The organism is Streptomyces sp. NPDC033270 (assembly GCF_055576575.1).
Genome location: NZ_JBVIRA010000029.1, coordinates 1 through 107,713 on the forward strand (window position 1 = coordinate 1; position 107,713 = coordinate 107,713).

General features: G+C 72.0%; 102 protein-coding genes and 3 pseudogenes. 58 read left to right on the top strand and 47 right to left on the bottom strand.

All coding sequences use genetic code 11. The annotated features are described in order from the left end of the window. Positions 1-241: 241 nt before the first annotated feature. Both ACZ5XZ_RS31825 and ACZ5XZ_RS31830 read right to left on the bottom strand, forming a co-directional pair. Positions 242-613, bottom strand: a complete 372-nt coding sequence (locus ACZ5XZ_RS31825) for a fic family toxin-antitoxin system, toxin component (RefSeq protein WP_468984361.1) — start codon at positions 611-613, stop codon at positions 242-244. Beyond that, complete coding sequence (locus ACZ5XZ_RS31830) at positions 610-885, bottom strand: toxin-antitoxin system HicB family antitoxin (RefSeq protein ID WP_468984363.1); 276 nt, start codon at positions 883-885, stop codon at positions 610-612. The genes ACZ5XZ_RS31825 and ACZ5XZ_RS31830 overlap by 4 nt, the downstream gene beginning before the upstream one ends. A gap of 185 nt (positions 886-1,070) precedes the next feature. Here ACZ5XZ_RS31830 and ACZ5XZ_RS31835 point away from each other — a divergent pair, with 185 nt between their 5' ends. From ACZ5XZ_RS31835 to ACZ5XZ_RS31860, 6 genes are all read left to right on the top strand, one after another. Next, positions 1,071-2,552, top strand: a complete 1,482-nt coding sequence (locus ACZ5XZ_RS31835; RefSeq protein WP_468984366.1) for an APC family permease — start codon at positions 1,071-1,073, stop codon at positions 2,550-2,552. A 218-nt stretch (positions 2,553-2,770) separates the two neighbouring features. Next, positions 2,771-3,073, top strand: coding sequence for a hypothetical protein (locus ACZ5XZ_RS31840; protein WP_468984369.1), 303 nt, complete (start codon positions 2,771-2,773; stop codon positions 3,071-3,073). A gap of 251 nt (positions 3,074-3,324) precedes the next feature. Beyond that, complete coding sequence (locus ACZ5XZ_RS31845) at positions 3,325-3,747, top strand: GNAT family N-acetyltransferase (protein WP_468984371.1); 423 nt, start codon at positions 3,325-3,327, stop codon at positions 3,745-3,747. Between the two features lie 173 nt (positions 3,748-3,920). Next, positions 3,921-5,264: a hemolysin family protein gene (locus tag ACZ5XZ_RS31850; RefSeq protein WP_468984373.1), complete on the top strand. Its 1,344-nt coding sequence runs from the start codon at positions 3,921-3,923 to the stop codon at positions 5,262-5,264. After that, complete coding sequence (locus ACZ5XZ_RS31855) at positions 5,261-6,280, top strand: hemolysin family protein (protein WP_468984375.1); 1,020 nt, start codon at positions 5,261-5,263, stop codon at positions 6,278-6,280. Before ACZ5XZ_RS31850 ends, ACZ5XZ_RS31855 begins: the two co-directional genes overlap by 4 nt. A 95-nt stretch (positions 6,281-6,375) precedes the next feature. Beyond that, entirely contained in the window at positions 6,376-7,626 is a 1,251-nt protein-coding gene (locus ACZ5XZ_RS31860) for an FAD-dependent oxidoreductase (RefSeq protein WP_468984378.1), read from the top strand. Here ACZ5XZ_RS31860 and ACZ5XZ_RS31865 read toward each other — a convergent pair. Continuing rightward, the gene (locus ACZ5XZ_RS31865; protein WP_468984380.1) at positions 7,595-8,218 is read right to left on the bottom strand and encodes a TetR/AcrR family transcriptional regulator; all 624 of its coding nucleotides are present in this window, start codon (positions 8,216-8,218) and stop codon (positions 7,595-7,597) included. The genes ACZ5XZ_RS31860 and ACZ5XZ_RS31865 overlap by 32 nt on opposite strands. A 125-nt stretch (positions 8,219-8,343) precedes the next feature. Between ACZ5XZ_RS31865 and ACZ5XZ_RS31870 the strand changes: the two genes are divergently transcribed. From ACZ5XZ_RS31870 to mug, 3 genes are all read left to right on the top strand, one after another. Further along, positions 8,344-9,180 carry an SGNH/GDSL hydrolase family protein gene (locus ACZ5XZ_RS31870; RefSeq protein WP_468984383.1) on the top strand — a complete coding sequence of 279 codons (837 nt, stop codon included), beginning with the start codon at positions 8,344-8,346 and terminating at the stop codon, positions 9,178-9,180. A 176-nt stretch (positions 9,181-9,356) separates the two neighbouring features. Next, positions 9,357-10,790 (top strand): adenylosuccinate lyase, encoded by a 1,434-nt coding sequence (purB, locus tag ACZ5XZ_RS31875; protein WP_468984588.1) that lies wholly within the window; start codon positions 9,357-9,359, stop codon positions 10,788-10,790. 11 nt (positions 10,791-10,801) lie between these two features. After that, positions 10,802-11,383 carry a G/U mismatch-specific DNA glycosylase gene (mug, locus tag ACZ5XZ_RS31880; RefSeq protein ID WP_468984386.1) on the top strand — a complete coding sequence of 194 codons (582 nt, stop codon included), beginning with the start codon at positions 10,802-10,804 and terminating at the stop codon, positions 11,381-11,383. On the opposite strand, the gene ACZ5XZ_RS31885 is transcribed toward mug, so the two are convergent. From ACZ5XZ_RS31885 to ACZ5XZ_RS31895, 3 genes are read right to left on the bottom strand one after another with little or no spacing between them, the layout of a single operon-like run. Beyond that, positions 11,380-11,826: a hypothetical protein gene (locus ACZ5XZ_RS31885; protein ID WP_468984388.1), complete on the bottom strand. Its 447-nt coding sequence runs from the start codon at positions 11,824-11,826 to the stop codon at positions 11,380-11,382. The genes mug and ACZ5XZ_RS31885 overlap by 4 nt on opposite strands. Positions 11,827-11,885: 59 nt before the next feature. Beyond that, on the bottom strand, positions 11,886-12,620 hold the full coding sequence (locus ACZ5XZ_RS31890; RefSeq protein ID WP_468984390.1) for an ABC-2 transporter permease: 735 nt from the start codon (positions 12,618-12,620) through the stop codon (positions 11,886-11,888). Positions 12,621-12,624: 4 nt separating this feature from the next. Then, a complete protein-coding gene (locus ACZ5XZ_RS31895) occupies positions 12,625-13,554 on the bottom strand; it encodes an ATP-binding cassette domain-containing protein (protein WP_468984393.1) in 930 nt (309 codons plus the stop codon). Positions 13,555-13,682: 128 nt separating this feature from the next. Here ACZ5XZ_RS31895 and ACZ5XZ_RS31900 point away from each other — a divergent pair. The 3 genes and pseudogenes from ACZ5XZ_RS31900 (at position 13,683) to ACZ5XZ_RS31910 (ending at position 16,831) form a co-directional block, all read left to right on the top strand. Next, positions 13,683-14,896: pseudogene (locus tag ACZ5XZ_RS31900) on the top strand (sensor histidine kinase). Positions 14,897-14,934: 38 nt separating this feature from the next. After that, positions 14,935-15,585: a response regulator gene (locus ACZ5XZ_RS31905; RefSeq protein ID WP_468984394.1), complete on the top strand. Its 651-nt coding sequence runs from the start codon at positions 14,935-14,937 to the stop codon at positions 15,583-15,585. An 88-nt stretch (positions 15,586-15,673) separates the two neighbouring features. Then, positions 15,674-16,831: an ROK family protein gene (locus ACZ5XZ_RS31910; RefSeq protein WP_468984396.1), complete on the top strand. Its 1,158-nt coding sequence runs from the start codon at positions 15,674-15,676 to the stop codon at positions 16,829-16,831. A gap of 83 nt (positions 16,832-16,914) precedes the next feature. On the opposite strand, the gene ACZ5XZ_RS31915 is transcribed toward ACZ5XZ_RS31910, so the two are convergent. After that, on the bottom strand, positions 16,915-17,661 hold the full coding sequence (locus ACZ5XZ_RS31915; RefSeq protein ID WP_468984399.1) for a GntR family transcriptional regulator: 747 nt from the start codon (positions 17,659-17,661) through the stop codon (positions 16,915-16,917). Between the two features lie 370 nt (positions 17,662-18,031). Beyond that, positions 18,032-18,916 carry an RNA polymerase sigma-70 factor gene (locus tag ACZ5XZ_RS31920; protein WP_468984401.1) on the bottom strand — a complete coding sequence of 295 codons (885 nt, stop codon included), beginning with the start codon at positions 18,914-18,916 and terminating at the stop codon, positions 18,032-18,034. Positions 18,917-19,240: 324 nt separating this feature from the next. On the opposite strand from ACZ5XZ_RS31920, the gene ACZ5XZ_RS31925 reads away from it, so the two are divergent. From ACZ5XZ_RS31925 to ACZ5XZ_RS31940, 4 genes are all read left to right on the top strand, one after another. Then, positions 19,241-20,815: an alkaline phosphatase D family protein gene (locus tag ACZ5XZ_RS31925; protein WP_468984404.1), complete on the top strand. Its 1,575-nt coding sequence runs from the start codon at positions 19,241-19,243 to the stop codon at positions 20,813-20,815. 84 nt (positions 20,816-20,899) lie between these two features. Continuing rightward, entirely contained in the window at positions 20,900-22,297 is a 1,398-nt protein-coding gene (locus ACZ5XZ_RS31930; RefSeq protein WP_468984407.1) for a GNAT family N-acetyltransferase, read from the top strand. Positions 22,298-22,465: 168 nt separating this feature from the next. Further along, entirely contained in the window at positions 22,466-24,160 is a 1,695-nt protein-coding gene (locus ACZ5XZ_RS31935; RefSeq protein ID WP_468984410.1) for a DUF885 domain-containing protein, read from the top strand. Positions 24,161-24,233: 73 nt separating this feature from the next. Next, the gene (locus ACZ5XZ_RS31940; protein WP_468984412.1) at positions 24,234-24,488 is read left to right on the top strand and encodes a GNAT family N-acetyltransferase; all 255 of its coding nucleotides are present in this window, start codon (positions 24,234-24,236) and stop codon (positions 24,486-24,488) included. 15 nt (positions 24,489-24,503) lie between these two features. Here the strand turns inward: ACZ5XZ_RS31940 and ACZ5XZ_RS31945 are convergent, their stop codons facing one another. Further along, complete coding sequence (locus tag ACZ5XZ_RS31945) at positions 24,504-24,986, bottom strand: rhodanese-like domain-containing protein (protein WP_468984415.1); 483 nt, start codon at positions 24,984-24,986, stop codon at positions 24,504-24,506. A 94-nt stretch (positions 24,987-25,080) separates the two neighbouring features. Between ACZ5XZ_RS31945 and ACZ5XZ_RS31950 the strand changes: the two genes are divergently transcribed. Next, positions 25,081-25,527 carry an Lrp/AsnC family transcriptional regulator gene (locus ACZ5XZ_RS31950; protein ID WP_384435717.1) on the top strand — a complete coding sequence of 149 codons (447 nt, stop codon included), beginning with the start codon at positions 25,081-25,083 and terminating at the stop codon, positions 25,525-25,527. A 33-nt stretch (positions 25,528-25,560) separates the two neighbouring features. Here the strand turns inward: ACZ5XZ_RS31950 and ACZ5XZ_RS31955 are convergent, their stop codons facing one another. The 4 genes from ACZ5XZ_RS31955 to ACZ5XZ_RS31970 form a co-directional block, all read right to left on the bottom strand. Then, the gene (locus tag ACZ5XZ_RS31955) at positions 25,561-28,728 is read right to left on the bottom strand and encodes an AAA family ATPase (protein ID WP_468984418.1); all 3,168 of its coding nucleotides are present in this window, start codon (positions 28,726-28,728) and stop codon (positions 25,561-25,563) included. Further along, positions 28,725-29,891 carry an exonuclease SbcCD subunit D gene (locus tag ACZ5XZ_RS31960; protein WP_468984421.1) on the bottom strand — a complete coding sequence of 389 codons (1,167 nt, stop codon included), beginning with the start codon at positions 29,889-29,891 and terminating at the stop codon, positions 28,725-28,727. The genes ACZ5XZ_RS31955 and ACZ5XZ_RS31960 overlap by 4 nt, the downstream gene beginning before the upstream one ends. 524 nt (positions 29,892-30,415) lie before the next feature. Continuing rightward, positions 30,416-30,781: a hypothetical protein gene (locus ACZ5XZ_RS31965; RefSeq protein WP_468984424.1), complete on the bottom strand. Its 366-nt coding sequence runs from the start codon at positions 30,779-30,781 to the stop codon at positions 30,416-30,418. A gap of 25 nt (positions 30,782-30,806) precedes the next feature. Next, positions 30,807-31,841: an SDR family NAD(P)-dependent oxidoreductase gene (locus ACZ5XZ_RS31970; protein WP_468984426.1), complete on the bottom strand. Its 1,035-nt coding sequence runs from the start codon at positions 31,839-31,841 to the stop codon at positions 30,807-30,809. A gap of 401 nt (positions 31,842-32,242) precedes the next feature. Here ACZ5XZ_RS31970 and ACZ5XZ_RS31975 point away from each other — a divergent pair, with 401 nt between their 5' ends. The 3 genes and pseudogenes from ACZ5XZ_RS31975 to ACZ5XZ_RS31985 form a co-directional block, all read left to right on the top strand. Beyond that, a complete protein-coding gene (locus ACZ5XZ_RS31975; RefSeq protein ID WP_468984428.1) occupies positions 32,243-32,665 on the top strand; it encodes a hypothetical protein in 423 nt (140 codons plus the stop codon). 87 nt (positions 32,666-32,752) lie between these two features. Next, complete coding sequence (locus tag ACZ5XZ_RS31980; protein ID WP_468984431.1) at positions 32,753-33,481, top strand: DUF6766 family protein; 729 nt, start codon at positions 32,753-32,755, stop codon at positions 33,479-33,481. A 34-nt stretch (positions 33,482-33,515) separates the two neighbouring features. After that, positions 33,516-33,647 (top strand): annotated as a pseudogene (locus ACZ5XZ_RS31985) (SDR family NAD(P)-dependent oxidoreductase); the annotation flags it as partial. A gap of 34 nt (positions 33,648-33,681) precedes the next feature. Here the strand turns inward: ACZ5XZ_RS31985 and ACZ5XZ_RS31990 are convergent. The 6 genes and pseudogenes from ACZ5XZ_RS31990 to ACZ5XZ_RS32015 form a co-directional block, all read right to left on the bottom strand. After that, positions 33,682-34,185, bottom strand: a complete 504-nt coding sequence (locus ACZ5XZ_RS31990) for a hypothetical protein (RefSeq protein WP_468984434.1) — start codon at positions 34,183-34,185, stop codon at positions 33,682-33,684. Next, positions 34,182-36,635 carry a molybdopterin oxidoreductase family protein gene (locus tag ACZ5XZ_RS31995; RefSeq protein WP_468984436.1) on the bottom strand — a complete coding sequence of 818 codons (2,454 nt, stop codon included), beginning with the start codon at positions 36,633-36,635 and terminating at the stop codon, positions 34,182-34,184. The genes ACZ5XZ_RS31990 and ACZ5XZ_RS31995 overlap by 4 nt, the downstream gene beginning before the upstream one ends. A gap of 145 nt (positions 36,636-36,780) precedes the next feature. Then, the gene (locus ACZ5XZ_RS32000; RefSeq protein ID WP_468984438.1) at positions 36,781-36,990 is read right to left on the bottom strand and encodes a DUF6381 family protein; all 210 of its coding nucleotides are present in this window, start codon (positions 36,988-36,990) and stop codon (positions 36,781-36,783) included. 164 nt (positions 36,991-37,154) lie between these two features. Then, positions 37,155-38,633, bottom strand: coding sequence for an aminotransferase class I/II-fold pyridoxal phosphate-dependent enzyme (locus ACZ5XZ_RS32005; protein WP_468984440.1), 1,479 nt, complete (start codon positions 38,631-38,633; stop codon positions 37,155-37,157). Positions 38,634-38,953: 320 nt separating this feature from the next. Further along, positions 38,954-39,370, bottom strand: coding sequence for a CBS domain-containing protein (locus ACZ5XZ_RS32010; protein WP_468984443.1), 417 nt, complete (start codon positions 39,368-39,370; stop codon positions 38,954-38,956). A gap of 580 nt (positions 39,371-39,950) precedes the next feature. Next, a pseudogene (locus ACZ5XZ_RS32015) lies at positions 39,951-40,108 on the bottom strand (IS630 family transposase); the annotation flags it as partial. 103 nt (positions 40,109-40,211) lie between these two features. On the opposite strand from ACZ5XZ_RS32015, the gene ACZ5XZ_RS32020 reads away from it, so the two are divergent. Further along, entirely contained in the window at positions 40,212-41,093 is an 882-nt protein-coding gene (locus tag ACZ5XZ_RS32020; RefSeq protein ID WP_468984445.1) for a SigB/SigF/SigG family RNA polymerase sigma factor, read from the top strand. A 184-nt stretch (positions 41,094-41,277) separates the two neighbouring features. On the opposite strand, the gene ACZ5XZ_RS32025 is transcribed toward ACZ5XZ_RS32020, so the two are convergent. The 5 genes from ACZ5XZ_RS32025 to ACZ5XZ_RS32045 form a co-directional block, all read right to left on the bottom strand. Continuing rightward, positions 41,278-41,814: a GNAT family N-acetyltransferase gene (locus ACZ5XZ_RS32025; protein WP_468984448.1), complete on the bottom strand. Its 537-nt coding sequence runs from the start codon at positions 41,812-41,814 to the stop codon at positions 41,278-41,280. Between the two features lie 311 nt (positions 41,815-42,125). Beyond that, positions 42,126-42,500 (bottom strand): winged helix-turn-helix transcriptional regulator, encoded by a 375-nt coding sequence (locus tag ACZ5XZ_RS32030; RefSeq protein WP_468984450.1) that lies wholly within the window; start codon positions 42,498-42,500, stop codon positions 42,126-42,128. A 165-nt stretch (positions 42,501-42,665) separates the two neighbouring features. Then, positions 42,666-45,131 carry a SpoIIE family protein phosphatase gene (locus tag ACZ5XZ_RS32035; protein ID WP_468984453.1) on the bottom strand — a complete coding sequence of 822 codons (2,466 nt, stop codon included), beginning with the start codon at positions 45,129-45,131 and terminating at the stop codon, positions 42,666-42,668. Positions 45,132-45,472: 341 nt separating this feature from the next. Next, a complete protein-coding gene (locus ACZ5XZ_RS32040; protein WP_468984455.1) occupies positions 45,473-46,981 on the bottom strand; it encodes an APC family permease in 1,509 nt (502 codons plus the stop codon). Between the two features lie 198 nt (positions 46,982-47,179). Continuing rightward, the gene (locus ACZ5XZ_RS32045) at positions 47,180-47,806 is read right to left on the bottom strand and encodes a YigZ family protein (protein ID WP_468984458.1); all 627 of its coding nucleotides are present in this window, start codon (positions 47,804-47,806) and stop codon (positions 47,180-47,182) included. A 250-nt stretch (positions 47,807-48,056) separates the two neighbouring features. Here ACZ5XZ_RS32045 and ACZ5XZ_RS32050 point away from each other — a divergent pair, with 250 nt between their 5' ends. From ACZ5XZ_RS32050 to ACZ5XZ_RS32060, 3 genes are all read left to right on the top strand, one after another. Further along, complete coding sequence (locus ACZ5XZ_RS32050) at positions 48,057-48,845, top strand: type VII secretion system-associated protein (protein WP_468984460.1); 789 nt, start codon at positions 48,057-48,059, stop codon at positions 48,843-48,845. A 126-nt stretch (positions 48,846-48,971) separates the two neighbouring features. Continuing rightward, complete coding sequence (locus tag ACZ5XZ_RS32055; protein WP_468984463.1) at positions 48,972-49,379, top strand: CoA-binding protein; 408 nt, start codon at positions 48,972-48,974, stop codon at positions 49,377-49,379. A gap of 25 nt (positions 49,380-49,404) precedes the next feature. Then, complete coding sequence (locus ACZ5XZ_RS32060; RefSeq protein WP_468984465.1) at positions 49,405-49,896, top strand: GNAT family N-acetyltransferase; 492 nt, start codon at positions 49,405-49,407, stop codon at positions 49,894-49,896. A gap of 187 nt (positions 49,897-50,083) precedes the next feature. On the opposite strand, the gene ACZ5XZ_RS32065 is transcribed toward ACZ5XZ_RS32060, so the two are convergent. Both ACZ5XZ_RS32065 and ACZ5XZ_RS32070 read right to left on the bottom strand, forming a co-directional pair. Then, positions 50,084-50,629, bottom strand: a complete 546-nt coding sequence (locus ACZ5XZ_RS32065) for a YbaK/EbsC family protein (RefSeq protein ID WP_468984468.1) — start codon at positions 50,627-50,629, stop codon at positions 50,084-50,086. Between the two features lie 55 nt (positions 50,630-50,684). Beyond that, on the bottom strand, positions 50,685-51,257 hold the full coding sequence (locus ACZ5XZ_RS32070) for a helix-turn-helix domain-containing protein (RefSeq protein ID WP_468984471.1): 573 nt from the start codon (positions 51,255-51,257) through the stop codon (positions 50,685-50,687). A gap of 106 nt (positions 51,258-51,363) precedes the next feature. Here ACZ5XZ_RS32070 and ACZ5XZ_RS32075 point away from each other — a divergent pair, with 106 nt between their 5' ends. Beyond that, complete coding sequence (locus ACZ5XZ_RS32075) at positions 51,364-52,233, top strand: EamA family transporter (protein ID WP_468984474.1); 870 nt, start codon at positions 51,364-51,366, stop codon at positions 52,231-52,233. Between the two features lie 107 nt (positions 52,234-52,340). On the opposite strand, the gene ACZ5XZ_RS32080 is transcribed toward ACZ5XZ_RS32075, so the two are convergent. Beyond that, positions 52,341-53,093: an acyltransferase gene (locus ACZ5XZ_RS32080; RefSeq protein WP_468984476.1), complete on the bottom strand. Its 753-nt coding sequence runs from the start codon at positions 53,091-53,093 to the stop codon at positions 52,341-52,343. 145 nt (positions 53,094-53,238) lie between these two features. On the opposite strand from ACZ5XZ_RS32080, the gene ACZ5XZ_RS32085 reads away from it, so the two are divergent. Beyond that, positions 53,239-53,784 carry a gamma carbonic anhydrase family protein gene (locus tag ACZ5XZ_RS32085; protein ID WP_468984478.1) on the top strand — a complete coding sequence of 182 codons (546 nt, stop codon included), beginning with the start codon at positions 53,239-53,241 and terminating at the stop codon, positions 53,782-53,784. 52 nt (positions 53,785-53,836) lie between these two features. Here the strand turns inward: ACZ5XZ_RS32085 and ACZ5XZ_RS32090 are convergent, their stop codons facing one another. Continuing rightward, positions 53,837-54,832: an alpha/beta hydrolase gene (locus ACZ5XZ_RS32090; protein ID WP_468984480.1), complete on the bottom strand. Its 996-nt coding sequence runs from the start codon at positions 54,830-54,832 to the stop codon at positions 53,837-53,839. A 298-nt stretch (positions 54,833-55,130) separates the two neighbouring features. On the opposite strand from ACZ5XZ_RS32090, the gene ACZ5XZ_RS32095 reads away from it, so the two are divergent. Beyond that, entirely contained in the window at positions 55,131-57,188 is a 2,058-nt protein-coding gene (locus ACZ5XZ_RS32095; RefSeq protein ID WP_468984483.1) for an ATP-binding protein, read from the top strand. Between the two features lie 141 nt (positions 57,189-57,329). Beyond that, entirely contained in the window at positions 57,330-57,539 is a 210-nt protein-coding gene (locus ACZ5XZ_RS32100) for a hypothetical protein (RefSeq protein WP_384435671.1), read from the top strand. 28 nt (positions 57,540-57,567) lie between these two features. Here the strand turns inward: ACZ5XZ_RS32100 and ACZ5XZ_RS32105 are convergent, their stop codons facing one another. Further along, on the bottom strand, positions 57,568-58,218 hold the full coding sequence (locus tag ACZ5XZ_RS32105; RefSeq protein WP_468984485.1) for a DedA family protein: 651 nt from the start codon (positions 58,216-58,218) through the stop codon (positions 57,568-57,570). A 215-nt stretch (positions 58,219-58,433) separates the two neighbouring features. Then, on the bottom strand, positions 58,434-58,889 hold the full coding sequence (locus tag ACZ5XZ_RS32110) for a DUF4442 domain-containing protein (RefSeq protein WP_468984488.1): 456 nt from the start codon (positions 58,887-58,889) through the stop codon (positions 58,434-58,436). A gap of 127 nt (positions 58,890-59,016) precedes the next feature. Between ACZ5XZ_RS32110 and ACZ5XZ_RS32115 the strand changes: the two genes are divergently transcribed. Beyond that, a complete protein-coding gene (locus ACZ5XZ_RS32115; RefSeq protein ID WP_468984490.1) occupies positions 59,017-60,390 on the top strand; it encodes an MFS transporter in 1,374 nt (457 codons plus the stop codon). A gap of 70 nt (positions 60,391-60,460) precedes the next feature. On the opposite strand, the gene ACZ5XZ_RS32120 is transcribed toward ACZ5XZ_RS32115, so the two are convergent. From ACZ5XZ_RS32120 to tuf, 3 genes are all read right to left on the bottom strand, one after another. Continuing rightward, a complete protein-coding gene (locus ACZ5XZ_RS32120; protein WP_468984591.1) occupies positions 60,461-61,294 on the bottom strand; it encodes a spermidine synthase in 834 nt (277 codons plus the stop codon). A gap of 190 nt (positions 61,295-61,484) precedes the next feature. Further along, on the bottom strand, positions 61,485-62,336 hold the full coding sequence (locus tag ACZ5XZ_RS32125) for a patatin-like phospholipase family protein (RefSeq protein ID WP_468984492.1): 852 nt from the start codon (positions 62,334-62,336) through the stop codon (positions 61,485-61,487). A 219-nt stretch (positions 62,337-62,555) separates the two neighbouring features. Next, positions 62,556-63,728, bottom strand: coding sequence for an elongation factor Tu (gene tuf / locus ACZ5XZ_RS32130; protein WP_468984495.1), 1,173 nt, complete (start codon positions 63,726-63,728; stop codon positions 62,556-62,558). Positions 63,729-64,142: 414 nt separating this feature from the next. Between tuf and ACZ5XZ_RS32135 the strand changes: the two genes are divergently transcribed. Both ACZ5XZ_RS32135 and ACZ5XZ_RS32140 read left to right on the top strand, forming a co-directional pair. Further along, positions 64,143-64,883: a TVP38/TMEM64 family protein gene (locus ACZ5XZ_RS32135; protein WP_468984497.1), complete on the top strand. Its 741-nt coding sequence runs from the start codon at positions 64,143-64,145 to the stop codon at positions 64,881-64,883. A 254-nt stretch (positions 64,884-65,137) separates the two neighbouring features. Further along, on the top strand, positions 65,138-66,010 hold the full coding sequence (locus ACZ5XZ_RS32140; protein ID WP_468984499.1) for an undecaprenyl-diphosphate phosphatase: 873 nt from the start codon (positions 65,138-65,140) through the stop codon (positions 66,008-66,010). Positions 66,011-66,068: 58 nt separating this feature from the next. Here ACZ5XZ_RS32140 and ACZ5XZ_RS32145 read toward each other — a convergent pair whose 3' ends face one another. From ACZ5XZ_RS32145 to ACZ5XZ_RS32160, 4 genes are all read right to left on the bottom strand, one after another. Next, entirely contained in the window at positions 66,069-66,353 is a 285-nt protein-coding gene (locus tag ACZ5XZ_RS32145; RefSeq protein ID WP_468984501.1) for a hypothetical protein, read from the bottom strand. A 293-nt stretch (positions 66,354-66,646) separates the two neighbouring features. Beyond that, a complete protein-coding gene (locus tag ACZ5XZ_RS32150) occupies positions 66,647-67,270 on the bottom strand; it encodes a hypothetical protein (RefSeq protein WP_468984503.1) in 624 nt (207 codons plus the stop codon). A 173-nt stretch (positions 67,271-67,443) separates the two neighbouring features. Continuing rightward, positions 67,444-68,382 (bottom strand): SDR family oxidoreductase, encoded by a 939-nt coding sequence (locus ACZ5XZ_RS32155; RefSeq protein WP_468984505.1) that lies wholly within the window; start codon positions 68,380-68,382, stop codon positions 67,444-67,446. A 3-nt stretch (positions 68,383-68,385) separates the two neighbouring features. Then, entirely contained in the window at positions 68,386-69,234 is an 849-nt protein-coding gene (locus tag ACZ5XZ_RS32160) for a hypothetical protein (RefSeq protein ID WP_468984506.1), read from the bottom strand. 418 nt (positions 69,235-69,652) lie between these two features. Between ACZ5XZ_RS32160 and ACZ5XZ_RS32165 the strand changes: the two genes are divergently transcribed. Further along, positions 69,653-70,504: an SCO4651 family lipoprotein gene (locus ACZ5XZ_RS32165; protein WP_468984593.1), complete on the top strand. Its 852-nt coding sequence runs from the start codon at positions 69,653-69,655 to the stop codon at positions 70,502-70,504. 62 nt (positions 70,505-70,566) lie between these two features. On the opposite strand, the gene ACZ5XZ_RS32170 is transcribed toward ACZ5XZ_RS32165, so the two are convergent. The 4 genes from ACZ5XZ_RS32170 to ACZ5XZ_RS32185 form a co-directional block, all read right to left on the bottom strand. Continuing rightward, entirely contained in the window at positions 70,567-71,466 is a 900-nt protein-coding gene (locus ACZ5XZ_RS32170; protein WP_468984509.1) for an SCO6745 family protein, read from the bottom strand. Between the two features lie 161 nt (positions 71,467-71,627). Next, positions 71,628-71,858: a hypothetical protein gene (locus ACZ5XZ_RS32175; protein ID WP_468984511.1), complete on the bottom strand. Its 231-nt coding sequence runs from the start codon at positions 71,856-71,858 to the stop codon at positions 71,628-71,630. A 2-nt stretch (positions 71,859-71,860) separates the two neighbouring features. Beyond that, the gene (locus tag ACZ5XZ_RS32180; RefSeq protein ID WP_468984513.1) at positions 71,861-72,097 is read right to left on the bottom strand and encodes a DUF6400 family protein; all 237 of its coding nucleotides are present in this window, start codon (positions 72,095-72,097) and stop codon (positions 71,861-71,863) included. 352 nt (positions 72,098-72,449) lie between these two features. Continuing rightward, positions 72,450-73,154 (bottom strand): TetR/AcrR family transcriptional regulator, encoded by a 705-nt coding sequence (locus ACZ5XZ_RS32185; protein ID WP_468984516.1) that lies wholly within the window; start codon positions 73,152-73,154, stop codon positions 72,450-72,452. A 200-nt stretch (positions 73,155-73,354) separates the two neighbouring features. Here ACZ5XZ_RS32185 and ACZ5XZ_RS32190 point away from each other — a divergent pair, with 200 nt between their 5' ends. The 3 genes from ACZ5XZ_RS32190 (at position 73,355) to ACZ5XZ_RS32200 (ending at position 78,167) form a co-directional block, all read left to right on the top strand. Beyond that, positions 73,355-74,884, top strand: a complete 1,530-nt coding sequence (locus tag ACZ5XZ_RS32190; protein WP_468984518.1) for an APC family permease — start codon at positions 73,355-73,357, stop codon at positions 74,882-74,884. A 147-nt stretch (positions 74,885-75,031) separates the two neighbouring features. Beyond that, positions 75,032-76,738, top strand: coding sequence for an amidohydrolase (locus tag ACZ5XZ_RS32195; protein ID WP_468984520.1), 1,707 nt, complete (start codon positions 75,032-75,034; stop codon positions 76,736-76,738). Between the two features lie 151 nt (positions 76,739-76,889). After that, positions 76,890-78,167, top strand: coding sequence for an MFS transporter (locus ACZ5XZ_RS32200; protein WP_468984522.1), 1,278 nt, complete (start codon positions 76,890-76,892; stop codon positions 78,165-78,167). On the opposite strand, the gene ACZ5XZ_RS32205 is transcribed toward ACZ5XZ_RS32200, so the two are convergent. Beyond that, on the bottom strand, positions 78,067-79,380 hold the full coding sequence (locus ACZ5XZ_RS32205; protein ID WP_468984524.1) for an ROK family transcriptional regulator: 1,314 nt from the start codon (positions 79,378-79,380) through the stop codon (positions 78,067-78,069). The two genes, ACZ5XZ_RS32200 and ACZ5XZ_RS32205, sit on opposite strands and share 101 nt — an antisense overlap. A gap of 152 nt (positions 79,381-79,532) precedes the next feature. Between ACZ5XZ_RS32205 and ACZ5XZ_RS32210 the strand changes: the two genes are divergently transcribed. Genes ACZ5XZ_RS32210 through ACZ5XZ_RS32225 form a run of 4 tightly spaced genes read left to right on the top strand, consistent with a single transcriptional unit; the run spans position 79,533 to position 84,058 of the window. Next, positions 79,533-80,852, top strand: coding sequence for an ABC transporter substrate-binding protein (locus tag ACZ5XZ_RS32210; protein ID WP_468984526.1), 1,320 nt, complete (start codon positions 79,533-79,535; stop codon positions 80,850-80,852). Continuing rightward, on the top strand, positions 80,849-81,778 hold the full coding sequence (locus tag ACZ5XZ_RS32215) for a carbohydrate ABC transporter permease (RefSeq protein WP_468984528.1): 930 nt from the start codon (positions 80,849-80,851) through the stop codon (positions 81,776-81,778). Before ACZ5XZ_RS32210 ends, ACZ5XZ_RS32215 begins: the two co-directional genes overlap by 4 nt. A 52-nt stretch (positions 81,779-81,830) precedes the next feature. Then, a complete protein-coding gene (locus ACZ5XZ_RS32220) occupies positions 81,831-82,670 on the top strand; it encodes a carbohydrate ABC transporter permease (protein WP_468984595.1) in 840 nt (279 codons plus the stop codon). Then, positions 82,667-84,058 carry a GH1 family beta-glucosidase gene (locus ACZ5XZ_RS32225; protein ID WP_468984530.1) on the top strand — a complete coding sequence of 464 codons (1,392 nt, stop codon included), beginning with the start codon at positions 82,667-82,669 and terminating at the stop codon, positions 84,056-84,058. Before ACZ5XZ_RS32220 ends, ACZ5XZ_RS32225 begins: the two co-directional genes overlap by 4 nt. Positions 84,059-84,127: 69 nt before the next feature. Here ACZ5XZ_RS32225 and ACZ5XZ_RS32230 read toward each other — a convergent pair whose 3' ends face one another. Next, entirely contained in the window at positions 84,128-84,538 is a 411-nt protein-coding gene (locus ACZ5XZ_RS32230; protein WP_468984533.1) for an organic hydroperoxide resistance protein, read from the bottom strand. Between the two features lie 130 nt (positions 84,539-84,668). Between ACZ5XZ_RS32230 and ACZ5XZ_RS32235 the strand changes: the two genes are divergently transcribed. The 7 genes from ACZ5XZ_RS32235 to ACZ5XZ_RS32265 all read left to right on the top strand — a co-directional run bounded on the left by ACZ5XZ_RS32235 (position 84,669) and on the right by ACZ5XZ_RS32265 (position 90,275). Then, entirely contained in the window at positions 84,669-85,121 is a 453-nt protein-coding gene (locus ACZ5XZ_RS32235) for a MarR family winged helix-turn-helix transcriptional regulator (RefSeq protein ID WP_468984535.1), read from the top strand. Between the two features lie 269 nt (positions 85,122-85,390). Beyond that, a complete protein-coding gene (locus ACZ5XZ_RS32240; protein WP_468984537.1) occupies positions 85,391-85,624 on the top strand; it encodes an acyl carrier protein in 234 nt (77 codons plus the stop codon). Continuing rightward, positions 85,621-86,856: a beta-ketoacyl-[acyl-carrier-protein] synthase family protein gene (locus ACZ5XZ_RS32245; protein WP_468984538.1), complete on the top strand. Its 1,236-nt coding sequence runs from the start codon at positions 85,621-85,623 to the stop codon at positions 86,854-86,856. The genes ACZ5XZ_RS32240 and ACZ5XZ_RS32245 overlap by 4 nt, the downstream gene beginning before the upstream one ends. 55 nt (positions 86,857-86,911) lie before the next feature. Continuing rightward, positions 86,912-87,856 (top strand): alpha/beta fold hydrolase, encoded by a 945-nt coding sequence (locus ACZ5XZ_RS32250; RefSeq protein WP_468984540.1) that lies wholly within the window; start codon positions 86,912-86,914, stop codon positions 87,854-87,856. 70 nt (positions 87,857-87,926) lie between these two features. Continuing rightward, positions 87,927-88,244: an ArsR/SmtB family transcription factor gene (locus ACZ5XZ_RS32255; RefSeq protein WP_468984542.1), complete on the top strand. Its 318-nt coding sequence runs from the start codon at positions 87,927-87,929 to the stop codon at positions 88,242-88,244. Then, positions 88,241-89,089 (top strand): SRPBCC family protein, encoded by an 849-nt coding sequence (locus ACZ5XZ_RS32260; RefSeq protein ID WP_468984544.1) that lies wholly within the window; start codon positions 88,241-88,243, stop codon positions 89,087-89,089. Before ACZ5XZ_RS32255 ends, ACZ5XZ_RS32260 begins: the two co-directional genes overlap by 4 nt. 484 nt (positions 89,090-89,573) lie before the next feature. Beyond that, positions 89,574-90,275 (top strand): transglycosylase SLT domain-containing protein, encoded by a 702-nt coding sequence (locus tag ACZ5XZ_RS32265; protein WP_468984546.1) that lies wholly within the window; start codon positions 89,574-89,576, stop codon positions 90,273-90,275. A gap of 151 nt (positions 90,276-90,426) precedes the next feature. Here the strand turns inward: ACZ5XZ_RS32265 and ACZ5XZ_RS32270 are convergent, their stop codons facing one another. Further along, on the bottom strand, positions 90,427-90,909 hold the full coding sequence (locus ACZ5XZ_RS32270; RefSeq protein WP_468984548.1) for a hypothetical protein: 483 nt from the start codon (positions 90,907-90,909) through the stop codon (positions 90,427-90,429). Between the two features lie 724 nt (positions 90,910-91,633). Here ACZ5XZ_RS32270 and ACZ5XZ_RS32275 point away from each other — a divergent pair. The 3 genes from ACZ5XZ_RS32275 to ACZ5XZ_RS32285 all read left to right on the top strand — a co-directional run bounded on the left by ACZ5XZ_RS32275 (position 91,634) and on the right by ACZ5XZ_RS32285 (position 94,264). Then, positions 91,634-92,287, top strand: coding sequence for a transglycosylase SLT domain-containing protein (locus ACZ5XZ_RS32275; RefSeq protein ID WP_468984550.1), 654 nt, complete (start codon positions 91,634-91,636; stop codon positions 92,285-92,287). Between the two features lie 432 nt (positions 92,288-92,719). After that, on the top strand, positions 92,720-93,583 hold the full coding sequence (locus tag ACZ5XZ_RS32280) for a lysozyme (RefSeq protein WP_468984552.1): 864 nt from the start codon (positions 92,720-92,722) through the stop codon (positions 93,581-93,583). A 231-nt stretch (positions 93,584-93,814) separates the two neighbouring features. Further along, positions 93,815-94,264, top strand: a complete 450-nt coding sequence (locus ACZ5XZ_RS32285; protein WP_468984554.1) for a spore-associated protein A — start codon at positions 93,815-93,817, stop codon at positions 94,262-94,264. 139 nt (positions 94,265-94,403) lie between these two features. Here ACZ5XZ_RS32285 and ACZ5XZ_RS32290 read toward each other — a convergent pair whose 3' ends face one another. Together ACZ5XZ_RS32290 and ACZ5XZ_RS32295 are read right to left on the bottom strand one after the other, a co-directional pair. Next, positions 94,404-95,864: a phytoene desaturase family protein gene (locus ACZ5XZ_RS32290; protein ID WP_468984555.1), complete on the bottom strand. Its 1,461-nt coding sequence runs from the start codon at positions 95,862-95,864 to the stop codon at positions 94,404-94,406. A 61-nt stretch (positions 95,865-95,925) separates the two neighbouring features. Beyond that, positions 95,926-97,026 (bottom strand): LacI family DNA-binding transcriptional regulator, encoded by a 1,101-nt coding sequence (locus ACZ5XZ_RS32295; protein ID WP_468984556.1) that lies wholly within the window; start codon positions 97,024-97,026, stop codon positions 95,926-95,928. A gap of 349 nt (positions 97,027-97,375) precedes the next feature. Here ACZ5XZ_RS32295 and ACZ5XZ_RS32300 point away from each other — a divergent pair, with 349 nt between their 5' ends. The 6 genes from ACZ5XZ_RS32300 to ACZ5XZ_RS32325 all read left to right on the top strand — a co-directional run bounded on the left by ACZ5XZ_RS32300 (position 97,376) and on the right by ACZ5XZ_RS32325 (position 105,081). Continuing rightward, positions 97,376-98,668, top strand: coding sequence for an ABC transporter substrate-binding protein (locus ACZ5XZ_RS32300; RefSeq protein ID WP_468984559.1), 1,293 nt, complete (start codon positions 97,376-97,378; stop codon positions 98,666-98,668). A 13-nt stretch (positions 98,669-98,681) separates the two neighbouring features. Next, positions 98,682-99,551, top strand: coding sequence for a carbohydrate ABC transporter permease (locus ACZ5XZ_RS32305; protein WP_468984562.1), 870 nt, complete (start codon positions 98,682-98,684; stop codon positions 99,549-99,551). Beyond that, on the top strand, positions 99,548-100,438 hold the full coding sequence (locus tag ACZ5XZ_RS32310) for a carbohydrate ABC transporter permease (RefSeq protein ID WP_468984564.1): 891 nt from the start codon (positions 99,548-99,550) through the stop codon (positions 100,436-100,438). The genes ACZ5XZ_RS32305 and ACZ5XZ_RS32310 overlap by 4 nt, the downstream gene beginning before the upstream one ends. Positions 100,439-100,483: 45 nt before the next feature. Next, positions 100,484-101,770: a glycoside hydrolase 5 family protein gene (locus tag ACZ5XZ_RS32315; protein ID WP_468984566.1), complete on the top strand. Its 1,287-nt coding sequence runs from the start codon at positions 100,484-100,486 to the stop codon at positions 101,768-101,770. Further along, positions 101,767-101,964, top strand: coding sequence for a hypothetical protein (locus tag ACZ5XZ_RS32320; protein WP_468984568.1), 198 nt, complete (start codon positions 101,767-101,769; stop codon positions 101,962-101,964). Before ACZ5XZ_RS32315 ends, ACZ5XZ_RS32320 begins: the two co-directional genes overlap by 4 nt. Before the next feature lie 75 nt (positions 101,965-102,039). Further along, positions 102,040-105,081, top strand: a complete 3,042-nt coding sequence (locus ACZ5XZ_RS32325; protein WP_468984571.1) for an alpha-mannosidase — start codon at positions 102,040-102,042, stop codon at positions 105,079-105,081. A gap of 43 nt (positions 105,082-105,124) precedes the next feature. Here the strand turns inward: ACZ5XZ_RS32325 and ACZ5XZ_RS32330 are convergent, their stop codons facing one another. Further along, positions 105,125-105,439 carry a hypothetical protein gene (locus ACZ5XZ_RS32330; protein WP_468984574.1) on the bottom strand — a complete coding sequence of 105 codons (315 nt, stop codon included), beginning with the start codon at positions 105,437-105,439 and terminating at the stop codon, positions 105,125-105,127. 185 nt (positions 105,440-105,624) lie between these two features. Between ACZ5XZ_RS32330 and ACZ5XZ_RS32335 the strand changes: the two genes are divergently transcribed. The 3 genes from ACZ5XZ_RS32335 (at position 105,625) to ACZ5XZ_RS32345 (ending at position 107,601) form a co-directional block, all read left to right on the top strand. After that, positions 105,625-106,650, top strand: a complete 1,026-nt coding sequence (locus ACZ5XZ_RS32335) for an alpha/beta hydrolase (RefSeq protein WP_468984576.1) — start codon at positions 105,625-105,627, stop codon at positions 106,648-106,650. 117 nt (positions 106,651-106,767) lie between these two features. Beyond that, positions 106,768-106,962, top strand: coding sequence for an antitoxin (locus tag ACZ5XZ_RS32340; RefSeq protein ID WP_468984579.1), 195 nt, complete (start codon positions 106,768-106,770; stop codon positions 106,960-106,962). A 60-nt stretch (positions 106,963-107,022) separates the two neighbouring features. Then, positions 107,023-107,601, top strand: a complete 579-nt coding sequence (locus ACZ5XZ_RS32345) for a GNAT family N-acetyltransferase (protein WP_468984582.1) — start codon at positions 107,023-107,025, stop codon at positions 107,599-107,601. Positions 107,602-107,713 lie beyond the last annotated feature (112 nt).

Below are 107,713 nucleotides of genomic sequence, written 5' to 3' on the forward strand. Positions count from 1 at the left end.
CACTCACGGGAGGGGGCGGACCGCAGGACGGAGTCCGGAGGGCCGCACCCGCTGCCGAAAACGCCCCGCGCAGCGGCACCAGCCCGCCGCAGGCGAAAAAAGCGAAACCCCCACGGCGGGAAAGCCGAAAACGTGGGAAGCAGCAAAGCGCAGCGGAGGGGCCCGCCGCAGGCGCAACGGCGAACAACCACCACGGCGGGCCAGCCGACAACGTGGGAAGCCAGCCAAGCGCAGCGAAACGCTAAATCGTCCAGGCCCGCAGTTCCTCCGCGATCGCATGGACGTCCGCCGTGCCGTCCTTCACCAGGCGGGCCAGTTCGCGGACCTGTTCCGGGGAGGTGGCGATCTTCAGGCCGCTGGCGACGAGGTATCCGTAGGCGACGGCGGTCGCGAACATCGCGTTGGAGCGCTCCAAGGCCGGTACGTGGAGCAGGAGTTGGAGCAGACAGGCCGCACGATCATGCGGTTCGGGATACACGGGCACGCCGAATATCTCGGCTTCGTGCCGGCTGACCGCGGCCACCAGGGCGCCCCAGTCGGTGACCTGGGGGTCTCCGGGGGTGTGTTGTTCGGCGATGAGCAGGAGCCAGGCGAGGTCGATGCGCAGGTTCACGTGGTGCCCGGCAGTCCTTCGCGGCTGTCGACGGGGGCCGTACGGCCGGGGGCACCGCGCGTCTCCGGGCCGAATTCCTCGGCGAAGACCCGTTCGTACTGCTTCATGAAGTCCGAGGCGGCCTCGACGAAGGTCTGGCCGACCTCACCGGCGTCCTTGAGGACGAGCTCCTCGATATAGCGGTTCATGCTCACTCCCCGCTGCAGGGCGCGCTCCCGCGCCGCTTCGGCGGTGGCCTCGTCCACCCGGACGTTCAGCTGTGTCTTCGCCACCCCTCCACGCTAGCGCGCATCCGCTAGCACCGGCAAGCATCGCCGCCGGTCCCGGGGCGCGGGCGGGTGGCCCGTGCGCCCGCGTGCCGCTGCCGATGCCGCCGGAGCGGATGCCGCACGATGTGAACCGTCGGACGACTGACCGGACCGCCCGCGACCGCTCGGCCCTCAGGAGGACCACCGCAGTGTCCGTCCCCGCACCCGTCCCGCATCTGAAGCGCAGTCTGCGCCGCTTCGACATCATGGCGATGGGCGTCGCCGCCGTGATCTCCTTCGATGTGATCGGGCAGATCGCCTCCGGAGGCGGGCAGGCCGTCACCTGGATCGCCGTGATCGCGGTGGCGTTCCTGCTGCCGTACGCCCTGATGTTCGCCGAGACCGGGGCCGCGTTCCCGCAGGAGGGCGGCCCGTACGTCTGGGTGGAGGTGGCGTTCGGGCGGCTGGCGGCCGCGCTGGCCACCATGTTCTATTGGGTCACCAATCCCGTGTGGCTGGGCGGTTCGCTGGTCTTCGTGGCGGCGGAGGCCTGGGACGGCTTCGTCTTTCCGCTCGGCTCGGGGACGGTGGCCGACTACGCCTTCAAGCTGGTGTTCATCTGGGCCGCCATTCTCACCGCGGTGGTCTCGTTGCGCCGCGGTAAGTGGATCACCACGGCCGGCGCCGGCGCCAAGGTCCTGGCGCTGGCGTTCTTCACGGCCACGGCGGTGGCGTACGGCGTCCAGCACGGCTTCCGGGGCCTGGAGAGCGCCGCCTTCTCCCCCAGCGGTGCCGGGTTCCTGGCACTGGTGCCCGTCCTGCTGTTCGCGTTCGTGGGGTTCGAGGCGCCCAATGCGGCGGGGGACGAGATGCTCGATCCGCAGCGCGATGTGCCGGTCGCGATCGCGCTGTCCGGGGCCATCGCCACCTGCTGCTATCTGCTGCCGGTCCTGGCCATCGTCTGTGTCGCCCCGGCCGGGCAGGTCACCGGCGTCGGTGGGTTCATGGACGCCGCGCGGCTGGTCTTCGGGATCTACGGGAGCTGGCGCGGGCCGCTGCTGACCTTCGTCGCCGTGCTGTTCGCGGTGGCGCTGGTGACGCAGGGCAGCGCCTGGATGATCGTCGCGGACCGGATGCAGGCGATGGCCGCCGCCGACGGCGGGTTCTTCAGCAGGGGCCTGGGTGTCTTCCATCCCCGGCTGGGCACTCCGGTCCGGATGAATCTGCTGTCGGGCGTCACCGCCACCATGTTCATGGCCGCCGCGATGAACCTGGCGAGCGGGGACGCCTCGGCGATCTTCGGGGTGGTGCTGACCGTCGCGATCACCACACTGCTGCTCTCCTATATCGCCGTGATCCCCGCGCTGCTGGCGCTGCGGCTGCGCCACCGCGAGGTGCCCCGCCCCTACCGGGTCCCCTTCGGCACCCCGGGCTTCGCCCTCGCGAACCTGCTCGTCTACGCGTGGATCCTGCTCGGCGCATGGGTGGCGCTGTTTCCCGGCACCCTGGAGGCGTTCGTCGGCATTCCGTACGACTTCCGGGCGACCTGGGGCGTCTCCCGCTTCGCCTTCGAGACCTTCACCCTCGGCACGGTCGCGCTGCTCCTGGCCGTCGCCGCCGCCGGGTACGTCGTCCAGCGCATCCGCCCGCAGCCGGGCCACGATCAGCCCGGGCCCGGTCCGGACCGGTAGCCCGGGGCCGCCGCTGCTGATCGGCGGCAACGGCCCGCAGAACCGCGGCTGGCGCCGCGGCGGTAGCCGGTGGGGTTCGCCGGCCGGTCGCCGCACCGTGCGCCGAAAGGGCGGATTCCGGGAGCGATGCGGTCTCCCCGGGCAGCGCAGTGGAAGACCTTCCGGCGGCGGTGCGGAACCGCGCGGCTTTGCTGTCCCAACCGGGGAAGGTAGAAATGATGCTGACGAAGAGACATGTCGCCACGGTGCTCACGGCCGTCATGGCGGCCGGCTGTGTGTCCATGGGCAGCGCTTGGGCCGCCAAGCCGAGCCCGACCACCTCGAACCGCTCGAGCCACTACGCGGAGCCCAACCGCACCTGCCAGGTGCCCGAGCAGCAGAACGGCAGCACCGGCCTCCTCGGCCACATCGTGACCGGCGGTGTGATCGGCGAGACGATCGACCGGGCCCACCTCTGCCGCATCGACCTGACCCTCCTCGACAACAGTGAGCCGGCACCGCGTACCGGGGGCGCCATCTGACGGGGCGGCTCCCGTCACACACCGCACTGGGCCCGCACCGGGCCCGTACCGGGATCCCGGCGGCCTCGCGGTCCCGTGCTCCCGGGGACGATCGGTGCCCGCACGGCCTTGTCGCCTCGTCGCGCCACAGTGGTGCGGCACCCGCCCTCGCCTCCAGGTCCCGCTCCGGGCCTGGGGGCAGCGTCGTATCGGCGCGGGGAACCCGGGAAACGACTGGCGGACCGGGGCCGGCTGGTGCTTGGCTCGACACCATGATCGACATAGATATCCGCTCGGCCGTTCCCGCGGACGCCGGGGCCGTGCTCGACTTCTGGGAGACCGCCGCCGAGGGGACCAGCATCAGCGACGACGTCGCCGGGGTGACGCGCCTGGTCGAACGGGACCCCGGTGCGCTGCTCCTGGCCGAGGCGGACGGGGTCCTCGTCGGAACGGTGATCGCCGGCTGGGACGGCTGGCGGGCGTCGCTGTACCGGCTCGCCGTCCACCCGTCCCGGCGCCGGCAGGGCGTCTCGAAGGCCCTCCTGGAAGCCGCCGAAGAGCGCTTTGTGGCATTGGGCGGGCGGCGCGGTGACGCCATGGTGCTGGAGGCGAACGAGCCGGCCCACCACGCCTGGGCCGCGGCGGGGTACCGGCGCGAGGATCACTGGCGGCGATGGACCAAGCCGCTGGCCTGAGGGGCGGGCCCCCGACACTCCCAGCTTTGCCAAGCCTTTACCATGGTGGTTCCGCTACTCCGGTGAAAGGTGTGTGAGCGTCCAACCATGGGCGAGCCTCCCAGTTGTCGAGCGACCCGGCGACATTGCGCAAACCTCCCGATCGTGTTCGATCATGGGACGGAGGTGACTCGATGACCGACCTGCTCCTGCTGGGCGTGGCGCTCCTGCTGACCCTGGCCTGTGGTGTCTTCGTCGCGGCCGAGTTCTCGCTGACGACCGTGGAGCGCAGCGACCTCGAACGCGCCGCCGAGCGCGGCGAGCGGGGCGCGGACAGCGCGCTGAAAGCGGTCCGCGGTCTGACCTTCCAGCTCTCCGGCGCCCAGCTCGGCATCACGGTCACCGGCCTGGTCATCGGCATGCTGTCCAAACCGGCGATCGCCACCCTGCTGGCGGGGCCGCTGGACGCGATGGGGCTGCCGAGCGCGGCCGCACAGTCGCTGGCCCTGGTGCTCGGTACGGCGATCTCCACGGTCGTCCTGATGGTCGTCGGTGAGCTGGTCCCCAAGAACTGGGCCATCTCCAGTCCGCTGGCCATCGCCAAGAAGGTCGCCACGGCCCAGCGCGGCTTCAGCGCCACGTTCAAGCCGTTCATCAGGCATCTCAACAACACCGCGAACCACGCGGTCCGCCGGATGGGACTGGAACCCGCCGAGGAACTCGCCTCGGCGCGGGGCCCGCAGGAACTGGTGGCGCTGGCCCAGCACTCCGCGAGGGAGGGCGCCTTGGAGGCCGACACCGCCGAGCTGTTCGTCCGCACCCTCAATCTCGCCGATCTGACCGCGGAGAACGTCATGACGCCGCGGGTGCAGGTGGTGGCGCTGGACGTGCAGTCCACCGCGGAGGACGTCGCCAACGCCACCCGGGCGACGGGGCTGTCGAGGTTCCCCGTCTACCGCGGCAGCCTGGACAGCGTCGTCGGGGTGGCGCACATCAAGGACGTGCTGACCATCCCGGCCGAGCGCCGCCCCCGCCATCCGGTGTCCGAGCTGCTGCGCGAGCCGCTGCTGGTCCCCGCGACGCTCACCGTGGACCGGCTGCTGGACCGGCTGTCCGGCAGGCGCACGATGGCCGTGGTCATCGACGAGTACGGCGGTACGGCCGGTGTCGCGACGCTGGAGGACATCGTCGAGGAAGTGGTCGGCGAGGTCCGCGACGAACACGACCCGATGGAGACCCCCGACCTCGCGCCGGCCGGCACCGACGCCGAGGGCCGCGAGGTCTATCAGGCCGACGGCGCGGCACGCACCGACCAGCTGGAGCGGATCGGTCTGCGGCTGCCGGAGGGCCCCTACGAGACCCTCGCCGGACTGATCGCCACCGAGCTGGGCCGGATACCGGTCACCGGCGACCGCCTCGAGGTGGCCGGCTGGTCGATGGACGTACTGGACGCCTCCGGCCATCGCGCGGCGCGGGTGCTGCTGCACGCCCCGCCGCCCGGCAGCAGCGCCGAGCGGGAGACGGGGGCCGGCCGATGACCGCGCTCCAGCTCTTCGTGGGTCTGCTGACGCTGGTCGTCAACGCCTTCTTCGTGGGTGCCGAGTTCGCCATGATCTCGGTGCGCCGCAGCCAGATCGAGCCGTACGCCGCGCGCGGTGACCGCCGGGCGACCAGCGTGCTGTGGGGGCTGCAGCACGTCTCGGCCCTGCTGGCGGCCGCCCAGCTGGGCATCACACTGTGCACGCTGGTCCTGGGCGCGGTCGCCGAGCCCGCCATCGCGCACCTCCTCGAACCGGTCTTCCGCGCCGTGGGGATCTCGCACACGCTGATCCACCCGATCTCGTTCGTGATCGCGTTGTCGCTGGCCACGTACCTGCACATGCTCTTCGGCGAGATGGTGCCGAAGAACGTCGCGCTGGCCGAACCGGTGCGCACCGCGCTCGTCCTGGGGCCGCCGCTGATCGCGCTGACCCGGGCGCTGCGACCGGTGATCTTCGGCATCAACGCGCTCGCCAACGGGCTGCTCAAGCTGCTGCGGGTGGAGACCAGGGACGAGGTGACCGCGACCTTCTCGGACGACCAGCTGGCGAAGATGGTCGAGGACTCCCAGCAGGCCGGGCTGCTCGACGAGCGGGCCCGGGAGCGGCTGCGGGACGCCCTGGAGCTGGGCCGCCGCCCGGTCAGGGACGTGGTCCTGCCCGCCGAAAGAGTCGTCTCCGCGCGGATCGGAACCACCCCCGAGGAGCTGGAGCAGCTGGCCGCCGACTCCGGCTTCTCGCGCTTCCCGGTCCTCGACGACAACGGTCGCATCCTGGGCTATCTGCACGTCAAGGACGCCCTGGACGCCTCCCCGCGCCGACTGCCGTTCCCGGTTGCCGCGCTGCGCCCGATCGCCCGGGTCAAGGCCGCGACGCCGCTGGACGACGTGCTGACGGCGATGCGCGGATCGCGTACGCATCTGGCCGCGGTGATCGGCGACGACGGACGGCTGGCCGGGCTGGTGACGATGGAGGACGTGCTCAGGGAGTTGGTGCTGCAGCGGCCCGCCGGCTGACGGGACAGGGAGAGCCGGGGGCGGATTCCGACGCGCCTGACCGATCGGTTAGATTGCTGACCGATCGGTTACAGGCGCGTTGAGGGGGCATGCACATGGACCGCACCACCTGCTGCATCGTGGGCGGGGGACCCGCCGGAATGATGCTGGGACTGCTGCTGGCCAGGGCCGGCGTCGAGGTGACCGTCCTGGAGAAGCACGGGGACTTCCTGCGCGACTTCCGCGGGGACACCATCCACCCGTCGACCCTGCGGCTACTGGACGAGCTCGGCCTCGGGGAGGCGTTCGCGCGGCTGCCGTTCGCCAAGCTGGCGGAGATGCGGGCGCGGATCGGCGGCACGACGGTCGTGATGGGCGATCTGCGGCGCATACCGGGCCGGCACAAGTACATCGCCATGGTGCCGCAGTGGGACTTCCTCGATCTGCTCGCGGGCGCGGGCGCCGAGGAGCCGGGGTTCACCCTGCGGATGCGCACCGAGGTCACCGGGCTGCGCACCGACGGAGGCCGGGTGACCGGGGTGCGGTTCACCGACGAGCACGGGGCGCCCGGCGAGCTGGCCGCGGATCTGACCGTCGCCTGCGACGGGCGGGACTCGGTGGTGCGGCGGGCGGCCGGGCTGCGACAGCAGCTGTTCGAGGTGCCGATGGACGTCTGGCAGGTGCGCGTGGACGCCCCCGCCGACGGCCAGAAGGACGGCCGGGTCTTCGCCCGTTTCGGCGGCGGCCAGGCGGCCGTCACCATGGACCGCGGCACGTACTACCAGACCTCCTACCTGATCGGGAAGGGCCGGGACGCCGAGCTGCGCGCCCACGACATCCAGTGGCTGCGGGACCGGCTGGGCGCGCTGTTCGACTGGGACGACGAGGTGACCGGCGCGATCCGCTCCTGGGACGACGTCAAGCTGCTGGAGGTGACGTTCGGCCGGCTGCGGCGCTGGCACCGGCCGGGGCTGCTGTGCATCGGGGACGCCGCGCACACCATGTCGCCGGTCGGTGGCGTGGGGGTCAATCTGGCACTGCAGGACGCGGTCGCCGCGGCCCGGATCCTGGCCGAACCGCTGCGCCGGGGCCGGGTCGGGGTGGCGGAGGCGGCCCGGGTGCAGCGGCGGCGGGAGCTGCCGACGGCGGTGGTGCAGAGGTCCCAGCGGGCCGAGCACGCCATGATCCGCTCCGCGCTGGCCGGCACGCTCGACGGCGACCGCCTGCCGGTGCCGATGCGGCTGCTGCGGTGGGTGCCGCCACTGCGGACCGTGACCGGCTATCTGGGCGGAGTCGGCATCCGCCCCGAGCGTGCGCCCGCCTTCGCCCGGCGGATCAGTCCTGCGGCTCGATCGCGCGGAGCGTGAACTCCACCAGCTCCGTCGCCGCGGCGTCGAGGTCGAGCTCCGGGTGGGCCAGCCAGTGGGCGATCACCCCGTCGATCGCCCCACCGATCGCCAGCGCGATCGTCGGGGCGTGGAACTCCCGCAGCACACCCGCCTGCTGACCCTCCGTCAGCAGGGCGGCGAGGGTCTGCCAGCGGTCGTGGGTGTCATGCGAGCCCGGTGTCTTGAGCCGGGTGCCCCCCTCGTCGTCGAGCAGCATCTCGGTGATCACGCGGACATGGCGGCGGTTGGCCTGCTGATAGCCGACCATCGCCCGCACATAGGCGATGACCGCTTCGCGGGGGCCGGACGCCTGCGCCAGTCGCTCGGTGACATAGGCGCTGAACTGCCCCATCACCTGCTCCAGCGCCGCCCGGGTCAGGTTGTCCTTGGAGGAGAAGTGGTAGAGCACCGCGGCCTTGGACAGCCCGGCCCGCTCGGCGATGGCCGACAGCGAGGTCGCGGGGTAGCCGCGGGTGGCGACCAGGTCGATGGTGGCCTCGATGAGCTGCTGCCGGCGGGCCCGCTCGGTGAACGTCAGCGCGTCGGGGCCGTCGCCCCGGCGGGGAGTCATCGCGCGCCCACCTGTCCCTTTCCTGGCTGTTCGGAGCACCTCAGACCGTACACCGCGGCGGGCCCGGTACGGCCGGGGGAGCTGGCCGTACCGACCGGTATGGCGGACGGTAGGATCTCTCCGCCATGGAGACGAATGCCCGTTACACCAGTTTCGTCGCGGTCGGCGACAGCTTCACCGAGGGGATGTCGGACGGCCTGCCGGACGGCTCGTACCGCGGCTGGGCCGATCTGCTCGCCGCCCGGCTGGCGGCCCGCACCCCCGACTTCCGCTACGCCAACCTCGCGGTGCGCGGCAAACTCATCGGGCAGATCGCCGACGAGCAGTGCGGGCCGGCCGCCTCGATGGGCGCGGACCTGGTGACCCTGGTGGGCGGCCTCAACGACGTGCTGCGGCCGCGCTGCGATGTGGCGGAGGTGTGCGCCACGCTGGAGAACGCGGCCGGGCTACTGGCCAGGGGTGGCGGACAGCTGGTGCTGATGCGCAGCCCGGGCCGGCGGGGCCCGGTGCTGGAGCGCTTCCGGCCGCGGATGGAGCAGCTGTTCGCAGGGATCGACGAGGTGGCCGCGCGGCACGGCGCGGTGGTCGTGGACCTGTACGGGTCGCGGGCGCTGGCCGATCCGCGGCTGTGGGCGGACGACCGGCTGCATCTGAACGCCGAGGGGCACCGCCGGGTGGCGGAGGCCGTCTGGCAGGCACTCGGCCTGCCGCCCGCAGCGGACTGGGACACTCCGCTGCCGGCCGCCGCACCGCCGGGCTGGCGCGCACGGCGTACGGCGGATCTCCGGTTCGCGCGGGAACATCTGGGCCCCTGGATAGGCCGTCGGCTGACCGGCCGGTCCTCGGGGGACGGCCGGACCGGCGCCCATTTCGACGCCGAACTGGGCCAGGCCTTCTGGGTCACCCCCGGGGACCACGCGAACCCCGGCCCGGTGGCGGAGTGGCGAGGGGTGGGGGCGTAAACCGGAGCCCCGCCCGGGCGCCTGTCCGGGAGCCGTCCGGATGCCGGCCGTGACCGTACCCGGTCGTGCGGCCGCGCAGCGGGTGCGCCCCCGGCTCGCCCCTTGGAGGAAAACACAGCCGGGACCGGGGCGCTGGCCTGCGCGAACCGCCAGTAGACTCTCACCACGTGACTGCTGTGTCTGCGAAGCCTCGCATCCCCAATGTCCTGGCCGGCCGCTATGCCTCCACGGAGCTGGCCGTGCTGTGGTCCCCCGAGTACAAGGTCAAGCTGGAGCGGAAGCTGTGGCTTGCCGTGCTGCGTGCGCAGAAGGACCTGGGGGTGGAGGTCCCCGAGCAGGCGCTGGCCGACTACGAGCGGGTCCTGGAGACCGTCGACCTGGCCTCGATCGCCGAGCGCGAGAAGGTCACCCGGCACGACGTCAAGGCCCGCATCGAGGAGTTCAACGCCCTCGCCGGCCATGAGCAGGTCCACAAGGGCATGACCTCCCGCGATCTGACGGAGAACGTCGAGCAGCTGCAGGTGCGGCTGTCGCTGGAGCTCATGCGGGACCGTACGGTCGCCGTGCTGGCGCGCCTGGGCTCTCTGGCGGCCCAGCACGCCGAGCTGGTGATGGCGGGCCGCTCGCACAACGTCGCCGCGCAGGCCACGACGCTGGGCAAGCGCTTCGCGACCGCGGCGGACGAGCTGCTGGTGGCCTACGCCCGGCTGGAGGACCTGCTCGCCCGCTACCCGCTGCGCGGTATCAAGGGCCCCGTCGGCACCGCCCAGGACATGCTCGACCTGCTGGGCGGCGACAGCGCCAAACTCGCCGAACTGGAGCAGCGGATCGCCGCGCACCTCGACTTCGGCCGGGCCTTCACCTCCGTCGGCCAGGTCTACCCGCGCTCCCTGGACTACGACGTGGTCACCGCGCTGGTGCAGCTGGCCGCCGCCCCGTCGTCGATCGCCAAGACCATCCGGCTGATGGCCGGCCACGAGCTGGTGACCGAGGGCTTCAAGCCCGGCCAGGTCGGTTCCTCGGCGATGCCGCACAAGATGAACACCCGCTCCTGCGAGCGCGTCAACGGCCTGATGGTGATCCTGCGCGGCTACGCCTCGATGGCCGGTGAACTCTCCGGCGACCAGTGGAACGAGGGCGATGTCTCCTGCTCCGTGGTGCGCCGCGTCGCACTGCCGGACTCCTTCTTCGCGCTGGACGGCCTGCTGGAGACCTTCCTGACCGTCCTGGACGAGTTCGGCGCCTTCCCCGCCGTCGTCGCCCGCGAGCTGGACCGCTATCTGCCCTTCCTCGCCACGACGAAGGTGCTGATGGGTGCCGTGCGCGCCGGTGTGGGCCGCGAGGAGGCACACGAGGCGATCAAGGAGAACGCGGTCGCCTCGGCGCTGGCCATGCGCGAGCAGGGCGCCGAGCGCAACGAGCTGCTGGACAAGCTGGCCGCGGACGCCCGGATCCCGCTGGACAAGGCGCAGCTGGACGCGCTGATGGCGGACAAGCTCTCCTTCACGGGTGCGGCGGCCGACCAGGTGGCGTCCGTCGTCGCCCGGATCGAGGAGATCGCCAAGCAGCACCCGGAAGCCGCGGCGTACACGCCGGGCGCGATCCTCTGACGCGAACCGCCGTGCGCTTCACCCCCGAAGAGCTGGCAGCCGCTCGCGACCGCCTCGTCCCGGACGTGGCCGCGAGCGGCCTGCGCGTGCTCTTCTGCGGGATCAACCCCGGTCTGATGACGGCGGCGACCGGCCACCATTTCGCCCGGCCCGGCAACCGCTTCTGGCCGGTGCTGCACGCCTCCGGCTTCACGCCCCGCCGGTTCGAGCCCGCCGAGCAGGACGAGCTGCTCGCGCACGGCCTCGGCATCACCAATGTCGTGGCCCGGGCGACCGCCAAGGCCGACGAGCTGACCGCGGCGGAGTACCGCGAGGGCGGCCGGCTGCTGGCCGAGAAGGTCGCCCGGCTGCGGCCGCGCTGGCTCGCCGTCGCCGGTGTCACGGCGTACCGCGTCGCCTTCGACGACAAGCACGCCGTAATCGGGCCGCAGGAGCGCACCCTGGGCGGCACCCGCATCTGGGCGCTGCCCAACCCCAGCGGTCTGAACGCCCACTGGACGCTGCAGACGATGGCGGAGGAGTACGGCCGTCTGCGAGCGGCGGCCTTCGCACCGGACGACCCGGCAGGCGACGAGTCCCCGGCCGCGCGCTAGCGTCCGCCGCCCACTGCCTCCTCCCCCACCGCGACCAGCAGCTGGAACGGCAGCTCGCGGTCTCCCTGTCCCACCCCCACACCGATCCAGCGGCCGCGTACCCGCCAGCCGTGCATCAGGGGAACGTATCCGCACAGCGTGTCCAGCGGCGGCGGGACCGGGAGCCCACTCGCCGTCCGCTCCAAATGAGGGGTGAGATCGAGGGTTTCCGGCTCGCCCCACCGTAACGACAGCGCCTGCACCAGCGCCGTCAGCTCGGCCTCGAACTCCTCCTCGGCCTCCGCCACCTCGGTCAGGTCCGCATCCCAGAAATCCTCGCTGACCCGCAGATCGGCTATGTGGAAGCCCGGACCGCTCTCGACCAGGCCGGAGCGGATCCGCTGCGCCGGGAACGCCCGCAGGCGCAACGCATCGATCGTGGTCAGCTGCTCGTCAAGCGTCATGTCGTCAGTAAACCCGCCGGGTCTGACAATTGACGTTCCCTCGGACACGACCTAGGCGCTCAGACGTCCCGGCGCAGCAGCGACCACAGTCCGGCCGCCGCCGCGAGCGCCGCCCAGCCGGCCAGCACCGCGATGCCGGGCCACGGGCCGAGCGCCCCTTCGGGCACCAGGTGCAGGATCTGCTGCCCCGCCCGGTCGGGCAGGAACTGGCCCACCTCTCTGGTCGCCTTCAGTGAGCCGAGCATCGGGCCGAGGGAGAGGAAGAGCGGGACGAGGAGGCTCAGGGCGCCGACGGGACTGCGCAGCAGCGCCCCGATCCCGGCGGAGAACACCGCCAGCAGCCCGAAGTAGATCCCGCAGCCGACGGCCGACCGCAGCACGCCGGGCGAACCGAGGGCCACTCCCGCGTCGCCGAGGAGTGCCTGTCCCCCGGCGACCGACGCGAACCCGGCGACCAGCCCGACCGCGAGCGCGAGTGAGCCCACGGTGACGAGCTTGCCCGCGTAAAGCAGCCCGCGTCGCGGGACCGCGGCCAGCGAGACCCGGATGGAGCCGCTGGACCACTCCCCCGCGACCGTGAGCACTCCGCACACGATGGCTCCGAACTGCCCGATGTTCAGCCCGAAGTAGGCGTTGAACACCGGGTCGAAGTGCGCGTCCCGGCCGTCGTAGCCGGAGCAGACGACGAAGCCGATCGCGACGGTCACCACCAGGAGCACGGCGAGGCTGTACGACAGGGAGCGCAGCGAGCGGAGCTTCGTCCACTCGGAGCGGAGGACGGCGGTGAACGGCATGGCGTCAGACCTCCTGAGTCCGCGGGGCGGCGGAGACGAATTCGGTGGCTTCGGCGGTCAGCCGCAGGTAGGCGTCCTCCAACGAGGCGGGCTCGTCGGCGAGTTCGAGGACCGGGATGCCGTGCCGGGCGGCCAGCGCGCCGATGTCGGAGTGGTCGGCGCCCTCGACGAGCCAGCCGCCCGAGCCGTCCGGCGCCGCCTCCCAGCCGACCCGGGCCAGTTCGGCACGGAGCCGGGCGCCGTCGGTCGTCCGCACCCGCACCCGCCGTCCGGCGTGCTCACGCAGGAAGTCGTCCAGGGCGGTGTCGGCGAGCAGCCGGCCGCGTCCCAGCACGATCAGGTGGTCGGCGGTGAGCGCGGTCTCGGTCATCAGATGGCTGGAGACCAGCACCGTACGGCCGTCGGCGGCCAGGCGCTTGAGGAGCTTGCGGATCCAGACGATCCCCTCCGTGTCGAGTCCGTTGGCGGGCTCGTCCAGCATCAGCACGGCGGGGTCGCCGAGCAGCGCGGCCGCGATGCCGAGCCGCTGCCGCATCCCCAGGGAGAAGGTCCGCACCCGCCTGCGCGCCGCGGCCGACAGTCCGGTCTCGCCCAGTACCTGCGCCACCCGCCGCGCGGGGATGCGGTTGCTGTGGGCGAGGGCGAGCAGGTGGTCACGGGCGCGGCGACCCCCATGGGCGGCGCCGGCGTCGAGCATCGCCCCCACGTGCCGCAGCGGGTCCGCCAGCTCCCGGAACGCCCGGCCGCCCACAGTGGCGGTCCCCGAGGTGGGGTGGTCCAGCCCGACGACCATCCTCATCGTGGTCGACTTGCCGGCCCCGTTGGGGCCGAGGAAGCCGGTGACCCGGCCCGGCTCCACCCGGAAGGTGAGGTCGTCGACGGCCCGCACGGCGCCGTAGACCTTCGTCAGCTGCTGCACTTCGATTGCGGTCATGCCTCAAGGCTGGCGCCCGCCTGGGCCCCTGACCTCCCCCGCAGCCGGGGAGCGCCTCCCCCGCCCGGGGGAGGCCGGATGTCAGTGGCCGCTGGCACGATGACGGGGTGTCCTTCTCCCTCTCGGCTGTGCACCACGCCGTGCTCAAGCCACTCCTCCGGCCCGTCACCTACAGCCGTTGGCTGCATCTGCTGACCGGCTCGGTGGCGGGGGTCCTGACGGGGTTTCTGCGCGGCGGGACGTTCCGTCCGGGCCATGGCGGGCCGTGGCTGGTGTTCGCGACCATGCCCGTGCCGTTCCTGCTGCTGGCCGCGCTGGTGCCCGCGGTCCGGCGCATCGAGGGCCTGCAGGCCAAGCTGCTGCTGATGCCCGGCCGGTTCGGCGCCGCCGAGCGCGGCTCCGCCCGGATCGCCACCGCACCGTCGGCCACCTGGCGCGACCGCGGCCGTACGGCCGTATGGCTGCTGCTCCGGCTCGAAGCCGGTGTGGCGATGACGGCCCTGTCCCTCCAATTGCCCGCACTGACCGTGGTGTTGATCCGGGCCGCCACGGGACGCGCCACCCACGTCAGCGGCTGGCCCGCGATCGACACGCCCCACTGGTGGTACGGCCTGCTCGCGCCGCTCCCCCTCGTGGCGCTGCTGGCCGTGGCGGTCGGGGCGGGCGCGCTGATGGCCGGTGCCGCACGGCTGCTGCTGGGCCCCTCGGCGGCCGAGCGGCTCGCCGCGCTCGAAGCCCGTACGGAACGCATCCTGGAACACAACCGACTGGCCCAGGAGTTGCACGATTCGGTCGGTCACGCGCTGACCGTCACCGTGATACAGGCGGGCGCGGCCCGCGCCACCGGCTCGCCCGAGTTCACCGACCGGGCGCTGGCCGCCATCGAGGACACCGGCCGCCAGGCACTCGCCGACCTGGAGCGGGCGCTGCGGCTGCTGCGCGAGGACGCCCCCAGACCCGCCGACCGGCCGGCGCTCACCGACGCCGACCGCCTGCTGGAGTCGGCGCGGGCGGCGGGGGCGGCGGTCCGCGCCGAGGTGACCGGCCCGCTGGAGGCCCTGCCCGGACCGGTGTCACGGGAGGGCTACCGCATGGTGCAGGAGGCGCTGACCAATGTGCTGCGGCACGCGGGCCCGGTGCCGGTGTCGGTGCGATAGCGGCCGACGCCGACGCGCTGGAGCTGGAGATACGCAACGCCCTGCCCGCCGCGCCGGAGCCCGGCGGCGGCGGCCGCGGTCTGCGCGGTATCCGCGAACGGGCCGCGCTCCTCGACGGCGAGGCCGAAACCGGGCCGGAAGGCGACGAGTGGCGGGTCCGCGTCCGCCTGCCGCTGCGCCGATGAGGACAGACTCTGATGAGGACAGACCCTAGGGTGATCCCGTGCCGATATCCGTACTCCTCGTCGATGACGAACCGCTGGTCCGGGCCGGTCTGCGGGCCATCCTGGAGGCCCAGCCCGATATCGAGGTGGCCGGCGAGGCGGCCGACGGCGCCTCCGTGGTCCCGATGGTGCGTCAGCTGCGGCCGGACGTGATCGCCATGGACGTGCGGATGCCGCTGCTGGACGGCATCGCGGCGACCCGTGCGGTGCTCCGGTCTGTGGCCGAGCCGCCCCGGATCCTCGTCGTCACCACGTTCGAGGACGACGACTACGTCTACGAGGCCCTGCGCGCCGGCGCGGACGGCTTCCTGCTCAAGCGCGCCCGGCCCGCCGAGATCGTGCATGCGGTGCGGCTCGTCGCCGAGGGCGGCTCGCTGCTGCTGCCGGCGTCGCTGCGCACCATGGCGGCCGGCCGCAGCAACGCACGGGCCCGGGCGGACTTCGAGCGGGCCGCGCTCACCGAACGGGAGCGGCAGGTGCTGCGGCTGATGTCCCGGGGCCTGTCGAACGCGGAGATCGCCGGGGAACTCGTCGTGGGCGCGGAGACCGTCAAGACGCACGTCAGCGCGGTGCTGGGGAAACTGGGGGCCCGGGACCGCACACAGGCGGTCATCGCCGCGTACGAATCGGGGTTCGTCGCGCCCGGCTGACCTCGGCGGGTGCCCCGTCCGGGGCTCGCCGCACACCCCCTGACCGGTTACGATCCGCCACACACGAACAGAGCGAGGGAGACGGACGTTGGGGCGGCTCACCGGCGGGGACCCCTCCCTGCTGCGACGGATCAACTCCGCGGTGGTGCTGCATGCGCTGCGCGCCGCGGACTCCGCCACGCTCACCCACCTCGTTCAGGTGACGGGTCTGTCCCGGCCGACGGTCGAGGGCGTGGTCGAGGGGCTCATCGAGACCGGGCTGGTGGCCGAGGCGCCCGCCGAGGAGGGCGAGGCCCGCCGCCAGGGGCGCCCGGCCCGCCGGTTCCGGTTCCGTACCGAGGCCGGGCACCTGCTGGGCGTCGAGATCGGCCCGCACCGCGTGTCGGCCCTGCTGTCCGATCTGAGCGGGCGGGTGCTGGACAGCGCGCAGCGGCCGGTCCTGGAGACGGCACCGGCCGACGAGCGGCTGGAGCGGGTCCGCGCCGTGGTGGCCGATCTGCTGCGCCGCACGGGCGTGGCGCGCGGTTCGCTGCGGGCCGTCGGTGTGGCCACCCCCGGCATCGTGGAGGCGGACGGCACCGTACGGCTGGGCACCGCGCTGCCGGGCTGGACGGGACTGCCGCTGGGCGAGCGGCTGCGGCGGTCGTTCCGCTGCCCGGTGCTGGTCGAGAACGACGCCAACGCCGCCGCGGTCGCCGAGCACTGGCAGGGCGCGGCGGCCGGCTCGGACGACCTCGTGTTCGTCCTGGCCGGGCTCAGCCCGGGAGCCGGCGCGCTGATCGGCGGCCGGCTGCACCGCGGGTTCGGCGGGGCCGCCGGGGAGATCGGCGCACTGCACCTGCTGGGGCGCGAGGCGACGCCGGAGAAGCTGCTGTCGACGACTGGTGAGCCGCTGCACCCTCTGGACGAGGCGCAGGTCGCCGCGGTCTTCGCGGCCGCGCGGGACGGCGACGCGGGGGCCCGGGAGGCCGTGGACCGCTTCATCCGGCGGCTGGTGCACGATGTCGCGGCGCTGGTGCTGGCGCTCGATCCGGAGCTGGTCGTGATCGGCGGCTGGGCGGCGGGCCTGGACGGTGTACTGGAGCCGCTGCGCGGGGAGTTGGCGCGCTACTGTCTGCGCCCTCCGCAGGTGGCGCTGTCCCTGCTGGGCGAGGCGGCGGTCGCCACCGGCGCGCTGCGGCTGGCCCTCGACCATGTGGAGGGCGAGCTCTTCGCGGTGGAGGGCACGGCGACCGCCCGCCGTTGAGCCCTCCGGGGACCCGAAACGCGGTGGCCCGCGCCGGATCCGAGCATCCGGCGCGGGCGCCTTGTGACCACGGGGCCGGCGGCTCAGCCGGCCAGCAGCGACACCTCGTCGCTCGCGCCGAAGGTCAGCCGGCAGGTGTCCGCGCGGTATGTCGACACCGCGACGGCGGTCGTCCGTCCTTGGGAGACATAGCGGGTCGTCACGACAAGAACCGGGGCGCCGGGCAGCCGGTCCAGCTGCCGGGCGTCCTCCGCGCGGGCCGAGCCGAGCTCCACCGTGCGGTCCTGGCCGTCCAGCTCCAGTTGCTGCAACTCGTGCAGCACGGCGCGGGCGCGGGCCGGGGCGCTGCGCGCGGGCCCCTCGGTGTGGCCGGGAACCGCGGCCGACGGCACGTACAGCAGCTCGGCGGCGACGGGCTGGCCGTTGGTGACCCGGGTGCGGCGCACGATGTGCACCTGTTCTCCGGGAGCGGTCCGCAGCAGTCGGGCCACGGCGGCCGGGACGGTGTCGCTCTGCGTGGCGTCGACCGGCTGCCAGTCGTCGCCCGGGGCGCCGGGCCAGGTGTGGCGGGCGGGGTCGACGGCGACGCCGACCCGCGGCGGTGCGACGGTGGTGCCCACACCGCGGCGGCGCTGCAGCCTGCCCTCCAGCTCCAGCTGTTCGAGCGCCTGCCGCAGCGTGGCCCGGGCGACGCCGAACCGCGCGGCCAGCTCACGCTCGTTGGGCAGAATCTCGCCGACCGCGAACTCCGAGTCCAGCGCCTCGCTGAGCACGGTCTTGAGGTGCCAATACTTCGGCTCCGGCACCGTTTCGAGCTGCGTGGTCCCCACCCTGTCCTCCGCACTGGCCATTGCCCTCGCAGGGCAGCGCCCCCATGGAACCCGGGCCCGCGCACGACGCCCCCGGGGAAGCGGGCCCGCACGCGCTCCCGTTTATGAGCGCTTCTTTATTAAAGGTTGTTGCAGTATCCCGACGATATGACCGCCCCCACCCTTGGTCAAGACCAATCCCGCACGCGTTTCGCGACCCACGGGCCCGGTGTGCGACGCGTCGTAGACGGGAGGGCCGCTTCATCGGGCGCCGAGGGAGCCCCGACCTGGCGCTCCGTCACCTCGTGCGCACCGGATTCCTCGGACCACCGGGCCCGGCCGGGGGCATGCCGGTGCCGTCCGGCCCGCGGTCCGGTCTGCGGGCGGCGGCTCAGCCCGCCGTCAGCGCCCCGAGCTTGTCCGGGTTGCGCACGATGTAGACCGTCTGGACCCGGCCGTCCCGGATGCCGAGCTGGATGACGGAGTCCGGCACGTCACCCCGGCGCACCAACAGCGCGATGCCGCCGTTGAGTTCGGTGAAGGAGGACTCCAGGCCCGCCGGTGCGGAACTGACGACCGCGGCGAGGAAGCGGGCGACCTTGTCCGCGGACTCGATGACCCGCAGCGGCGCCTTGGCCTTCCCTCCACTGTCCCCGACCAACCGGGCGTCCGCCGCCAGCATGCTGAGCAGCCCCTCCAGGTCCTCGCCGGCCGCCGCGGCCATGAACCGCTCGGTCAGATCGCGCTGGCGCACCGGGTCGACCTCGAAGCGCGGCTTGCCCTCCTCCACGTGCCGCCGGGCCCGGCCCGCCAGCTGGCGCACCGCGGCCTCACTGCGGTCCAGGGCCTCGGCGATCTCCGCGTACGGATAGCCGAAGGCCTCGCGCAGCACGAACACCGCGCGCTCCAACGGGGAGAGCGACTCCATGGTGACGAGCACGGCGAGGGTGACGGACTCGGCGAACACCGTGCGTTCCACGCTGTCCGGTGCGGTGCCGCCGAAGTCGGTCGCCAGGGGTTCCGGCAGCCAGGGGCCCACATACGACTCGCGCCGCGACTGGACCTGCCGGAGCCGGTCGATGGCCAGCCGGGTGGTGATCCGTACGAGGAAGGCGCGCGGCTCGCGCACCGCCGCCCGGTCCGTGCCCGACCAGCGCAGCCAGGCGTCCTGGACCACGTCCTCGGCGTCGGCCACCCGGCCGAGCATGCGGTAGGCCACCCCGAACAGGACGGGGCGGTGTTCCTCAAAGACGTCGGTCTCGGTTTCCTTCAGCACCCGTCCATCCCACCGGGCCATCCCCGCGTTGTCCAGCGGAAACGGCGGAGTGCGACGGGCGCCACCATGCCAGTGGGCCGTCCCCCGGATCGTCCGCCCCAGGGGACGGTTGGGGCGCCCCGTGAGGTACAGGGGTGGCTGCGTGGGTCCAGGTGCCGTAAACGTTCCGGTGGTGTCCTGGCGATCGGCCGGTGGTGTTGCGACGATGGGCCGGGCCCGCACGGGCGGTGAACACCATGCTGTTCACCGCCCGTTCCGCTGCGGGGCACACGGCAGCGATACCAACGGGTCATCAGCAACTCGGTGACGGTATGGAGGTTTGAGATGGCGCAGGGATCCGGCGGCGGCTTCGGACGGCGGTCGCTGCTGCAGGGCACCGCGGCGGGTTCCGCGGCGCTGGCACTGCCCGTGCTCTCCTGTGCCGCGCCGTCGCAGGCCCGCGGCGGGCGGCCGAGCGCCGACTGGGGTGTGCAGGTGGGGGATGTGACCACGTCCTCGGGGCTGGTCTGGGTACGGTCGAACCGGCCGGCCCGGATGGTGGTGCAGACCGCGGCGACCGAGTCGTTCCGCAACGCCAGGACCTGGCGCGGCCCGGTGATCGGAGCGGGCACGGACTTCACCGGCGTCACCGCGCTGCACGGCCTGCCACCGGGCGAGCAGGTCCACTACCGGGTGCTGCTCGCCGACCCGGACGACCCCCGGCGCACCGGCGAACCGGTCTCCGGCACCTTCCGCACGGCGCCCGCGCACCGCCGCGAGGACGTCCGCTTCCACTGGTCGGGGGACCTCGCCGGCCAGGGCTGGGGCATCAATCCGGACCGTGGCGGCTACCGCATCTACGAGGAGATGCGGCGCCGGAATCCGGACTTCTTCCTGTGCAGCGGCGACAACATCTACGCGGACAACCCGATCACCGAGAAGGTGACCCTGCCGGACGGCCGGATCTGGCGGAATGTGACCACCGAGGAGAAGGCGAAGGTCGCCGAGACCCTCGCCGAGTTCCGGGGCGCGTTCCGCTACAACCTGCTGGACGACAATCTGCGCCGGTTCAACGCGCAGGTGCCGACGATCACCCAGTGGGACGACCACGAGGTGCACAACAACTGGTACCCGGGGCAGCTGCTCGACGACGCCCGCTACACGGAGAAGGACGCGGATGTGCTCTCCGCGCGGTCGCTGCGCGCCTTCGGCGAGTACTTCCCCATCCGTACGCTGCGGCCCGACCGGGATGGCCGGGTCTACCGCGTGGTGCACCACGGGCCGCTGCTCGATGTGTTCGTGCTCGACATGCGCCGCTACCGCAACGCCAACTCGCCGGGCCGGCAGACCGACGACCCGCAGGGCATCCTGGGGGCCGAGCAGCTGCGCTGGCTCAAGCGGGAGCTGTCCCGCTCGCAGGCGGTGTGGAAGGTGATCGCCTCCGACATGCCGCTGGGCCTGGTCGTCCCAGACGGCAAGACCGACTTCGAGGCGGTGGCGCAGGGCGATCCCGGCGCTCCCCTGGGGCGCGAGCTGCAGTTGGCCGAGCTGCTGCGGCACATCAAGCACGACCGGATCACCGGGACCGTATGGCTGACGACGGACGTGCACTACACGTCGGCGCAGCACTACGCGCCGGAGCGGGCGGCGTTCAAGGACTTCGAGCCGTTCTGGGAGTTCGTGTCGGGACCGCTGAACGCGGGCGGGTTCCAGGCGCTGAAACTCGATGGAACTTTCGGGCCCACGCAGCCGTTCATCAAGGCGCCGGACCGTGCCAACACCTCCCCTGCGGAGACTCCGCAGAACTTCGGCGAGATCGACATCGACGGGGGGAGCGGGGAGCTGACGGTGCGGCTGCGTCAGGAGGGCAGCGAAGTGTTGTTCACCAAGGTGCTCCAACCGGGACGGGTAGGACAGTAGAGGCCAATGCGCCGATTGCGTCTTTTACTCGTCGGACACAAGGTGTTGGCGATCAGGCAACACCGGTCGGCAAGGCTTGTGTGCATGACTGGAACATCCTCTGCCAATTCCTCCCGCCGCCATCACTGGCGCCGGGACGTCGTCGAGCTGGCGGCCCTGTTCACGGCCGTCGCGGTGGCCGACGCCGTCGCCAACACCGTCGCCCACGGCCCGTCGGGCCCGGTGCTGCTGTGCGCCGCGGCGGTGGCCCTGGTCGCCACGGCCGGCTTCCACATCTGGTGGACACGACGCCACGAAAGCGCCTCGCCACCGACCGATACCGGCGCCACGGCGCCGTCCCCCGCCGATCCGGCCTCCCGGGCCGCCGGTGAGGAGACGACGCTGTGGCGGATGCGGACCACGGTCCGTGACGAGCCGGGCAGCCTGGCCGCGCTGTGCACGGCTCTGGCCGCGCGGCGGGTGGACATCCTCAGCCTGCAGACCCACCCGCTGTCGGCGGGCACGGTCGACGAGTTCCTGCTGCGCGCGCCCGCCTCACTGGCTCCCGGCGAGCTGACCCGTACGGTGGCCGGCGCGGGCGGCGCCCACAGCTGGCTGGAGCGGGCCGATGCGCACGACCTCGTCGACGCGCCGACCCGGATGCTGGGCCTGGCGACCCGTACGGCCCTGGACTCCGCCGAACTTCCCCTGGCGCTCCGGCAGTTGCTGGGGCGCTGCACGATCCATTCGGTCCCCGCGCGCTCGCTGACCGGTCAGCCCCTCGCCGAGCAGGTGCCCGCGGAAGGCGTTCTGGAGGAGCACGTGATGAAGTTCCGCGACCCCTCCGGGGGTTCGCTCACCATCGAAAGGCCGCAGTTGCCGTTCACCCCCACCGAGTTCGCGCGGGTCCGCGCGCTGGTCGAGCTGGACACCAGGCTCGGCCAGCGGGTGCCGCGGCGGCGCGATGTGCTGACCCTGCCGGAGGGCAACGAGATAACGGTCCGCCGTGCCGACACCTCCGATCTGGTCGCGGCGCGCGAGATGCACGACCGCTGCTCGACGCGGACGCTCGCGCTGCGCTACCACGGTCCGGTCGGCGACGCGGACCGCTACCTCGGGCATCTGCTGAGCCCGCGGTTCGGCCGCACCCTGGCCGTCGAGACCGCGTCCGGCCGGCTGGTGGCGCTCGGCCATCTGCTGTGGGACGGCGACGAGACCGAGGTCGCGCTGCTGGTCGAGGACGACTGGCAGCAGCGCGGGGTGGGCGGCGAGCTGCTGCGGCGGCTGGTGGCGATGGCGGCCGAGACCGGCTGCGAGAGCGTCTACGCGATCACCCAGGCGTCCAACACGGGGATGGTGGCGGCGATGCGCGGCCTCGGGCTGCCGCTGGACTACCAGATCGAGGAGGGCACGCTGGTGATCACCGCCCGTCCGGCGGGAGTCCCGGCCCGGCGGGAGTCCCACGAGAGTGTCCGCGTCCAGGACGGCAGCGGCCGCCGCTGAGCCGGGCGGGGCCGTGATCCAGCGGCCGGCCGGGCGTGGCGGCGCCCGGCCGGCCGCGCCGTACGGCGACGGCGCCGTAGGCCGTTTGGCAATGGCGCCGTAAAGCGACAGGCACGTCCGGCATATTGATGGTGACGGGGCGGGGTGATCCGTACGAGGATGGCCAGCATGTCCAACACCACTACTTCCGAGGGCGGTCCGCTGCCCCGCCAGGTCGCCGACGCCTATGTCGACGCCCTCGTCGACCTGGACCCGATCACCGGCACCTTCCTCGGGATCCCCGAGAGCTCCGGCAAGCTCCCCGACTTCTCGCCGACGGGCCAGGAAGCGGTGGCCCAGCTCGCCCGTACGACGCTGGAGAGGCTCACCGAGGCCGAGGCCCGGCCGGGCGCGGACAGCCCCGACGAGCGGATCTGCGCACGCCTGCTGCGCGAGCGGCTGACCGCCGAGCTGGCGGTGCACGAGGCGGGCGAGGGCCTGCGCACGGTCAGCAACCTCAGCTCGCCGCTGCACCACGTGCGGGAGGTCTTCACGCTCACCCCCACCGAGACCGAGGAGCACTGGGCGGCGATCGCGCAACGGCTGCGCGCCGTGCCCGCCGCGCTGGAGGGCTACCGCGCCGCGCTCGACGCCGGCCGCAAGCGCGACCTGCCCGCAGGCCCGCTCCAAGTCACCACGGTCATCGGCCAGTTGGACGAGTGGATCGGCACCGACCGCAGTTGGTTCGCCGAGTTCACCGACCCGGGACCGGACGCATTGCGGACCGAGCTGACCGAGGCCGCCGCGGTGGCCACCGGCGCCCTGGTGGAGCTGCGCGACTGGTTCCGGGACAGCTACGCCCCGGCCATCGCGGGCGCACCGGACGTGGTGGGCCGCGAGCGCTACGCCCGCCTGGCCCGCTACTACAACGGCGCCGACCTCGACGCGGACGAGGCGTACGCGTACGGCTGGTCCGAATTCCACCGGCTGCTGGCCGAGATGGAGGCCGAGGCGGAGAAGGTGCTGCCCGGCGCGAAGACGCCGTGGGAGGCGCTGGCCTGGTGCGATGAGCACGGCGAGGCGATCGAGGGGGTCGAGGAGACCCGGCAGTGGCTGCAGTCGCTGATGGACGAGGCCATCGAGTCGCTGGACGGCACCCACTTCGAACTGGCCGAGCGGGTGCGCCGGGTGGAGTCGCGGATCGCCCCGCCCGGCAGTGCCGCCGCCCCCTACTACACCCAGCCGTCGCTGGACTTCTCCCGCCCCGGCCGTACGTGGCTGCCGACGATGGGTGAGACCCGCTTCCCGGCCTACGACCTGGTCTCGACCTGGTACCACGAAGGGGTGCCGGGCCATCACCTCCAGCTGGCGCAGTGGGTCCACGTCGCCGAGCGGCTCTCGCGCTACCAGACGACGGTGGGCATCGTCAGCGCCAACGCCGAGGGCTGGGCGCTGTACGCCGAGCGCCTCATGGACGAGCTGGGCTTCCTGACGAACGCCGAGCGGCGTCTGGGCTATCTGGACGCCCAGATGATGCGCGCCGTCCGCGTCATCATCGACATCGGCATGCACCTGGAACTGGAGATCCCGGCGGACTCCCCCTTCCATCCGGGCGAGCGCTGGACGCCGCAGCTGGCGCACGAATTCTTCGCACGCCACTCCAGCCGCCCGGCCGACTTCGTCGAGAGCGAGATCATCCGCTACCAGGGCATGGCCGGTCAGGCCATCGGCTACAAGCTCGGCGAGCGGGTCTGGCTGCAGGGCCGGGAGGCGGCCCGTGCCCGGCACGGCGCGGACTTCGACCTCAAGGCCTGGCACATGGCCGCGCTGTCGCAGGGCTCGCTCGGCCTGGACGATCTACTGAGCGAGCTGTCGGCGCTCTGACCAGGGCTTCTGGGGCCGGTGGCCGGCCGGCGCCGCACGGTGTTGTGGCCGGCCGCCGGACGACACCGGCTTCGTGGAGATCGGCTACGACCTCTCCCCGTCCGCACGTGGCGCCGGATGGGCCACCGGAGCGGCCCGGCTGCTGGTCGGCTGGGCGGCCGCCCGGCCCGAGGTACGGACGGTGTGGGCCCTGACCGAGCCGGAGAACACCCCCTCGCAACGTGTGCTGGAGCGGGCCGGCTTCCGGTTCGTCGGGGAGCGGGAGGGACTGCGCGCCTACGAGATCGACGCCTCCGCCGACGCCCCCCAGACCGCTGTCAACGCCTGAAGCCGTGCTCGGGGCTCAGCAGCCGCAGTCCTCCGCCCCGACCGGTGCCGTCAGCGGGTCGGCCGGGCGGCGTTCCGTGCCCTGCCAGGTCTCGACCTCGTACCCCTCGCGGATCCAGTACTCGATGCCGCCGAGCATCTCCTTGACGCGGTAGCCGAGCCGGGCCAGCGCCAGCGCGGCGCGGGTGGCGCCGTCGCATCCGGGGCCCCAGCAGTACACGACGACCGGGACCGCCGGGTCCAGCAGCTGACCCGCGTCCTCGGCGATCCGGGCGGTGGGCAGATGTAGCGCGCCGGGGACGTGCCCCTGGTCCCAGGCCGCGGTGCTGCGGGAGTCGACCACGGCGAAATCGGCGGCGCCGGCCCCGAGCGCGGCATGGACGTCGGCGACGTCGGTGTGGAAGGCGAGGCGGGCGGCGAAGTACGCGGCGGCGTCGGCGGGCGCGGCCGGCGGGGTGGCGAGTACGGCACTGGCGGGCTGCGGCTTCTGTGTGATCATGACCGATAACCTATGGTGCGCCGCGCTGGCCGAGAAGCGATGATCACCGGCAAAACCCTTGATCTGCCGGTGAATCCACTGCTAGACAACCCGGATGACCGGTTATTCCCCTGACGCCACCGACTGGCGCATCCTCGACGTCCTGCAGCACAACGGCCGCGCGGGCTACGCCGAGCTGGCCCGCGCCGTGAGCATGTCCGCCAGCGCGGTCACCGAACGGGTCCGCCGCCTGGAGGAGGCCGGGGTGATCTCGGGTTACGCGGCGGTGATCGACCCGGAGCGGATCGGGCTGCCGGTCCTGGCCTTCGTCCGGCTGCGGTATCCGAACGGCAATTACAAGCCGTTCCACGATCTGCTGGAGACCACGCCCGAGATCCTGGAGGCGCACCACGTCACGGGCGACGACTGCTTCGTCCTCAAGGTCGCCGCCCGCTCCATGCGGCACCTGGAGGAGGTGTCCGGCCGGATCGGGGCGCTCGGCTCGGTGACGACCAGCGTCGTCTACTCCTCACCGCTCCCCCGCCGCCCGGTCAGCCAGTAGCGGGCGGCCCGCCGCGATCCGGTACGGGCCTGCTCAGCCGGGCATCCGGTGCCGGACCGTGGAGCCCGACCGGGCCTTGACGACCTCCAGCTGGGCCGGGATGCGCGTCTTGAGGTCCGCGACATGGCTGACGATGCCGACACTGCGGTCGCGTTCGCGCAGCGAGTCCAGGACGTCCAGCACCTCGTCGAGGGTCTGCTCGTCCAGGCTGCCGAAGCCCTCGTCGATGAAGAGGGTGTCCAGCCGGGTGCCGCCGGCCTCGTCGGTGACGACGTCGGCGAGACCGAGGGCCAGGGCGAGCGAGGCGAAGAAGGTCTCGCCGCCGGAGAGGCTGGCGGTGTCGCGCTCATGGCCGGTCCAGGCATCGATGACGTGCAGGCCGAGGCCGGAGCGCCGCGCCCCGCCGGCTCGTTCGTCGGAGTGGACGAGGGTGTAACGGCCGGCCGACATCCGGTGCAGCCGCGCGCTGGCGGCGGCCGCTACCTGTTCGAGCCGCGCGGCCAGGACGTACGACTCCAGGCGCATCCGGCGCTCGTTCTCGGCGGAGGTGCCCGAGGCGAGCGCCGCGAGCCGGGCGATGCGGTCGTGGTCGGCGCGCAGCGGGGCCAGCCGGCGGGCGTCGGCCTCGGCGCGGGCGGAGAGCCGGTCGAGTTCGGCGCAGCGTTCCCTGGCCGTTGCCAGGGCCGTCGAGGCGGTGCGCAGCCGCGCCGCGGCGGCCTGGTGCGCGGCGTGGGCGGCGTCCGGGTCGGCGGGGGGCAGCGCGGCGGCGGCGCGGGCCTCGGGGTCCGCCAGCTCGGCCTCCACGGCGGCCGCTTCGCGCTGCCAGTCGTCGAGCCGCTGCTGCAGCGCGCGCCACTCCTCGTCCCGCAGCAGCGCTTCGGCGGCGGCCTGCGGGGTATCGAATCCGGCTTGGAAGGCGGCGTCCGACGCGCCGGCATCGGCCTCCTTGAGCCGCTCGGCGCAGGAGCGCGCCGTGCTGGACGCCTCCGCCGCGGCGGCGAGCAGCGCCACCTGCCGCTCCAGCCGCCCGGCCCGCTCGGTGACGCTCGCGCACTCGCCCCGCGCCCGGGTCAGCTCCGTGTCGAGGGCGGCCCGCTCGCGCTCCAGCGCCTCACGGTGGGAGGTACGGGCGGCCGCTCGGCGCTCGGCCTGCTGCTGCTCGTCCCGGCGCCGCTCGTACTCCCGCTCGGCGCGTCCGAGCGCCTCGCGGGCGGCGTGCAGGTCGGCGCCGCGCGCATGGTCGCGGGCGTGCTCGGCACGCAACTCCTCGATGTGTGCGGCCAGTTCGGCGGTGGGGGTGTCGCCCGCCGCGGCGGTCGCGGCGGCCAGTGTCTCGTTGACGGACCGGCCGTGCGCCTCCGCCCGCTGCCGGGCGTCCTCGGCCCGGCGGTGGGCCGCCAGCGCGGCCTCCTCGGCCGCCCGGTCGACATGGCCGGCGCCGGCCCGGGCCGGTCGCGGGTGCTCGGTCGCGCCGCACACCGCGCACGCCCGGCCCTGGCTCAGCTGCTCCGCGAGCTCGGCGGCGATTCCGCGCAGCCGCCGGTCCTTGAGGTCGAGCCAGTGCTCATGGGCGGCCGCGGACCGCTCCCTGGCGGCGAGCAGCTCCTTGTCCGCGGCGTCTGCTTCGTCGCGGAGCCGGTCGCGTCGACGGGCCGCGGCGAGTCGTTCGGCGGCCGGTTCGATCCGGGCGCCGAGCTGTTCGGCCCGGGTCGCGGCCTCCTGCGCGGTCTCGATGCGCTGCTGGTGGGCGCGCCGGGCGCCGTCCCATGCGGCGAGCCACTCGCCGGCGTCCAGCAGGGTCTGCTCGTCGGCGCGCGCCTCACGGTCGAGGGCGGCCCGCTCCCGGGCGATGTCCTCGGCCCGCCGCTCGGCCCGCCGGGCCGCCGCGAGGGCCCCCAGCTCCTGCCTCGACGCCCTTTCCAGCGCGGTGAGTTGGTCGAAGCCGGCGTCCGCGAGGTCGGGCGGCAGCGGGGCCCGGCGCTCGCGCTCGGCGCGCTGTGCCGCGTCCAGCTCGCGCCAGGCGGCGTCGCGCAGGGCGAGCGCAGGCGCGACCTCGGCGGCCGCGCGGGCCCGTGCCAGCCGGTCGCGGGTGTGCCCGCGCTCGTGGGCGTACGCGTCGAGCCGGGCGGCCCGGCGCCGGGCATCGGCGTACCGCTGCTGGAGCCGGTCGCGCTCGCGGGCCTGGACCAGCCGCCCGGCCGCCGACTGCTCCGCGGCCTCGGCGGCGCCTGCCGCGGCCTGGGCGACGGCCAGCCGCTCCCGTGCGCTCACCCGGGCGACGGCGGCCCTGACCAGCACCGCGTCCGCGAATCCCGGGTCCCCGGGGCCGGGTGCGGCCGGCTCCTGCGCGGCCGCGGCGGTACGGGTCGCGGCGGCCGGCCCGCTCCGCCCGCCGCGCCGGGCGGCACCCGTCTGCCCCGGGACGGCCGCTGTCGGTGCCGGCGCCCGGCCCTGCGCCGGCACCGGCAGTACGGCCAGGTCGGCGAGCGCGCTCAGCTCGGTGAGGTCGGCGCTCTCCCCGGCCGCCTGCGCCATCCGGTGCGCCAGCGCCAGCAGCCGCTCGTCGCCGGCCGCGACCTGGTCGGCGGCGCTCTTGCGGCGGGCGTTGAGCTGGTCCTCCAGCGCGGCGAAGCGCCGGGTGTCGAAGAGCCGCCCCAGCAGCCGGGCCCGGGCCTCGGCGTCGGCCCGCAGGAAGCGCGCGAAGTCCCCCTGCGGCAGCAGCACGACCTGGCAGAACTGCTCCTTGCTCATGCCGAGCAGCTGCCCGATCTCCTCGCCGATCTCCTGGTGCGAGCGGCTCAGCGCCTTCCACTGCCCCTCGGCCCCGGTGCCGGCGGGCACGAACTCCCGCAGCCTGCTCTGCGCCTTCTCCTTCGTCGTGCCGCTGCCCCGCTTCTTGGGGCGGGGCTGCTCGGGCAGCCGGGTGATCTCCAACCGCCGTTCGCCCACGGTCAGTTCGAGGGTGACCTCGGTGAGGGTCGGCGGGTCCGCCAGATCGCTGCGCAGCGCCTGGCCGCTGGGGCGCGCCCCGGGCACCGAGCCGTACAGCGCGAAGCACACCGCGTCCAGGACCGAGGTCTTGCCCGCGCCCGTCGGCCCGTGCAGCAGGAACAGGCCGTCGCGGGTGAGGCGGTCGAAGTCGATGGTCTGGGTGCCGCCGAACGGCCCGAAGGCGGTGACGGTGAGCCGGTGCAGCCTCATCGGGCCACCTCGGCCGCCATGTCGTCGACGCGCACCTCGTCGATCGCCGAGCGCAGTTCGGCCCGCTCGTGCTCGTCGGCGGCGCGGCCGGACCGTACGTGCTCCACGAAGTCCTCGGCGATCTCCTGGTCGCTGCGGCCGCGCAGCCGCTGCGCGTAGGACGCCAGTGAGCGGGCGGGCCCCTCGTCGGGGTCGAAGACGAGGCTGACGAGGTGCCCGAAGCGCTTGGTGAGACGGGCCATCGGCTCGTGCGGGCGGACGGAGTCGGTGAGCGTGGCCTCCACCCAGGAGTCCTCGTGCCGGGCCAGCGCCGGGTCGTCCAGCAGCTGCTCCAACGGTCCGCGGATGCGGGCCAGCGGGCGTGGGACCGGGGCGTCCACCCGCTCCGCGCGCACGGCGCCGTCCGCGTCGAGGTCGACGAGCCAGGACGACTTGCGGTGGTCGGCCTCGGAGAAGGAGTAGGCGAGCGGCGATCCGGAGTAGCGGACCCGTTCGGTGAGGGTCTGGCAGCCGTGCAGATGGCCGAGCGCGGCGTAGTCGACGCCGTCGAAGACCGCTGCGGGCACGGAGGCGACCCCGCCGACGGTGATATCGCGCTCGCTGTCGCTGACCGTGCCGCCGGTGACGAAGGCGTGCGCGAGGACCACGGAGCGGGTGCCGGCGGGGCGGTCCGCCAGATCGGCCCGGACCCGGTCCATGGCCGCGCCGAGCACCGCGGCGTGGTCGGCCCGCGGCGCGCCGAGGGTGTCGCGCACCATGGCGGGTTCGAGGTAGGGCAGTCCGTAGAGCGCCACCGGGCCGTGCGCGTCGGTGAGGACCACGGGCGTGCCGCAGCCCGCCGGGTCGGTCCGCAGATGGATGCCGGCCCGCTCCATCAGTCCGGCGCCGACGCCGAGGCGGCGTGCGGAGTCGTGGTTGCCGGAGATCATGACCGTGGGGACGCCGAGGTCCGCGAGCCGGTGCAGCGCCTCGTCGAAGAGCTCGACGGCGGCGAGCGGCGGCACGGCCCGGTCGTAGACATCGCCCGCGACCAGCACCGCCTCGACCTCCCGGGCCCGCACCGTCTCGACGAGGTGGTCGAGGAAGGCGCGCTGGGCACCGAGCATGTTCACACGGTGGAAGGACCGCCCCAGGTGCCAGTCGGAGGTGTGCAGAAATCTCACAGCGCCGCTCCGACCTGCATGTTGTCCCTCTCCGTTGGCTTCGTGTCAGCACCGAGTCAGCACGAGTCTACGAGCCATCACGAGTCACGTCGGTCGCGGCGAGCACCCCGCCCCTCACGGACCTCATTCTCGCACCCGTGCCTGGAGTCAAGTGACCGTAGATGTCATCAGTGACCGTCGATGTCACAGATGTCAGCCGTGATCCGAATCGCGGCGTTCCCCGGCCGGCGAGTCGGCACCAGGGGTAGCTGCGGCTGCGTCGGCGCATGCGGTTGCCGGGGGCGGCGACGTACGGCGGGTTGCCGACGAGCACGTCAAAGGAACGCCCGCGGGCTCGTCCGCGTCCCTGCGCTCAGACGGCACCTCCCTCCGCCCCGCATGCCGAGAGTGCGGGCCCGGGCGACAGCCTCCACGTCTCCTCGGCCTGCTGGCCACCCGATGCGCCCACCACGCGAAGGACGGCGTCAGGCTCACGACCTTCGAAAACGTCGGCCCGGCGTCGGCGGACCGCCGGCATGAGCCGCTCAGGAATCCTTCGGATCGACACCCGTTTGCGCCTCGTCGTCCCGAGTGCCACTCGGCCGACGCGACCGACCCTTGGGGCCCAGATCCCGCATACCCTTTTCCTCGGTCTCGGCGGCGCGCTGCTCTCCACCCTTGGTATCGCTCTGCACGTCGCTCGCCGGCGGCACCTTCTCCCCACCCCTGCCTTCCTTACCGGCGTCCGCCTCGGGTGCATAGCGCTCCGGGTGGAAGGACCGATGCGCACTCTCGTTCCTCTGCTGCTCGGTCTGGTCGACGTCGGGTGACCATCCGTGCTGCTCGGTTCCCTTGTGCATGCTGTGTCCCTCGCCCATCTTCGGATGGGAGGACTTCCGCTCCTTGGACATGTCGTCGTCTCCTTCCCCTCTGCCTTCAGCCTGCGGACCCGCCGGCAGATCCGCACCCCGGTGGCCGCTGCCGTCCGCCTCTTGTTCCGTCACGCTGGTTGAACCTGTCGGCCGCCCTCTCGTTGAGCACGCCCAGTACCCCGCGCAGCCGCCGCGCGGGCGGCTGATCCACCGCGGCGACCTCGGCTCCTGGCAGGATTTCGCGCTGTGCGGCGTTGCCGGGGAGCAGGCGGCTCACCACTGACATGAGCCGGGTGGTGGCCACGGGTGCCACACCATGGGCCACGGAGCCCAGCTTGGCCGCCGGTGTGAGGACGACCCGGGTTCGTCGCCGTTGCACTGCGGACACAATGCGCTCCGCCGCTCGTTCGGCGTTCATGGACAGGAGCGGGGCACCGGCCAGCGGTTGGAACCACGCGTACTCCCGCCGCCGGTCCCCACCGAAGTGCGCATGCAGATGCGAGCCGGTGCGCATCAGACCAGGGTGGACACCCGTCACCGTGACGCCGTGCGCCGCCTCCTCCGCGTGCAGCCCCTCCGCGAGCGCGGCGACCGCCGCCTTGGCGCAGGAGTACGGCAACAGGTGGGGCACCGCCAGCAAGCCGCCCACCGAGCCGATGAGGGCCAGCCGGCCGCCGGCCCCGCTGCGACGAAGGTGCGGAAGGGCACCGAAAGCGGTGTTGAGGGCACCGTCGAAGATCGACTCCATCGCGTCACGGAAGCCGTACGGGCCCAGGGCTTCTGCGGGGCCGACCTGGATGATGCCGGCGTTGGCGATGACGATGTCCAGGCCGCCATGGCGATCGGCGATCTCGGCGAGGCGATCACGGACCGCGGTGGCATCCCGTACATCGCACACCACGCTGCGCACCGAGCCCACCCCCGGCACGTCCAGCTTTGCGACGGCCCTGCCGAGTTCGGGCGCATCCCTGGCCAGCAGCACCACGTCACAGCCTCGCCGCATGAGCTGGCGGGCAAGGAGCAGGCCGAGCCCTCGCGAGCCGCCGGTGACCACGGCGGTCAGGCCTTCGATGGACGGAGCGGCTGGCTTCAGGTGCACGATCAAGCCCCTGTCCTTCTCGTCGCGCTTCACCAACGACGCTACGCGGGGGCGCTCGGCTCGGCGAATGTAAGCGCTCGCGCGCAGTCGGATGCGGGGAGCTGGAACTGCTGGTCGCTCGCTCTCCTGGTTTCTCCGCGAGCGCGGCGACGGGGGCAGGCCGGCGACGGGCTGTGTGCCTCCACAACGGGCCCCGCGAGCCTCCATGGCGACCGCCTCGCCACGTCCGCGCCCCGTCCGCGCCGCTTCGTGCCAGGGTTCGCACCCGGCGGCAGGTGGGCGAGCACCGTTGGCCTCCTCCCGGTTGCGGGTACCTGAGTGCGGAGGTCGTATGGGCGGTAGTCGCATGTCGCAGATCGAACGAGCGGGCCCACTGCTGCCCAGACCGCCGGGGAGGCAGAATGCGTGGCAGGCGGTACGCGCCCGCGGCGGGGGCGCTGGCGGTACTCGCTACGGTCAGTGCCTGCGACACCCTTTCCGCGAGGCGCGACGAGGTCACCGCGGAAGTCATCCGGTTCGAGCGAGCGTTGGCCGCCGGGGAGTTCGGGCGGTTGTGCGCCGCTCTCGCGCCCGCCACCAGGGAGGAACTGGAGCAGTCCGCCAAGAGCCGATGCGATCAGGCGATCGGCCAGGCGGTCGAGGAGCAGGAGCTGCCGGCGGCCGGTGCGGTCCGGGGCGTGGACGTCTACGGCGATCAGGCCCGGGTGCTGCTGGAGCAGGACACCGTGTTCCTGGCGCACTTCCCCACCGGATGGAAGCTGACGGCCGCCGGCTGCCGGCCACGCCCTCAGCGGCCGTACCAGTGCGAGATCAAGGGCGGGTGAGAGCGCCATGCGGACACTGTTCATCGGGATCCTGCTGGTGATCGCCGGCGGCTTGGCGTACTTCATGACGTTGGGGCTGATGCACCGATGAACGCCGTTCCGGAACCCGGTGCGGATGCCGCAGCGAACCGGCACCGCGTACGACGCTTTGTGCGGCACAACAGCCTCGGTCTGTTCTTCATGGCCACCTTCCTGCTCGCCGTCGCGGGACAGGCGGTGGCCGGGCGCGCCGCGTTCAACGACGATCTCGTCGCCGACGGTCTGGCCCCCGTCAGCTTCGCCGCGTATGTGACGTCGTCGGACTTCGCCGTCGATGTCGCCGAGAACTGGCAGTCCGAGTATCTGCAGTTCTTCCTGTACATCTTCTGCACCGTCTGGCTGCTGCAACGCGGATCGCCGGAATCCAAGGCACTCGGCAAGGCCGGTACCGAATCGGACGAGGAGCAGTTGGTCGGGGAGCACGCCAGGAGCGATTCCCCACGCTGGGCCGCGGACAGGGGCTGGCGGGGAGTCGTCTTCTCCCGTTCCCTCGGCCTGGTCATGGGGGCCATCTTCCTGCTGTCCTGGCTCACCCAGTCGGTCACCGGCGTCGCGGCCTACAACGAGCAGCAGTTGCGCGAGCTCCTGGCCCCCACCACATGGGTCGACTACCTGTCCTCCGCGGACTTCTGGAACCGCACCCTGCAGAACTGGCAGTCCGAGCTGCTGGCGATCGCCTCCATGGCCGTGCTCGCCATCTACCTGAGGCAGCGCGGCTCGCCGGAATCCAAACCGGTCGGCGCACCCCACTCCGCCACCGGCGTCGAAGGGGGCTGAGGGCGGATGAGGCCGGCAGCGCCGCACGCGAGGGGTGGAGCGAGGTCCCTGCCACTTGTCAGCTCGGGTGACCGGACGCAAGGCGGTTATCACCGGCGGCGATTCCGGGATCGGTCGGGCTGTGGCACTCGCCTTCGCGCGCGAAGGAGCCGATGTGCTCTTCACGAGCTCGCCGGCTTTGGTCCGGCAGATGCGCCGCGTCACGGCGCAGTGTCGCCGGACGTGACGGCGTAGCACTGCGGAGCACTCTCTTTGATGCGGGTCTTGAGCCACTTGATCTGGGTGCTGGTTTGCGGGTGGAGCCGGGAGACCTCACTGAGGAGATCCCGATCGCGCAGGGCCTGAGCCGCCTGGCCGAGCATGATCCAATGCACCTCGACGAAGCCGGCCCTGAGATAGAGCCGGCACAGATCGTGGAGAAGACCGAGGCCGGCGGGAGACGTGAGTTCGAGCGCCTCTTCAGCCTTGCCCCGCACGAAGGCCGCGAGTGATTCCGGCCAGTGGGACTCCGACCGACTCGCGCTGAAGCCGGTGGCCGCCTCACGGAGCGCGGCGGCGTGTTGGTCGCACTGTTCGGCGAGGGTGAGGCAGACGTAGTGCGTGCCGGCGTCCGTGGCGTGTCGCTCGGCGGTCGCACGGTACTCCCTGGCCAAGGCGGTCTCCGCCTTGTGCAGGTCTTTGAGCAGTAGGTCGAGCGCGGTCATGAGTGATCTCCGGAGGGCGCGGCGGTGCCTGTGTTGCTGTCGCTGGGCCCTGGCCCTTCGGAGGCGGGAGGAACACCGCCCATGCCGGTGGAGGCAGAGGCGTCCGCGACCACGACGGGCAGGCCCCCTGCCCTGGCGTCGGCGATTTTCTGCAGCCGGACGGCAGTGGCCTTGAAAAGGGGCTGTTTGGAGACGGGGTCCCACTCCGTGCGAGTGAGTTCATTGGCCGCCCGAGCATGGCGATACGGGTCGGCTTGGTCGAAGTACCCGTAGTGGAAGGGTGCGAAGACCACGCCTTTGCGTTGATGGTCCTGGAGCACTGCAGGCGCTTCAATGGCGCCGCGCCGAGAGCGAACGCGTACCAGGTCACCGTCAGCGATGCCGAGAGGGAGAGCATCGTCGGGGTGCAGCGCCACCCACATCTCCGGTGCCGCCGCCTGGAGTTCGGGCGCCCTGGCCGACTTGGTGCGGGTGTGCCAGTGATAGACCGTGCGGCCCGTGGTGAGCTGTAGCGGATATTCCTCATCCACGGGTTCGTGCGGGGGCAGGTAGTGCGCGGACTTCAAGAATGCGCGGCCGGCCGGGTCGTGGGCACGATACTCGTCGGCTTCGTTCTGAGCGCCGGTGACCAGGTCGTGTCCGTAGTCCTCGCACTCTTCTGCGGCGGTCGGGAAGACATGGTCGGTGTAAAGGCGAGCGGTCCCCTCGGCTGCCTCGTCGGTGCAAGGCCATGGGATGCCTTCGCTGTCGGTGAGTTTGGTGTAGGTCAGTTCGCTCTGGTCGCACGGACGGCCACGGGTCAGCTCGGTGAAATCGTTCCAGGCGTCCTCTGGACCGGACCAGTTCAGCAGCGGGCCCCCGTCCTTGTCCTTCAACCCCATCCGCCGGCTGTAGTCCAGGAAGATGTCGAAGTCGGACCGTGCCTCCCCTGGCGGACTGACAGCACGGCGTGAGAGATGAACGGTGCGATCGGCATTGGTGAAGCAACCGGTCTTCTCAGCCCACATGGCCGTCGGCAGAACGACGTCCGCCAGTGCGGTGGTCTCGGTGGGGAACGCGTCGGAGACCACGAGGAAGAGTTCCCCTCGGCGGTATGTGGAGCGGATCCGGTGCAACTCGGGCAGTGAAACCGCCGGGTTGGTGCCGCTGACCCACAAGAACCTGATCGAACCGCTTTCGCAGTGGCGGAAGATCTCCATGGCATGGGTGGGTGGCGACCAATGGGGAATGCGCAGCGGATCCACGTTCCACGCCCGGGCGACTTCTTCGACATGTGCGTCGTTCTGCCAATTACGAAAGCCGGGCAGTGCCCCGTCGGCCCCGGTCTCCCGGGTGTTCTGCGCGGTGGGCTGGCCGTTCATCTGGAAGACCGTGCAGCCAGGGCGTCCGATCATGCCCCTGAGCAGGTTGATGTTGTTGACCTGGACAGCGGCAGCGGTCGCCTGGTGAGCCTGGTAGACGCCCTGCAGCACGGTGGACACCAGCCGCTCGGCCTTACCGAGGAGACCGCCGGCTGCGCGGATCGCTTCGGCCGGCACACCGCAGATCTCCGCGGCACGCTCGGGCGGGTACTGGAGCGCCACCTCCACGAGGCGGTCGTAGCCCACGGTGTGCGCGCGGACCCACTCCTCGGCGACGCTCCCGTTGACCACCAGCTCGTGCAGCAGGGAGTTGAGCAGGGCCACGTTGGTGCCGGGACGAAGGGCGAGATGAACGTCGGCTTCGCGCGCAGTAGGCGTACGGCGCGGGTCCACCACGACGAGCCGCGGCCGATCGGGACCGTGAAGCCGGTCCAGCATGCGGGCCCACAGGACCGTCTGGGTCTCGGCCGGGTTGTGGCCGACGAGGAGCAGGGTGTCGCACTCGTCGATGTCGGCGTACGAGCCCGGATTACCGTCGCTGCCGAAGCTCTCCACCAGGGCCCACTGGGCCGTCGCCGTGCACAGCCGGGTGTTCCCGTCCAGGTGCGGAGTGCCGATGCCGCCTCGGGCGATCAGGGCCTGGGCGTAGTACTCCTCGGCGAACAGCTGCCCACTCGTATAGAAAGCCATCGCCAGTGGCCCGTGCTCGGCCAGCACCTGTCGGGAACGGGTGACCACGGCCTGCATGGCGGTCTCCCAGTCGGTGGTGCGCAGCTCGCCGTCGACACGGAGCAGCGGCCGGGTCAGCCGGTCCGGGGAGTTGTTCGCCTGCCACCCGAACAGCCCCTTGGGGCCGAGCCGCCCATGGTTGACCCTGTCCTGACGCCTGCCTCTTACGCCGACGATACGGCCGTCGGCAACGGCGATATCCATCCCGCATCCGGTGGAACACAGCACGCACGCCGACCGCACCCACCGCTCCACACGTGGCGCCTCCACCGTCAGGTATGCGTCCACGCGATCGGGCCAGTCGCCACCCGCAGGGAAGGGGCTACGAGCCCCCCATACATCCGAGATCCGTTGGGCCATCAGCTCTCCCAGGTAGCGCAACGGCGCTTGGCCCGACATGCCGGGTGGACGCCGACCGCTACACGTCCGCCGGTGAGCACAGCGGCTGCGGCGACGTCCGACGTGCCGGGGACGGAGCGGCCCTCGGCACGGGTAGGAGGGGAAGTCATTCAGGAGGGTACTGCTCTTGCGCGGTCCTCATTCCCTGAGAACGGCCGTCGTCTCGCCGCTGGCTCTGCTCTTCGATGCGTCGGGCCTCTTCTTGCAGCCTCCGTCGCTCCTCAGGGTCGCCGGCCAGTTCGGCTGCGTCCCTCAGCTGCTGGACCCTCTGCGCCTGCTCCGCCCGACGGCTTCCGGACTCGTCTGACACGCTCATGGACACTCCTTGGACTTCGCGACCGTGCCCTCAGCGAAACAGAGGCCCGTAACCGTCGCATCTCGAACCGTTGCTGTCCGCTGCAGACCCCGAGTTGGTCGTACGGGTCGAGGCCGACAGCAGCGAACACCGTCGCGTGCCAGAATCCGAAGCGAGTCGCTGCGTCACTCGCCAGGACTGACCATGACCCGCACGGTCTCCAAGCCGGTGTCCACGGCATCGGGCACGTACATCCCTGCTTGGACGCCTGAGTGCAGGTAGCGCAGCACCGGTTCGGTGAGCAATTCGCCCGGCAGCACCGCAGGAATACCGGGCGGGTATGGCGTCAGCATCTCCGCGGCCACCCGGCCGGGCGCCTCGTGCAGCGGAACATCCTCGACAGCGCCGAAGAACGCGTCACGTGGCAGGCACTTCTGTTCCATCCGCAGCCGTTCAGGCGCGGGGACATGCACCTGGGGGCCGGGACCCAGCTCGGGCGCGGCCGCTGCCAGTGCCTTGAGCCCGTCGACAAGTGCGTTCGTGGTCTCTTCGTTGTCGGCGTACGTGAGCTGGGTGTTGATACGGCGATGGTCGGACAGGTGCACATCGATCGAGCGGTGTTCGCGCAGCCAGTCCGCCGCGCGGTACCCGGTGGTGTCCAGACCGCTGACGTCGATGACGACCGGCAACGGGTCGAGGTCGTCCGCCAGGCCCGCACCGCAGAAGTCGGCACGGCCGTTCACGTGCAGGCCCTCGATGTCCTCGATCGCCGCCCGCGTCTGCGCCACCAGCTTCAAGGCTCGGTCGAGCAGCTCCCGGCCGTGCTGGACCATCTGCCTGCGCCAGCCGTCGAGAGCCGCATAGATCAGCACCGACGGGCTGGTGGTGCCCAGGAGGTCGGCGCGCGTCTTCAGCAGCGCCGGCTCCAGCAGATCCCCTTGCAAGTGGAAGACGGAGCCTTGCTCCAGGCCGGCGCCCATCTTGTGGATGCTGGTCACGCACACGTCCGCACCCGCGTCCATGGCCCACGCGGGCAAGCCCGGGTGGAAGGGCAAATGCGCGCCCCATGCCTCATCGACGATCAAGGGGCGGCCCCGACGGTGACATACGTCCGCGATGGCCCGCAGGTCAGCACAGCTTCCATACGGTGTCGGGCTGGTGACCAGGGCTCCTCTGGCATCTGGGTGAGCGGCGAAGGCCTGCTCGAAGTCGTCTGCCGAAGGGGGGTGCGCCAGATGTTTGTCAGCGTCCCATCGGGGGTCCACCCAGATGGGACGAATACCGGAGAGGATCAGGCCCGAGACGACGGACTTATGCGCGTCCCTGCCGATCAGCAATTCCTCGTGCGGGCCCGCCACCGCGAGCATGGCCGCCTTCACCGAAAGGGAGCTTCCGCAGGTCGAGAAGAACGTGTGAGACGCGTGCACCGCGTCGGCCATCAGGTGCTCGGCACGCTCCAGGATCCGGCTTCGGGCCCGCCGGTCGTCCAGCCCGCCGAAGGCGAGTACGTCGCCGTAAAAGACCGCATCACCCAGCACGTCACGCGTCCTGGGGTCGGCTCCGCGCGCCTGCTTGTGGCCGGGCGGGCCGAAGGCCAGCTGCCCCGTGGCGTGATATTCCGCGAGGGCGTCCAGCACCGGCGCCTGGCTGTGATCAGGAGACATGGCACCACCACATTCGAAGGTCTGACTCGATTGGGTCTCCGACCCCCGCGCACCGCCGCATGGGCCGTGCGCTGTGGCCGAGAGATGATCTATGCGTCCTGCTGGGGGGCCTCCCTCGGCGTGTTGGAGGCCGTCTCGTGAGAGGTGTCCTCAGACTCCGGCCGGCGGGCTCCTGTGGCGATGGCCGCGCGATCCCTCTCCTTTCGTCGGTAGCCTCCGGCGTAGCCGCCGGGCGCTACTGGTTCACGCCCGAGGCGGGCTCTGCGTCGGACGCACACAGTCCGCTGCGCCACGCAATCCGATAGGCCCTGGCCTGTCGGTCAGTCGCTGGAGAGCGCATCGAGGAGACCGCCGACCTCGGGGTCGGGAAGGGCGCGGGCGACGTCGGCCATCGCCACCATGCCGACCAGGCGGCGACCGTCGATGACCGGGAGACGGCGGACCTTGTGGCGAGCCATCGTCGCGAAGATCTCGTCCGCCCCGTCGTCGGCACCGATGGTGACCGCCTCGCCCTGTGCCAGCTCGCCGGCCTTGGTCTGCTGCGGATCGCGTCCCTTGCCCAAGACCTTGACGACGATGTCCCGGTCGGTCAGCACCCCCTTGAGCTTGTCGTCGGTGCCGCAGATCGGCAGCGCCCCCACACCCAGATCGGTGAGCTTGCGAGCGGCGTCCAGGACGCTGGCCTCGGATCCGATGCACTCCGCACCAGGCGTCATGATGTCGCGTGCTACCGGCATGTCTTTCACCTCTCGTTGGAGCGGCGGGATTCTTGCCCGCGGCCGGTGAGGTCCTCGCGCACCCGGTCACCAGCCCCAGACCACGGGCGAGCAGCTTCAGGGGCCCCTAGGGCCTGTCCGATGGGTCAGGGTCGGAGAGGCCGCGGCGTCTGGTGCGGTGCATCGCAAGGCGCCGGAGCGTCTCGATAGCGGAGCTATCGGGACGTTTCGGCAACGCCGCGAGGTGCCGTGCCAGACGCCGCGGCCTCTCCGACCCTGACCCATCGGACAGGCCCTAGGACTCCGGCGGACTTCATCGCGCGGCTGAGGAAGAGGCTTCGGGCTATCAGCTCTCCGGCCGTCGAACCACGGGTTCCCGATCGTGGGCCGCAATAACACCCGTATGCCTTCTGTTGCTCCGGCTGCCGGTGGATCAGCGTGGCGCTCAGGCACCGGACTGGAAGGAGAACGATGACGGTGTGTGCCTGTCCCACCTAGGGCTGACGGGAGGGCCGGTCCCGGTGCCCAGCCTGCTACAGGCTTCGCGGTTCTGCGTGGGGCGAACCCCGCCAATCCGGGCGTCGCGGAGACTTCAGCAAGGGTTCTTGCGGCCCCGGTACTCACGGACCGCGTAGAGCAACCTGGACCGCTGACCCGGCTTGTAGCAGGCCGTCATCCCCGCCAGCGAGACTCTGCCGGAGCCGCGTCCTCGCACCCGCACCACCGGGTGCGGCCGATGCGGCCCCAGAGGCGGCGACGCCAGGTGACCTTCGTGATCGAGGCGACAAGCGAGGTGTGCTCGTGGCAGAGCCGGGCAGGGGCCTACGACGTACGGGGACTCAGCAGCCGGAGGGAGCCGGAGATGAGCAAGAGCAGCACGACGGCGGGAACCGTGCAGGAGACCACGTCGAAGGTGTGGGCCGACCCGGCCTCGACGGTGCTGCCGCAGATCCAGGACCCCTTGCACCTCGCTCCGGCTGACGCACGAGGGCTCACGAAGGCTTTCCTGCTGCGACTTGACGCGCTGGAGGAGGGCACGCATGAGTACCAGTACGTGCGCAACACCCTCATCGAGATGAACCTGACCCTGGTGCGCTACGTCGCCCGGGGCTTCTCCGGCCGCAGGGAGTCCGCCGAGGACATGCTGCAGGTCGGCACGATCGGACTGATCAAGGCCATCGACCGCTATGACGTCTCGCGTGGTGTGGAGTTCACCACGCTGGCCGTCCCCTACATCCAGGGCGAGATCAAGCGGTTCTTCCGCGACACCACCTGGTCGGTCCGGGTACCCCGCCGTCTGCAGGAACTGCGCATCGAACTGGCCCGAGCCCGCGAGCAGCTCGAAGACCAGGGCGTCCACGAACCGACCGTCGCCGACCTCGCCGCCCACCTGGACCTGGACGAGGCGGAGGTGGCGGAGGGTCTCGTGGCCGCCAACGGTTACGACAGCGACTCCATCGACCGGCCCATACAGGCCTCGGGCTCCCAGCAGCAGACCGGATTCGTCGCCGACCTCATCGGGGCCGAAGACCCCGCCCTCGCACTGGCCGAGGACATCCAGGCGCTCAGGCCGCACCTTGCCGAGCTCGACGACCGCGACCGCACTCTCCTCGAACTCCGCTTCGGCGCCGAAATGACCCAGAGCGAGATCGGCGAGAAACTCGGTGTCTCCCAGATGCACGTCTCCCGCCTCATCACCCGCATCTGCACACGGCTACGGGAGAAGATGCTGGCCACCGACTGACGGGCATCGTCGGTTTGCCGGGCCTTGGCAGGTGCCCCGGCCCGGCAAACCGGGTCAGGTCAGATCAGATCAGGTGCCGGGCGAAGAACCGAAGAACCTCAGCGAGCTGTCCAGAGGCGCGGCGAGTTGGGCGTGGTGGTCGAAGCCGGTGGGCCGACGGCGATGCCGGCGACCCACCGGGCTCTTACTTCCCGAGGTTGTGCCGTGTGACTCCGAAGCGAGCCACGCCTGCGGCGTCATCGGCCGGGGTGGTGTCGTACCGCTCGAAGCCGGCCTTCTTCAGAACGCGGACGGAGGCCGGGTTCGACAGTTCCACGCCGGCGGCCACGGTGTGGACGCCGGGCGCGACGAGGGCGAAGGCGGCGAGCGCCCGGGTGGCCTCGGTGGCGTAGCCCCGGCCGCGTCGGGAGGCGACGACGCCGTACCCGAGTTCGAGGACCCCCTCGGCGGGCGGCCAGAACAGGCCGATCGAGCCGACGACGAGACCGCTGTCCCGCTCGATGATCAGCCGGTGGCCGTACGTGTCGAGCCAGGCGGGGTTGTCGCCGAGGAGGCTCGCGATGACACCGTCGCCTTCGGAGGGGAAGTCTCCGGCCCAGTCAGCCGGCCGGGTGCTGCTCTCGCATTCGAGGACGGCGAGGGCCTCGGCCGCAGTCCAGGTGCGCAGGACGAGCCGCTCGGTGGTCAGCTCGGTGAGGTTCTGGGAGAGGGAGGAATGCACGTGTGACTCCTGGTCGTTGGAACGACCCGGACCGCGTCGCGTCGCTTCAGCGCGCGGACCGGAAAAGGGCATGCTGAGAAGGGCCATTGACGGCCATATTCATCAACCTCCCTGAAACGGAGCCGTGTTCGCGCGCTTTCCGCGCCGAGGTGACCGTAACAGAGCGAGCGGAGAGCTTTGAGCTCAGGCTGGGGCACGGGCGGTCACCAGGGCGAAGGAGAGGTATTCCCCACCGTCCTCGGTGAGCATGTCCATCACCGGCCGATTGGCCTTCTCGCCGTCCGGCCGGTGCCACAAAGACCATTGCCGTATCAGCGGGCGTCGAAGCGATCCTGAGAGGCCAGGACGACGTCCGCGTAGCGGGCGGCCCAGGTGCCCATCGCGCGGATGGGAACCAGCAGGGCCGTGCCGGCCTCGGTGAGGACGTAGTCGACGCACGGGGGCGCCTCGGCGTAACGGCGGCGCTCCACCAGGCCGTTGTACTCCAGCCGCCGCAGCGCGTCGTTGAGCGCTTTGGGGCTGATGCCGCCGATCCGGTCCAGCAGGTCGCGCGGGCGCATCGGGCCGCCCTCGCCGAGGATGAAGACCACCACGCTGTCCCATCGGTTCGCCAGCACCTCGAAGGCGACCCGGGCCCGGCAGTCCGCCGCGAACCCGTCCCCCGCCAGTTCCTCACGCTCTCCCATACGCCCCATCCTGCCCGGCTGATGCACACCGCGGGGTGTGCATCAGCCTGCCTCGGCACGCCCGCCGCGGTCCCGCGCGGCGCTGCTGGAGGCGGCTGCGGTCCTCGCCATCGGTGTGTGGTGGTCCGGCGGGCCCGGCGCCGGCCTCGTTCTCGCGCCCGTGGCTCAGGACGCCGCCGCGGTGAGGGCCTGCTCGGTCCACAGGACCTTTCCGCCGGTGGTGTAGCGGGTGCCCCAGCGCTCGGTGAACTGGGAGACCAGGAAGAGCCCGCGGCCGCCCTCGTCGGTCGTGCGGGGGTGGCGCAGGTACGGTGAGGTGCTGCTCCCGTCGGACACCTCGCAGATCAGCGACTGGCTCAGGATCAGCCGCAGCTGGATCGGGCCGGTCGCGTAGCGGATGGCGTTGGTGACCAGTTCGCTGACCACCAGTTCCGTGGTGAAGGCCAGCTCCTCCAGGCCCCACAGTTCCAGCTGCCCGGCGGCGTCGGCACGGGCCTCGGCGACGATCTCGGGGTCGGCGGGCAGGTCCCAGGAGGCGCAGCGGTCCGCGTCCAGTGCGCGGGTCTCGGCCAGCAGCAGCGCCACGTCGTCCTGGGGCTGGGTGGAGACCAGTCCGTCGATGACGTGGGCGCAGAGCCGGTCGAGCGTCAGGCCCGGTGCGGCGAGGGCGCGTTGCAGGCGCTCCTTGCCGCTGTGCCCGCCGAGGCCGGAGGCGGAACCGGACAGCAGGCCGTCGGTGTACAGCGCGAGCACGCTGCCCTCGGGAACCGGCAGCTCGAAGGATTCGAAGGGCAGGCCGCCGATGCCCAGTCGCGGGCCCACGGGCAGTTCGACGAAGGTGACGGTGCGGTCGGGGGCGACCACGGCGGGTGCGGGATGCCCTGCGCTGGCCATGGTGCAGGTGCGGCCGACCGGGTCGTAGACGGCGTACAGGCAGCTGCTGCCGCGGGTCCCGGGGCCCGGCCGGCTGTCCTTCTCCTCCCGTACGACCCGGCCGACCACATCGTCGAGGTGCGCCAGCAGTTCCTCGGGGCGCAGGTCGAGGGCGGCGAGCGTCTGTACGGCGGTGCGCAGCCGGCCCATGGTCGCGACGGCGTCGATGCCATGGCCCGTCACATCGCCGACCACGAGAGCCACTCGGGCACCGGAGAGTGCGATGACGTCGAACCAGTCGCCACCCACGTCGCCCAGCTCGTTCGCCGGACGGTAGGCGGAGGCCACGCGTACCGCGTCCTGCTCGGGGGAGCTCTGCGGCAGCAGGCTGCGCTGGAGGGCGAGCGCCGCCTCGCGCTCCCGGGTATAGCGGCGGGCGTTGTCCATGCACACCGCGGCCCGCGCGACGAACTCCTCGGCCAGGCGCAGATCGTCCTCGGTGAAGGACTCGTCGCCCTGGCTGCGGAAGAAGGTGGCGACGCCCATGGTGATGCCGCGGGCGCGGATCGGGACCACCATCGAGGTGTGCAGCCGCAGCTCCGTGCGGTGTGGAGGACGTCCGCCCGGGGGCTCGGCCGCCCAGTGCGGAGCGAGCGGGTCCAGCCGCTCCGCCCGCCACGATCCGCCGCCGGCCAGACAGCGGACGGGCGGCGACCAGGCGTGGTAGCTGACCAGGCCGCCGGTCTCGGGGGCGGCGCCGGGCGCGCCGTCGCGCAGCGACCGCAGCCCGCCCCGGCGCAGCGGCACCATGTCCGCGTCGCTGAGCGGTCCGGGCAGCGGTTCCTCGCCCCTGACCACGGAGTCCAGCAGGTCCACGGCGACGAGGTCGGCCAGCTCCGGCACCGCCACGTCCGCCAGGTCCTGTGCGGTCTGCAGGACGTCGAGAGTGCGCCCGATGTACTCGCCGGCCCGGTCCAGCAGGGCCATCTGCCGCCGTGAGCGGTAGCGCTCGGTGACGTCGATGACCGTGTAGCACACGCCCAGCGGCCGGCCGTCGGGGTCGTCCAGGCGGACGAAGGACATGGTCTGGGCGCGCTCGTGGTACGGGTCGGACACCACACGGCCGCTGTGCTCGTAGCCGGTCACGGGGATGCCGCTGCGCAGCACGCGCCGCATCTGCGCCTCCAGCGCCTCCGCGTCCAGGCCGGGCTGGATCTCGCCCAGCCGCCGCCCGATGCGCTTGGGCGCGGGCGCGCCGCCGAACTGCTCCAGCGCCGTATTGGACCAGACGTAGCGCAGATCGGTGTCCACGATGGCCATGCCCACCGGGGACTCCGCCACGATCCGCTCCAGCACCGGCCGGCTCCTCTCCCAGCCCGGCACCGCAGGCGCGTCGACCGCCAGGACCAGCCAGTGCCCGCGCCCGGCGCCGTCCGTCACCGGCACCACCTGCACCTGGACGGCGACGCGGTGGCCGTCGGTGCGCCGCGCCGACACCAGCCCGGACCAGCCGCCGCGTGTCCGGCAGTCCGCGGCGAGGGCGGGCAGCCGCACCGCGTCGTCGGGGGCGAGCAGCTCGCCGACGGGGCGGCCGACGGTGTCGTCGGCGCGGTGTCCGAGCAGTCGTTCGGCCGTCATGGGCCAGCTCTCGATCCTGCCGTGCGCGTCGAGCAGCAGCACGGCGGCGTCCGCAACGTCGAAGGCCGCCTGCCGTCCGGTAAGGCCGTCCGCCGGGCCGCCGGCGCTGTCCGCTGCCATGTCCGCTTCCGTCCCTGTCGGCTGTGTTACGTACCGTATCGCTCGGACTCACTCGTTTCTGCCATTATTTGACCAATCAAGCGCAGCATGCGTCCGATAGCGCGCAGTCGGTCGCACCCGGTCGTCCACCAGGTCGTCGAGGGGCGGCGCGCGGAAGCCGGCACGGGCCTGGGGCCTGTCCGATGGTTCAGGGCCGGGTCCGCGGCACGGGAAGGTGGGCTGCTCCGCCCGGGCCGGGGGCCGACTGCCGAACGGCCCGGCCACGATGTGCCGTTGTCCGTCTGTGTCGCCGGTGTCCGCCGCCGGACCCGGCCGTGCGCGCGGGGCGGCGGGGCGGCGGTTCAGCCGGGCGTCCCGACCGTGCCCTCGGTGCCCGCGACGGCTCCCCCGGCCCCCTCCCCGTGCGCCCGCTCGGCACCCGGATGCGTGCCGTGCAGGTACTCCTCGGTGATCCGCTTCGGCCCGAACGGCCACTCCTTCTCGTGGCGGGCCCACAGCAGGAAGGCCACGACACCCGCCGCGACCCATGCCAGGGACCATTCGACGGGGTGCCTGCCGGGCGCGTTCTCGTCCGCGTAGCCGTAGATCACCAGCCAGCCGACCAGCGCCACGACGCTCGGCAGCGGGTAGAGCCACATCCGGTACGGGCGGCGCAGCCCGGGTTGGCGGCGGCGCAGCACCGTGACCGCGGCGACCTGGGCCAGCGCCTGCACGATCACCATGACGGTGGTCAGCAGCTGGATGACGGTGGCCAGGTCGGTGTGCCGCCCGATGAGGAACCCCGCCGCCATCAGGGCTCCCATGGTGAGCAGCCCCAGTACGGGGAAGCGGTGGCGCGGGTGGAGCCTGCCGTACGGGCGGAAGAAGACCCGGTCGCGGGCGGCGTCGCAGGGAACCCGGGAGCCGCCGAGGAGTCCGGTGACCACGGAGGCGACCGCGGTGATCAGGATGAGCACGGTGACCGTGTCGGCCGCTCCCCTGCCCCACGCCTTCTCCAGCACGGCCGAGGCCACGGACGACGACGCCGTGGAGTGCGGATCGAGCATGTCCCGCCAGTCGACGACGCCCAGCGTGCCGATCTGCAGCAGCAGGTAGATCGTCATGATGCCGAGGATCGAGGTGATGACGGCGCGCGGGATGGTGCGGCCGGGCTGCCGGATCTCGGCGCCCATGTACGCGATGGTGTTGTAGCCGAGGTAGTCGTAGATGCCGATGGTCAGGCCGGCCGCGAAGCCGACCCAGAAGTGACCGGCCGTCAGCTCGAAGGCGTGCGCGGGGTAGCCGAAGGCCCGCTCGGGGCTGAAGTGGGTGAAGGCCGCGACGACGACCAGGGCGACGGAGGCGATCATCACCGTCCACAGCACGACGGTGAGCCTGGCGACGTTCTCCACCCGCCGCCACAGCAGCGCGATGACGCCCGCCGTGACCACGAGGCCGACCAGGTCGCCCTGCCCCTGGCTCATGCCCGGCCACAGATAGCCGAGGTACTGCACGAAGCCGATCACGCCCGTGGACATCCCGAGCGGGATGAACAGCATGGCCGTCCAGACGAACAGAAACGGCATCAGCTTGCCGGTGCGGTACTGGAACGCCTGCCGCAGGTAGACATAGCTGCCGCCCGCGCCGGGCAGCGAGGCGCCCAGCTCGGCCCAGATCAGCCCGTCCGCGAGCGCCAGCACCGCGCCCGCGAGGAATCCGATGACGGCCTGCGGCCCCCCGAACGCGGCGACCATCAGCGGGATGGTCACGAACGGGCCGATGCCGCACATCTGGCTCATGTTGATGGCGGTGGCCTGGAACAGGCCGATCCGGCGGACGAATCCCACACGCTCATCGAGGAGTTCAGGCACGGCCCGCCCCTTCTCGTGCCGGCCCGCACACCGGGCCGACGGCCCTTTGCCGCCGCGCCTCAGGCTGGCACGAGCGCCGCGCCGGCGCACCGGTCCGGGCGGTACTTTCCGGGCCGCCGGCGCACCGTCGCTCCCGCGCGGCGGGCAGGCGGGCGGACCGGCCGGCGGCGAACCGGCGCGGCCCGGTCCGCCCGCGGGTCACAGCTCCCCGTACGCCTCCCCGCCGAGCTCCAGCCGCGCCGTCCCGGCCGTCGTGTCCGCGAGCCAGGCGCGGAAGGCGTCCAGGTCGGCCTCCGGGAGCCCGACCTCGATGCGCACCTCCGCTCCGTACGTCACCTCGCGCACCGCTCGCCCCGTCGTCCGCAGGTCGTTCTCGACGCGCCCCGCCCGTTGGTGGTCGACGGTGACGGTCACCAGCCGGAAGCGCTGCCGGGTGACCGTGCCCAGCGCGTCCAGCGCCTCGCCGACGACGCCGCCGTAGGCACGGATCAGGCCGCCGGCACCGAGCTTGACGCCACCGAAGTAGCGGGTGACGACGGCGACGACGTAGCGCACCTCGCGGCGCACCAGCATCTGCAGCATCGGCACACCCGCGGTGCCGCCCGGCTCGCCGTCGTCACTGGCCTTCTGGACGCCGCCGTCGGCGCCGAGGACGTAGGCGAAGCAGTGGTGGCGGGCGGACGGATGCTCCTTGCGGATGCGCGCGATGAAGTCCTGCGCCTCGGCCTCGGTCGCGACGGGCGCGAGCGCGCAGAGGAAGCGGGACTTGCTGATCTCGATCTCGTGGACGCCCTCGCGCGCGAGCGTGCGGTACTGCTCCTGCATCCGACCAGCCTATGCGGCCGCACCGACAGGCCGACGGCGGCCCGCGCCGCGCGGGGCTGTCCGCCGAACGGGCGCGGGTGCCCGCCGTACGGGCGCGGTCCGCACGGCCAGGCGGCGTACCCGCACCGTCCGCACGGTGCGTCGGGGCGACGTCGGCGCCGCCCGTGGGCACTGTGAGGCCAGTGCGAGAGCCTCGTGTTTCCGGGGCCCCGCTCGTAGACCAGGCAACGGCGGGTTGGCGGAGGGCTGCATGGAAGAGAGCACAGAGTCGGAGACGACGGCGGGCGTTCCCGTGACGGGCGAGGAGATGCCCGAGCCCCCGCCGGAGGTCGTCGAGGCGGCACGCAACGCGCCCGACCACTGGCTGGCCATGGTGGATCTGACCTGGCAGGGCGAGGGACAGCCGCCCCTGTGGGCCTTGATCGGACAGTGGCGGTCCGGCCCGACGGGCGAGATCGAGGAGTGGCGGGACAACCCGGAGTACCGTCCGTCACCGCAGATGCTGGACTGGCCGGAGCCGACCGATCCGGTCGACCACGCGCTGCAGCTGGCCGCGACCGGCTACGGTCCGGGGCACGAGGTCTCCGAGGCGCTGGCGCACGCGGAGGTCGCGGTCCTGGTCACCGCGACCGGCACCCCGCTGGCCGCCGCCTCCCCCGAAGGAACCCCGGTCATCCCCGTCTACACCTCGGAGAGCTACGTCGAGTCCGTGGGCCGGCTGCTGTACGACCGGCGCCCGGTGAGCGAGCTGGTCGAGCAGCTGCCGCCGGGGCATGCGCTGTACCTCAACCCGACCGGGCCGGTGAGCATGCTGGTGGACACCGAGGAGCTGCGCGCGACGCTGGCCGGGGCGCAGGAGACACCGGACGAGGCCCAGGACGCGGCCGGAGCCGGGGCGTTGCGCCCGGGTACCGGAGCCGGCGGGGCCGAGCCGGTGGGCGGCGGCCGTGCGATCGGCAAGCCGGCCCGCGCCGCCAACGGCAGCACCGTCGTCGGTGCCGGTCTGGCCGGCAGCGGAGCGGCCCACGGGGCGAACTGACCCACCGGCCCATCGAGCCCGCCCCGCCCGCCTTCCCCTTCGGGCGGGGCGTCTGCCGTACGGGAATCTTCCGGCGACACCGGCCGTTGATGCGCACAGGACCCTTCCCATCGCAGGAGGCAGTGCGTGTACGGCGATCCCCGAACCATCCGCAGGATCCTCAACGAGCTCGGTGACACCTGGGCGGTGGTGGGCCTGTCCGGCAACGAGCGGCGTGCGGCCCACGGCGTCGCGGAGGCGCTGCAGCGCTTCGGCAAGCGGATCGTGCCGGTGCACCCGAAGGCCGAGACGGTGCACGGCGAGCCGGGCTACCCCTCGCTCGAGGCGATCCCCTTCCCGGTCGACGTGGTCGATGTCTTCGTCAACAGCGAGCTGGCGGGCGGCGTCGCCGACCAGGCCGTCGCGGTGGGGGCGAAGGCCGTGTGGTTCCAGCTCGGGGTGGTCGACGAGGCGGCCTGGGACCGGGTGCGCGACGCCGGTCTCGACATGGTGATGGACCGTTGTCCGGCGATCGAGATACCGCGTTTGGGCTGAGCGGCGGGTGCGTTAGCGTCCGTGCATGATCACGATACGGACCGCCGTTCCCCAGGATGCCGCTGAGCTCGTCCGGCTGCGCCGGCTGATGTTCCGCGCGATGAACGGGCGGGACGAACCGGGGAGTTGGGAGCGGGACGCGGAGGCGACGGCGCGTCGGATGCTGGCCGGGCCGGAGCCGCGGCTGGGCGCGTTCGTGGTGGCGGGTGACGAGCCCGGCGCGCCGCATCTGGCCGCCTGCGCCGTCGGGACGGTCGAGGAGCGGCTGCCGGCGCCGGGCCACCCGTCGGGCCGCTTCGGCTTCGTCTTCAACGTCTGCTCCGACCCCCGCTACAGGGGCCGCGGCTATGCGCGCGCCACGACCGAGGCGCTGCTCGACTGGTTCGCCGCACAGGGCGTGAGCCGGGTCGATCTGCACGCCACCGACGGCGCCGAACGGCTCTACCGCAGCCTGGGCTTCACCGAGCACTCCACGCCGCTCTCGCTGGATCTGCGCTCCCGCGCGTCGGCCCGCTAGCGAGCCGGGCACCCCACACCCCCTAGGGCCTGTCCGATGGGTCAGGGTCGGAGAGGCCGCGGTGTCTGGTGCGGTGCATCGCAAGGCGCCGGAGCGTCTCGATAGCGGAGCTCTCGGGACGTTTCGGCAACGCCGCGAGGTACCGTGCCAGACGCCGCGGACCCGGCCATGACCCATCGGACAGGCCCTAGGCGACCCCGAGCCCCTCCAGGACGACGGCGCCGGGGAGTTCGGCCAGCGCTTTGCCGGGGACGATGAGCTTGCCGCGGCGGCTGCCGCTGCCGATCAGCGCGTACGGGACATCGGCGACGGCGGCGTCCACGAGCAGTGGCCAGCCGGCCGGCAGCCCGATCGGGGTGATACCGCCGTACTCCATCCCGCTGTCGCCGACCGCCTGCTCCATCGGCGCGAACGACGCCTTGCGGGCTCCGAGTTGACGGCGCACCACCCCGTTGACGTCGACGCGGGTGTGCGAGAGGACGACACAGGCGGCCAGGGTGCTCTCGCCGCCGCGCTTGCCGGCCACCACCACGCAGTTCGCCGACTGCTCCAGCAGCCAGGGACCGTGATGCGCGACAAGGGTGGCGGTGTCCGCGATGGCCGGGTCGGTGTCGACATAGTGCAGTTCCTGGACCGGTACGGATCCGCTCCAGGTGCGGATCGCGGCGGCCACCGGCCCGGTCAGCAGGTCCAGGCACTCGGCGGCGGGCCGGACATCGTCGAAAGCATCCATCGGCGCAGGCATATCCGCCAAGTTAACAGCCCCGCCCGGCCGTCGGCGGGCCGTCTCAGCGGGCGAGCGGAATGATGACGGACATGGTCATCTCGACCGGCTCGCCGCCGTCGTTGCGGTAGCCGTGCGCGACCTTGGCTTCGAAGGTCGCCGAGGCGCCTGCCGGCACCTCGTGCGCCACGTCGTCCACGACCAGCGTCAGCGTCCCGGCCCGGACGTGGATCAGCTCGACGGTGCCGGGCGGATGGGGGTCGGAGGCACTGCTGTCGCCGGGCATCAGCCGCCAGTCCCACAGCTCGAACGGCCCCGGTGCCTCGGCGCCCACCAGGAGCGTGGTGTAGCTGCCGGCCTCGGTGGACCACAGGCGGACCGCCTCGTCGGAGGGCACGATGCGTACCTGCGGTCCCTGCTCGTAGTCGAGAAGCGTGGTGATGCTGACGCCCAGCGCGTCGGCGATCTTGACGGTGGTCCCCACGCTCGGGTTCGTCCGGGCCTGCTCGATCTGGATGATCATGCCGCGGCTGACTCCGGCGCGGGCGGCCAGCGCATCGAGGGTGAAGCCGCGCTCGGCGCGCCAGTGCTTGAGGTTGCGGGCGAGCGACTGCGTGAGCTGGTCGAGATCCGTCACGGTCCGTCCACGTCGTAGGCCAATATATTCGATACCGCAGTTCAATCTGTTGCACTACGGTGTGGTGTACTCCATCGTCCGGTTCACTGTACTGCGAGGTTTCACCATGACTGCGGTCTTCGCCCTGGCCACCAGCCTGCTGTGGGGGCTCGCCGACTTCGGCGGCGGACTGCTCACCCGACGATTCCAGGCGCTGACCGTGGTGGTGGTCTCGCAGACCCTCGCCGCCCTGGTGCTGGGCGCCATCGTGGTGGCCACCGGCGGCTGGCGGGAGGCCGGACCGCAGCTGTGGTTCGCGGTCGGCGCGGGCGTCGTCGGGCCGGCGGCGATGCTCTGCTTCTACCGCGCCCTGGCGCTCGGCCCGATGGGCGTGGTCTCCCCGCTCGCCGCGCTCGGCACGGTCCTGGTACCGCTCGGCGTCGGCATCGTGGCGGGCGAGCGACCGGGCCTGCTGCAGGCCGCCGGCATGGTGGTCGCCGTGGTCGGCGTACTGCTGGCGGGCGGCCCCCGCGTCAGCGGTGCGTCGGTGGCCCGCCAGACGGTCGTGCTGACGCTGGTCTCGGCACTCGGATTCGGCGCGGTGATGGCGCTGATCGCGGAGGCGTCCACCACTGTCACCGGGCTGTTCCTGGCACTGTTCGTGCAGCGGGTGTGCAACATCGCCGTCGGCGGCGCCGCGTTGTACGCGTCGGTGCGGCGCGGCACCCCGGCGCTGCCCGAGGGCGGGTTCCCGGCCCTGCGCGGCTCGCTGCCGATGCTCGCCTTCGTCGGCATAGCCGATGTCGCCGCCAACGGCACCTACGCCATCGCCGCCCAGCACGGCCCGGTGACCATGGCCGCGGTCCTCGCCTCGCTCTACCCCGTCGTCACCGCGCTCGCCGCGCTCGGCGTCCTCAAGGAGCGGATGCGGGCGATCCAGACCGCGGGCGCCTCCCTCGCGGTGGTCGGCTCGCTGCTGCTCGCCTCCGGCGGCTGACGGCCGGCCCGAGCGGTCCGGGGCCGGGCGGCGGGCCGGCCGGCCCCGGCTGACGGCGACTCAGGAGGCCCCTGGGGCCTGTCCGACCCCGACCCGTCGAACAGGCCCTACGCCTCCCCCGCCGCCGTCTCCTGCCACGCTTCGAGCGCGAGCAGGTCCTGCGGCGTGACGCCCTCGGGGATCGGCACCGGCGTGGGCGTACGCAGCGGTGGCTGCCAGCCCTGCCGCGGGTCCCAGCGCCGCACGATCCTGGCGGGCGCACCGGCGACCACCGCGTGGTCGGGGACCTCGCCGCGCACCACGGCCCCGGCCGCGACCACCACGTTGCGGCCCAGCCGCGCGCCGGGCAGGATCACCGCCCCGGTACCGATCCAGCCGCCGGGGCCGATGGTGACCGGCTCGCTGCGCGGCCACTGCTTGCCGATCGGCACTTCGGGGTCGTCATAGCTGTGGTTGGTGGTGGTGACGTAGACGCCGGGGCCGAAGAAGCAGTCGTCGCCGATCGTCAGCCGGACATCCGCGATCACATGGCTGCCGCGGCCCAGCACCACTCCGTTCCCCAGCGTGAGGATCGGCTCCGGGCCGAGGTCGAGGTCCGGCATCATGCCCGCCGTCAGCGTCACGTCCTGGGCGATGATGCAGTAGTCGCCGATCTCGATCCACGGATCGCCGAAGACCGTGCCCTGCGGAAAGGCGAGCCGGGTACCGGGGCCGATCCGGCGGAAGCGGTACGGGCCGGGACGCTCGGCCGTGACGGCCGCGGCCTCTCTCACCCAGCGCGCACCGCGATGGACCGCACGCGACACGGCCCGGCGCCGCCAGGCCGCGACGGATGAGAACACGTTCTGGTTTATCGGCACCCGCACACCGTAATCGGCTCCTCGGGCGACCACCCGCACGCCGGGCTGTGATCTTCGCCCCACCGGCTGGCGCATCCGCCCGGCGGTGCGGCCGTCGTCTACGGTGCTGGTGGCGCGGCCCAGAAGCGGCAAAGGAGATCCAGTGATGGCGGAACGGGCGTTGATTTCTCAGGTGGGCGGCAAGGAGCCGAGCATCGATCAGGCGGCGTTCTGCGCCCCCACGTCCGTGGTGCTCGGCGAGGTCACACTGGCCGCGGGCGCCAGCGTCTGGTACCACGCGGTGCTGCGGGCCGACTGCGGCCCGATCGTGCTCGGCGCCGACAGCAACATCCAGGACAACTGCACCGTGCATGTCGACCCCGGCTTCCCGGTGACCGTCGGCGAGCGGGTCTCCGTCGGACACAACGCGGTGCTGCACGGCTGCACCGTCGAGGACGACGTGCTGATCGGCATGGGCGCCACGGTGCTCAACGGCGCCCACATCGGCGCGGGCTCGCTGATCGCCGCGCAGGCACTGGTCCCCCAGGGCATGCGGGTACCGCCCGGATCCCTGGTCGCCGGGGTGCCCGCGAAGGTCAAGCGGGAGCTGACCGACGAGGAGCGCGAGCTGATCAAGGTCAACGCCGCGATGTATCTGGAGCTGGCGGCGCAGCACCGGGAGGCGACCGGGAGCGGCCAGGACGGCAACTGAGCCGGGGCGCGTCGGCGCCGACGAGGCGCCGCACCGACGGCAGGGGCGTCCGTCACACCGACGGCACGGGTCCCTGCATCTGCTCGCTGATCCAGTGCAGGGACTCGGCCATGCGCTGCATGTAGGTCTGCGCGCTGTGCACGCCGTCCGGTATTTCGAAGAGCGTGGAGTGGACCGGTCCGCCGGTGTAGTCCTTGACGAACGCCTTCACATCGGGCACCGCGGCCTCCAGGCTGCCCAGCTCGAACGCCAGGTACACCGGCGGGCCCTGGCGCTCGGCCAGCCGCCGGGCCAGGTGCCGCGGGTCGTTGGCGCGCATCTCGTCCGGGTGGCCCCGCCACAGCGGCGAATCCGGCGCCGTGTCCGGGCCGTTGACGATGGCCGCCTTGAATCTCTCCGGCTGCTTGAGCACGGCCTTCAGCGCGGCGAAGCCACCGGACGAGGACCCCATGAAGGCCCAGCCGTCACGGCCTTCGTACGTACGGAAGTTGGCCCGCGCGAAGTCCGGTACGTCCTCGGTCAGCCAGGTGCCCATCTTCGGCTGCCCCGGGATGTCGCTGCCGTCGTAGTACCTCTTGCCGGGATTGAGCACCGGCATCACCACGATGAACGGCAGCGTCTTGCCCTGCTGCGACCACTGCGCGATCCGCTCCTGCAGCGCGAACGACGCCCCGGCCCAGTAATTGGACGGATAGCCGTAGGCACCGGGCAGCGCGATCAGCACCGGGAAGCCGCTCTTGGCGTACCGCGCCTGGTGGTACTGCGGCGGCACCCAGGCCCATATGTCGCCGGTGAAACCGGACTTGCGGCCGTGCCACCGGGTCCGCACCACCTGGGTGCCGTCGTCACCGGTCGTACGAAACGGGGCGAACGAGGAGCGCGGGCCACGGGGCGGGACCACCCGCGGCTTGCCGTTGACCGCGTCCGCGGGCTGCGCCCTGAGCCGCGGCACGCTCGACGCGTCGACGGTGTCCGAACCGGTGCCGCATCCGGCCAGCAGCCCCAGAGCCACCGCACTCACCGCGGCACCCCACCGCAGGCACTTCATCGGGACGTTCTCCTCGGATCCTTGGGCCGGTGCCGCGGGCGGCCACGGTGCCACCGCCATACCGGTCGAAAGACACCACTCTAAGGACGGCCGGAGCGCGCCCGACGCCGACCCCGGCCTTGTGACCTGCGGGTCCGCTCTCCGGCCGACGCGAAGACGGCCGTCGCGTCAAGCGCACCGGCCGGGTTTCCCTCGTTCGATGCGGCCTCCGCCTGTTTACCGGTAGGTCGGTTCTGGCATGGTTGGTTCCCCAATCGGAAGGGCGCGGCGCTGTGCCGCGGTTGGGGATGACTGACCGATGACCGCGTGGGCCGATCGTGGGCCGCTGCCCGGCGTAGTGGGGCGGGCCGTTGAGCACGAGCAGGTGTCCGGCCTGCTGCGCAGCGCTCCGCTGGTGACACTGACCGGAGCCGCCGGGGTGGGCAAGAGCGTCCTGGCCCGTGCCGTCCTGGAGGAGCACACCGCCCGGCAGGGCGGCACGGTGATCCGGGTCGCCTGCTGGGACGGCCTGACCGAGGGCGGTCTGACCGACGCGCTGCTGCGGGCCGCCGGGCTGCCGGACGCCGCCCGCCGGTACACCGCACGGGCACTGGCCCGGCGGAGCGCACATCCCTGCGTCGGCAGACCGGCGGGCGGACCGGCGGGCGGCGGGGACTCCCCCGCGGACGATCCCTCGGCGGCCGGGGAGGGCCTCGCGGCGCTCACCGCGCACTGCCGGCGACATCGCGCGACCGTGCTGCTGGACGACTGCGACCCGATGCTCGGTGAGTGCGCGCAGCTCGTACGGCGGTTGCTGCGGGCCGAACCGGGCCTGCGCATCGTGGCGACCGCGCGGCGCGCACTGGGGCTCGCCGAGGAGCGGGTGGTAGGGCTCACGACGCTGCCGGTGACGCTGGGCGAGGGGATCGCCGGACCGGCCGTCGAGCTGCTGGCCGCGCGGACCGGACCCGCCGCCCCGGAGCTGCTGGTCGCGGTCTGCCAGGCCCTGGAAGGCTCGCCGCTGGCGATCGCGCTGGCCGCGCACCAGCTGGACCGGCTGTCGTTGCCGCAGCTCGCGGCCCAGGTGGGCGCGGAAGGCGCGCTGTTCTACTCGGGGCCGGCGGTGAGCGTGCGGCACACCTCGCTCTACGCCGCGCACGCCGCGGGCTACGCCCTCTGCTCGCCCGTCGACCGGCGGGTCTGGGCGAGGCTCTCGGTCCTGCCCGGCGATTTCGATCCATGGCTCGCCGGCTGCGTCTGCACCAGCAGTGACGTTCCTGCAGGCGCGGTCGACGGCGCGCTGGAGCGGCTCCGCACCGCCTCGGTCATCGAACGCGTAGGGGATGCCGCAGGCCCCCGGCACGGCACCGAGGCCACCCTGCCACCCCGCTACCGGCTCCCGCGCGCCGCCCGCGACTTCGGGCGGACGCAGCTGCGCGAGGCGGGCGAGGAGGCCGCGGCGCTGCGCCGGTTCCGGCAGGCCTGTGCGGCGCTCGCGGCCGAGGCGCAGATCGCCTGGCAGGGCCCGAACCAGCAGGTCGCGGTGCGGCTGGTGGAGGACGAACAGCACAACCTCGACGCCGCGCTGACCCACCCGCCGCAGGACGCCGACGATGCGCTCGGCGCGCTGGAGATCGCGGTCTCGCTGTGGTTCCACTGGGCGGCCTGCGGCTTCCGCCAGGAGGGGCGGGCGCACCTGGACCGGCTGCTGCTGCTCTCCCGGGAGGACACCGCCCTGCGGGCCCGGGCGCTGTGGCTGGCCGGCTATCTGGCGGCGCAGGAGAACGCGCTCGGCGCCGCGGAGCGGCTGCTCGACCAGGCGTGGACGGCGGCGGTGATGCATGCGGACGACGACGGACTGGCCCGGGTCGCGCATGCGCACGGTGTGGTGGCGCTGTACCGCGAGGACACCGGGGCGGCCGTGGCCGCTCTGGAGGAGGCCACCGGGCACCGCTCCCGGGATCCGTGGTTCGGACCGGGTCCGGCGCACAGCTGGGCGCTGCTGGCCATCGCCCTCGCGCCGATCGACGCGGACGGGGCGCGGGCGGCGGCCCGCAGCGCCTGGGCGGGCCGGCACTCCGACGGGGACTACTGGCTGTACTCGACGGTCCTGTACGCCGAGGCCATGACCGAGCGGGCCCACGGTGAGCCGGCGGCGGCCCTGCGGGCCTGCCGCAAGGCGCTGGCGGCCAAGAAGGTCGTCGGCGACCCGCTGTTCATCGAGGGGGCCCGCAACCTGCTCGCCGGTCTGCGGCGCGCGGTACGCGGCGGCGCCCCGGTGCCGGACCTCGACCAGGACGCTCCCTGGTGGCAGCGCGGCCGTAGCGGCGCCACCAGGGGACGGCCGTTCTTCTCCCGGCTGCGGGCGGGGTCTTGATCACGGGTGGCGGACGTACCCGGGAGCGGGCGGACGGCGCGAAGGCGGGCTCACGGTGCGGCCCCGGCCCGTGAACACGCCGGGTGACGCACCGACCGCGCTCGGGATGCGGCAGCAAGGGGGCGGTCGCATCCTGGGGCAATGAAGCGTGCCCCCGTGGTCGTGCATCCGCCGTGCACCGGCGGCCGCCGGGTCACGCTCCACGGACAGGATCTGGGCCGGGCGCTGCGCCCCGGTGACGTGGCCGCGATCCTGCGCCGGGCCGGTTTCTGCACCACGAAGTTCGTCTGGGACGACACCGGCGTCTTCGAGTGGCGGGACGGCGGACCGGACGTCTGGCAGATGCCGTGACCCGCGAAAGGCGCTGCTCCGGGCCCGGTCAGTCGACCGTCGCGGCGACCGGGGCCTCGGCCGCCTCACGTGCGGCGGCCGCCTTCTTCGCCCGGTGCTTCATGAGGAGGAACGAGCCGATGCCGAACAGTACGGCGGCGACCAGCCCCCACGTCGAGAAGCGCTTGAGCCACGGCTCGGCGACGATGCCCACGCTGTAGATCAGCGCGGTCGTACCGCCGGCCCAGACGATGCCGCCGAGGACGTTGGCGATCAGGAACTTCCAGTACGGCATCTTCAGCACGCCGGCGAGCGGACCGGCGAAGATGCGCAGCAGCGCGATGAAGCGGCCGAAGAACACGGCCCACATGCCCCACTTGTCGAACTTCGACTCGGCCAGGGCCACGTGGTCGGGGCCGAAGTGCTTGGGGAACTTCCGCCCGGCCCACTGCAGCAGCGGCTGACCGCCCTTGCGGCCGATCAGATAGCCGATGGAGTCACCGACGATCGCGCCGACGGACGCGCAGGCGCCCAGGACGAACGGATCGATGTGGTCCTGGGTCGCGGCCAGGATCGCCGCACTGACCAGGACGATCTCGCCGGGCAGCGGAATGCCCAGGCTCTCCAGGCCGATGACCACCCCCACCAGGAGGTAGACGCTCACGGCCGGTACGGTCTCGAGCCACTCCTGGATGTGCAACGCCGATTCCTCCGCTGGTCTAGGGCCCCCGTGGGCCGTCGCCCCGGCCGTCCGTGACGCCGGCGCCGGTCGTTCCCCTGACACGCCGCAGCGCGCCCGGGAAGCGTACTCGATCGCTCCGACCGAGAGCCGAATTCACGTGCGGTACGCGACATCCGGCTTCTCGGCGGAACGGCACGGGCCTCGACGGCCCCAGGGCGGCTCGACCGAGCGGCTCACTTGTTGGGGCGCAGGGTCCACACGATGGTCATCTCGCCGGTGACCGCGCCGTCCTCACGCGTGATGGCGATGTTCACGGGGAATTCAGGGCGCTCACCGGCGTCCAGCTCGGCGACCACCTCGGCCACCGGCCGGCCCAGCTCCGCGGTGGCGGTGACCGGTCCCATGGCGAGCTTCTTGTAGCCGATCTCGGCGCGCACGGCCAGCGGCACCGCGCGACCGAGCTGGTCACCGAAGGCCGTCATCACGATCGCGCCGCTCGCGGACTCGGCGAGGGTGAACATCGCGCCGGCGTGCGGACCGCCGACGTGGTTGTGGAAGTCGGACTGGTCGGGCATGCGGACCACGGCGCGCTCGGCGGTGGTCTCGGTGAACTCCAGGTTCAGGGTGCGGACCATCGGCACGGATGCCGCCATCATTTCGCCGATCGACGGCAGGGTCTCAGAGGACATGGGGTGATGTTACCTAGCGGTAGCTTAGCTGTGAAGGGCCGGGCCGGACGCGGCAGCGCGGACGCCCGCAGCCGCCGGGCCACGGCGCCGTACTGGCCGTCTGCACCGCCGCATATCGTTGACGCCCATGCGGTCAGGACAACAGCACACCGGCGACGACAGGGCAGCGGGCAACGGGCGAAAGCGGCTCGGCCCAGCTCGCCCGAGCTGGGCGGGGCGCAACTTCCTGCTGCTCACGGGCGCCACGGTGCTCTCCGGCCTCGGCAGCTCCGGCGCGCTGATCGCGACCGCTTTCGCCGTCCTCGCCACCGGCGGCTCCGCCACCGACGTCGGTCTGGTCGCCGCCGCCCGCACGATCCCGCTGGTCCTGTTCCTGCTCATCGGCGGCGCGATCGCCGACCGGCTCCCCCGGCACCGCGTCATGGTCGCCGCGAACGCCCTCAGCTGCGCCTCCCAGGGCCTGTTCGCCGTGCTCGTCCTGGCCGGGGAGCCGCGGCTCTGGCAGATGGCGGTGCTGGCGGCGCTCGGCGGCACGGGGCAGGCGTTCTTCGCTCCGGCCTCGGAGGGGATGGTGCTCGCCAGCGTCTCCGGACCGCAGGCGGGGCGCGCCTTCGCCGTGTTCCGGATGGGCATGAACGGCGCGAACATCGGCGGCGCGGCGCTGGGCGGCGCGCTGGTCGCCGCGGTCGGCCCCGGCTGGGTGCTGGCCGTGGACTCGGCCGCCTTCGCTCTCGCGGGGACGTTGCGGGCGTTCCTCGACGTCGGCGAGGTCCCCGAGCGCACACCGGGCGGCGGAATGCTGCGCGATCTGCGCGACGGCTGGCGCGAGGTCGCCTCCCGGCCCTGGCTGTGGGCGGTGGTGCTCCAGTTCTCCATCGTCAACGCGGTGGTGTCGTCGGCCGAGGCGGTCTACGGACCACTGGTCGCCGAGCAGCAGCTGGGCGGCCCCGGCCCGTGGGGGCTGGCGCTGGCCGCCTTCGGCGCCGGCACGGCGGGCGGCGCTTTGCTGATGACCCGCCTCAAACCGCGCCGCATCCTGCTCACCGGCACTCTGTGCGTCTTCCCGCTGGCCCTGCCGTCCGCCGCGCTCGCCGTACCGCTGCCGGCCGCCGGACTCACCGTGGTGATGTTCGGCACCGGCATCGCCATCGAGGTCTTCGCGGTGACGTGGATGACGGCCCTGCACCAGGAGATACCCGAGGAGAAGTTCTCCCGGGTCTCCTCCTACGACTGGCTCGGCTCCCTGGCCATGGTCCCGGTGGCCACGGCCCTGGCCGGTCCCGTACAGGACCTCATCGGCCGGACGGCCGCCCTGTGGGGCTGCTCGGCCCTGATCGCCCTGCTGACCGCGGCGGTCCTGTGCGTCCCGGACGTACGCCGCCTGACCCGGCGGGAGCCCGCCGCCGCCACCGGAGCGCCTGCCCCGCCCCTCGGCGACCACCCGGACGACGCGCCTTGCAGTGGCTCGCTCTCCGCTTCGGCCGGCCCGCCCGGGCCTTGAGCCGGCCGGCCCGCGTCCGCCGTCACCTCGCCGTCGAACGGCTCACCCCCGGGTTCGGACGACCCTCCCGTCAGCCCACGCTGAACGCCCCGTCGGGCGGCACCGGAGAAGCCACCGCCTCGGCGTCCCGTACGGGGGCCGCGTCCGCGATCAGCCGCCGCAGCGCCGCACCGTGCTCGACCCGCGCCGGGAACGCGTCGGCGGCCGCCCGCCGGGTCAGCGCGGCGATCGGGAGTTCGGCGTGCGAGGCGAGCAGCACGGCGTTGCCGAAGCGTCGGCCGCGCAGCACCGAGGGCTCGGCGATCAGCGCGAGATGCTCGAAGAGCGTGGCGAAGTTGGCGAGTTGGCCGCGCAGAAAGGCGAAGGGCGCGCTGTCCGCGAGGTTCGCCGCGTAGCAGCCGTCCGGGCGCAGCACCCGGGCGACGGCCTGCGCGTACTCGACCGAGGTGAGCTGGGCCGGCACCCGTGAGCCGCCGAAGACATCGGCCACGATGACATCGGCGCCGGCCGTCGGCGCCGCCTCCAGCGCGGTACGGGCATCCTGCGGATGCACCGTGATGCCGCAGGCGTCGGGCAGCGGCAGTCGCTCGGCCACCAGGGCGAGCAGCCCACGGTCGGCCTCGACGACGTCCTGCCGGGACCGCGGGCGGGTGGCGGCCAGATAGCGCGGCAGCGTCAGCGCCCCGCCTCCCAGGTGCAGCGCGTCGAGCGGCTCTCCCGGGGCGGCCACCTCGTCCAGGACGTGGGCCAGGCGGCGCACATACTCGAATTCCAGATGCGTGGGCGCGTCGAGGTCGACGTACGACTGGGGTGCGCCGTCGACCGTGAGCAGCCAGGCGCGGGGGCGGTCGACGTCGGGCAGCAGCTTGGCGGTGCCGCAGTCGACGGGCCGGGTGACCGGTATGGGCTCCGGTGCCTCGGGTGCGGGCTCGGGCGCCGCGGCCGTCGGTTCGGGCGCGTCGGGCGCCGGCTCCGCCACGGCGGATGTCGGCTCGGGGGGTTGTTCCACCGTCCCATTGTGCCGGTGGCGCCGTGGGGCGGGTGGACAGGTGGGTGGGCGCGACGGCGGGGGGTGTGACGGCAGGTGGGCGGGATCAGTCCGTGCCCGACCAGACCCGGTGGATCTCGGCGACATGGGCGGCCGACTGCCGGTGCCCGGCGCGCGCCGCGGCCGCTCGCTTGGCGGGATCGAGCACATTGCGCCCGAACGCCGACCGGGACGCGCGGTCGGGGGTGATCACGCACACCCGGGCGCCCTGTCGCGCCAGCCGCTCGCCCTGTGCCCGGGGCCCGGCGATCGGCCCGCCGCTGACCGCCATCGGCGCGACGACCACCACGCGGGAGTACCCGGCGGCCAGATCCGCGTTGGCGCTGGAGTGCACCCCGCCGTCGATCCACCGTGTGCCGTCGATCGTCACCGGCGGATAGACGCCGGGGACCGCGCAGCTCGCGCCCACCGCGTCGAGCAACGACACACCACTGGTGTCGTCGAAGGCGGCCCGCCGCCCCGTCGCCGCGTCCACCGCCGTGATCAACAGCCGGCGGGCCGGCCAGTCGGCCAGGCCGCCCAGGGACCGGGCGATCGCCGCGCGCTGCTCCGCCTCCGGGGCGGTACGGGCCGCGAGCGCCAGCTTGCCCATCCGGGCGCCGAACGAGACCGTGTCCCGGGAGCGCACCGCGATGGCCGCGAACCGGGCCAGCGCGGCGGGCCCCATGCGGGCGGCGGACCCGCCCCGGGGCAGGGCGAGCTGGTGCTCGTACAGCTCCTCCAGGGTGCGCTGCTGCGCGGTGAGGTGGGCGGCGACGATCGATCCGGCGGAGGTGCCGATGACGACATCGGCGTCGGTGAGGTCGATACCCGCGGCCGCGAGACCGGTGAGCACACCGACCTCCCAGCCGATCCCGGTGAGCCCGCCACCGCCCAGGACCAGCGCCGTACCCGCCATCAGAGGTCCTTCCCTCGTCGCGCCATGGCCGCTCCGACCGATTCGACCGCCGCGCGTGCTGCCTCCGACGCGCCCGCCGGTCGTTGGTCCGTCCGCGGCCCTTCGTCCGCCGGCCCGTGCCGGGCGAGCAGTGTCGCACTCCCGGCGTCCGTACGACAGCACACGACCGCGCCCCGCACCTGCGAAAGGTACGGGGCGCGGCCGTATGTCATGCGGTGCTCACTCCTCCACGGTGCGCACCGTGCCGGCGCCGACCGTCCGGCCGCCCTCGCGGATGGCGAAGCCGAGGCCGGCCTCCAGCGGCACGTCACGGCCCAGTTCGACCGACGCCGTCACCGTCTCGCCGGGGCGGGCGATGCCTCGCTCGCCGAGGTCGAGGTCGCCGACCACGTCCGCGGTGCGGATGTAGAACTGCGGGCGGTAGCCGGTGGACACCGGTGTCCGGCGGCCGCCCTCCTCGGTGGAGAGCACATACACCTCGGCGGTGAAACGGCGCCGCGGTGTGACGCTGCCGGGTGCGGCGACCACATGCCCGCGGCGCACCTGGTCCCGGTGCAGACCGCGCAACAGCAGCGCGACGTTGTCCCCGGCCTGCGCGGACTCCATGGGCTTGCCGAACGTCTCGATCCCGGTGACGGTCGTCTCGGCCTCCGCGCCGAGCACCGCCACCCGGTCGCCGATCCGCACGGTGCCGCGCTCGACGGCCCCGGTGACCACGGTGCCGCGCCCGGTGATGGTCAGCACGTTCTCCACCGGCAGCAGGAACGGCGCGTCGACATGGCGCCCGGGCATCGGGACATAGGTGTCCACCGCGTCGAGCAGCGCCTCGATCGCCTCCGTCCAGCGCGGGTCGCCTTCCAGGGCGCGCAGCCCCGAGACCCGTACGACGGGTACGTGCTCCCCGTCGTAGCCGTGCGCGCTCAGCAACTCGCGCGCCTCCAGCTCGACCAGGTCGGTGAGCTCCGGGTCGCCGGCGTCGGCCTTGTTGAGGGCGACGACGATATGCCGTACGCCCACTTGCCTGGCGAGCAGCACATGCTCGGCGGTCTGCGGCATGATCCCGTCGAGCGCGGAGACCACGAGGATCGCGCCGTCGAGCTGGGCCGCGCCGGTGACCATGTTCTTGATGAAGTCGGCGTGGCCGGGCATGTCGACATGGGCGTAGTGCCGGGTGTCGGTCTCGTACTCGACGTGCGAGATGTTGATGGTGATGCCGCGGGCGGCCTCCTCCGGGGCCCGGTCGATCCGGTCGAACGGCACGAAGGTGCCGCTGCCCCGGTCGCTGAGGACTTTGGTGATGGCCGCGGTCAGGGTGGTCTTGCCGTGGTCGACGTGGCCCATGGTGCCGATGTTCAGATGCGGCTTGGTGCGTACGTATGCCGTCTTGGGCATGGTGTGCTTCCTCGCAACGATGCGGTGAGAACGGCGCGTTGGCGCCGTGGGGACCCCTGGGCCGGGCCGACCCTCCCCCTGCGGGGTCCGCCGGACGATCCGGAGAGGGTCAGCTTCGTGCGCCTTCGGTGGCTGCGGCGAGGGCCGCGAGGAAGTCGGCGGCAGCCTTCGGCGCGTCCGCGACTGCGGACGACAGCGAGAGGAAGGCGTACCGGAACATGCGTCATAGAGTGCCGGGCGGCGGTCCCCGCGTCGAACGATTTACGCGACGGGCTCCCGCTTGCCGGCGCCCGGCACGAGCATGACGCCATCCACCCCCAGGGCCCTCGACCGAGAAGCCCCATTTCGTGACCATACGGGCGGAATGACGATTGTCGGCGATTCCCCGGCAGCCAGGTCGGTTACGCTCCCGGGATGCTCGACCCCGCCGCAACGCCCGACGGCCTCGCCGCGCGCTGCACGCGTGTGCTGTTCTCCCCCTGGGCCCGGCTGGGCCTGCTGCTCACCCTGCTGGCCTGCGCCGCGGCGGCCATGCTGATGTGGCGTCCGCAGCGGCTGCTGATCGGCGGCTGGCCCGCGCAGCTGTCCGGCCCGACGGCCTTGGCGGTCTTCGTGCTGGCGTACGGCGTGTGTGCCACCGCCTTCGTGCCGCGCTCGGTCCTCAGCTTCGGCGCGGGCGCGCTCTTCGGCAGCGTGGCGGGGCCGGTGGCCGCGCTCGCCGGCACGGTGCTGGGCGCGGCGCTGACCTTCGGACTGGGCCGGCTGCTCGGCCAGGACGCGCTGCGCCCGTTGCTGCGGACCCGCTGGCTGACCGCCGCCGACCGGCAGTTGAGCGACTACGGGTTCCGCTCGACGCTGATGCTCCGGCTCTTCCCCGGTCTGCCGTTCTGCGCCACGAACTACTGCGCGGCGGTCTCCCGTGTCGGCTGGCTCCCCTATCTGCTCGCGACGGCGCTCGGGAGCGTCCCCAACACCACGGCGTACGTGATCGCCGGCGCCCGGGCCTCGACGCCCACGTCGCCGGCCTTCCTGCTCTCCATGGCCTTCATCGTCCTCAGCGGGCTGGCCGCACTGGTGGTGGCCTGGTGCAAACGCAAGTCGCTGCGCGGAGACCGACCGGGAGCGGAAGAGGTCCGGGAGCAGACCGGTAACTGACGGGGATGGGGGGATGGGCCCGGGTGGGTCCGGAATGCCTCAGGACGGGGCCGGGCGGGGCGGGGCCAGGCCGGGGCCGGGCGCCGTGACTCGTACCACAGCGGGCGAGCGCGGTTCGTACAGGACCCCTTGGGCACCCGGACATCTTCGGACGTTACGCTGCCCCGGTCGGCAAAGACCCATGTCCCCCGCCGGCGTCAGCTGTCCCCGCTCGCGCAGGCAAGCGCTCGATCACCCTTGGATCGCGTAATTCCATGACTTGGTTTGAATCATTCGTCCTCGGACTCGTCCAAGGGTTGACCGAGTTTCTGCCCATCTCCTCCAGCGCGCACCTCCGCCTGACCGCGGCGTTCGCCGGCTGGCAGGACCCCGGTGCGGCCTTCACCGCGATCACGCAGATCGGCACCGAGGCGGCCGTGATCATCTACTTCCGCAAGGACATCGGGCGGATCATCTCGACCTGGTCCCGCTCCCTGTTCAACCGGGAGCTGCGCCACGACCACGACGCCCAGATGGGCTGGCTGGTCATCGTCGGCTCGATCCCCATCGGTGTGCTGGGCATCACACTCAAGGACGCCATCGAGGGTCCGTTCCGTGATCTGCGGCTGATCGCGACCACCCTGATCGTGATGGGTGTGGTACTCGGCATCGCGGACCGACTGGCCGCCCGCGACGAGACCGGGGGCCGGCACCGCGCCATCAAACAGCGCAAGACCCTCACCGACCTCAGCATCAAGGACGGCCTGCTGTACGGCGTTTGCCAGGCCATGGCGCTGATCCCCGGCGTCTCCCGCTCCGGCGCCACCATCAGCGGCGGCCTGCTGATGGGATACACCCGCGAATCCGCGGCCCGCTACTCCTTCCTGCTCGCCATTCCCGCCGTACTGGCTTCCGGCGTCTTCGAGCTCAAGGACGCGGGCGAGGGCCATGTCTCCTGGGGCCCCACCATCTTCGCCACGATCATCGCCTTCGTCGTCGGCTACGCGGTGATCGCCTGGTTCATGAAGTTCATCTCCAACAAGTCCTTCATGCCCTTCGTGATCTACCGCATCCTCCTGGGCATAGCCCTGTTCGCCCTGGTCGCCGCGGGAGTACTGGCGCCGAACGCGGGCGAGACGGCGGGGTAGCACCGCCCCTCGGACGCACCCGCATCCCCCTGCTGACGGGGTTGCAGCGGGCGCGCCGTCACGCGGAGGCCACGACCTCCCCGGTCGTGATCTGGGGTGGGTTGGGGAGCAGTGTCGCGAGGTGGTCCCGTACGAAGTCCGCCGCTCTGGAGACCGAGTCTTCGGCTCCGGCCCGGTCGCGGAAGACGCTGGTCGAGACCATGACTCCGTTCCCGGCGTCGATCCAGTAGTACGCCACGAAGCCGGGGACCTGGCGCATGAGCGGTACGAACCCTTCGCTGACGCGGCGTCCTGCCTCGGCCGGATCGGTCACCCCTTCGTACCGCCGGACTGCTGCGTACATGGCCGATCTCCTCATGCGGGTTCCGGGTCGTGGTTGCGGGGACGCCGTACCCCTGTGGCGGCTGCCCGGCTCGCGAGGAGTCCGGAAATCACCTGAAGGGCCGTCTTCGGTGATCCGAACGGCGTGCCGGAACGACGGCGGATCACCGTCGGCGATCAGCGATCAGCGGTCGGCTGTCAGCGGTCAGCGGTCAGCGGTCAGCGGTCAGCGGTCAGCGGTCAGCGCGCCGGTGGCCGCGGTGGGCTTCGCATAGTCCTTGGGGGACGTCAGCCTGCCGAACATTGTGACCGTTGTCAGTGCCCGGAGGGGGGTTCGAAGCAGCCCGTTTCCAGGTACGGCCCGTTGACCTGGACCTGATAGTTGGTCTTCTGCACGAACGCGGTCACGCAGGCGTCCTTGTGGACGTGGAGGCCGATCTGGGCGCCTTCCGGTGTGACGTAGTGGTCGCCCTCGTAGCGGGCGTCCATGCTCCGCACTTCGAGCTTCCCGCCGAGCTGCTCCCCCTTGGGGCCGGTGCGCAGTTCCTCGTACCCGAGGGCGAGCAGGGCCGTGCGGACGCTCTTGGGGTCCCACTTCCGCTGCTTCCAGAGTCGGTTGAGTACGGGCTCGATGCGGTCGGCTTCCCTTTGGGCGTCTTTCCCGCTGGCGGGCGACATGTCGCGAGGGCGGCGGTAGGCGTTGTTGTCGCCGTAGTGCGGGGCTCCGTCGTGGGCTCCGGGTTCCACGTAGGGGGACGCACCGGCACCGGAGGGGCTGGGAGTGGACCTGGTGGTGGAACTGAGGGTGGGAGCGGGGGCAGCACTGGGGGGCGTGCCCGGGGCGCCGGCCGCGACGCGCTGCTGACCGCAGGCGGTCAGGGGCAGGGCGGCGCTCACCAGCAGTAAGGCGGCAGCGAGGTGTCTTCGCCGTCGAGGCATTGATATGAGCATGCGGCTTACTCTGCCACGGCGGGCACCTCGGTATCGGCGGACTGCGGCCGTACGAGCGGACGGGCTTCGGTGAGGTGTGCGGGTACCACTACCGCACCTCGGGGTGAGCCGCGGCCGTCGCCTCCGTGGGACCGACCGCAGCGCCCCTGGCTCCGGTCCGGTCAGCGGTAGCCGGTGTCGTCGGCGGGGAGGCCCCGGGACTGGACCTCGGCGAGGTAGCGCCAGCAGTCCGGCTGGGTGCCGTCGGTGTCGGTGAAGCCGTAGAGGGGGGCGAGTTGGCCGCTGGAGACGACCTTGCCGCTCCAGCGGGCGACGTCCGGATCGGCGGCGAGCGCGGTCACCGCCCGCGCCACGTAGGCCGGGGACTCGGAGATGCAGAAGTGCGGCACGTCGGCGGTCGCGTCGCGCCAGTTGTCCTCGGTGACTTTGAAGGCCTCCAGCATGTGCTCCGAGCGGAGCCAGCCGGGGGTCACCGCGACGGCGGTGGCCCGGTGCGGGGCGGGTTCATGGCTCTGGGCGAGGGTCATGCGCTGCACGGCGGCCTTGACCAGGTCGTAGTAGAAGCCCTCGTGGTGGCGGTAGGCGACGTTGTACTCCGCGGTCCCGTCGGTCATTTCGACGACCAGACCACCGGGGCGGCGGATGAGCAGCGGCAGCGCGTGGTGGCTGGTGATCGCGTGGGTGTCGATGCCCATGCGCAGTATGCGCAGCCCGCCGGCCAGGTCGTGCTCCCAGAGAACGGTGCCGAACTGGGCGTATCTGTCGCCGCCGAAGATGTCGTTGACGAGGAGGTCGAGACGGCCGTGGTCGCGGTCGATGCGCCGGACGAGGTCGCCGACCTGGTCTCTGTCGAGGTGGTCCACCCGCAGGGCCGTACCGGAACCCCCGGCCGCGACGATCAGGTCACCGGTCTCCTCGATGGTCTCGGGCCGGTTTATCTCCGACCGTCCTGCGGTCCGGCTGCTGCGCCCGGTGGCGTAGACAAAGGCACCCGCGCGGGCGAGTTCCACCGCGATGGCGCGTCCGGCTCCCCGGGTGGCGCCGGCCACCAGCGCCACTCTCCCGTCCAGCGTGCCCGCCGGAGCTTCGTCGTTCGCCATGGGTCAAGAACTGAGGTGGTATTGGGTCCAGGGCTGATGCGCGGGGGCGGCCTCCTCGTGCGGGGGTGTGATGGAGCCCCAGGGGGCGAGGGCGTTGTCCCATTCGGAGGCAAGGGCGGTCACGTCGGGAACGCACTCGGTCGAGGGCATCGTGCCGGTGTGCCAGGCGGATGCCATCTGGTGTGCCGAGGGGGCGGCGTTCCAGACGGCCGTCTGCTGTGCGGGAATGGTGTACTCGGCTTCATGTACATCTCCGGGACCGCGCCGGTGGCGTCCCGCATGGGATTCCGCCGGGCCTGGATAGAACCGCCCCTGGGCGGACAGTTGCTGGGCACGGGTAACCAGGCGCGTGAGGTCGATCCCGAATTCGGAGGCGAGTTCCCGCAGATCGACACCGGTCTGCCAACTGCCGATGAGGACCGCGTCCATCGCCGGGGACCAGTTCTGGTCGGATGTGCCCGTCATGCCGCCGCCGGTGGCGTCGCGGGACGAACCGGTGGATCGGGTTCCGTTGGACGGGCTCTGCAGGGGCGGTTCGGCCGAGGCATCGGGCGCGGGGGGCGCGTCGTCCGGCTCACTGGGCGGTGTGGGGGTCGGTGAGGCGGTCGCCAGCAGTTTCTCGGCGACGGCACGGGCATCGTCCTTGCCCACCGTGCGCCGGGCGATCCGCACTTCCCGCTCGTTCAAACCGAACAGACCGGCCACCGCGCCGGTACTGCCCACCGTGACCGCGAACGCCGCCAAAACCCGTGACCGGTCGGCCTGGGCCTCGTCGAGCCTGGCCTGCGCCTCCCGCACGCGCTCGTCACCCAAACAAAACGCTTCCGCCAGAACGGCATTGCGGTCCCACAAGTCTCTAGGATCCATACTCATTCAACGCCTCTTGCGCGGAGGTGTCCCGATCTTGCATAGCAAAGCACACCAAAGCACCCATCGAACCACCAGATGAAAATCACTCCGTGTGTCCGGAGGAGGGGTGCCGCCGAGGCGGGCGAATGGTGAACCCGCAGGCCAGCGGGGTGGCGCGAAAATTCGGCAGGGATTGTCAGTGCGGTGGGTTACCGTCTTGATCAGTCACATCTTCATAGTTCCAGGTGTCCGTGGGGGGACCGTGTCCGATCTTTCGCGTAACTCTTCTTCCGCCGGCTCGCGTTCCGGCGTGCCGCACTCCGGGGCCGCTCGGTCCGGTGTCTCTCCTTCCGGTGTCGCGGGCTCTCCGTCCGGCGTCGCGCGTCGCGGTGCCGGGCGTTCCCGTACGTCGGTCCGGACGCTGGGGGCGCTGCTCGCGGGTGTGATGGTGTACGGCGGTACGGCGGCGTGCACGGCGTCCGGCGGCAAGTCCGCGGCCCGGTCCGGCGGGTCGCAGAGCATCAACGCGACGCCGGTCGCCGCGGTGCAGAAGGCGGTCAACAAGGGCGCCAGGCTCAATTCGGTGTCCTATCGCCTCTCGGGCAAGGTTCCCGGCCAGGGGACCGTCGAGGGCAAGGTGTCGTTCAGCCTCCGCCCGCGGGCCATGGACATGCGGATGAAGGCGTCCGGGGGCCAGGAGGAGGGCGAGTTCTCGGTGCGGCTCGTCGGCGGCTCGCTGTATCTGGGCGGCGGCAAGGACGCGGCGGCCGCGATGGGCGGCAAGCGCTGGATCAAGTTCCCCATGAAGCACAAGGACGCCGGCGGCAGGGCAGGCGGCTTCGGGGGAATGCAGCGGCAGGCCGACCAGGACCCGGCGGCGCAGGCGTCGTTGCTTCCCCAGTCCGACGAGGTCAAGAAGGTCGGCGAGGAGTCCGTCGACGGCGTACGGACCACGCACTACTCCGGCACGGTCGATGTGGCGGACCTGCTGACGAAGCGGCACGCCAAGAGCGCGCTGGCCGTCGAGCGCCGCAAGAAGGTGGTCGAGCAGTACAGGCAGCTCGGGGTGAGCGAGCTGAAGCTCGACATGTGGGTCGGCCCCGATGACCGGATGGTGAAGTTCCGGGAGCGTGCGCGGGCAACGCAGGGCCCGCTCGACGTGACCATACGGTTCTTCGACATCAACAAGCCGGTCCGGGTCCAGGCCCCGCCCGCCTCCGAAACGATGGACCTGGAGCAGAAGTTGAAGGAGGCGGGCAGGCAGCGCGCCTAGGCTTTCCGGCCCCGGCCCACCGGACGGACCTCGCCTTCCGGCCCTGGCTCATCGGACAGGCCTCAGGGAGCGTCGCCGACGGTGGGCGGGGGCAGGGGGTCGTCGAGGTGCGGGAGCCCGATGGGGTTGGGGAAGGGCAGCACATCCGCGGCAAGGATGCGTCGGACGACGGGTTCCAGCGCGTGCAGCAGCGCCTGGATCTCCACTTCCGGCAGGGAGTTCAGCAGCCGGGCGGCCAGCCGGGCGGCCAGCCGGTCGGTGGCCTGCTCGATGCGCTCGCGTTCCCGCAGGCCGTGTTCGGTGGCGCCGCCCCGTGCGTCGACGAGGCCGCGGGAGCGCAGCCGGTCCGCGGCGGCCGCCCACTCCTCCTCGCTCCAGCCCCGGTCCTGGCGGATGGTGTCCTCGGGTACGCGACCGGACGCGGCGGCCAGGACGAGGGCTTCGCAACCGTCGAGGCTCTCGTCGGCGAGTACGGCGAGGTGCGCATCGCCCCTGAACTCGCGCAAGGTGGTGACCAGTTGCCACAGCCGCTCGACGGGGTCGGCCTGGTCGCACAGTGCCCGGTTGGCGGCGAAGAGGGGCCGCGCGAGGCCGGGGGCGTCGTCGACGATCTTCTGGAGCGGCGGCAGCAGTTCGGCGGCGCCGCGCTCCAGCTCGGGACCGATCCTGCGCAGGGCGCGGGCAGCCCGGCTGCCACGCTCGTCGACGACGTGTGCCGGGCCGGCGATGCTCCAAGCGGCGGGCAGGGCACGGGCCACCATTTGCGGGGCGAACACTCCGAGTACGGCCGTGGCGGCCGCGGGTTCCACGGCTCCCAACGGGGCGGTGCGGGAGGCGAAATACCCCATCCAGAAGCCCTTGAGGCCGAGCGCCTTGCCCAGGCCGCGGCACTCCTCGTCGAAGTAGCAGACCGCGTGCAGCGGTTCGGTCACCAGCCAAAGCGATCGCGCATGCAGCTCCATGAAGATCACGCTACCGCCGCCGCACGTCGGGCGCAGCGCACCCGGGCACACCCGACGGCGCCAACCACCCGTACCGCCCCAACGACCGGACCGGATCGAGGCTCCGCAGCGATCGGCTGCCTCGACGTCCGGCGGATCAGGGCCGGTGGTCCGGCCGGGCGTCAGCCGTCGGTGCGGCCGCCGGCGCCGAAGCCCGACTCCCAGGCCCACAGGTGGGTGCAGTTGGGGCACTGCAGATGCAGCACGCTGCCCTTGTTCGACAGCAGGTAGCGCCAGTGTTCGTGGCAGGTGCGGCCGTCGAGGCAGGTTCCGCAGCCCTCGTGGTCCTGGCAGCGGGGGCACGGCACCCAGGCCCGGCGGCCGATGTCGGCGGTGGGGTCGAGGGGCAGCATGTTCAGCCCTGCCCGGAGGACGGCAGCACGCCCGCGGCGACCAGCATGTCGTAGGTGGCCTGCTGGTCGGCATCCAGGCCCGAGTAGAGCAGGCGGTTCGCCTCCGCCTCGCCCTCCATGACCGCGATGGGGTCCCAGGTGTCGCCCAGCGCCGCGAGGACCTCGGTCCGCCGGCGGGCCTCGTGATCGGCGAGGTCGAGCTCGAATATGTGGTGGTCCGAGGTGTTGCGGTCGTTCATGGTGCGCGTCCCATACCACGTGCGGATGATGCGGACGTGTCTATCAAGCGGGGCGGCACTGAGGAAGCGTCAGGCGGGGAGCGCGGCTCCCCGGGACCGGGAGCCGGGAAGGAGCGGTGGCGTGGAGTGATGAGACGTGGCGCAGAGTGCGATGCTTTACGTCGGGCGAAAGTGGATGATGTGGGGCGTTTCGGGGTGCCGGCGGGGCGCCTCGGCGCACTTCGCGGCGGGAGCATGCCTCCGCCGCCCGATATGCGAGGCATTTTCCGAGGTGACGTAATTCATCCTCCGCCGCACCGCACCGCACCACGGCCGGACCCTCGTCTCACCCCGCCCCCCACGGCCCCTCGTCTCACCCCGGGGGCTGCGCCGCCTCGCCGCGGAACGCCGCGATGAGCAGATCGAGCGCGGACTCGACGGCCGAGCCCGCCATGACGGGGAGGTGCTCGCGTACGCGGTGCAGGCTGGGAAAGTCGTCCGCCGGCAGGCTGCCGTAGGCGTCCTGCCACGCCTGCTCGTCCGCCGCGCGCTGGGCGGGTGCCAGCCGCAGCACGCCGGCGTCCAGGGCCGCATGGCCGAGGGCGGTGTCGACGAAGGCGTGGTAGTGGCGGACGGCGGTGGCGTCGTCGAAACCGGCCTGGAGCAGCAGCCCGACGCCGGTGTCGACGGCGCGCTGCTCGTGGGGGCGGCCCGTGACGCGAACGGTGCTGAACACCGCGATCTGCGGGTGGCGCAGCGCGGAACGGTAGGCGCGCATACCGAAGTCGCGCAGGTCGGCCGCCCAGTCGCCGCTGGGCGCGAAGCCCGCCATGGACTCCCCGATCAGCCGGTCGGCGAGCGCCAGCAGCAGGTCCTCGGTGTTGCGGAAGTAGCGGTAGACGGCGGACGGATCGGCGCCGAGGGCCGCGCCCAGCTTGCGCACGGTGAACGCCTGCGCCCCTTGGGCGTCGATCAGCTCGCGCGCGGTGTCGACGATGAGGTCGGCCGACAGGACCACACCTGAACCGGTCGGCCGGCGCCGTTTGCGCTCGGCCGGGACGCGCTCGCTCGCCGCCACACCGCACCCCTCGCTTCGCCTTGCCGCCCGGTCCTGCCCGGTGCGCTCCCGCGCCGTGCCCGGGCCGCGTCACGGCCCGGTCGGGCCAGTTAATCATCAGGTTACGTCAACACCGTTGACACAAGAATGCGCGGACTGTTTCATCGGCGGACACCCGGCCCATCGGGACCGGTCCGGCCCCCGTCCAAGGAGTCAGTGCCATGCCCTCCGCAGTGCAGCAGCAGGACCCCGGCCCGGCGAGCATGCGTCGCTCACTGGGGGTGAAGGACGGGGTGGCGATCGCCGCGTCGAGCACCGCGGCGACCACCAGCATCGGCATCGGAATGGGGTCGCTGGCCGCGTACGCCGGCCGACAGACCCCCGCCCTGCTGTTGCTGGCCTTCCTGCCCATCCTCGGCATCGCGCTGTCGTACGCCCGGCTCAACCGCACCGAGCCCAACTGCGGCAGCGGCTACACCTGGGTGGGCCGGTCCATCGGCCCCTGGCCCGGCTTTCTGACCGGCTGGGTGGTGCTGGTCGGCAATGTGATCTTCATGGCCTACACGGGCGCCGTCACCGGATCCGTCGTGCTCCAGTTCCTCAACAAGCTGGGCCTGTACAGCCTGTTGGGGCTGCGCCTGGATCCGTCCTCCACCGGCATCAGCACGGCCGTCGGCCTGATCGCGCTGGTCGCCGTCACCCTCACCGCCATCACGGGCGTACGGGCCGCGACCCGGCTGCAACTGTGGCTGCTGGTCTTCGAGTACGCGGTCCTGCTGGTCTTCTGCGGCTACGCCCTGGTCATCGGCGACCAGCCGTTCTCGCTGTCCTGGCTGAACCCGTTCGACATCGCCTCACCGCAGGCGCTGGCCCAGGGCATGGTCATCGCGGTGTTCATCTACTGGGGCTGGGACGCGGCGTTCAGCGTCAACGAGGAGACCCGCAACGCCTCCGACGCGGCGCGCGGCGGACTGATCGCGCTGGTGGCGATGCTCGGTCTGTTCCTGGTCGGCGCGCTCGCCTTCCAACGGGTGATGAACACCGACGAACTCATCCGCAACGGCCCGCAGGCGCTCACCTTCCTCGGCGGGAGACTGGCGCCCGAGCCCTGGGCCTCCCTGCCGCTGGCCGCGCTGATGTGCTCGGCCTTCGCCTCCCTCCAGTCGAGCGTCATCCCCACTGCCCGCGGCGCGCTGGCGATGGCCCGTGACCGGACGCTGGGCCCCGTGTGGCAGCGGGTGCACCCGCGCTACGGCTCCCCCGCGGTGGGCACCCTTCTGATCATGGCCGTCGCCGCGCTGCTCGCCGTACTCGCCGTCGGCATCCCCCAGCTCAACGACATGATCCTCACGGCGGTCAACTCGATCGGTCTGACCGTGGCGCTCTATTACGGGCTGACCGCCCTGGCCTGCGCGGTGCGCTTCCGCGGCAGCCTGCGCCGGGGGCCGGTCCGCGCGCTGCGGGATGTGGTCGTCCCCGCGGCGAGCGCGCTGGCGCTGTTCGGGCTCGGCGGCTACCTCGTCCGGTACTACGCGACGCTGAGCGACCACTTCGAGCCGAGCCCGGACAACGGCTGGTTCATGCTGCTACTCCCCTCGCTCTTCGTCCTGGTGGGCCTGGCGACCGCGGCATGGGCCAAGTGGGTACGCCGCGCGCCGTACTTCACGACCGGCCGGGGCACGGACGCCGACGCGATCACCTTGCCGATGGACGGCGAAGCGGCTCCGCTACCCCGTCCTTCCCAGAGCTGACCGGCCGCGGCGCGCCGGGTGCCGGATCGTGGCCCACCACGTTCCGCGCCCCACCCCCACGCCCTCCCGGACCGCGGCCGGTCGTCCCCTGCCGCACCCGCACCACCCCACACACCACACACCCCACGCGACTGGAGCAACTGCCAGATGGACCTCAGCACCACCGTCGAGCCCGTGCCGACCGCGGACGCCACCGCCGACTCCGGTTCCCCGGCCGACCTCGTCTTCCTCTCCGGCCCCGTGCACACCGTCGATGCCGCGCGCAGCCGGGCGGGCGCGGTGGCGGTGCGCGGGGACCGTATCGTCGCCGTCGGACACGAGCCGGAGGTGCGTGACCTGATCGGGCCGGGTACCGAGGTGGTCGATCTGCGCGGTCGGCTGCTCGTCCCCGGCTTCCAGGACGCGCATGTCCATCCGGTCGGCGGCGGCATGGAGCTGGCCCTGTGCGATCTGAGCGCGGCGGAGACGGCGGACGCCTACCGCGAGCTGATCGGCCGCTATGCCGCCACGCATCCGCACCTGCCGTGGATCACCGGCGGCGGCTGGTCGCTGGAGGCGTTCCCGGGCGGGATGCCGACCCGGGAGTTCCTGGACGCCGTGGTGCCCGACCGCCCGGTGTTCCTCGTCAACCGCGATCACCACGGCGGCTGGGCCAACTCCCGTGCGCTGGAGCTGGCGGGGCTCACGGCCCGTACGCCGGACCCGGCCGACGGGCGGATCGAGCGGGCTGTCGACGGTCGGCCCTCCGGCATGCTGCAGGAGGGCGCCATGCGGCTGGTGGCCGACCTGATTCCGGAGCCGGGCCTGGACGAGCAGACCGCCGGCCTGCTCAGGGCGCAGCGGCTGCTCCACTCCTACGGAGTGACCGCCTGGCAGGACGCGATGCTGGGCGACGGGCCCGGCACGGTCGACGCCGTCCCCGCGTACGTGGCCGCCCGGCAGGACGGGAAGCTGACCGCGCGGGTGACGGGGGCGTTGTGGTGGGACCGGGCCCGGGGCGCCGAGCAGATCCCCGAACTCATCGCGAAGCGGTCCGAGTTGACCGGCGGACGGTTGCGCGCGACCAGCGTGAAGATCATGCAGGACGGGATCGCCGAGAACCACACGGCCGCGATGCTCACCCCCTACCTCACCGCCTGCGGCTGTGCGTCCGACAACAGCGGCATCTCCTTCATCGACCCCGAGGAGCTGCGGACCTACGTCACCCTGCTGGACGCGGCGGACTTCCAGGTGCACTTCCATGCGCTGGGCGACCGGGCCGTACGCGAGGCGCTGGACGCGGTGGAGGCGGCCCGGCGGACGAACGGCCCCCGCGACACCCGGCCGCACCTGGCCCATCTCCAGGTCGTGCACCCCGATGACGTCCCGCGGTTCCGCCGGCTGGGGGCGACGGCGAACATCCAGGCGCTGTGGGCGGCCCATGAACCGCAGATGGACGAGCTGACGATTCCCTTCCTGGGTGCCCAACGGGCGGCCCGGCAGTACCCGTTCGGCGATCTGCTGCGCTCGGGCGCCACTCTCGCGGCGGGCAGCGACTGGCCGGTCAGCTCCCCCGACCCGATCGCCGCGCTGCATGTCGCGGTCAACCGCCGTACGCCGGACGCCCCGTCCACGGCTCCGGTCTTCCTGCCCGAGCAGCGCATCGATCTGGGCTCGGCGCTCGCCGCGTACACGGCCGGCAGCGCCTACGCCAACCACCTCGACGACACCGGCACCATCCGGCCCGGAATGCTGGCCGATCTGGTCGTCCTGGACCGCGATCCCTTCGACGGCGCCGACGAGGAGATCGCCGGGACCCGTGTCCTGCAGACGTTCGTCGGGGGGCGGCGGGTGTACGCGGCCGACGACGCCTGAGGCCGGGCGCGGCGCGGGTGTTCTTGGGCGTTCCTCCAGATGCGGCGGGCTTTGTGCGGCGTCGTTTCGGATGACGTGCGGATGGCCCGGGGGCCGGGGTCGCGGTTGTACTGGGGCGAGTTGCTCGTTCGGGGGGGATGCGGTGTCTGCGGTGGGCGGTTTTCGTGCGGTGTTCTCCGTCGCGGGGGCCTGGCTGCCGGTGCTCTCGTTCCTGGCCCGGATGCCCGCGGCGCTCTGCCCGATCGGCACGCTGATGATGCTGACCGAGCTGGAGGGCGTCGGGCGGGCCGGGGTGGTCGCGGGGATGCTGTGGCTGGGTCAGGCGGTGGGCGGTCCGCCGATCGGGCGGCTGGCCGACCGGCGCGGGCACCGGCCGGTGATCCTGGTGGCCGCGCCGGCGAACGCGGTGGCCGCCGTGGCGCTGGTGGGGGCGGTGCTCGGCGGGCTTCCGGTGGCGGCGCAGGCGCTGCTCGCCGGGTTGGTCGGGTTGACGATGCCGCAGGTGGGGCCGCTGTCACGGACGCGGTGGATCGCGCTGACCGCGTCCCGCCCCGAGGGGAAGGAATTGACCGCGCGTGCGCTGTCGTTGGACACCACGATCGACGAGATCAGCTTTATGGCGGGGCCGGCGCTGGCGGCCACGGTCGTGGTGGTGTGCCACCCCTCGGCGGCGCTGCTGCTCGCGGCCCTGCTCAGCGCCGTATGCGGGGTGCTGTTCGCGCTGCATCCGACGGCTCCGGGGCCGGTGCGGTCCGGGCCGGTGGCGGCGGCCGGGGTGCCGCTGGCGTCGCCCGCCCTGATCGTGCTGTGTGTGATGGCGCTGGCGCAGGGGATCATCTGGGGCGGCGCCAACGCCGGCGTCAGCGCGCTGTCCGAGCACCTGGGCGATGCGGGCATGGCCGGCTTCGTCTGGGGCGCGATGGCGGTGACCAGCGCGCTGGCGGGGCTGGTGGCGACGGCGCGGCCGGGGAAGCGGGATCTGACGGTGCGGCTCCGGCTCGCGATCGTGGCGCAGACGCTGCTGGTGCTGGTACTGCCGGCGGCGTCCGGGTTCGCCGGTACGACGCTGGCGATCGCCGGGATCGGCGCGGCGGTGGCACCGCATCTGATCGCGGTGTTCGGGCTCGCCGAGCGGGTCGCGCCGGCCGCGCGGATGGGCGAGGCGATGACGCTGCTGGGGTCCGGACTGATCGTCGGCCAGGGAGTGGCGGCGCTCGCGGCCGGCCCGCTGGCCCAGGCGTACGGGTTCCGGGCCGCGTTCGGGGTGAGCTGCGCGGCGGGCCTGGCCGCCTGTGCGGTGGCGCTGGCGCTGGTCCGGGGGCGGCGGTTCACCCCGGTGTCCGCCGGGACCGGGCGTCCAGCACCGTCCGCCACCCAGGTGTCGGCGCCGGCTCCGGCACCCGCGCCGGCCGCCGACCGCCGCGCCTGAGGAAGTCCGCCAGCGGCAGGGTGGCCGCGCCGACCGTGACGGCGTCCGGGCCGAGCAGGCCCAGGCCGATGGTGACGCGGCCGGCGGGGTGGGCGAGGGCGTAGGCGGTGGCGTGGGTGCGGACGGCGGGCAGGAGGTGCGGGCCGAGCCGGAGGCCGACCCAGCCGCCGATGAGCACCCGTTCCGGGCTGAAGAGGTTGATCAGGTCGGAGATCCCGGCCCCGAGGTATTCGGCGGTCTCGTCCAGGACGCCGCGGGCGATCGGGTCGGGGGCGCTGCCGTACGGGGGGAAGGCGGCGTCGACCAGGGCGGTGATCGCCGTCTCCTCGTCGGCGTCCGCGGGCGGCCGGCCGCCCGCCTCCCGCCAGCGTCGCAGCAGCGCCTCGGATCCGGTGTACGCCTCCAGGCAGCCGCGGGCTCCGCAGCGGCAGCTCCGGCCGCGGACCTGGACCGTCAGATGCCCCCATTCGCCGGCACTGTCGCGGACCCCGCCGTGGCCGGCGCCGCCGGTGACGATGCAGGCGCCGACGCCGGAGCCGAGGAGCACGATGACCGCGTCCTGGGCGCCGCGTCCACCGCCGAACCACATCTCCGCCTGGCCGAGCGCCTTGGCGCCGTTGTTGATGAAGAGCGGTACGCCGGCGGGGAGTTCGACGGCTTCGCGCAGCAGGTCCTCCAGCGGTACGGCGTCCCACCCGATGGTCTGGCCGTGGACGACCGCGCCACCGGGGCCGGACCGGTCGACGATGCCGGGGACGCCGACACCGACGCCGAGCAGGCGGGCCGGGTCGGTAGCACTCTCCCCCAGCACGGTGGCGACCCCGTCCGCGATATGCCGGGTGATCACTTCCACGTCGTAGCGGTGGCCGCTCAACGGGAGTTCGGCACGGGCGAGTTCGGCCATCGAGAGATCGAAGAGCTCGATCCCGACCCGGGTCTCGCCGACGTCCACGCCGATGAGCCGGCCGGCCGCCGGGGCGATGCGCAGCAGGGTGCGGGGCCGGCCGCCGTCGGAGCCGACCACACCGGCCTCCTCCAGCAGTCCGTCGTCGACGAGTTCGGCGACCACGTTGCTGACGGAGCCTGAACTGAGGCCCGTTGCGGGAACGAGTTCCTGCCGGCTCAACGGGCCCTCGAAATACAACCGTTGCAGAACCGCGGAGCGATTGGCCCGGCGCAGGTCACGCACGGTCCGTTGGGTGTGCTCGGCCATCTGGTCCCCCTCCCGCCGCGCAATCTACCGGGGTGCGGTCCCTTGACGCGCCCTTCTCTCGGGCTTTAACTCACACCCTAAGTTAAGCCATGAGGCCGTTCAGGAACTGAACATGGCCGACCTCGGACTCCTCAGAGAGAGGCGTATCCGTCATGCGCAGACTCCGAGCCGCGACCGTCACCGCCACCGTCACCGCGCTCGCCGCCGTGGCCTCCGGATGCGGCGGCGGGACGAGCCCCGGTGGCGGGAGCGGCAGCAACGACTCCCCCAGAACGCTGACCTACTGGGCGTCCAACCAGGGGCCGAACGTCGAGGCGGACAAGCGGATCCTCGGCCCCGAGCTCAAGAAGTTCGAACGGGCGACCGGGATCAAGGTCGAGCTGGAGGTCATACCGTGGCCCGACCTGCTCAACCGCATCCTGGCCGCCACGACTTCGGGGCAGGGTCCCGACGTCCTGAACATCGGCAACACCTGGTCCGCCTCGCTCCAGGCCACCGGGGCGCTGCTCCCCTGGGACAGGCGGAACTTCGACGAGATCGGCGGACGCGACCGGTTCGTGGCACCGGCCCTGGGCGCCACGGGGGCCGCGCACCAGGACCCGGCCGCGGTACCGCTGTACTCGCTGACGTACGCGCTCTACTACAACAAGCGGATGTTCAAGGACGCCGGGATCGACCAACCCCCCGCCACCTGGGCGGAGTTGGTCGCGGCCGGCAAGCGGATCGCCAAGGACGGCAAGTGGGGACTGGGCGCCGAGGGCGGCCAGCTGGCCAACAACATCCACCAGGCCTTCGTCCTCGGCAAACAGCACGGCGCCGACTTCTTCGACTCCGCCGGCAGGCCCACCTTCGCCTCCGACGGCGCGGTCGCGGCGGTCAAGCAGTACGTCGACTTCATGGCCAAGGACAAGATCATCGCTCCGGGCAACGCCGAGTACGGGCAGAACCAGTCGCTCAGGGACTTCGCCAAGGGGAGGACCGCCATGGTGCTGTGGCAGGCCGCGGCCACCACCTTCGCGGCCGACGGGATGAAACCCGAGGACTGGGGCGTCGTTCCGGTGCCCGTCGCATCCGGCACCCCGGGCGGCGGCCGGCAGACCAACTCCATGCTCGCCGGCATCAACCTCGCCGTCTTCCGCAACACCGACAACCTCGACGGCGCCCGGAAGTTCGTGAAGTTCCTGACCAGCGACGCCGAGCAGCGGCTGCTCAACAAGGCCTACGGCTCCGTCCCGCCGGTCAAGGCCGCCCAGCGGGACGCGGCGTTCAACCGGCCGGACACCAAGGTACTGCGCGAGACGCTCACCAGGAGCGCGGCGCCGCTCCCCCAGGTCACCGACGAGGCGCAGTTCGAGACGTCCGTGGGCACGGCGATCAAGGATCTGTTCGCCGACGCGGCGGCCGGCCACCCCGTCACCACCGAGTCGGTCAGGGCGCGGCTGACCAAGGCAGAACAGCAGATGGCGAAGTGAGGCGGCTGCTGCCCGTCCGGCTGCGCCGCGCCGGACTGCCCTATCTGCTCCTGCTGCCCGCGCTGGTGCTGGAGCTGCTGGTGCACCTCGTGCCGATGGTCATCGGCATCGTGATGAGCTTCAAGGACCTGACGCAGTTCCATATCGGCAACTGGGGCCTGGCCCCCTGGAAGGCGCTGGGCAACTACCGGGTCACCGTCGACCTCGACGCCCCGGTCGGCGCCGCGCTGCTGCACTCGTTCTGGATCACCGTGGCGTTCAGCGTGCTGTCGGTCGGGCTGTGCTGGCTCCTCGGCACGACGGCGGCGATCATGCTGCAGGAGAACTTCCGGGGCCGCGGTCTGCTGCGCGCCGTCTTCCTCGCCCCGTACGCACTGCCCGTCTACGCCGCGGTGATCACCTGGGCGTTCATGTTCCAAAGGGACAACGGCCTGGTCAATCACGTCCTGCACGACCAGCTGCGGCTCACCGACGGGCGGCCCTTCTGGCTGCTGGGCGGCAACAGCTTCCTGGCGCTGCTGGTGGTCGCGGTCTGGAAGACCTGGCCGTTCGCGTTCCTGGTCGTGATGGCCGGGCTGCAGAACATCCCCAAGGACCTCTACGAGGCGGCGGCGCTCGACGGCGCGGGCATGATCCGGCAGATCCGGCGGATCACCCTGCCCTCGCTGCGGCCGGTCAACCAGGTGCTGGTGCTGGTGCTGTTCCTGTGGACCTTCAACGACTTCAACACACCGTATGTGCTGTTCGGCAAGGCCGCTCCGGAAGCCGCGGACCTGCTGTCCATCCACATCTACCAGTCCTCGTTCGTCACCTGGAACTTCGGCACCGGAGCGGCGATGTCCGTCCTGCTGCTGCTCTTCCTGCTGGTGGTGACCGCCGGCTACCTGCTGGCGACCTCGCGCGGAAGGAGAACCGCCGATGGCTGACCGCTCCCCCACGGCCCCCGAGCGCACCCCGGCCGGCCGCAGGTCCACCCCCATGGCACCGCCTCGCTGGTTCCGCTGCGCCCGAGGGATCTTCCTGACCGCGCTGACCGGCTTCGTTCTGCTCCCCGTCTACGTCATGCTCAGCAGCTCCCTCAAACCGCTGGAGGATGTCTCGGGCACCTTCCACTGGCTGCCGACCGAGCTGACGATCCGTCCGTATCTCGACATCTGGCGCACCGTTCCGCTGGCCCGCTACTTCACCAACTCGCTGATCGTGGCGGGCTCGGCCACCGTCTGCTCGGTGCTGATCGCGGTCTTCGCGGCGTATGCGGTCAGCCGCCACCGCTTCCGCGGCAAGCGGGTGTTCACCGTGACGGTGCTGTCGACGCAGATGTTCCCGGGCATCCTCTTCCTGCTGCCGCTGTTCCTGATCTACGTCAACATCGGCAACTCCACCGGCGTCGCCCTCTACGGCTCCCGCGGCGGCCTGGTCCTGACCTATCTGACGTTCTCGCTCCCGTTCTCCATCTGGATGCTGACCGGATACTTCGCCTCCGTGCCGCGGGAGCTGGACGAGGCCGCCTACGTGGACGGCTGCGGGCCACTGGGCGCGCTCTTCCGGGTCGTCGTCCCGGCCGCGCTGCCCGGGATCGTCGCCGTCGCCGTGTACGCGTTCATCACCGCCTGGGGCGAGGTGCTGTTCGCCTCCGTCATGACCAACGACACCACCCGCACCCTGTCGGTCGGTCTGCAGGGCTACGCCACCCAGAACGACGTCTACTGGAATCAGGTCATGGCCGCGTCGCTGGTCGTCAGCGTCCCCGTGGTCGCCGGGTTTCTGCTGCTCCAGCGCTATCTGGTCGCCGGGCTCACCGCCGGGGCCGTCAAATGAACCGCGCCGAAAGGACCTCTGTGAGCGACCGGATCGACTTCGCCGCCCTGCCGGACGACTTCGCCTGGGGCGTGGCCACGTCGGCGTACCAGATCGAGGGGGCGGTCGCCGAGGGCGGCCGTGGGCCCTCCATCTGGGACACGTTCTCCCACACCCCGGGCCGGACCCACAACGGCGACACCGGCGACCGGGCCTGCGACCACTACCACCGCTGGCGCGAGGACATCGGCCTGCTGCGGCAACTGGGCGTCGGGGCCTACCGGTTCTCGATCGCCTGGCCGCGGATCGTGCCGGACGGCGACGGCCGGGTCAACGCCGGGGGCCTGGCCTTCTACGACCGGCTGGTCGACGGTCTGCTGGAGGCGGGCGTCACCCCGTCCGTCACCCTCTACCACTGGGATCTGCCGCAGGCGCTCCAGGACCGCGGCGGCTGGAGCGCGCGGGAGACCGCCGAGCACCTGGCGGCGTACGCCTCGGTCGTGGCCGGGAAGCTCGGCGACCGGGTCCGCCACTGGGCCACGTTGAACGAACCGCTGTGCTCGGCCTGGATCGGTCATCTCGAAGGCCGGATGGCGCCGGGCCTGCGGGACCTCACCGCGGCGGTGCGTGCCTCGTATCATCTGCTGCTCGGGCACGGCCTGGCGACGGCGGCGATCCGCGCCGGGGCCACCGACCCCGAGGTCGGCATCGTCAACAACCTCAGCACCGTCGAGCCGGCCACCGGATCGCCGGCCGATGCCGCCGCGGTACGGCGGATGGACGGGCACACCAACCGCTGGTGGCTCGACCCGGTCCACGGCCGCGGCTTCCCGGCGGACATGCGCGAGGTGTACGGGGTGGAGCTGCCGGAGCGCCCCGGTGACGCGGAGACCATCGCGCAGCCGCTGGACTGGCTGGGGCTGAACTACTACTTCCCGGCCGTGGTCGCCGCCGATCCGGCCGGCCCGCCGCCGTTCGCCCGCCCGGTACGCCGGCCGCACGTGCCGCGTACGGGCATGGACTGGGAGGTCGACGCCGGCGGCATCGAGACCCTGCTGCTGCGGCTGACCAGGGAGTACGCGCCGCGCAAGATCTACGTCACCGAGAACGGCTCCGCCTACCCTGACGTGGTCACTCCCGCCGGAACCGTCGAGGACCCCGAGCGCACCGATTATCTGCATCAGCACATCGCCGCGTGCGCCCGTGCGGCCCGCCGGGGCGCGCCGCTGGCCGGATACTTCGCCTGGTCCCTGATGGACAACTTCGAGTGGGCCTACGGCTACGACAAGCGCTTCGGCCTGTTCCACGTCGACTACGCGACCCAGGCCCGCACCCTCAAGGACAGCGGCCGGCACTATGCCGGGCTGATCGGGAGCCATCCGCGCCGCGGCACTCCGCGCGCGGCCTGACCGCCACCGTGCCGGCACGGCCTTCGGCCGGCCTCCGTGACGGGGCCGGCCGGAGGGCGGGCGGGCGGGCTACTCGACGACGAGCTCGACATCGATGTTGCCGCGGGTGGCCTTGGAGTACGGGCAGTACTCGTGGGTCGCCTCGACCAGGCGGCGCCCGGTCTCGCCCGCGAGGGCGTCCGGCAGCTCCACCCGCATGACGACGGCCAGGCCGAAGCCGGTGGCATCCTTGCCGATCGAGACCTCGGCGGTGACCGAGACATCCTTGGTGTCGAGCTTCATCTGGCGGCCGACATTGCCCATCGCGCTGGCGAAGCAGGCCGCGTATCCGGCGGCGAAGAGCTGCTCGGGGTTGGTGCCGGCGCCGTTGCCGCCGAGCTCCGGCGGCATGGCCAGCGCCAGGTCGATCTTGCCGTCGGAGCTGACGGCGCGGCCTTCCCGGCCGTTGGCGGTGGCGACAGCGGTGTACAGCGCGTCCATGAGGGTTCCCCTTCGATAGCGCGGCGGCCTTTCCCGGCCGTCCGACGGCATCGACGATCGCACACTTTCAAATTGTCCGCAACTAAGTTGTGCACAACTAAGTCGTCCGCATGGCGCTACCCTGGATGCCATGACCGCGACTCCCGCGCCCGACACCGAACTGCTCCGCCTGGACCACCAGGTCTGCTTCTCCCTGCACGCCGCGTCGCGCGCGTTCGGCGGCGTCTACCGGGACGCCCTGAAGGACCTGGGCCTGACCTATCCCCAGTACCTGGTCATGCTGGTCCTGTGGGAGCACGGCTCCCAGCCGGTCAAGGCCATCGGCGAACGGCTCCGACTGGACTCCGGCACGCTCTCCCCACTGCTCAAGCGACTGGAGGCGGCCGGCCTGGTCCGCCGCGAGCGCAGCGCCGAAGACGAGCGCTCGGTCACCATCCACCTCACCCCCGACGGCGATGACCTGCGCGAACAGGCCCTGCCGGTCCCCCGCAGGATGCTCGCCGCCACCGGGTTGACCATCGAGGAACTCCGGACTCTGCGAACCCTGTTGGGGCGCGTGACCAGCGCACTCGACGAGGCCTGAGCTCGGCGTCCGGCGCGACTTCGACGCGGTTCCCGGCCGCGCCTCTCACCGGTTCACCGGATCAGGCCCGTAGGCTTCTCGCCGTCACCGCAACGCGGAGCGCGCACCTCTGTCGCGCCCAGCCACGCCATCACCCCATTGAGCGACCAATGTTGGGGCGAAATAGGGACAAAGGCGTATAAAGGGTAGCTAAACCAGCCGGGGTTGCCGGCGAACACCCGTGCAGGACGCGGATGGCAGCACGCCCACGACAAGCGGAGGAGCGCCACGTGAATGTCGCAGAAGTTGTCAACGCCTTGCTCGTCCAACGATTCGGGGTCCGGGCGGTCGACGTCTCCGACGGGACCCCACTGCGCGATCTGCGCATCGACTCCCTGGCCCTGGAAGAACTCCGCGTGATGATCGAGGACCGGCTGGACATCGACCTTGAGGACGTGACGCTGACCTCGCGCGACACCGTGGGCCAGCTGGTGGCGGCAGTCGACCGTCTGGTTCCGGCGTGACGGGCGGCCGCCAGCCGTTCTCCGCGGCCGTAACGGGACTGGGCATGGTGACGGCGGCGGGCGTCGGGGCGAAGGCGACCTGGCACGCCGTCACCGAGGAGACGCGGCCGACCGGCGTGCGGCACCACGAAGAACTCGCCGACCTGCCCTGCGACTTCATGTACACCTCCGACCTGGACACCACCGAGCAGCTCGGGGTGGCAGCCCAGCGGCTGATGGACCGCTTCGCGCAGCTCGCGGTGATCGCCGCCCGCGAGGCGGTCGCCGACGCCGGCCTGGACACCGAGGCCTGGGACGGCAGCCGGGTCGCGGTGGTCATCGGCTCCGCGCACGGCGGACTCCCCTTCTACGACGAGCAGCACACCACGATGCTCGAACGCGGCGCGCGACGGGTCTCCCCCAAACTCGCCCCGCTGACCGTGGTCAACGGGGCGGCCAGCAGCGTGTGTATGGACCTCGGCGCCCGGGGACCCAGTCTGGGCGTGGCGACGGCCTGCTCCTCGGGGACCGTCGCGCTGGGCACCGCACACCAGTTGCTGCGCTCCGGTGCCTGCGACATCGCCATCGCCGGCGGCGCCGAGTCCCCCGTCTCCCGGCTGCTGATCGCCAGCGCCTGCCGGATGAAGGCGGCCTCCACCCGCCGGGAGGATCCGGCCGCCGCCTGCCGCCCGTTCGATGCCGCACGCGACGGTTTCGTCGTCGGCGAGGGCGCCGGCCTCCTCGTCCTGGAGCGGCCCGAGCACGCCGCGGCCCGCCGGGCCACCGTCCGTGCGCACCTGCGCGGATACGGCGCCTCCAGCGACGCGTACGCGGCCGTGGCCCCGGACCCGGAGGGCAACGGCATCGAGCGGGCGCTGCGCAGCGCGCTGGCGGACGCGGAGGTGCAGCCCGGCGACGTCGGCCATGTGAACGCGCACGGCACCTCGACCGTGGTCAACGACCTGATCGAGGCCACCATGCTGCAACGGGTGATCGGCGACCATGCCCTGGTCACCTCCACCAAAGCGATGACCGGGCACGCGCTCGGCGCCGCCGGCGGCATCGAGGCCGCGCTCACCGTGCTCGCGCTGGAGGAGCAGTTGGTACCGCCGACCGCGAATCTCGACGTCCCCGATCCGCGGCTCCCCCTGGAGATCGTGCGCGGACGGTCCCGACGGGCGTCCTTCGACTGTGCGGTCAAGACCTCGCTCGGCTTCGGCGGCCACAACGCCGCGCTCGTACTGACCCGCTAGACCGGCGGACGCCGAACCGGCCGGTCCCGCCGGTCTCTCCGATAAGGAAGCAGAGATGTACGAGGAAACGATCCGGTCCTTGTCGGTACGCGGGGTGTCCTTCGCCTACCGGCGGCTGCGGCAGCCGGAGCGGATCACCGAGCCCGTCATGGTGCTGGGCGGCGCGCTGCAGGGGATGTTCGGCTGGCCGCAGATGGAGGACCAGGTGGGGCCGGTGGCGGATGTGGTGACCGCCGACCTGCCCGGAATGGGCAGCGCCGACCCCCTGCCGCCGGGGCCGGGCAACGCCTTCTTGTGCACCGCGATCGAGCGGATCATCGACGACCTGGACGTCCCGCGGGTCAATCTCTTCGGGTTCTCCTACGGGGCGGGCCTCGCCTACGGATGCGCCCGGCACCTGCCCGGGCGCATCGCGCGGCTCGCCCTGGGCGGGGTACCGGCGCACATCAGCCCCGCGCAGCTGGAGCTGTGGCGGCGGGCCGCCGACCAGCTCGCGCACGGCGACGCCGAGTCGTTCGCCACGCTGGTCACCGAGGGCCTGATGTGCCTCGACGACCGCCGGCACGTCGTCGGCCGGGCCCTGGCGTACCGCTATGTCCGGCGCTCGATGGTGCATGCCGCCCGGCACTCCCGGCACGCCGTCGAATCGCTGCGCCGCGCGCTGTCGGACCGCCCGGACTTCTCCGGCGAGCTGCTCGACGTCCCCACCCTCGTCTTCAGTGGCGAGCACGACACGATGACCTCGGCGGACCGGCAGCGGGACTTCGCGGCCACCATTCCGGGCAGCCGCTTTCTGACGATCCCCGACACCGATCACTGGGTGGTGCTCGAACGCGCCCGGGACGTCGCGGACTTGGCGGCCCGGTTCTTCACCGACGGTCCGCTGGGTTCGGCGCCCGCGCTCGCGCCGGTCCCGCGCGAGGGAGTGCCGGCGACCGGTTCCGCCGCGTGTGCGACACACCGGACGGTGATCACCGAGGCGGCGGACGCGTTGGTGTGAGGAGGCGCCTGCGCCTCGCCCCCCCTCTCATGCCCTTGCGGTTATATAACCGTCGAGGCATTCTGGGGCCATGCCCATACCGTTCGACGTACTCGCAGAGCCGAGCCGGCGCAGGATCCTCGATCTGCTCCTGGAGCGCCCCCGGCTGGTCGGCGAGCTCACCGACCAGCTCGGGCTGAGCCAGCCCGGCACGTCCAAGCACCTGCGGGTGCTGCGCGAGGCCGGGCTGGTCCGGGTCCGGCAGGACGCCCAGCGCCGCTGGTACGAGCTGCGGCCCGAGCCACTCGCCGAGTTGGACGCCTGGCTCGCGCACTACCGGCATCTGTGGGCCGGGAGCCTCGACGCTCTGGAACGGCATCTCGACGCCACAAAGGACGACCCCCGATGAACCCGCACTCCGACACCCTCACCACGTCCGGCGGACGCCATGCGCTGCGCATGGAGCGCAGGCTCGCCCATCCGCCCACGAAGGTCTGGTCGGCGATCACCGACCCGGCGCAGCTCGGGCAGTGGTTCCCCGCCGAGGTCACGGTGGAACTCCGGCCCGGCGGGGCGATGACCTTCACCATGCCCGGTGTAAGCGACGTCGCCATGACCGGTACGGTCACCGACGCCGAGGAGCCCCGCCTGTTCGCCTTCACCTGGGGCGAGGACCATCTGCGCTGGGAGATCACCCCGGACGGCGACGGCTCGCTGCTGACCTTGGTGCACACCTTCGGCGACCGGTTCGGCGGCGCCAGCTTCGCCTCCGGCTGGCATCTGTGCGTCACCGCGCTGTCACAGCTGCTCGACGGCGAGTCGACGGCCGTGGAGCCCGACACGGGCGAGCTGCACGAGGCCTATCTGGAGCAGTTCGACCTCGGGCACGGCACGGTCGAGGACACCGCCGACGGCCCGCGCATCCGCTTCGAGCGCCAGCTCGTGCGGCCGGCCGAGACCGTCTGGGCGGTGCTGGCCTCGGGGGACGAGCCCGTGGCGGGCGCGCCCGCGCCGGCCGGCTTCACCACGCAGAAGGTGCCGGGCGGGCCGGTCACCGAGGTGCGGGCCCCGTCGGTGCTGGCCTACCGCTGGCATCCGGACGGCCAGGTCCGCTGGGAGCTGGGCAGCGGCACCGGCCATGGCGCCCGCCTCGTCCTCACCCAGACCGGGCCGCGGGACTTCGACACCGACACCGCGCTGGACGCCTGGCACAACCGGATCGAGCATCTCGCGGCACGACTGCTGGAGGACTGACTCCCGCACCGCACCGCTGTACACCGTGCCCCCTGCGGATTCCGTGGGGGGCACGGGCGTGTCCGCCGCCCCGCGCAAGCGCTCGCCGGTGGCGGTGCCGCGGCGTCCGCGGCACCGTTTCACCGCCTCCGGGGTGTGAGCCAGGCAACTTCAGCGGGGCCGGAGAGGGGGTCCGGAAGCCCTCGCCGGGTGATGCGGGGCACGCGACCTACGTCACGTACGAACTCCGCTAGTCGACGCCCTTCCCGGCACACACCGCGAAACAAGGCGTTTATAACGGGCATATCGCCCCAACTCACGAAGATGGGTAGTACAAGGCACCTTTGCCACCATCCAGGGCGCTCGCTAAACATGTTCCCGGAAGCACCGAGAACGAGCCGGCGACCTCAGCCAGAGCGGCGAGCGCGGCAATGACCCTCGGTTCTCACGCGCCGACCGAAGGCCGCTCCCCCCGCCACCAAAGCCCTGGAAGAGGTCACCTCGCATGCCCAGCTTCACCCTGCCCCGCCCTGCCCGCATCACCCGCACCCACAAGATCTCCGCGGCGCTGGTGGCATCCGCGAGCTGCGCCGCCGCCCTGGCGTTCACCGCCGCACCGAGCGATGCCGCGACCACGTCCACCGCGTCGGCCACCGTCAAGCCGGTGAGCGCCAACGGCCTGCCGCTGACCGCGAAGGACCGGGCCGACGACGGCGAGAAGAGCAAGCTGGTCGCCTCGTCCGTGACCGACCGCCTCAAGGTCACCGCGGTCGAGAAGCAGGGCCACACCGCCAAGGAGGCCGCCAGCCGTTCCGTGGAGCGCAAGGCGATAGCCGCGCCGAAGGCCGCCCCCAAGAAGGCGCCGAAGGCCGCACCCAAGCGCTACGCGAACAACCTGGACGGCTGGATCCGTGAGTCCCTCGACATCATGGAGGCCAAGGGCATCCCCGGCTCCTACGAGGGCCTGCACCGCAACATCATGCGCGAGTCCAGCGGCAACCCCAACGCCGTCAACGACTGGGACATCAACGCCATCAACGGCATCCCCTCCAAGGGCCTGCTCCAGGTGATCCAGCCCACCTTCGACCGCTACCACGTCACCGGCACCCCCCACAACCTCGTCGACCCCGTAGCCAACATCACCGCCGCCGCCAACTACGCGGCCGACCGCTACGGCTCCATCGACAACGTCAACTCCGCCTACTGAGCCGGGTACGACGACCTCCGGCACGGCCGGAGCGGCCCCCACGGAGTGTTGCGGTGCAAACACTCCGACATGGCAACGGCACTGGCCCTGCCCGCACTTCGCGGGTGGGGCCAGTGCCGTTGCCGTTGCCCTTGCCGTGTCGGCGTGGGTGTCAGAAGCCGGCGTTCCGCGCCGCGCTGCTGCCCAGCAGACGGTCGAGCACCGCGCCGGCAAGGCCGAATCCCTCCTGGTCCTGGGCGGTGAGGTTGCGGCTGTCATCGACGGACTTCGCCGGGGCGCGACGCTCCTCCTCGGCGGTGGTGGGCGCCGGGGCGCGACGGTCCTCCTCGGCGGTGGTGGGTGCCGGGGCGCGGCGGTCCTCCTCGGCCGTGGTGGGTGCGGGCGCGCGGCGGTCCTCCTCGGCCGTGGTGGGCGCCGGGGCGCGACGCTCCTCCTCGGCAGCCGTCGGCGCCGGAGCGCGGTGCTCCTGCTCAGCGGCGGCAGGCGCCGGAGCGGGGTGGCGGTCGCGGTCCTCGCTGGCAGGCGCGGGGGCAGGGTGACGGTCCGCATCGACAGACGCCGCGGTGGCAGCGCCCGTCGCGAGGAATCCCGAGACGAGAAGACCGCTGAGAACAACGGCAGTACGACGGAACATGAGCACTTCCTTACGATGAGTGACTACTGCGTGCGATGTCACTGTCAGGGAGCCGGGGCCCGTAGTCATGCAACAGCCCCGGGCGCTGCTGCGAACGGACCAGCGACTACCGCCGTATCGACGTATCGGGACGCTCCCAACGGCCCAGCCGGCTCCCCGCGCCGTTCTGCGCGACGCCGCGCACCGGCGGTTTCCCGCCCGTCGCCCCCACAAGTGAATTGGGGCACAAATGCCGCCCTTTTGGCCTCGTCATAAGTGCCCTGCACCACATTTCCGGCAATCGCCCGGGGCGCCCTCGGACAGCCGGGTGGATGAATCCCCTCCGATGCGCGTATGAAGTGGCTCTGCGGAGCGGTAATTCCGGTGTGAGCCAGACAACTTATGAGCCCCGGCAGCGGGGGCTTTACGGCCGCTATCAAGTGATGCGGGGCACGCGATGTACGTCACTTACGAAGGTGCTTAGTCGAATGTCCCGCAGTCATTCCCGGCCCTCACGGAGAGAACCGCCCATTACCTCGGCATCCAGGGTTTATCTCACGAAGATGAGTAGTACAGAGCACCATTGCCTCGATTCCGGGCCGTCGCTAAACATGGATTCCGACGCACCGAGAGCGAGCTTGCGACTCACGCCCCCCACGGCGAACGCAGCAATGACCTCCGGTGAATCACGCGCCGCCCAAAAAGGCCGCCTCCCCGTCCCCGTACCTGGAAGAGGTCACTCTGCATGCCCAGCTTCAACCTGTCCCGCGCTGTCCGTGTCACCCGCATTACCCGCACCCACAAGGTCGCCGTGGCCGTCCTGGCCGCCGCGGGTGCCACCTCGGGCCTGGCCATGGCCTCGGCCCCGGACACCGCACAGGCTGCTTCTGAGCACGCCCCGGCAGCGGTCAAGCCCGTCAACGCCAAGGGCATGCCGACGAAGGCCGACGAGGCCAAGACCGCCCGCCCGGTGACCGCCTCGGTCGCCGACCACGTCAAGGTCACCGCGGTGGCCAAGCAGCACACCGCTCACCAGGCCGCCAACCGCTCCGCCGAGCGCAAGGCCGTCAAGGAGTACCCGAACAACCTGGACGGCTGGATCCGTGAGTCGCTCGACATCATGAAGGCCAAGGGCATCCCCGGCTCCTACGAGGGCCTGCACCGCAACATCATGCGCGAGTCCAGCGGCAACCCCAACGCCGTCAACGACTGGGACATCAACGCCATCAACGGCATCCCCTCCAAGGGCCTGCTCCAGGTGATCCAGCCCACCTTCGACCGCTACCACGTCACCGGCACCCCCCACAACCTCGTCGACCCCGTAGCCAACATCACCGCCGCCGCCAACTACGCGGCCGACCGCTACGGCTCCATCGACAACGTCAACTCCGCCTACTGAGCCGACGGCGTCCACGAGCCGTCGCGCCGGCGCACACAGGCCGGCCCCGGGTGAAGCCAGGGACAGGGCGGACACCACATACGAGCCGACCGGCTCGGCACGAGGCAGCTCGCGAAGCGGCGGAATGGCGCGTTCGCCGCTGCGCAGCGACAGCGGAGCGGGTCCCGGCACGGCCGGGGCCCGCTCCGCTGTCGGTTCGGCGGGCGCCGAGGGCCGGGCCGGGACCATGGTCACCCCGCCCCCGACCCCGAACCGGATCCGGGCCCGGGTGACCACTTCTGACGGCCGGACGGGTGAGATGCGCAGCCGGTCGGCGGACTGACGGCCTGTTGGGTCATAGAGTCAGGCAGTTCTGCGTATAAGTCTTTTATCGGCAGAACTCTGCTCAAAAGCTGCCGAACGTGACTCAACCGAAGGCCTCGGAGGCATGCGATGCCCTTGCGCAGATCCGGTCCGGCCCGCCGCACAGTCTCCCTCGCGGCCGGAACGCTCGTTTCTCTTCTCTCCGTGCTCGCTCTGCCCCTCGCGCTGCCCGGCTTCGCCACGGCGTCGGATGCCGGAAAGAGACCCTCCCACCCCGAGCAGGACTGGATGGGTTCCACCATCGCCGCCCGCGAGGGCGTCGACCGGGCCGGCGGCGGCCTCGAACCACAGGCCACGCACAGCAAGGCGGTGTCCGGCGTCGACGTCTCCAGCCACAACCACCACGTCAGCTGGTCGGCGCTGCGCAAGTCCGGGGTGCGCTTCGCGTACGTCAAGGCCACCGAGGGGAACAGTTACACCAACCCGTACTTCGCCCACCAGTACCGGGGCTCCTACTCGGCCGGCATGATCCACGGTGCGTACCACTTCGCACTGCCCGACCACTCCAGCGGCAGCACGCAGGCGCGCTACTTCGCCGACCACGGCGGCGACTGGTCCAGGGACGGCAGGACGCTGCCCGGGGCGCTCGACATGGAGTACAACCCCTACGGCGCGACCTGTTACGGCAAGAGCTCCAAGGCGATGGTCAACTGGATCCAGGACTTCGTGGAGACCTACCGGGAGGAGACCGGCCGCGACGCGGTCATCTACACCTCCACCAACTGGTGGAAGCGGTGCACGGGCAACTCCGGCAGGTTCGGCCACAGCAACCCGCTGTGGGTCCCGCGCTACGGCTCCTCGGTCGGCGCGCTGCCGGGCGGCTGGCGTTACCACAGCATCTGGCAGCACACCTCCTCCGGCCACCCGGTCGGCGACCGCAACCGCTTCAACGGCAGCTACGGCCGCCTGAAGGTCTTCGCCAACGGCCACTGAGCCCGCCCGATCCGACCCGCACCCCCCGCCCGGTCCCCGGCGCCGCACCAGGCGCCGGGGACCGGGCGCATGCCGTCGCCCCCGCGCCGTCGGCACCCGCGCCGACGCCGTCTTCGCCAACACGATTCGAACAATGGGGAATTCACGCCCGGGTACAACCATCCACCGTCGAGCGCGGTCCAACACTGCGATACGACCATGCGACGCACACCACCCGACGGGGGTATTCCCATGAAGCGTTCACGTGCCATCGCAGGATCCGCCGCACTCGCCGTTGCCGGCCTCGCCACAATGGCGACGGCCACCACCGCCTCCGCCGCTCCGGCCGCCGCCGCGTACAACGGAGCCTGCGGCAGCGGCTACAGCGTAGTGAATTCCGTACCGGTCACCGGAAAGGGGACCGTGTACCTGACGTACAGCGCAAGGACCGGAAAGAACTGCGTCGTGACGGTACGGAACAGCCCCGGTAGCCCGGTGTACATGTACACCTATCTCACGGCCACCGACGGCAGTTCCGACTGGGTTTACGACAGCGGTGAATACACCTCCTACGCCGGCCCGGTCTACCTGTCCGCAAAGGGCCTTTGTGTGGACTGGGGCGGCACGATCGGATCGGTCAGCGTCAGCGTTTCCGGCTCCAACTGCGGCCGCATGGCAGCCGGGGTCGTCACGCACCACTGACCTCGCACCGACGGTCCGCTGACCGACCGTCGCCTGCTGTACGGCGGCGGGGCCCCGGGCGCGCCCCCCGGGACCCCGCCGCCGTGGCCTGTCCGCCTTCCTGGTGACAACTCCACCGACACGCATGCGACTTGACTGGTCAGAACCGCCGGACGGAGCGCTCCAGGCCCAGCGCCCGCAGCGCGGAGCGGGCCGCGTTGTGGCCGCTCATGCCGTGGGCGCCGGCGCCCGGCGGGGTGGACGCCGAGCAGAGGTACACGCCGGGGACGCCCGTGCGGTAGGGGTCCAGGGCGATACGGGGGCGCATCGTCAGTTGGAGCGGGATGTTGGCGCCGCCGATGATGTCGCCGCCGACGAGGTTGGCGTTGCCGCGTTCCAGGTCCGCGGCGGTGGTGGCGGTGGCGGCGACGATCCGCTCGCGCGTGCCGGGCGCGAAGCGCTCGAACTGCGCCAGCATCGCGGCGGTGGCGTCACCGCGGTAGCCGTGGGGCACATGCGCATACGCCGAGACGGGGTGGACCTCGCCGGCGGAGCGGCCGGCGTCGGCGAGGTACGACTGGGAGACCAGGAGAAACGGCCGCTCGGGCATCCGCCCGCGGTACACCTCGCGCTCCGCGTACGCGATCTGCTCGAAGCTGCCGCCCAGATGCACGGTCCCGGCCCGCCGGCAGGCCTCGGCGCGCCAGGGAATGCCGCCCTCGACCGCCAGGTCGAGTTTGAACGCGCCGGGGCCGTGCCGGTAGCGGGTGTAGGCGCGGCGCACCCGGGGCGGCAGCCGGTCGCCGATCACGGCTGCGGCGGCGGCCGGGGCCAGGTCCAGCAACACCGTGGCCGCGGGCGGCAACTGGTCGAGTGAGCGGATGCGTACCCCGGTCTCGATGCGCCCGCCCTCCGCGAGGAGCAGGGCCGCCAGCGCGTCGGCGATCGCACGGGAGCCGCCCTTGGCGACCGGCCAGCCGTACCGGTGCCCGGCCGCGATGATCATGACTCCGATGGACGCGCTGACCGGCCGTGTCAGCGGCCCGAAGAGATGCGCCGCCACCCCGCCGAAGAGGCCGCGTCCGGCTTCCGTGCGGAAGCGGCGGGCGACCAGGGTGGCGGGCTGCAGGGCGTACAGGCCGAAGCGCGCGAGCCGGAACGGATGCCGGGGCACCGTGACGAGCGGCCGCATGACCGCGTCGGTCAGCACCTCGGCGTCCGCGGCCAGCGGCCCGAAGAGCCGTCGCCAGGCGGGACCGTCGGCGCCCAAGGCGTCCGCCGTCCGCCCGACCGACCGGTAGAGCGCCCCGGCTTCTCCGCCGTCCACCGGGTGGGCGAGATCGATCTCGGGCCGGCGCCATTCCAGCCCGTAGGCGGCAAGGTCCAGCGTGCGCAGATACGGGGAGCCGGCGCCCATCACATGGGTCGAGGAACAGTGGTCGAAGAGCACGCCGGGTACGGACAGCTCGCCGCTGCGGACCCCGCCGCCGATCTCGTCGGCCGCCTCGAACACCGTGACCCGCAGTCCGCTGCGGGCCAGTGTGACCGCCGCGGCCAGCCCGTTCGGTCCGGCGCCCACCACTACCGCTGCCTCGCGCTCCCGCCCTGCCCGTAATGTCATGCCCTCAGCATGCCAAGGAATCAGGAACGCCTCGGGGCGGACCGGGCGGGGGCGCGCCTCGTCAGCTCCTGGGACACGGGCCGGTGCTCGCGCGGGCCTCCAGGTGCGGCTGTTCGCCCCGTACGGTGCGTGGCGGTCCGCCGTCGAGGACGGTGAGGAGTTCCTGGGCGGCGAGCCGTCCGAAGCCGGGGGTGTCGCGGACCAGTGCGGTCAGCCGGGGGTGGGTGACGCGGCAGAGCGCCGAGTCGTCCCAGGCCACGATCGACAGCCGGTCGGGGACGGGGATGCCCCGCCCGGCGGCGACCGAGACGCCGGCCACGGCCATCACGTCGTTGTCGTAGATGATCGCGGTGGGCGGCTCGGGAGCGTCGAGGACGCGGCGGGTGGCGTTGGCCCCTTCGGCGTCGGAGTAGTCGGTGGTCACGGAGCGGACCCGGCGTGCGTCGAGACCGCGGAGGGCCGCTTCGGTACGCAGTGAGCGGATGCGGCGTTCGGTGTGGGCGAGGCCGGGCAGGCCCGCCACATGTGCGATGCGGCGGTGCCCGAGGCCGTGGAGGTGGTCGAGGACCCGGGCCATGGCCTCGGAGTCGTCGGCCCAGACCGTGGAGAGCGGGGGCTGCGGGTGGGCGGCGGGCCGCTCGGCCGTGGCCGGACCGGGGGCGGACGGGCCGCCGATGACGACGGCCGGCAGGCCGAGTGCGGCGAGCAGCTCCGGTCGCGGGTCCTCGGTGCGCGGGTCGACGACCAGGACGCCGTCCACCCGGCGTTCGGCCCACCAGCGGCGGTAGAGCGCGCACTCGGCGTCGAGGTCCTCGACGACCTGGAAGAGCAGCGCGATCCGGCGCGCCGAGAGCACTTCCTGGATGCCGGAGACGAGCTGGAGGAAGAAGGACTCCACGCCCAGGGTCCGCGCGGGCCGGGCGAGCACCAGTCCCAGGGCGCCGGCGTGTTCGCCGGACAGTGCGCGGGCCGCGCTGTTGGCCTGCCAGCCCAGCTCCTCCGCGACGCGCCGTACCCGGGCGCGGGTGTCCTGGGAGACGCCCGGCCGGTCGTTGAGGGCGAAGGAGACGGCGCTCTCCGAGACCCCGGCGCGGCGGGCGATGTCCTTGATCGTCGGTCGGCGCGCCGGCTTCCGGCGGGCGGCCTCACCGGGCGCTGTCATGGCGGGCTCTCCTCGACCTAAACCGCATTAGTGCGCCCAGTCTGATCAGCGGCGAGTGCGGTGTCAAACCCCGTGCGGACGGCCGTTGCGAACGTCCGTGAGGACGGCGTTCGCCGGCGCGGAAGAGGTTGTTCGGGACCGGGGTGTTGACACCCACTAAAACGCATTAGTACCGTCTGCCGCATCGTCGCCCGAGGACCAGTGAAATACCCGGCGGAACGGCTCAGGAAATCCGCCGCACGCTCGCTTCCCTTATCCGCGCCACTGGTTTATTTCGGCCACTGATTCATATGGTCCTGCGCGGCAGTCTTCTCACCGGTGTCTGGTTCGAGCAAAGGAGCCGCCAGTCATGCATTTCTCCCGTCGAGCGACTGCCGCGACAGCGGCGTGGGTCATCCCGGTGCTCGCCCTGGCCGCATGCGGTCCTTCAGGGCGCTCCGACGGGGCGGACGGCGCCTCGGGGAAGGTCGAGGGGCAGGTCACGTTCCAGACCTGGAACCTCAAGGCCAATTTCAAGGACTACTTCGAGGGCGTCATCGCGGATTTCGAGAAGCAGTATCCGGACGCCAAGGTGAAGTGGGTGGATCAGCCGGCCGAGGGATACCCGCAGAAGTTGAGTGCGGATGCGGCGGGCGGGACGCTGCCGGACGTCGTCAATGTTTCGCCGGATCTCGCCTATCCGCTGGCCAAGGCGGGGCTGGCACTCGACTTGGAAAAGGCCGCGGGAAAGTACCGCGAAGAGTACCTCCCCGGCGCGTGGAAGAGTCATGAGATGCCGGGGCTGCCGGGGGTCTATGCCTTTCCGTGGTATCTGAACACGGGGCCGATGTTCTACAACAAGGACCTCTTCATCAGGGCCGGGCTCGATCCGGAGAAGCCACCGGCCACCTATGACCAGCTCTTCACGGACGCGGTCGCGATGGCGAAGAAGAGCGGGCGGAAGATAGCGATGCTCGCCAGTACGCCGTCGATCGAGGACTTCGGACGGTACGGCGTACGGCTGATGAACGCCCGCGGCACGGAGTTCACGTTCAACGAGCCCAAGGGCGTGGAACTGCTGCGGCACTACAAGGAGCTGTATGTGTCCGGGGCGCTGGACTCGCAGGCGCTGACCGCGCAGGCGGAGTCGTCGGGGCGGAAGTTCCAGCAGCAGTCGGTGGCGATGAATCCGGGCAGCGCGCTCGATCTGGAGAACTTCAAGAAGGAGGCACCAAGCCTCTACCGGCACATCGGTATCACTGACGCGGTCAACAACACCGGTAAGGCCAATATGTACGTCCAGGGCCTGATGGTGAACGCGCAGAGCGAGGTCAAGCCGGCGGCGGTCGCGTTCGCGCACTTCGTCACCGACGAGAAGAACCAGATGGCCTTCGCCAAGAAGGTCACCATCTTCCCGAGCACCAAGGGCTCGCTGGACGACCCGTACTTCACCAAGGAGGACGGCACCGACGCGACCCGGGTACGGGTGGCGTCGGCCAAGTCGCTGAAGACCGCGGTGAATTACACCCCGGTGCTGCTCAGCGACCAGATGAAGACCGTACTGCGCAATGCGGTCGCCAAGGCCGTGCAGGGCGAGCAGTCCCCCGAGGCGGCACTGGACGGTGCGGTCGCCGAGTGCAACCGCCTGCTGAAGACCGGCTGAGGCCGGGCGCCCCGTGAAGACGCACAAGCCGGCCAGTCCCTGGCTGTTCCTCGGTCCCGGGCTGCTGGTCGTGGCCGCGTTCGGCCTCTATCCGTTCCTCAGCACGGTGGCGCACTCCTTCACCGATGCCCGCACGCTCACCGCGGGCCGGTTCGTCGGCGGCGCCAACTACCAGGAGCTGATCCATGACGCGATGTTCTGGACGGGGCTGCGCAACAGCCTGCTGTACGTCCTGGGGGTCGTCCCGCTGCTGGTGATCCTGCCGCTGCTGCTGGCCATGCTGGTGCAGCGGCAGATACCGGGGATCACGTTCTTCCGCGCCGCGTTCTACACGCCGGTGGTCGCCTCCGTGGTCGTGGTCGGTCTGATCTGGGTGTGGCTGCTGGACGACCGGGGGCTGATCAACGCCCTGCTGGAGGGCCTGGGCTTCGGCAGGGCGGGCTTCCTCAGCGACCCCTGGCTGCTGCTGCTCAGCGCGATGGCGGTCACCGTCTGGAAGGGCCTCGGCTACTACATGATCATTTACCTGGCGGCGCTGGCGAACGTTCCACCGGAGCTGCACGAGGCGTGCGCGGTCGACGGCGCGGGGGCGGTGCGCCGCTTCGTGACCGTCACGGTGCCCGCGGTGCGCAGCACGATGGTGCTGGTGGCCGCCCTGTCCGCGGTCGGCGCCTTCAAGGTGTTCTCCGAGGTCTATCTCATGGCCGGTCCGACCGGCGGCCCCGGCGGGGAGGACACCACCTTGGTGATGCTCGTCCAGCAGGCCGGAACCGGCCTCAGCGGCCGGGTCGGCTATGCCTCCGCGCTGTCCGTCGTGGTCTTCATGATCACGCTCGGGCTGATGCTGCTGGTGCTGCGCGCCGGCCGCAAGGAGGAGGCGTGAACGCCGCGGGGGCCGTCGCGCCACGGCGGCGGCGCGACGGGCGACGGCGCGCTGGGCGACGGCAGCCGCCGTGGTGGCGGTTGCCGCTCCGCTATCTCCTGCTGCTCGCCGTACTGGCACTGACCGTCGGGCCGTTTCTGTGGCAGCTGTCCACGTCCCTCAAGGGGCCGGGCGAGGACATCTACCGCTATCCGCCGAACCTGATCCCCCAGGATGCCACGCTGGCCAACTACGCCGGCGTCGCCGAGATCATCCCGGTCTGGGACTTCGCGCTGAACTCCCTGAAGGTCGCCACCGCCAATGTGGTCACCAACTGCGTGGGGGCGGCGCTCGCCGGCTACGCACTGGCCCGGATGCGCTTTCGCGGCCGCAAGGCCGCACTGGTCGTCTTCATCATGGCGATGCTGGTGCCGGTCGAGAGCATCATGATCGCCCAGTTCGTGACGATGCGGGAACTGCGGCTCAACAACACCCTGCTCGGTGTGGTGCTGCCCGGCTGCGTCGGCGCGATGAACGTGCTGCTGATGCGGAACGCCTTCGCGAATCTGCCGTACGAGGTCGAGGAGGCGGCGTTCGTCGACGGGGCCAACGCCTGGCAGCGGTTCGTACGGATCGCGCTGCCGTCGGTCAGGGGCACCCTCGCGGTCGTGGCGATCTTCTCGTTCATGGGCGCCTGGGACGACTTCCTGTGGCCGCTGATCGTGCTCAGCGACCAGTCGAAGTTCACCCTGACCATCGGACTGAACTTTCTGCACGGCACCTTCGCGGACAACCAGCGGCTGGTCGCGGCCGGCACCGTCATCGCCGTCGTCCCGCTGATCGTGCTGTTCGCCTGTCTGCAGCGCTACTTCTTCCGCGGCGTCGGCGAGGGCGCCGTCAAGGGCTGAACCGCCCCGGCCCGCCCGATCCCCGCCCGTACCGACAGGAGCCCCATGCGATTCGGCGCCAACTACACCCCCACCCGAGGCTGGTTCCACCACTGGCTCGACTTCGACCTGGACGCCGTGCGCGCCGACCTCGACTCGATCGCCGCCCTCGGCCTGGACCACATCCGGGTCTTCCCGCTCTGGCCGCTCTTCCAGCCCAACCGCACCCTGATCCGGCCGCGCGCCGTGGAGCAGTTGGTGCAGCTGGCGGACGCCGCGGCCGAACGCGGCCTCGACGTCACCGTCGACGGACTGCAGGGCCATCTGTCGAGCTTCGACTTCCTCCCCGCCTGGACCCAGACCTGGCACCGCCGGAACATCTTCACCGACCCGGAGGTACTGGCGGGCCAGGAGGAGTATCTGCGGACGCTGGCGGCGGCGCTCGGCGACCGGCCGAACTTCCTCGGGATGACGCTCGGCAACGAGATCGACCAGTTCTCGGACGGTCCGCACCCGGACCCGGACCGGATCACCGGCGAGCAGGCCGAAGCCTGGCTGAGGCGGATGCTCGCGGCGTGCGAGCGGGGCGCGCCGGGCCGGATGCATCTGCACGCCGCGTACGACGCCGCCTGGTACCGCGACGGCCACCCCTTCACGCCCGCGCAGGCCGCCCGGCTCGGCGCCGTCACGGCCGTGCACTCCTGGGTGTTCAACGGCACCGCACAGCGGCACGGGCCGACCGGCACCGCCACCGAGCAGCACGCCGCGTACCTCATCGAGCTGTCCAAGGCCTGGGCCGAGGACCCGCACCGCCCGGTCTGGCTCCAGGAGGTCGGCGCCCCCGCCCCGCACATCCCCGAGGAGGGCGCGGCGCGCTTCACCCAGGCCACCGTCGCGGCCGCCCTGGACTGCCCGGACCTGTGGGGCGTGACCTGGTGGTGTTCGCACGATGTGGCGCGCTCGCTCGCCGACTTCCCCGAGCTGGAGTACGGGCTGGGCCTGCTGCGCAACGACCGTACGGTCAAGCCGGCGGGCCGGGCGATCGCGGCGCTGGTCGAGGAGTACCGCGGCCGGACGCACCGGCCGCCGGTGCGCAGCACGGCGCTGGTCGTCGACACCGGCGGTGCGAAGGCGGCGCCGCGGCGTTCGGTGTGCGCGCCCGGCGGCCCGGTCTTCGAGGCCTGGGCGGAGCTGGCCGCCCAGGGGGCCCGGCCGGCTCTCGTACTGGCCGAACTCGCCGCCGACGCCGCACATCTGACGTCCCGTGGGATCACCGAGGTCCGCACACCCGACGAGGTCGGCGCAGCGCGCCGCCCGTCGCCATCCGCCCCCCACCGGAGGAGCACCTCATGAACCGGCAATCGTCGCCGCTGCCCCGCCGCCGTGTGCTGCTGGCCGGGGCCGGCGCCGCGGCCGCGCTGCTCGGGCCGTCCCTCGGGGGCGGCTCGGCGCTGGCCGCCGGCGAGCCGGCCGCCCGGCTCCAGGTGCGCGCCGTGCAGGAACTGTTCACCGTCTCGGCGCCTGCCGAGGTCGAACTCCCCTGGTAGGGACGGATGTTGCGGGTAGGGAGACACGCCCTGCCCACCGCCCCCCGTACCCCTCGACGCTACGGAGTCATCGCCATGCATGACGAGCGCGCACTGATCGAAGCCCGTCTCCAGCGGGTCCTGGACGAGCGCATCCGGCCCGCGCTGTATCCGGAGTCGGTTCCCCTGGAGGTCTCGGCGTGGGTCGCACCGGGTGAGCCCGTGCCGGTGGCGGAGGGCCTGGCCGCCGCGCACACGCCGGTGGCGGTGGGCGACGCCTGGGGCGCGCCCTGGGGCACGACCTGGTTCAAGGTGGTCGGCGAGGTGCCCGCGCGGTGGGCGGGCCGCACCGTGGAGGCCGTGCTGGACCTGGGATTCGACGAGCGGATGCCGGGCTTCCAGTGCGAGGCGCTGGTCCATCTGCCCGACGGCACTCCGGTCAAGGCGGTCAATCCGCGCAACCAGTGGGTGCGGGTGGGCGCGCCGGTCCGTGGCGGCGAGCGCGTCGAGTGGCATCTGGAGGCCGCGTCCAACCCCGTCATCCTCGATGTCCACCCGTTCCGGCCGACCCCGTTGGGCGACCGGGAGACCGCGGGCAGCGAGCCGCAGTACCGGCTGGCGCGGATGGATCTGGCGGTGTTCGACACCGAGGTGTGGGAGCTGGTCTTGGACCTGGAGGTGCTGGGCGAGCTGATGGTGGAGCTCCCGGTGGACAGTCCGCGGCGCTGGGAGGTGCTGCGGGCGGTCGGCCGGGCGCTGGACGCGGTGGACCTGCAGCGGGTCAACGCGACGGCGGGGGCGGCGCGGGCGGAGCTGAGCGCGGTGCTGGCGGCGCCCGCGGCGGCGTCGGCGCACCGGATCAGCGCGGTGGGGCATGCGCATATCGATTCGGCGTGGTTGTGGCCGCTGCGCGAGACCGTGCGGAAGGTGGCGCGTACGACGTCGAACATGACGGCGCTGCTGGAGGACGAGCCGGAGTTCGTCTACGCCATGTCGCAGGCGCAGCAGTACGCCTGGCTCAAGGAGCACCGGCCCGAGGTCTACGCCAAGGTCAAGAAGGCGGTCGCGGAGGGGCGGTTCGTCCCGGCGGGCGGGATGTGGGTGGAGTCGGACACCAACATGCCCGGGTCGGAGGCGATGGCCCGTCAGTTCGTGCACGGCAAGCGGTTCTTCCTGGAGGAGTTCGGCGTCGAGAACGACGAGGCGTGGCTGCCGGACACCTTCGGTTTCGCCGCGGGGCTGCCGCAGATCATCAAGGCGGCGGGGTCGAAGTGGCTGCTGACGCAGAAGATCTCCTGGAGTCAGGTCAACGCGTTTCCGCACCACACCTTCCGCTGGGAGGGCATCGACGGCACCCGGATCTTCACGCACTTCCCGCCGGTGGACACCTACAACTGCCAGATGGCGGGCGGCGAAATCGCCCATGCGGCGCGGAACTTCAAGGACAAGGGGGTGGCCCGGCACTCGCTGGCGCCGACCGGCTGGGGCGACGGCGGCGGGGGCACCACCCGCGAGATGATCGCCAAGGCCCGCCGGCTGCGCGATCTGGACGGTTCGGCGACGGTGGAGTGGGAACGGCCGGCGGACTTCTTCGCGAAGGCGGAGGCGGAGTATCCGCATGCTCCGGTGTGGGTGGGCGAGCTGTATCTGGAGCTGCATCGCGCGACCCTCACCAGCCAGGCCAGGACCAAGCGCGGCAACCGGCGCAGCGAGCAGCTGCTCCGGGAGGCCGAACTCTGGTCGGCCACCGCCGCCGTGCTGGCCGGGCACCCCTACCCCTACGCCGAGCTGGACCGGATCTGGAAGACGGTGCTGCTCCATCAGTTCCATGACATCCTGCCCGGCTCCTCCATCGCCTGGGTGCATCGCGAGGCGGAGAAGACGTATGCGTCGGTCGCCACCGAGCTGGAGGGGATCATCGCCGCCGCGCTGGCGGTGCTGGCCGGCGACGGCGGCGGGGAGCTGGTGGCGAACTCCGCGCCGCACGCCCGCGGCGGGGTCGCGGCCGGCGCGGTGGCACCCGCGGTGGCCGAGGGGCCGGAGGTGTCCGCCGCGGCCCGTGACGACGGCGGGTTCACGCTCAGCAACGGCCTGCTGCGGATCGTGATCGACGGCCGCGGCCTGGTGGTCTCCGCATACGACCGGCGGGCCGACCGTGAGGCGATGGCTCCGGGCGCGGCGGCGAACCTGCTGCAGATCCACCCGGACTTCCCCAACATGTGGGACGCCTGGGACGTGGACGCGTTCTACCGCAATGTCGTCACCGATCTGACGGACGCCGACGAGGTCGTGCTCGGCGAGGTGTCCGGGGACGCGGCGACGGTCCGGGTGACCCGTACCTTCGGCGACTCGCGGGTGGTGCAGTGGCTGACGCTGGCGCGCGGGCAGCGGCGCCTGGACATCGACACCGAGGTGGACTGGCACGAGACCGAGAAGTTCCTCAAGGCCGCGTTCCCGCTGGACCTGCACGCCGAGCGCTACGCCGCGGAGACCCAGTTCGGGCACCTCTACCGGCCCACGCACACCAACACCAGTTGGGAGGCGGCCAAGTTCGAGGCGTGCGCGCACCGGTTCGTGCATCTGGAGGAGCCGGGCTGGGGCGTCGCGCTGGTCAATGACGCGACCTACGGCCATGACGTCACCCGTACCGTCCGGGACGACGGCGACCGGGGCACGACCACGACCGTGCGGCTCTCCCTGCTGCGCGCCCCGCGCTTCCCCGACCCGGAGACCGACCAGGGCGTGCACCGCTTCCGCTGTGCGCTGGTGCCCGGCGCCGCCATCGGCGACGCGGTGCGCGAGGGACACCGCCTCAACCTGCCCGAGCGCCGGATCACCGGCGCGGAACCGGTGCCGCCGCTGATCACGGTCGGCAACGACGCGACGGTGGTCACCGCGGTCAAGCTCGCCGACGACGCGAGCGGCGATGTGATCGTGCGCCTCCACGAGGCGCACGGCGGGCGGGCGGTCACGTCGGTGACGGCCGGCTTCGAGGTGGCCGGCGCCGTCACCACCGATCTGCTGGAACGGCCGACCGACGACGGCCCGGCGATCGAGCGGGACGGCGGCACGGTACGGATGCGGCTCCGCCCGTTCCAGATCGTGACCCTGCGGCTGCGCCGGGCGGGGGATCGCTGAGGGGCGTCTTGCCGATCGGGCGGTGGGCGGGCCCGGGCGGATGTCAGGGCCTGGGCCTGCCCGAGCGTGACCGGGCGTCGCGGCAGGTGTCGCGCCGCAGCTCGGCGCGCCGCTCGCGCCCGGCGCCTCGCCCGGCCCGCCGCCCCCGGCCGGGCAAGGGGCCCGGGCCCAGCTCCTGGCCGTAGCCTTCCGGGCCCGGGTCCCGGCTCGGATCCAGGCCCAGCATGTCCATCAGCAGCGTCAGATCGTTCGCGTCCCGCGCACGGCCGGCCAGCGCCTTCCTGGCGAGCCGTCGTTCCTCGTCACCCGGCACGGCGCGCGGCACGGTGTGGTCGGCACTGCGGTGTTCATCGCTCACCGCTGCATTCTCGGCCGGACCGCGGCACCGTGCCCGTCGAGCGGGCCGAGCGGAATCCGCCGAGGGGGCGGTACGCCGAACGGGTGAGCCGGGGTCGGGGCCCGTCCCGCGACGAGGGAACCCCGGCCATCGGTTTTCCCTCTTTATGAGCACTTGTACTTGATCACCCCGTCGCGGAGTCACCGTTGAAACATCGCTTTGCCGTCGCGCTCACGGCCACCCTCGTCGCCAGCTGCGCGCTGCTCGCCGGCTGCTCGGATGCCGGAAACCCGGTCGACTTCAACGCCGGCGCCAAGGACGGGGGCGGCGCGCCGGTCAAGCCCGTGGACGACGACACCCTGATGCCCACCGGGCCCAAGAGCGACTTCCGGATCACCCGCACGCTGGACGACGGCACCCATATAGCGCGGGCGACGCTCAGGGGCGCGAAATCGGGCGTCACCGGCAGCGTCTGGGTCTGGGCCCCGAAGGAGTACCAGGACCCGAAGTACGCCAAGAGCGGCTTCCCGGTGCTGCTGGCCCTGCCGGGCGGTCTGGGCAGCCCGAAGGAGCAGGGCGGTGTCACCAACTACTGGGTCGGGGGCGACATCGCGCTGCAGGAGAACATCACGAAGTGGACCGCGGAGGGCAAGAGCCTGCCGTTCATCGTGGTGATGCCGATGCTCAACCCGGACACCCAGTACCACGACGGCAGCGACATCCCCGGGCAGCAGAAGATGGGCACCTGGCTGACCGAGGACGTCGTCAACCTCACGAAGGCCAATTTCCGTACGTACAAGTCGCGCGACGGCTGGGCCTTCATGGGCTCGTCCTCGGGTGGTTTCGCGGGGCTGAAGTCCGTACTGAAGTACCCGGAGAAGTTCAAGGCGGCGATAGCCAGCGGCCCGGACATCGTGCCGGATTCGCCCCTGTGGGCGGGGCACCAGGCGGAGAAGGACGCCAACAACCCGGAGAAGCTCTCCCAGCGCCTCCTCCAGAAGGGCGGCCCGGACGTCTACCTCGCCTTCCAGGCCGGCAGCAGGGAGTCCGCCGCCGTCTCCGCCTCGATAGAGAAGTTCCGCCGGACGTACGGCAAGGGTCCGATACACACCTCGATGCAGCTCATACCCGGCGGCCGGCACAACGCCTGGGACTACCAGAAGGGCATGGCGGACGGCTCGATCAAGTTCATCAGCGACCAGCTGAAGGGGCCGGTGGCGAGCGGCTCCTGAAGCCGGCGGCGAACGGCGGCCGGGGCCGGGTGCAGCGCCCCCGGTGCGCGGATGCCGATCGCCTGGTGGGGGGCGATGCTGGAGACGTGGGGGGACCCGTGGTGAGGAGGACGACTCATGTCCATGCTGGACAAGATCAAGCACATGCTGAAGGGCCACGAATCCCAGACGGACAAGGGCATCGACAAGGCCGGCGACATGATCGACGACAAGACCCAGGGCAAGTACTCGGGGCAGGTCGACACCGGCCAGGACAAGCTCCGGGACGAGTTCGGCGGCGGGCAGGGCAGACAGCGGCCGCCGCAGGGCTGAACCAGCGGTTCTGCCGAGGGTGGCCCCCCTGGGCCACCGCCTCGCCCGTACGCTGTACGGATGATCTCCGCGTCGTCCGTCCGGCTCACGTCCGACGTACTGATGCGCCCGGCGGCGCCCGAGGACGCCGCCGGCCTCGCCCGTTCCCACCTGCGGAGCCGTGATCATCTGCGCCCCTGGGAGCCGGACCGGGACGAGGCCTTCTTCACCCCCGCCGGGCAGGCGGAGCGGCTGCGGGAGACGCTCGCGGAGCGCGGTGCCGGGCGGTCGATGCCCTGGGTGCTGGTCCGGGAGCCGGACGGCAGTGCGGCGGGGCCGGACATCGTCGGTGCGATCACCCTCTCCGGCATCGTGCGGGGCCCGTTCCGCAGCGGCAACGTCGGCTACTGGATCGACGCGGGCCAGGTGCGCCGCGGGCTCGCCTCCGCCGCGCTGCGGGCGGTCTGTGCCGCCGCCGACACGGAGCTGGGTCTGCACCGGCTGCAGGCCGGGACCCTCGTCGACAACGCCGCCTCACAGCGGGTGCTGACCAAGTGCGGCTTCACCCCGTTCGGCACCGCCGAGAACTATCTGCACATCAACGGGGCCTGGCGCGACCACCGGCTCTTCCAGAAGATCCTCAACGACCGCCGCCCCTGAGGGCCACGAGCGCACTGCGCACGGCGGGGGGGGGGGGGGGGGGAGGGGGGGGGGGGGGGGGGGGGGGGTGGTGTTGTTCTTGCTGCCGGAAGCGTTTTTTCTTGTTTTCTTT

Excerpts from the sequence above, each read along its gene's own strand:
- ACZ5XZ_RS31850 (WP_468984373.1), top strand. The coding sequence starts at position 3,921 with ATGACCGACCTGCTCCTGCTGGGCGTGGCGCTCCTGCTGACCCTGGCC.
- ACZ5XZ_RS32325 (WP_468984571.1), top strand. The coding sequence starts at position 102,040 with ATGCATGACGAGCGCGCACTGATCGAAGCCCGTCTCCAGCGGGTCCTG.
- ACZ5XZ_RS32005 (WP_468984440.1), bottom strand. The coding sequence starts at position 38,633 with ATGTCTCCTGATCACAGCCAGGCGCCGGTGCTGGACGCCCTCGCGGAA.
- ACZ5XZ_RS32150 (WP_468984503.1), bottom strand. The coding sequence starts at position 67,270 with ATGCCTCGACGGCGAAGACACCTCGCTGCCGCCTTACTGCTGGTGAGC.
- ACZ5XZ_RS32270 (WP_468984548.1), bottom strand. The coding sequence starts at position 90,909 with ATGTTCCGTCGTACTGCCGTTGTTCTCAGCGGTCTTCTCGTCTCGGGA.
- ACZ5XZ_RS31885 (WP_468984388.1), bottom strand. The coding sequence starts at position 11,826 with ATGACGCTTGACGAGCAGCTGACCACGATCGATGCGTTGCGCCTGCGG.
- ACZ5XZ_RS32000 (WP_468984438.1), bottom strand. The coding sequence starts at position 36,990 with ATGAGCGTGTCAGACGAGTCCGGAAGCCGTCGGGCGGAGCAGGCGCAG.
- ACZ5XZ_RS32180 (WP_468984513.1), bottom strand. The coding sequence starts at position 72,097 with ATGAACGACCGCAACACCTCGGACCACCACATATTCGAGCTCGACCTC.
- ACZ5XZ_RS31930 (WP_468984407.1), top strand. The coding sequence starts at position 20,900 with ATGACTGGAACATCCTCTGCCAATTCCTCCCGCCGCCATCACTGGCGC.
- ACZ5XZ_RS31935 (WP_468984410.1), top strand. The coding sequence starts at position 22,466 with ATGTCCAACACCACTACTTCCGAGGGCGGTCCGCTGCCCCGCCAGGTC.
- ACZ5XZ_RS32045 (WP_468984458.1), bottom strand. The coding sequence starts at position 47,806 with ATGCAGGAGCAGTACCGCACGCTCGCGCGCGAGGGCGTCCACGAGATC.
- ACZ5XZ_RS31840 (WP_468984369.1), top strand. The coding sequence starts at position 2,771 with ATGCTGACGAAGAGACATGTCGCCACGGTGCTCACGGCCGTCATGGCG.
- ACZ5XZ_RS32030 (WP_468984450.1), bottom strand. The coding sequence starts at position 42,500 with ATGGGAGAGCGTGAGGAACTGGCGGGGGACGGGTTCGCGGCGGACTGC.
- ACZ5XZ_RS32110 (WP_468984488.1), bottom strand. The coding sequence starts at position 58,889 with ATGTCCTCTGAGACCCTGCCGTCGATCGGCGAAATGATGGCGGCATCC.
- ACZ5XZ_RS32345 (WP_468984582.1), top strand. The coding sequence starts at position 107,023 with ATGATCTCCGCGTCGTCCGTCCGGCTCACGTCCGACGTACTGATGCGC.
- ACZ5XZ_RS31945 (WP_468984415.1), bottom strand. The coding sequence starts at position 24,986 with ATGATCACACAGAAGCCGCAGCCCGCCAGTGCCGTACTCGCCACCCCG.
- ACZ5XZ_RS31860 (WP_468984378.1), top strand. The coding sequence starts at position 6,376 with ATGGACCGCACCACCTGCTGCATCGTGGGCGGGGGACCCGCCGGAATG.
- ACZ5XZ_RS31990 (WP_468984434.1), bottom strand. The coding sequence starts at position 34,185 with ATGACCGCGCTCGACCTACTGCTCAAAGACCTGCACAAGGCGGAGACC.
- ACZ5XZ_RS32230 (WP_468984533.1), bottom strand. The coding sequence starts at position 84,538 with ATGGACGCGCTGTACACCGCTGTCGCCACCGCCAACGGCCGGGAAGGC.
- ACZ5XZ_RS32300 (WP_468984559.1), top strand. The coding sequence starts at position 97,376 with ATGCATTTCTCCCGTCGAGCGACTGCCGCGACAGCGGCGTGGGTCATC.
- ACZ5XZ_RS32135 (WP_468984497.1), top strand. The coding sequence starts at position 64,143 with ATGCTCGACCCCGCCGCAACGCCCGACGGCCTCGCCGCGCGCTGCACG.
- ACZ5XZ_RS32020 (WP_468984445.1), top strand. The coding sequence starts at position 40,212 with ATGAGCAAGAGCAGCACGACGGCGGGAACCGTGCAGGAGACCACGTCG.
- ACZ5XZ_RS32085 (WP_468984478.1), top strand. The coding sequence starts at position 53,239 with ATGGCGGAACGGGCGTTGATTTCTCAGGTGGGCGGCAAGGAGCCGAGC.
- ACZ5XZ_RS32285 (WP_468984554.1), top strand. The coding sequence starts at position 93,815 with ATGAAGCGTTCACGTGCCATCGCAGGATCCGCCGCACTCGCCGTTGCC.
- ACZ5XZ_RS32190 (WP_468984518.1), top strand. The coding sequence starts at position 73,355 with ATGCCCTCCGCAGTGCAGCAGCAGGACCCCGGCCCGGCGAGCATGCGT.
- ACZ5XZ_RS32010 (WP_468984443.1), bottom strand. The coding sequence starts at position 39,370 with ATGCCGGTAGCACGCGACATCATGACGCCTGGTGCGGAGTGCATCGGA.
- ACZ5XZ_RS32295 (WP_468984556.1), bottom strand. The coding sequence starts at position 97,026 with ATGACAGCGCCCGGTGAGGCCGCCCGCCGGAAGCCGGCGCGCCGACCG.
- ACZ5XZ_RS32155 (WP_468984505.1), bottom strand. The coding sequence starts at position 68,382 with ATGGCGAACGACGAAGCTCCGGCGGGCACGCTGGACGGGAGAGTGGCG.
- ACZ5XZ_RS31975 (WP_468984428.1), top strand. The coding sequence starts at position 32,243 with ATGCGTGGCAGGCGGTACGCGCCCGCGGCGGGGGCGCTGGCGGTACTC.
- ACZ5XZ_RS32060 (WP_468984465.1), top strand. The coding sequence starts at position 49,405 with ATGATCACGATACGGACCGCCGTTCCCCAGGATGCCGCTGAGCTCGTC.
- ACZ5XZ_RS32075 (WP_468984474.1), top strand. The coding sequence starts at position 51,364 with ATGACTGCGGTCTTCGCCCTGGCCACCAGCCTGCTGTGGGGGCTCGCC.
- ACZ5XZ_RS32050 (WP_468984460.1), top strand. The coding sequence starts at position 48,057 with ATGGAAGAGAGCACAGAGTCGGAGACGACGGCGGGCGTTCCCGTGACG.
- ACZ5XZ_RS32255 (WP_468984542.1), top strand. The coding sequence starts at position 87,927 with ATGCCCATACCGTTCGACGTACTCGCAGAGCCGAGCCGGCGCAGGATC.
- ACZ5XZ_RS32115 (WP_468984490.1), top strand. The coding sequence starts at position 59,017 with ATGCGGTCAGGACAACAGCACACCGGCGACGACAGGGCAGCGGGCAAC.
- ACZ5XZ_RS32090 (WP_468984480.1), bottom strand. The coding sequence starts at position 54,832 with ATGAAGTGCCTGCGGTGGGGTGCCGCGGTGAGTGCGGTGGCTCTGGGG.
- ACZ5XZ_RS31980 (WP_468984431.1), top strand. The coding sequence starts at position 32,753 with ATGAACGCCGTTCCGGAACCCGGTGCGGATGCCGCAGCGAACCGGCAC.
- ACZ5XZ_RS31895 (WP_468984393.1), bottom strand. The coding sequence starts at position 13,554 with ATGACCGCAATCGAAGTGCAGCAGCTGACGAAGGTCTACGGCGCCGTG.
- ACZ5XZ_RS32290 (WP_468984555.1), bottom strand. The coding sequence starts at position 95,864 with ATGACATTACGGGCAGGGCGGGAGCGCGAGGCAGCGGTAGTGGTGGGC.
- ACZ5XZ_RS32140 (WP_468984499.1), top strand. The coding sequence starts at position 65,138 with ATGACTTGGTTTGAATCATTCGTCCTCGGACTCGTCCAAGGGTTGACC.
- ACZ5XZ_RS31870 (WP_468984383.1), top strand. The coding sequence starts at position 8,344 with ATGGAGACGAATGCCCGTTACACCAGTTTCGTCGCGGTCGGCGACAGC.
- ACZ5XZ_RS32315 (WP_468984566.1), top strand. The coding sequence starts at position 100,484 with ATGCGATTCGGCGCCAACTACACCCCCACCCGAGGCTGGTTCCACCAC.
- ACZ5XZ_RS32275 (WP_468984550.1), top strand. The coding sequence starts at position 91,634 with ATGCCCAGCTTCAACCTGTCCCGCGCTGTCCGTGTCACCCGCATTACC.
- ACZ5XZ_RS31950 (WP_384435717.1), top strand. The coding sequence starts at position 25,081 with ATGACCGGTTATTCCCCTGACGCCACCGACTGGCGCATCCTCGACGTC.
- ACZ5XZ_RS31925 (WP_468984404.1), top strand. The coding sequence starts at position 19,241 with ATGGCGCAGGGATCCGGCGGCGGCTTCGGACGGCGGTCGCTGCTGCAG.
- ACZ5XZ_RS32340 (WP_468984579.1), top strand. The coding sequence starts at position 106,768 with ATGTCCATGCTGGACAAGATCAAGCACATGCTGAAGGGCCACGAATCC.
- ACZ5XZ_RS32265 (WP_468984546.1), top strand. The coding sequence starts at position 89,574 with ATGCCCAGCTTCACCCTGCCCCGCCCTGCCCGCATCACCCGCACCCAC.
- ACZ5XZ_RS31965 (WP_468984424.1), bottom strand. The coding sequence starts at position 30,781 with ATGTCCAAGGAGCGGAAGTCCTCCCATCCGAAGATGGGCGAGGGACAC.
- ACZ5XZ_RS32225 (WP_468984530.1), top strand. The coding sequence starts at position 82,667 with ATGAACCGCGCCGAAAGGACCTCTGTGAGCGACCGGATCGACTTCGCC.
- ACZ5XZ_RS32205 (WP_468984524.1), bottom strand. The coding sequence starts at position 79,380 with ATGGCCGAGCACACCCAACGGACCGTGCGTGACCTGCGCCGGGCCAAT.
- ACZ5XZ_RS32280 (WP_468984552.1), top strand. The coding sequence starts at position 92,720 with ATGCCCTTGCGCAGATCCGGTCCGGCCCGCCGCACAGTCTCCCTCGCG.
- ACZ5XZ_RS32035 (WP_468984453.1), bottom strand. The coding sequence starts at position 45,131 with ATGGCAGCGGACAGCGCCGGCGGCCCGGCGGACGGCCTTACCGGACGG.
- ACZ5XZ_RS31995 (WP_468984436.1), bottom strand. The coding sequence starts at position 36,635 with ATGGCCCAACGGATCTCGGATGTATGGGGGGCTCGTAGCCCCTTCCCT.
- ACZ5XZ_RS32220 (WP_468984595.1), top strand. The coding sequence starts at position 81,831 with ATGGCACCGCCTCGCTGGTTCCGCTGCGCCCGAGGGATCTTCCTGACC.
- ACZ5XZ_RS32145 (WP_468984501.1), bottom strand. The coding sequence starts at position 66,353 with ATGTACGCAGCAGTCCGGCGGTACGAAGGGGTGACCGATCCGGCCGAG.
- ACZ5XZ_RS32235 (WP_468984535.1), top strand. The coding sequence starts at position 84,669 with ATGACCGCGACTCCCGCGCCCGACACCGAACTGCTCCGCCTGGACCAC.
- ACZ5XZ_RS31890 (WP_468984390.1), bottom strand. The coding sequence starts at position 12,620 with ATGCCGTTCACCGCCGTCCTCCGCTCCGAGTGGACGAAGCTCCGCTCG.
- tuf (WP_468984495.1), bottom strand. The coding sequence starts at position 63,728 with ATGCCCAAGACGGCATACGTACGCACCAAGCCGCATCTGAACATCGGC.
- ACZ5XZ_RS32170 (WP_468984509.1), bottom strand. The coding sequence starts at position 71,466 with ATGGAGCTGCATGCGCGATCGCTTTGGCTGGTGACCGAACCGCTGCAC.
- ACZ5XZ_RS32095 (WP_468984483.1), top strand. The coding sequence starts at position 55,131 with ATGACCGCGTGGGCCGATCGTGGGCCGCTGCCCGGCGTAGTGGGGCGG.
- ACZ5XZ_RS32250 (WP_468984540.1), top strand. The coding sequence starts at position 86,912 with ATGTACGAGGAAACGATCCGGTCCTTGTCGGTACGCGGGGTGTCCTTC.
- ACZ5XZ_RS32260 (WP_468984544.1), top strand. The coding sequence starts at position 88,241 with ATGAACCCGCACTCCGACACCCTCACCACGTCCGGCGGACGCCATGCG.
- ACZ5XZ_RS32320 (WP_468984568.1), top strand. The coding sequence starts at position 101,767 with ATGAACCGGCAATCGTCGCCGCTGCCCCGCCGCCGTGTGCTGCTGGCC.
- ACZ5XZ_RS31865 (WP_468984380.1), bottom strand. The coding sequence starts at position 8,218 with ATGACTCCCCGCCGGGGCGACGGCCCCGACGCGCTGACGTTCACCGAG.
- ACZ5XZ_RS32065 (WP_468984468.1), bottom strand. The coding sequence starts at position 50,629 with ATGGATGCTTTCGACGATGTCCGGCCCGCCGCCGAGTGCCTGGACCTG.
- ACZ5XZ_RS31955 (WP_468984418.1), bottom strand. The coding sequence starts at position 28,728 with ATGAGGCTGCACCGGCTCACCGTCACCGCCTTCGGGCCGTTCGGCGGC.
- ACZ5XZ_RS32100 (WP_384435671.1), top strand. The coding sequence starts at position 57,330 with ATGAAGCGTGCCCCCGTGGTCGTGCATCCGCCGTGCACCGGCGGCCGC.
- ACZ5XZ_RS31855 (WP_468984375.1), top strand. The coding sequence starts at position 5,261 with ATGACCGCGCTCCAGCTCTTCGTGGGTCTGCTGACGCTGGTCGTCAAC.
- ACZ5XZ_RS31845 (WP_468984371.1), top strand. The coding sequence starts at position 3,325 with ATGATCGACATAGATATCCGCTCGGCCGTTCCCGCGGACGCCGGGGCC.
- ACZ5XZ_RS32175 (WP_468984511.1), bottom strand. The coding sequence starts at position 71,858 with ATGCTGCCCCTCGACCCCACCGCCGACATCGGCCGCCGGGCCTGGGTG.
- ACZ5XZ_RS32210 (WP_468984526.1), top strand. The coding sequence starts at position 79,533 with ATGCGCAGACTCCGAGCCGCGACCGTCACCGCCACCGTCACCGCGCTC.
- ACZ5XZ_RS32125 (WP_468984492.1), bottom strand. The coding sequence starts at position 62,336 with ATGGCGGGTACGGCGCTGGTCCTGGGCGGTGGCGGGCTCACCGGGATC.
- ACZ5XZ_RS32195 (WP_468984520.1), top strand. The coding sequence starts at position 75,032 with ATGGACCTCAGCACCACCGTCGAGCCCGTGCCGACCGCGGACGCCACC.